This is a genomic window from Pseudomonas sp. CP4 (assembly GCF_047758505.1).
GTDB lineage: Bacteria > Pseudomonadota > Gammaproteobacteria > Pseudomonadales > Pseudomonadaceae > Aquipseudomonas > Aquipseudomonas fluorescens_AO.
Map to the genome: position 1 here is coordinate 1,489,857 of NZ_CP180489.1, position 113,995 is coordinate 1,603,851.

Here is a 113,995-nt window from a genome sequence, read left to right on the forward strand (position 1 = left end):
TAGGCAAAACCCCGGGCAAAAATCACGTCGGTGGTAACGCGGTAGCACTGGGCGAAGCCATACACCGCTTTGTGCGGTTCGGCGGCGTGCATGTAGTCGATGCGCAGATCAAGAGTCGGGCAGACTTCGAACTCTGGCAGCACGCACAGGGTCGACATACCGCAAGCGGTGTCCATCAGCGAAGTGATGGCGCCGCCATGGATGACGCCGGTTTCGGGATTGCCGACGATTTTTTCGCTGTAAGGCAGGATCACTGTCAGCCCTTCGCTGGAGGCACTGTGCACGTGCAGGCCCAAGACCTGACAATGACGCAATGCCGATAAAAAGCGCGTCGCGCGCTCAAAAACGGGGTTTTCGGCCATGTGATAATTACTCGCGTTTGGGCCTTGTGCCAGTAGTGAGAAAAGCGGCAAAAGTTCCGTGATAAAACAAACTTATATATCTGAAACAATTGAGGAACTTAACCTGTAGCGCCGAGTTCTTAAGGCCAGTAGTTATTTTCCATAAGGAGATACACCCCATGCGTAAGACTTTAGCTATTGCCTTGATGTTGACCGCTTCCCTCGGTCTCGCTGCCTGCGATAAAAAATCCGAGGACAAAGCTCAAGATGCCAACCAACATGCTGAGCAAGCTCAGCAAGACATGAACAAAGCTCAGGATAAAGTGAACGACGCAGCAAAAGAAAACGCTGAAGCTGCCAAAGCTCAGGCTGAATCGAACGCCGCTGCTCAAGACGAAGCCGCCAAAAAGCAATAAGCTTTCTGGTGTGAAAAGAAAACCCGCCAAGTGCGGGTTTTCTTTTGCCTGCGATTTACCGTTTAGAGCAACACGGTTCTAAAAGTCGGACTAATCATCAGTAACAACGAACACACAAATCCAACTAGCCACGTCAGGCTACGCAACTTCGGCAGGTCGGCCAGATAGAACCACAGGTAGCAGATCCGCGAGATCACAAAGATGATCGCCAGCGCATCGATCAGCCAACCCGCGGTTTGCGTGGTGTGCGCCATCAGCACACCGACGGCGAACAGGATGAACGCTTCGATGCTGTTCTGATGGGCCGCCAGCGCCCTGGCGCCGAAGCCGGTCAACTGCGCCTGTTGCTGCCGGGGCAAGTGATTGTCATAACCGCCCTGCTCTTTCATGGCCTTGGCCACCGGCATGCGCGCCACGTAGATCAATAAAGCACTGATAAACACACACCAGAACGGAATACTCATCAAACAGCCTCTTTGTTTGCCTCAGGGACGGGCGCCTCTGTAGGGGTATAGACCATGACATCGAGAACGTCGGAATGAAACTCGCGGCGGTACAAAACCACCACGACACCGGCGCTCATGATCATGAACAGCCACGGGCTGACGAACCACGCCAACATGCTCATGCCGAAGTAATAAGAACGCAGGCCGAAGTTGAACTGGTTGGCCGCCATCGAAATCACCCGCGCCGCCCGTGAAGCGAAGGCCTTGCGTTCCTGCTCGGTCACCTGACGCTCACCAATCATAGGTGCCGAACCGACCAGAATCGCCGCAAAGTTGTATTGGCGCATGCACCAGCTGAAAGTGAAGAACGCATAGACGAATACCAGTGCCAGGCACAGCAACTTGATCTCCGACATGCCTTGCGACGCCTGCTGCACCATCGGAATATCCGCCAGCAGCGATACCGCCCGTTCCGACGCACCGAGCACGGTGAGAATACCGGCAAGGATGATAAGTGTGCTGGAAGCGAAGAACGACGCGTTTCGCTCCAGATTGCCGATCACACTGGCGTCGGCAATGCGGTTGTCACGCAGCAGCATGCGGCGCATCCAGTCTTCGCGGTACAGGTGCAACACGCTGGCCAGACAGGCTGTGTCGCGAGCCTTCCAGGTGGCATAACGGGTATACCCGCCCCAGCAGACGACAAACCAGACGGCGGCGAGCAAGTGGATCAGGTTGGCTTGGATGAACGACATGCAATTCCTTGTGAAATGTAAACGCTGTACACCTGTAGGAGTGAGCCTGCTCGCGATAGCGGTTTTTCATTCAATAGTGACGTGACTGACAAACCGCTATCGCGAGCAGGCTCACTCCTACATAAAAGCTAAGCAACCCTTCGACGTTAGCTCAGCAAAAAAGACACTGCCTCACGCGCATAAAAAATGCCCCGTATCGATTGATACGGGGCATTTCTGTTTAACCGGGCCCGACCCACTTGTGGCGGGTCAAACCACGTTACGCAGTGACTTCGCTGCGCTTGCCCAGCAGGCGATCGCAGACCACGGCGACCACCAGGGTCATCACGCACGGCACCAGCCACGCCAGCCCCTGCTCGCTCAGCGGCAAGTGGCTGAGCTGAGTTGGCATCCGGTCGGCCAGACCAGCGCCTTTCAGAGCATCGATGGTGCCGAACAGGAACGACACCAGCATCACCGGGCCAAGAATACGCCCGTGCTCATGCCAGAAATCCTTGCAGAAGCTCAGCGCCACCAGAACGATGCACGGCGGGTAGATCGCGGTGAGTACCGGAATCGAAAAGGCGATCAGTTTGGTCAGACCCAAGTTGGAGACCAGCAGCGAGAACGCCGCGAGGATGATCACCAGCGTCTTGTAGGACAGTGGCAGCACACGGCTGAAGTATTCAGCGCAGGCACAGGTCAGGCCGACCGCCGTGACCAGACACGCCAGCGAGATCAGCACCGCAAGGAAACCGCTGCCCAGCGAACCGAAGGTGTGCTGCACGTAGGCATGCAACACCGCCGCGCCGTTGGTGGCGCCGACCGCGACCTCATGGCTGCCGGAACCGAGGCGGAACAGGCTGACGTAGACCAGTGCCAGACCCACGCCGGCAATCAGCCCGGCGATGATCGCGTAACGAGTGATCAGCGCCGGCGACTCGACGCCACGGGAGCGGATCGCGTTAACGATAACAATGCCGAACACCAGTGCCCCGAGGGTATCCATGGTCAGGTAACCATTGATGAAACCCTGGGAGAACGGTGCCGCGACGTATTCCGGCGTGCCGTGACCGATGTCACCCGCCGGCAAGGCAAATGCAGCGATACCCAACACTGCCAGCGCGATGATTTTCAGCGGCGCGAGGAAGCGGCCAACGGTATCCAGCAAACGCCCAGGGTAGAGCGAAATGAAGAACACCAGCAGGAAGTACACCGAGCTGTATAGGAACAGCGCCAGCGGGCTTTCGCCGGTCAACGGCGCCAGACCCACTTCGAAGGATACGGTCGCGGTGCGCGGGGTGGCGAACAGCGGCCCCACGGCCAGATAGCACGCCGCCGCGAGGATACCGCCAGCGATCTTGCCGATCGGACTGCTCAACGCATCCATCGCGCCGCCGACCTTGGCCAGCGCCACAACGGTCACTACCGGCAAACCTACGGCAGTGATCAGAAAGCCCAGCGCGGCCATCCAGACGTGAGGTCCGGCCTGCAAGCCGACGATCGGCGGGAAAATGATGTTACCAGCCCCGACAAACAGGGCAAACGTCATAAAACCAAGTGCCAGGATGTCCTGACCTTTCAAAACTTTCATTAAGGTAATACCACACTACTGAAATCGGAATTTAGAGGGGGATTGCCCTGTTGGATTAGGGAAATGCTGTCGATCCGTATGGGACTGACCCTTAAAGCGCGTGGCTGCCTTGTGGGCGGCGGACGCAAAAATGGCTGCCAGCCTAACGAATTTGCCTGACAAACGCACTGTTGGAGGGCGAACTATCCGATACGCGACGTTTCAGTGTCGCGTTTACATAAGAAAAGCAGCTGCAAGCTACAAGTTTCAAGCTGCAAGCTTTTATCTTGCAGCTAGCCGCTTGAAGCTTGAAGCTGCCCTTAAACGACAAAGGCCACCCGAAGGTGGCCTTTGTTGCTGGAGCCAAAAAGTCAGCCGAAGCTTACTTCTTCACTTCCCAGCCAGTCAGCTCGGCCAGGGCCTTGCCGATGTCTGCCAGCGAACGCACGGTTTTTACGCCTGCGTCTTGCAGCGCAGCGAATTTCTCGTCTGCAGTGCCTTTGCCGCCAGAGATGATTGCGCCAGCATGGCCCATGCGCTTGCCCGGAGGAGCAGTCACACCAGCGATGTAGGAAACAACCGGTTTGGTCACGTTAGCCTTGATGTAGGCAGCCGCTTCTTCTTCAGCCGAACCGCCGATTTCGCCGATCATCACGATCGCTTCGGTCTTCGGGTCTTCCTGGAACAGCTTCAGGATATCGATGAAGTTCGAACCCGGGATAGGGTCACCACCGATGCCGACGCAAGTCGACTGACCGAAACCGGCGTCAGTGGTCTGCTTCACGGCTTCGTAGGTCAGGGTGCCGGAACGCGAAACGATACCGACCTTGCCTGGCAAGTGAATGTGACCTGGCATGATGCCGATCTTGCATTCGCCTGGGGTGATCACGCCTGGGCAGTTAGGGCCGATCAGGACTACGCCCAGCTCGTCGCACTTAACTTTGGCGTCCAGCATGTCCAGGGTAGGAATGCCTTCGGTGATGCAGACGATCAGCTTGATGCCGCCGAAGGCCGCTTCCAGGATCGAGTCCTTGCAGAACGGAGCCGGAACGTAGATCACGCTGGCGGTAGCGCCAGTGGCAGCTACTGCGTCTTTGACGGTGTTGAACACTGGCAGACCCAGGTGCTCGGTGCCGCCCTTGCCTGGAGTTACGCCACCAACCATCTTGGTGCCGTATTCGATGGCTTGCTGGGTGTGAAAACTACCTTGCGAACCGGTAATACCCTGGCAGATAACTTTGGTGTCTTTGTTGATCAGGACGCTCATTATTTGCCCTCCGCAGCTTTGACAACTTGTTGAGCAGCGTCGGTCAGGCTGGTTGCAGCGATGATGTTCAAACCGCTTTCTGCCAGTACTTTAGCGCCCAGCTCAGCGTTGTTGCCTTCAAGGCGAACAACAACCGGGATTTTCACGCCGACTTCTTTCACGGCGCCGATGATGCCTTCGGCAATCATGTCGCAGCGAACGATGCCGCCGAAGATGTTGACCAGTACTGCCGCGACGTTCTGGTCGGACAGGATGATCTTGAACGCTTCAGTAACGCGTTCCTTGGTAGCGCCACCACCTACGTCGAGGAAGTTGGCTGGCTTGCCGCCATGCAGGTTGACGATGTCCATGGTACCCATGGCCAGACCGGCACCGTTGACCATGCAGCCGATGTTGCCTTCCAGGGCTACGTAGTTCAGTTCGAACTTGGCAGCGTGCGCTTCGCGCGGATCGTCCTGCGACGGATCGTGGAAAGCCTTCAGCTTAGGCTGACGGTACATGGCGTTGGCGTCGATGTTGATCTTCGCGTCCAGGCAGTGCAGATCGCCGTCAGCCTTGATCACCAGCGGGTTCACTTCCAGCAGAGCCAGGTCGTGGTCTTTGAACAGCTTGGCCAGACCTACGAAGATCTTGGCGAACTGAGTGACCTGCTTGCCTTCCAGACCCAGCTGGAATGCCAGCTCGCGACCCTGGGATGGCTGAGCGCCAACCAGTGGATCGATAGTGGCCTTGAGAATTTTTTCTGGAGTGTCGTGAGCGATTTTCTCGATGTCCACGCCACCTTCGGTGGACGCCATGAACACGATGCGACGGCTCGAACGGTCAACGACAGCGCCCAGGTACAGCTCTTTAGCGATATCAGTGCACGATTCAACCAGGATCTTGGTGACTGGCTGGCCATTGGCGTCAGTCTGGTAAGTCACCAGACGCTTGCCCAGCCACTGCTGTGCGAAGGCTTTGGCGTCTTCTTTGCTGCGAACCAGCTTTACGCCGCCCGCTTTACCGCGACCACCGGCGTGAACCTGGGCTTTGACGACCCACTCGTTGCCGCCGATCTTGTCGCAAGCTTCTGCTGCTGCTTCCGGGGTGTCTACTGCGTAACCAGTGGAAACTGGCAGGCCGTATTCAGCGAACAGCTGCTTACCCTGATACTCGTGAAGATTCATGCTTTTTACCGTCTTCGTTAGGTACTGCGCATTCGGCGCTGCGCTCGTTTGAGTGCCGCGCCACCTGTGACTGCTGCTTGCGTAGCTGGGCTACGCAAGACTGCGTCCGGCGGACATTCCGCGGTGAGTCTTGCTCGCAAGGCTCACGACGGGCCGCTACCGCCGTGGTTTCTTATTGTGTGTCTTAACGCTTCTTGCGGTTGGCAATGTGAATGGCGCCGCCATTCACTGCCAGAGCAGCTTCGTGCAAGGCTTCGGACAGGGTCGGATGGGAGAAAACCATCATGCCCAGGTCTTCAGCGCTGGTGCCGAATTCCATACCGATCGCGCCCTGCTGAACCAGTTCTGCAGCGCTCGGGCCAATCACGTGCACGCCCAATACGCGGTCGGTCTTGGCATCGGCGATGACCTTGACGAAACCACCGGTATCGTTAGCAGCCATGGCACGGCCGGAAGCGGCGAACGGGAAGGTGCCGACGTTGACTTCAACGCCTTCGGCCTTCAGCGCCTGCTCGGTTTTGCCAACCCACGCGATTTCCGGGTGAGTATAAATAACCGAAGGGATCAAATCATAGTTCATCTGAGCCTTGTGGCCCTTGATGCGCTCGACAACCATGATGCCTTCTTCCGAAGCCTTGTGGGCCAGCATCATGCCGCGAACCACGTCACCGATGGCGAAGACGCCCGGTACAGCTGTGACGCAATGGTCATCAACGGCAATGAAACCGCGCTCGTCGATTTCCACACCGCAGTCGGCAGACAGCAGATCAGTGGTCACCGGACGGCGACCAACGGCTACGATCAGCTTGTCGAAAGTGATGGTCTGTTCGCCGTTGGCATCGGTGTAGTTGACGACGACTTCTTCGCCGTTGACTTTCGAACCGGTAACGCGAGCGCCCAGCTTGATGTCCAGGCCCTGTTTGGTCAGGGTTTTCAGCGCTTCCTTGGAAACAGCGGTGTCGGCTGCCATCAGGAAAGTGTCCAGAGCTTCCAGAACCACCACTTCCGAACCCAGACGCGACCACACCGAACCCAATTCCAGACCGATAACGCCAGCGCCGATCACGCCCAGACGTTTAGGAACGGACTGGAATTCCAGCGCGCCAGTCGAATCGACGATGACTTTCTGGTCAACCGGAGCTGGTGGAATGTCGATCGGACGCGAACCTGGCGCGAGGATGACGTTTTCCGCTTCGATGACTTCAACCGAACCGTCCGGCTTGGTGACTTCGACTTTCTTGCCGGCCAGCAGCTTGCCGTGGCCCTGGATCGAAGTAACGCCGTTGGCCTTGAACAGGGTGGCAACGCCGCCGGTCAGGTTCTTGACGATGCCAGCCTTGCGGCCAACCATCGCAGCGACGTCCATTTTGACTTCGCCGGTCGAGATACCGTGAACGTTGAAGCTTTCTTTCGCTTCCTTGTATTTCCAGGAGCTGTCGAGCAGCGCCTTGGAAGGAATGCAACCTACGTTCAGGCAGGTACCGCCCAGGGCTTGCTTGCCCTCTGCGTCGGTGTACTTCTCGATGCAGGCAGTGGTCAGGCCCAACTGGGCAGCCTTGATGGCCGCTACATAGCCACCAGGGCCGGCACCGATCACTACTACGTCAAATTTCTGCGACATTCAAAAAATCCTCTTTAGCAATAAAGCTACAAGCCGCAAGCTTCGAGCTGCAAGCCTAACCGCTCGTCTTGAGCTTGAGGCTTGTAGCTGAAAGCTTGCAGCTGCTTTTTAGATATCCAGCAACAGACGAGCCGGATCTTCCAGCAGGTTCTTGATGGTCACCAGGAAGGTCACAGCTTCTTTGCCATCGATCAGGCGGTGATCGTAGGACAGTGCCAGGTACATCATCGGACGGATCACGACCTGACCGTTGATGGCCATCGGACGCTGGATGATGTTGTGCATGCCCAGAATCGCTGCCTGCGGCGGGTTGACGATTGGTGTCGACATCATCGACCCGAAGGTACCACCGTTGGTGATGGTGAAGGTACCACCGGTCATCTCGTCCATCGACAGTTTGCCGTCACGGGCTTTCTTGCCAAATGTTGCGATGCCGCCTTCGATTTCAGCCAGGCTCATCAGCTCGGCGTTACGCAGAACCGGTACCACCAGGCCACGGTCGCTGGAAACGGCAACGCCGATGTCCGCATAGCCGTGGTAAACGATGTCGCCGCCGTCGATCGACGCGTTGACAGCCGGGAAGCGTTTCAGCGCTTCGGTGGCCGCTTTCACGAAGAACGACATGAAGCCCAGGCGTACGCCGTTGTGGGACTTCTCGAACAGGTCCTTGTACTTCGAACGCAGCGCCATGACTTCAGTCATGTCGACTTCGTTGAACGTGGTCAGCATCGCCATGTTCGACTGGGCTTCAACCAGACGCTTGGCCACGGTGGCACGTACGCGAGTCATCGGTACGCGCTTCTCGATACGGTCGCCAGCGGCGAACACCGGAGCGGCGGCCGAAGGAGCAGCAGCCTTGGCAGGCGCGGCAGCCGGAGCGGCTTTCTTCGCAGCAACAGCTGCAACCACGTCTTCCTTGGTCACACGACCACCCTTGCCGGTGCCGGCAACGGAAGCGATGTTGATGCCGTTCTCTTCAGCCAGCTTGCGTGCAGCTGGTGCTGCGATCGGATCATCTTCGCCGTCGGCAGCCGGAGCGTCAGCGGCAGCAGCAGCCGGAGCAGCAGCGGCGGCTGGAGCAGCGGCAGCAGCGCCGCCCTCTTCGATCGAGCCCAGAACCTGGTTCGACAGAACGGTAGCGCCCTCTTCGGCAACGATTGCGCCCAGCACGCCGTCCGCTTCAGCCAACACTTCGAGCACGACTTTGTCGGTTTCGATGTCGACGATCAGATCGTCACGCTTGACGGCCTCACCTGGTTTCTTGTGCCAGGTGGCAACGGTGCCATCGGCAACCGATTCCGGGAATGACGGGGCTTTGATTTCGATAGCCATTATCTGTGGGTCCTTAAAATTCGGTTTCAGTCAGCGCGAAGGCGTTAAACAGTGAAAGCATCTTGCAGCAGTTTTTCCTGCTGCTCGGCGTGCATCGATGCGTAACCACAAGCTGGCGCAGCCGAAGCCTCACGGCCTGCGTACTCAAGTACGAGAGTCTTGTCGAGGTTGGCGATGCTGCGACGCAAGTGATGCTGGCTGCAGTACCAGGCACCCTGGTTCATCGGCTCTTCCTGACACCAAACGGCGTGTTTGACGTTGGTGTATGGAGCCAGGACTTCTTTCAAGTCGTCCTCAGGGAACGGATACAGCTGCTCGATACGCACGATGGCGATATCTTCGCGGCCTTCGGCACGGCGTTTTTCCAGCAGGTCGTAGTAGACCTTGCCGCTGCACAGAACCACGCGCTCGACCTTTTTCGGGTCCAGTGCATCGATTTCCGGGATCACGGTCTGGAACGAACCTTCGGCCAGATCTTCCAGCGTCGAGATGGCCAGCTTGTGGCGCAGCAGCGACTTCGGCGTCAGCACGACCAGCGGCTTGCGCAGCGGACGAATCACCTGACGACGCAGCAAGTGGTAGATCTGTGCCGGCGTGGTCGGCATGCACACCTGAATGTTGTGCTCGGCGCACAGCTGCAGGTAGCGCTCAAGACGTGCCGAGCTGTGCTCAGGGCCCTGACCTTCGTAACCGTGTGGCAGCAACATGGTCAGACCGCAGAGACGGCCCCACTTGTGCTCGCCGCTGGTGATGAACTGGTCGATCACGACCTGTGCACCGTTGGCGAAGTCGCCGAACTGGGCTTCCCAGATCACCAGCGCGTTTGGCGTGGTGGTCGAGTAACCGTATTCGAATGCCAGTACCGCTTCTTCCGAGAGGAACGAGTCGTACAGGTCGAAGCGTGGCTGACCGTCGTACAGGTTCTGCAGCGGAATGTAGGTGCCCGCGTCTTTCTGGTTGTGCAGCACAGCGTGACGGTGCGAGAACGTACCGCGGCCGATGTCCTGACCGGTCATGCGAATCGGGTGACCTTCGAACGCCAGGGTCGCGTACGCCATGGTTTCGGCGTAACCCCAGTTGATCGGCAGGCCGCCGGCTTGCATCTTCTGACGGTCTTCGTAAATCTTCGCGACCTGACGCTGAACCACGAAGCCTTCCGGAATCTCCAGCAGCTTGGCGGACAGTTCTTGCAGGGTCTTGAGATCGAAACGCGTGTCGTGACGCGCAGTCCAGGCGTGGCCCAGGTACGGACGCCAGTCGACGAACAGCTCTTTGTTCGGCTCTTTGACCAGCGATTTCACCACGTGCAGACCGTTGTCCAGCGCGTTGCGGTATTCGTCGACCTTGGCCTGAACACGTTCAGCATCGAGCACACCGGCCTGGGTCAGGCGTTCAGCGTACAGCTCGCGGGTGGTGCGCTGCTTGGTGATCTGCTGATACATCAGAGGCTGGGTGCCGCTTGGCTCGTCGGCCTCGTTGTGGCCGCGACGACGGTAGCAGACCAGATCGATCACCACGTCACGCTTGAACTGCATGCGGTAGTCGATGGCCAGCTGGGTCACGAACAGCACGGCTTCCGGATCATCACCATTCACATGGAGGATCGGCGCCTGGATCATCTTCGCAACGTCGGTGGCGTACTCGGTGGAACGCGAGTCCAGCGGGTTGCTGATGGTGAAACCAACCTGGTTGTTGATCACGATGTGCACGGTACCGCCGGTCTTGAAACCGCGGGTCTGCGACATCTGGAAGGTTTCCATGACCACGCCCTGACCGGCGAATGCCGCGTCACCGTGGATGGAGATCGGCAGTACCTTCTCACCGGTCAGGTCGTTGCGACGGTCCTGACGGGCGCGCACCGAACCCTCGACCACCGGGGAAACGATTTCCAGGTGGGATGGGTTGAACGCCATGGCCAGGTGAACTTCACCGCCGGTGGTCATCACGTTGGACGAGAAGCCCTGGTGATATTTAACGTCACCGGAACCGAGCTCGACCTTCTTCTTGCCTTCGAACTCGTCGAACAGCTCGCGCGGGTTCTTGCCGAAGGTGTTGACCAGCACGTTCAGACGGCCACGGTGGGCCATGCCGATGACGACTTCCTTGGTGCCGTACGAGCCGGAACGCTGGATCAGTTCGTCGAGCATCGGAATCAGGCTTTCGCCGCCTTCCAGACCGAAACGCTTGGTGCCCGGGTATTTGGTGCCCAGGTATTTTTCCAGGCCTTCACCGGCAGTCACGCGCTCAAGCAGGTGGCTCTTGATGTCGGCGGAGTACGTCGGACGGCCACGCACGCTTTCCAGACGCTGCTGGAACCACTGGCGCTGCTCGGAATCGGTGATGTGCGTGAATTCAGCGCCGATGGTGCGGCAATATGTCTGCTGCAACGCTTCGTGAATTTCGCGTAGGCTCGCTTCCTCTTTGCCGATGAACAGGTCGCCGGCACGGAAGGTCGTATCAAGATCGGCATTGGTCAAGCCGTAATGATTGATCGACAGGTCTGCAGGTGCAGGACGCTGCCACAGCCCCAGCGGGTCAAGCTGGGCTGCCTGGTGGCCACGCATACGGTAGGCCTGGATCAATCGCAGCACTTCAACTTGCTTCTTCTCGTGCTCACTGCTCACGCTGCCGGCGGAAACCGGTTGGGCGCGGCGCTGGTTCTTTGCCAGCAGCACGAAATGATCGCGAATCGTCGAGTGCGAAACATCAGTGGCAGAGTTGCCGTCGGCCGGCAACTTCTGAAAGTAGGTGCGCCACTCTTCTGGCACAGCGTTAGGGTCGTGCAGGTAGAGCTCATAAAGCTCTTCCACATAGGCAGCGTTTCCACCTGAAAGGTAGGCGCTGTTCCACATGCGCTGCATCACGCTTTCTTGCATGCTTGGTCACCCTCGGTTAGGGGAACACCATCGGTGTCGACACCGAGCAAACTTGCAGAAGTCCGAATGCAGCGACTAAAACAAGCCACCTAGGATCACACTGATAGTCCGGGTACCAGCCCGGATGCCCCTGCTTGTCTCATTTCTTCAAAAGAAGAGCTGCAGCTTATGGCTACTGCTCTGGTTATAGCCATGACGCGGGTTGAAGCCCGCGCCACAGCCTGTACGGTGCAACGGTTACAGCAGCTGAATCACACGCCGCTCGAAAGCAGCATGTTACGGATGTGACCGATGGCCTTAGTCGGGTTCAGGCCTTTCGGACATACGTTGACGCAGTTCATGATGCCCCGGCAGCGGAAAACGCTGAACGGGTCGTCAAGCGAAGCCAGACGTTCGCTGGTCTTGGTGTCGCGGCTGTCTGCCAGGAAGCGGTAGGCTTGCAGCAGTGCAGCTGGACCCAGGAACTTGTCCGGGTTCCACCAGAAGGACGGGCAAGAGGTCGAGCAGCAGGCGCACAGGATGCACTCGTACAGACCGTCGAGCTTTTCACGCTCTTCTGGCGACTGCAGACGCTCGATGGCCGGAGCCGGCGTGTCGTTCTGCAGGTAAGGCTTCACCTTCTCGTATTGCTTGTAGAAGATGCTCATATCGACGACCAGGTCACGGATAACCGGCAAACCTGGCAGCGGACGAACGATCAGCTTGTTGCCTTTTACAACGGCAGACAGCGGCGTGATGCAGGCCAGACCGTTCTTGCCGTTGATGTTCATGCCGTCGGAGCCGCAGACGCCTTCACGGCAGGAGCGACGATAGGAGAAACCTTCGTCCTGCTCTTTGATCAGGGCCAGCACGTCCAGCACCATCAGGTCTTTACCACCGGTATCGACCTGGAAATCCTGCATGAACGGCGCAGCGTCCTGATCAGGGTTGTAGCGATAAACACTGACTTGCAACATGGCGGTCACCCTTAATAAGTCCGGACTTTAGGTTCGAAAGTCGGAACAGTCTTCGGCGAGAAGTTCACGGCACGCTTGGTGACGCGCTTGTCACCCGGGAAGTACAGGGTGTGGCACAGCCAGTTTTCGTCATCACGGTCTTCGAAGTCTTCACGGGCGTGAGCGCCGCGGGACTCTTTACGTACTTCGGCCGCGATGGCGGTAGCTTCAGCCACTTCCAGCAGGTTTTGCAGTTCCAGCGCTTCGATACGTGCAGTGTTGAACGCCTGCGACTTATCGTTGATCTTCACGTTGGCGATACGCTTGCGCAGATCGGCCAGCTGAGCGATGCCCTTCTGCATGTATTCGCCGGTACGGAATACACCGAAGTAGTTCTGCATGCAGCTTTGCAGCTCGCGACGCAGGGTGGCGACGTCTTCACCGTCGGTACGGTTGTTCAGCGCGTTCAGACGCGACAGTGCAGCTTCGATGTCGGACTCGGTAGCGTCGTCGTATTCGATGCCATCGGTCAACGCCTTTTCCAGGTGCAGGCCGGCAGCGCGACCGAATACCACCAGGTCGAGCAGCGAGTTGCCGCCCAGACGGTTCGCACCGTGAACCGATACGCAAGCCACTTCGCCTACCGCGAACAGACCAGGAATGATCTGGTCCTGACCTTCGGCGTTCTGGGTGATCGCCTGGCCATGAATGTTGGTGGCAACGCCGCCCATCATGTAGTGGCAGGTCGGCACAACCGGAACCGGAGCAACGACCGGGTCAACGTGGGCGAAAGTCTTCGACAGTTCGCAGATGCCTGGCAGACGGCTGTGCAGCACTTCCTCGCCCAGGTGGTCGAGTTTGAGCATCACGTGGTCGCCATTCGGACCGCAACCGTTGCCAGCGATGATTTCCTTGACCATCGAACGGGCAACCACATCACGACCAGCCAGGTCTTTCGCGTTCGGAGCATAACGCTCCATGAAACGCTCGCCGTGCTTGTTGATCAGGTAACCACCTTCACCACGGCAACCTTCGGTAACCAGTACACCGGCGCCGGCGATGCCGGTCGGGTGGAACTGCCACATTTCGATGTCTTGTACCGGCACGCCAGCACGCAGAGCCATGCCGACGCCGTCACCGGTGTTGATCAGGGCGTTGGTGGTGGACGCGTAGATACGGCCTGCACCGCCAGTGGCCAGAACGGTGGCCTTGGCACGGATGTAGGAGGTTTCACCGGTTTCGATGCAAATCGCGATCACACCGACGAATTCGCCTTCCTGGTTTTTCACCAGATCAACAGCGTAGTACTCGTTGAGGAACGTGGTGCCGGCTTTCAGGTTGCCCTGATAAAGCGTGTGCAGCAGCGCGTGACCGGTACGGTCGGATGCAGCGCAAGTACGTGCAGCCTGACCGCCCTTGCCGTAGTCCTTGGACTGGCCACCGAACGGACGCTGATAGATGCGGCCTTGCTCGGTACGCGAGAACGGCAGACCCATGTGGTCCAGCTCGAAAACAGCGGCCGGGCCTTCCTGACACATGTATTCGATAGCGTCCTGGTCACCGATGTAGTCGGAACCCTTGACGGTATCGTACATGTGCCAGCGCCAGTCATCGTTCGGGTCGGCGGAAGCGATGGCGCAGGTGATGCCACCCTGTGCGGATACAGTGTGCGAGCGGGTCGGGAAAACCTTGGTGATCACCGCAGTCTTGTGGCCGCCCTGTGCCAGCTGCAGCGCAGCGCGCATGCCGGCACCGCCACCACCAATAATGATGGCGTCGAAAGAAATCGTTGGAATGTTAGCCATGAATCAGATACCCCAGAGAATCTGCACACCCCAGACGAAGTAAGCGAACATCGCAACGCCGCATACTGCCTGGAAAAGGAAACGTATCGCCGTTGCGGACTTGCCGAACGCCATTGGCGTCAGGTAGTCGGTCGCGATGGTCCACATGCCGACCCAGGCGTGAGCGCCCAGAGCAACAAGGGCCAGCAGGCTGAAAATACGCATTCCGTTGTGAGCGAACAGTTCATGCCACTGGGCATACTCGAGGCCAGGATTGGCGACGATGTATCCGATCAGAAAGATGAAGTAAGCCGCGAGAACGACCGCAGACACACGCTGTGCCATCCAGTCATAGAGGCCCGAACGCGACAGGTTAGTGACGTTAGTTACCATATCCAGACTCCTGCCAGAACGATTACCACCACGGAAACGGCGATAACGATTTTCGAGCCCAGCTTGCCGCCTTCCAGCGTCTCACCGATGCCCATGTCCATGATCAAGTGGCGCACACCGGCTACCAGGTGATACAGCAGAGCGGACAGGATGCCCCAAATCACTAGCTTGGCTAGCGGACTGGTCAGACACGCTTTCACCTGACCGAAGCCTTCCTCGGAGCTCAGCGACTTGTCCAATGCGTAAAGCATGATGGCAAGGCACACGAAGAGGATGACACCGGAGATACGGTGAAGAATGGACGTGTAAGCAGTGACTGGGAGTTTGATGGTCCTTAGGTCTAGGTTTACAGGTCGTTGGCTTTTCACGGCTTTTTTTTCACACTGAAGAGCCCCTAACAATCAGGGCAAAGTTGTTGGGGAGTGCACTGGTCAGGTAACCACCACCCAGGGATGCGACCCCCAATGAAAGCAAGCCCAAAAGCCCTTGGCGGTCGGTGGCCGAGTATAGACAGTTAGGCTACTAATGACAACGCGTTCACCTACCCCCAATAGCGGATTGCACAAGTTGCATAAAAGGCGTAAATGGCAGGCAATTTCGAGGAAAAAGTCGGCTTAAAGCCTTCTGGAGCAAGACTTTAGGCAAATTGACATTCGAATTTATCTCACTATAGTGGTGCGGGCCCTGCGTGGGGGGTCTGTCTGATGGTTCAAGCATAAATAGGAGGCCACATGGCTGACAAAAAAGCGCAGTTGATCATCGAGGGCGCAGCCCCCGTCGAGCTGCCCATTTTAACCGGCACCGTTGGTCCCGATGTAATCGATGTTCGGGGCCTGACGGCCACGGGCCGCTTCACTTTCGACCCGGGTTTCATGTCGACCGCTTCGTGCGAATCGAAAATCACCTATATCGACGGCGACAACGGCATTCTGTTGCACCGCGGCTACCCGATCGAACAGCTGGCTGAAAAGTCGGACTACCTGGAAACCTGCTACCTGCTGCTCAACGGCGAACTGCCGACCGCAGAACAGAAGGCCCAGTTCGTCAGCACCGTGAAGAACCACACCATGGTTCACGAGCAGCTGAAAACCTTCTTCAACGGTTTCCGTCGCGACGCCCATCCGATGGCCGTCATGTGCGGTGTAGTCGGCGCCCTCTCGGCCTTCTACCACGACTCCCTGGACATCAATAACCCGCAGCATCGTGAAATCTCCGCGATCCGTCTGGTTGCGAAGATGCCGACCCTGGCAGCGATGGTTTACAAGTACTCCATGGGCCAACCCATGATGTACCCGCGCAACGACCTGACGTACGCGGAAAACTTCCTGCACATGATGTTCAACACCCCGTGCGAGATCAAACCGATCAGCCCGGTACTCGCCAAGGCCATGGACCGGATCTTCATCCTCCACGCCGACCACGAGCAGAACGCTTCGACCTCCACCGTGCGCCTGGCCGGCTCTTCGGGTGCCAACCCGTTCGCCTGTATCGCCGCCGGTATCGCCGCACTGTGGGGCCCTGCCCACGGCGGTGCGAACGAAGCCGTGTTGACCATGCTCGACGAGATTGGCGATGTGTCGAACATCGACAAGTTCATCGCCAAGGCCAAGGACAAGAACGATTCGTTCAAGCTGATGGGCTTCGGTCACCGCGTCTACAAGAACCGCGACCCTCGCGCGACTGTCATGAAGCAGACCTGCGACGAAGTGCTGAAGGAACTGGGCATCAACAACGATCCGCAACTCGAACTGGCCATGCGCCTGGAAGAGATCGCCCTGACCGACCCGTACTTCATCGAACGCTCGCTGTACCCGAACGTCGACTTCTACTCGGGGATCATCCTCAAGGCGATCGGCATTCCGACCAGCATGTTCACGGTGATTTTCGCCCTGGCACGTACTGTGGGCTGGATCTCGCACTGGAAGGAAATGCTCTCGAGCCCTTACAAGATTGGCCGTCCGCGCCAGCTGTACACCGGTTACGAGTCGCGTGACATCACCAAGCTGGAAGATCGCAAATAAGGGTTTTTCCTTTTTTGTGATGGTTTAGTGGTGTGTCAGGAACGGCCTCTTATATAGAGGCCGTTTTTGTTTGGTTTGCCCTCCAGAATTCTGAGCATATCCGTTGCTGCGGTAACGGCTTCTTATGGTTTCGCTCTTACAGCGAGTTACCTTTTCCAAACGCCGAAAAGGTAACCCAAAAGGCTTTGCCCCGGCGTACGGCCCGCTCGCTGAGGCTCGGGGTTCCTTCGTTACGGGACCGATCCGGGCGCAGCGGCTACGGTTGGCTTCGCTGCACCTACACTCGCTGTGTACGACTGCGTCGTACGGTCGCTGCGCTCCCACCCTCGGATCGATCCCGTAACGAAGCCTGCCGAAGGGGCAAAAGAGCCAGAGCCAGAGCAAGAGCAAGAGCAAGAGCAAGAGCAAGAGCAAGAGCAAGAGCAAGAGCAAGAGCAAGAGCAAGAGCAAGAGCAAAAGCAAAAGCAAAAGCAAAAGCAAAAGCCAGGTCAAAAGATCGCAGCCTTCGGCAGCTCCTACAATTGGATTGGGTACACCCTCAAAAAACAGGTCGGCTGACAGGCCGCCTTCGCGAGCAGGCTCGCTCCCACAGAAAAGCAAAGCAGCGCAGTCGCCCGCGGCGAAGCCGCACCACTCAACAATGAGCGCAAGCTCGAGTGCTCTTGATCTTGATCCACCGGCGACGTCGGAAGGCTGAGTGGAGGGATTGATCCGGGCGTGGGAGCGCAGCGACCGTCTGGCGCAGCCAGACACAGCGGAAGGAGGTGCAGCGAAGCAAACCGTAGCCGCTGCGCCAGGATCAGTCCCGGAGCGAAGGAACCCGAGCCTGCGAGGGCCGAACGTAGGAGCAAGCGTTTTTTTGCTTACTTTTTTTAGGCGTTTGTAAAAAAAGTGAGTCGCCGTAAGGGCGAAACCGTAAAAAGCCGTTACCGCAGCAACGGATATTCACACCAGATCCACCGATAACCGCCCACAAAAAAAACGCCCCAATCTCTCAACCAGGGCGTTTTCTTAAAGCTTGAAGCTTGAAGCTTGAAGCTTGCAACTCACATCTGATCTCTTAGTGCGAAACCGCCCCACTCGCCCCCAACCCGGTCTGCGAACGCACAAACTGCGGGAAGAACAGCGCCCGCTCGTTATCCGCAGCCGCCGACTTGTCAGTGATCGAGAAGAACCAGATCCCGATAAAGGCAATGATCATCGAGAACAGCGCCGGATACTCGTAAGGGAAGATCGCCTTCTCGTGATGCAGAATCTGCACCCAGATGGTCGGGCCGAGGATCATCAGGCCCACGGCACTGATCAGACCCAGCCAGCCGCCAATCATCGCGCCACGAGTGGTCAGCTTCTTCCAGTACATCGAAAGCAGCAGCACAGGGAAGTTGCAGCTCGCCGCGATGGAGAACGCCAGGCCGACCATGAACGCAATGTTCTGGCTTTCGAACAGAATGCCCAGACCAATCGCCAGCACCGCCAAGGCGATGGTGGTGATCTTCGACACGCGAATCTCATCCTTCTCGTTGGCCTTGCCCTTCTTGATCACACTGGCGTACAGGTCGTGCGAGACCGCCGAAGCACCGGCCAGGGTCAGACCGGCCACCACTGCCAGAATGGTCGCGAACGCCACCGCCGAGATGAAGCCGAGGAAGATGCTGCCGCCGACCGCGTTGGCCAGGTGCACCGCCGCCATGTTGTTGCCGCCGAGCAAGGCGCCCGCTGCATCCTTGAAGGCCGGGTTGGTGCTGACCAGCAGGATCGCGCCGAAGCCGATGATGAAGGTCAGGATGTAGAAGTAGCCAATGAAACCGGTAGCGTACAGCACGCTCTTGCGCGCTTCTTTTGCGTCACTCACGGTGAAGAAGCGCATCAGAATGTGTGGCAGGCCAGCGGTACCGAACATCAGCGCCAGACCCAGCGAGAATGCCGAGATCGGATCCTTGACCAGCCCGCCCGGGCTCATGATCGCTTCGCCCTTGGCGTGCACCTTGATCGCTTCGGAGAACAGCGTGTTGAAGTCAAAGCCCACGTGCTTCATTACCATCAGTGCCATGAACGAGGCACCGGACAGCAGCAGCACTGCCTTGATGATCTGCACCCAAGTGGTCGCGAGCATACCGCCGAACAGCACGTACATGCACATCAGCACACCGACCAGAATCACCGCAACGTGGTAATCGAGGCCGAACAGCAGCTGGATCAGCTTGCCGGCACCGACCATTTGCGCGATCAGGTAGAACGCCACCACCACCAGCGAACCGCAGGCCGACAGCGTGCGAATCTGGGTTTGCCCGAGGCGGTAGGACGCCACGTCGGCAAAGGTGTATTTACCCAGGTTACGCAGGCGCTCGGCGATCAGGAACAGAATGATCGGCCAGCCGACGAGGAAGCCGATCGAGTAGATCAGGCCGTCGTAGCCTGAGGTGAACACCAGCGCGGAAATCCCCAGGAAGGACGCCGCCGACATGTAGTCGCCAGCAATCGCCAGGCCGTTCTGGAAACCGGTGATCTTGCCGCCCGCCGCGTAATAGTCGGCGGCCGAGTTGTTTTTCTTCGAGGCCCAGTAGGTGATGTACAGCGTCGCGCCAACGAAGGCCACGAACATCAGGATCGCCGGGATGTTCAGCGGTTGCTTGGCCACCGCACCGGTCAGGGCGTCAGCCGCCCAGGCGCCAGGTGCGAATGCCGCAATGCTCAGAAGAGCCAGTAGACGCCGGATCATTGCTGAGCCTCCTTGAGAATCGCATTGTTCAGGTCGTCGAACTCGCCATTGGCGCGGCGCACGTAGATGCCGGTCAGGACGAAGGCCGAAATGATCAGGCCGACACCGATCGGGATGCCCCAGGTGATTGACGATTCAGGACTGAGTTTCGCCCCGAGCACATGCGGCCCGTATGCGATCAGCAGAATGAATGCGGAGTACAGCCCAAGCATGATTGCCGAGAGAATCCAGGCGAATCGTTCCCTTTTCTGAACCAGCTCCTTGAATCGGGGACTGTTTTGAATCGAGAGGTAAATGCTGTCGTTCATTGTTTTTATCCTCGCAGCACAGATTATTGTTGGAACGTAGCTAATGTATGCGGCTGCGAGAGAGGTTCCAGACGACCTTAGTAGTAGATGGCCATGATGTATTCGCCATTTTCAAGCACATACAAAAACAACTGTGGGAGCGAGCCTGCTCGCGAAGGCGTCGTATCAGTCGATATTGCATCAACTGACAGATTGCTTTCGCGAGCAGGCTCGCTCCCACAGGTGCGTGGCGGTGTTGAAATTATTTGGTCCAGTCAGCTACACGATCCGGGTGTTTCGCCACCCAGTCCTTGGCCGCTGCATCAGGCTTGGCACCGTCCTGAATCGCCAGCATGACCTCGCCGATTTCGTCTTTCGACGCCCACTGGAAGTTTTTCAGGAACTTGGCCACTTCCGGCGCCTTGGCTTCGAGGCCTTTGCTGCCGATGCTGTTGACGGTTTCAGCCTCGCCGTACACGCCTTTCGGGTCGTCGAGGAAGCGCAGTTTCCACTTGGCGAACATCCAGTGCGGCACCCAACCGGTGACGGCGATGGATTCGTTTTTCTTCTCGGCGCGGGTCAGCTCGGCAATCATGCCGGCGCCGGAACTGGCCTTGAGGCTGTACTTGTCCAGACCATAATCCTTGATCGCCTGATCGGTCTTGAGCATTACGCCTGAACCGGCATCGATACCGACAATGCGGTTTTTGAAGCTGTCGTCGGTTTTCAGGTCTTCGATCGATTTGGCTTTGACGTACTCCGGCACGATCAGGCCGATTTTCGCGTCCTTGAAGTTCGGGCCGTAATCGACGACCTGATCCTTGTTTTTCGTCCAGTAATCGCCGTGGGTCACTGGCAGCCAGGCCGAGAGCATCGCGTCGAGTTTGCCGGTGGCCACGCCCTGCCACATGATCCCGGTGGCGACGGCTTGCAGTTTCACGTCGTAACCGAGTTTCTGTTTGATCACCTCGGCTGCCACGTGGGTGGTCGCGACGCTGTCGGACCAGCCGTCAACGTAACCGATGTTCAGGGTCTGTTTTTCAGCGTTGGCGAAAGTGGAACTCATCGCAAGCACCAGAGCGGCACCTGCGCCTAAAAGTCGTCGCATCTTCATCGTTTACTTCCCCGAAATGCTGCGCCCGACGGATGCCGGGCATCGTCAACGTATTGTTATGGTGCACAGCGCCCCCATCACGCCGGACCTCACACACCGAACATCAGCCGATTTTTCAAAAAGGGTACTGATGGTTTGATCATCAACCTCAAGCGGCCGGCGACCTGCTCTGTCAGCGACCTCAAGACGCCGAGAAACGACATCAGAAAGCCATTAATCAAGCGAGATTAATTGACGCCAGGCAATCCGCCCGAACTTTGCATGTACAACGCCTGCAAGCCACCTGCCCTTCCATAAATGCAGGTAACATGCGTCGCTTTGCAGCCACTCGGCCTGACCATGTCCGCGACGTCCCGATTTCCTTTTTTGCCCTATCTGTTCGCCTGCCTGCTCGGGCTCCTGGCCCTTGGTGGTTTTTGGTACGGCCTCGGCCAACCGGTGATCCTGCCCGACGCTGCAACGCCGACGCACAAGCTGCAATGCGCCTCCTACACACCGTTCGACAAGGACCAATCGCCGTTCGACGTGCCGTTCAAATTGCGCCCCGAGCGCATGGACGCCGACCTCGCACTGCTGGCGACGCGCTTTGAATGCATCCGCACCTACTCGATGACCGGCCTCGACGCCCTGCCCGATCTGGCGCGCAAGCACGGTCTGAAGTTGATGATCGGCGCCTGGGTCAACAGCAACCCCGTGGATACCGAGCAGGAAGTCGACCTGCTGATCAAATCGGCCAATGCCAACCCCGACGTTGTTACGGCGGTGATCGTCGGCAACGAAGCACTGCTGCGTAAAGAGGTTACCGGCGCGCAACTGGCACGGCTGATCAACAAGGTCAAAAGCCAGGTCAAGCAACCGGTGACTTACGCCGATGTCTGGGAATTCTGGCTAAAGCACCCGGAAATCGCCCCAGCCGTGGATTTCCTGACCATTCACTTGCTGCCGTACTGGGAAGACGATCCATCGAACATCGACGTGGCGCTGCGGCATGTGGCGGATGTGCGCCAGGTGTTCGGCAACAAATTCGCGCCCAAAGACGTGATGATTGGCGAAACCGGCTGGCCGAGCGAAGGCCGTCAGCGTGAAACAGCCGTACCGAGCCGAGTCAACGAGGCGAAATTCATTCGTGGATTTGTGGCGATGGCCGAGCAGGAAGGCTGGCGCTACAACCTGATCGAAGCCTTCGATCAACCGTGGAAGCGCGGCAGTGAAGGCGCGGTCGGCGGTTATTGGGGGCTGTTCGATGCCGATCGCCAGGACAAGGGCGTGCTCGCCGGGCCGGTGAGCAATGTGCCGTACTGGAAAGAGTGGCTGGCGGTTGGCGCCGTGATTTTCCTCGGCACGTTAGTGGTTGGTGGGCGCGTGCGCACCATACGCTCGGCGCTTGTGCTGCCACTGCTGGGCGCTGTCGCGGCGTGCTCGATTGCCGCTTGGGGCGATCTGGCTCGATTGACCACACGATTTGCCGGTGAATGGCTGTGGGTCGCCTTGCTGACCGGGTTGAATCTGTTGGTGCTCGCGCATGCCGCGCTGACGTTAAGCGCACGTACCGGTTGGCGCGCGCGAGCATTCGATTTCCTCGAGCGTCGCGCCGGCTGGCTGGTCGCGGCGGCCGGTTTTGCTGCGGCGGTGATGATGCTGGAAATGGTCTTCGATCCGCGCTATCGCAGTTTCGCCAGCATGGCGTTCGTGCTGCCGGCACTGGTCTACCTGTGCCGCCCGGTGAGCGTGCCGCGTCGGGAGATTGCGCTGCTGACCTTTATCATCGGCGCGGGGATTGCGCCGCAGTTGTGTCAGGAAGGGTTGCTGAATCAGCAGGCCTGGGGTTGGGCGCTGGTCAGTGGCTTGATGGTGGTGGCGTTGTGGCGATGCCTGCGGGTTCGCAAGGCCTGATTTCAGCGCCTTCGAAATCGCTATCGCTGGCAAGCCAGCTCCCACAGGATTTCTGCTGCACACAAATGTTGTGTTCACCTCAATACCTGTGGGAGCGGGCTTGCCCGCGATGACTGTCAGGCGCTGCGGGACTCGCGGACCAGGCGCAACCCGGCAATCACCACCGCAAACACCGCCAACGTCGTGTTGTACAACGCCAATGCCGGCAGGCCGAACACCAGCGCCAGCACCGCCAGCCACCACCCTGCCCGTCCCGGCACGACTAACGCCAATACCGCCGCGCCCACCGCCGCCCAGCCCAACACCTTGAAATGAATCATCAGCCCGAGGTTCGAGCGCACTACGCATTCCCAGCGGCTGGCCTCGTCGACACAGATGCCCACCCACTGCCCGTTTTCCATGAAGCCATAGCGCGCGGCATAACTGGCGGCCAGCCATAAAGGCAACAAAACGAGCAGCACAATCACGGGCAAGCGGCGGGACATGGAGCACTCCAATCTGCGGAAATCGGCGGCCAGCTTAATCTGCCGACCGGCATTCGCAAGCACTAACAACTGTTAACTGTTCAGCGAGCCCTCGCAACGTGTATCGTCCAGCTACTATTACCCCGAATTCCGCCTGTTTGGTGCCGCAGCATGGCACTTTGGCGCACGGCCGGTGGTCATAGCCTGCGAACTTCAATCGGCACCTTCCTCTAAGGGATCTAGTCATGCTCCGTTCCTTGCGCTTCGCCGCGCTGTTCAGCGGCCTAATTTTGAGTGCGTCCGCGCTGGCGGTGGATATCGACGCCGCCAGCTATGGCTACCCGCTGACCAACCCGTTCGAGGCGACGATCGCCACGACACCACCGGACCTGCGTCCGGAGTTGCCACTGGACGATGACATCACTCAATCGGATCGCAGCCTCACCCTGCGCCCGGAGCGCGAGTTCCAGCTGCCGGACAATTTCTGGGCAGTCAAAAAACTCACCTACCGCATCGCCACGCAGGACAAACCGGCGCCGCTGATCTTCCTGATCGCCGGCACCGGCGCGCGCTTTGACAGCACGCTCAATGAATACCTGAAGAAGTTGTATTACAAGGCCGGCTACCACGTCGTGCAGTTGTCGTCGCCGACCAGCTTCGACTTCATCAGCGCCGCCTCGCGTTTCGCCACCCCGGGCGTGACCAAGGAAGACGCCGAAGACATGTACCGGGTGATGCAGGCCGTGCGGGCGCAAAACCCGAAACTGCCGGTCACCGAGTACTACCTGACCGGTTACAGCCTGGGCGCCCTCGATGCTGCGTTCGTCGCGCATCTGGACGAGACCCGCCGCAGCTTCAATTTCAAGAAAGTCCTGCTGCTCAACCCGCCGGTCAACCTCTATACCTCGGTGACCAACCTCGACAAGCTGGTACAGACCGAGGTCAAGGGCATCAACAACAGCACCACATTCTATGAACTGGTACTGGCCAAACTGACCCGCTACTTCCAGCAGAAGGGCTACATCGACCTCAACGATGCGCTGCTGTATGACTTCCAGCAGTCAAAACAGCACCTGACCAACGAACAGATGGCCATGCTGATCGGCACGTCGTTCCGTTTCTCGGCAGCCGACATTGCCTACACCTCGGACCTGGTCAACCGCCGCGGTCTGATTACCCCGCCGAAATTTCCGATCACTGAAGGCACCAGCCTTACGCCGTTCCTCAAGCGTGCGCTGCAATGCGATTTCGACTGCTACATCACCGAGCAGGTGATTCCGATGTGGCGCGCGCGCACCGACGGCGGCAGCCTGCTGCAACTGATCGATCAGGTCAGCCTGTATGCGCTCAAGGATTACCTGCACGACAGCCCGAAAATCGCCGTCATGCACAACGCCGACGACGTCATCCTCGGCCCTGGCGACCTGGGCTTCCTGCGTAAAACCTTCGGTGATCGCCTGACCGTTTACCCACTGGGCGGCCACTGCGGCAACCTTAACTACCGCGTCAACAGCGACGCCATGCTGGAGTTCTTCCGTGGCTAAATATCTCCTGCTGATTGCAGCGTTCCTCTGTGCAGGCGTGGCCCAGGCCGACAACAGTAAAGCCGACGCACCGGTGGTGGTCGACAGCGACGGCTTCAAGGAACCGCTGACCAAACTCAAGTTCAACCCGGGCCTGGACCAGCGCGAATTCGAGCGCTCGACGCTCAACGCGCTGAATGTCTATGACCCGCTGGAATCGTGGAACCGCCGGGTCTACCACTTCAACTACCGCTTCGACCAGTGGGTGTTCCTGCCGGTGGTCGACGGTTACCGCTACATCACGCCAAGCTTTGTGCGTACCGGGGTGAGCAACTTCTTCAACAACATTGGCGACGTGCCGAACCTGGTCAACAGCCTGTTGCAGTTCAAGGGCCAGCGCTCGATGGAAACCACTGCGCGCCTGCTGCTCAACACCACCATCGGCATCGCCGGCCTGTGGGACCCGGCCACCGCCATGGGCCTGCCACGCCAGAACGAAGACTTCGGTCAGACGTTGGGCTTCTATGGCGTACCCGGCGGCGCCTACTTCGTACTGCCGATCTTCGGCCCGTCGAATATCCGCGACACTGCAGGTCTGGCCGTGGACTACACCGCCGACACCGCGATCAACTTCCTCAATGTCGCCGAAGTCAGCTCGAATCATCCGGAAGTCTGGGCCTTGCGTGCGATCGACAAGCGCTATCAGACCAGCTTCCGCTACGGCCAGATGAACTCGCCGTTCGAGTACGAGAAAGTGCGTTACGTCTACACCGAAGCGCGCAAGTTGCAGATTGCCGAGTAATCTCGGCGGGTACAAAAAGGGCCATTCGATGCAAGTCGAATGGCCCTTTTTTGTGGCTCAACACAAATCAGAATGTGGGTTTCATGTTCAGCCTTTGATTGCGTGCCAGAGCTTGCCCACGGCAGTCACCACGGCCAACACCACAGCCCCGGCAATAATCCCCGCAACACCATTGAGCAACATCGGCACGGCGAACCCGGCGCTCCCTGCTGCCGCACCGACACCTTCGATCCAGTGATGCAGCACCGGCACGCCATGGGTCAGGATGCCGCCGCCAACCAGGAACATCGCCGCCGTGCCGACCACCGATAGGGTTTTCATCATGTACGGCGCGGCGCTGAGAATGCCGCCGCCGATCTTTTTCGCCATCTGCCCGGGTTTCTGCGTCAGCCACAGGCCCAGATCGTCGAGTTTGACGATGCCCGCCACCAAACCGTACACGCCTACGGTCATGACAATGGCGATGCCGGACATGACGATCACCTGCTGGGTCAGCGAGGCATCTGCCACGGTGCCGAGGGTGATGGCGATGATTTCTGCCGAGAGAATGAAGTCGGTACGGATCGCGCCTTTGATCTTGTCCTTTTCGTAAGCCACCAGATCGGTGGCCGGGTCGGCGACGGCTTCGGTCAGCTGCGCATGCCCGGCCTCATCTTCCTCTTTGCTGTGCAAAAACTTGTGCGCGAGCTTCTCGAAACCCTCGAAACACAGGTACGCACCACCGACCATCAACAGCGGCGTCACCAGCCATGGCACGAAGGCGCTGATCGCCAGCGCCGACGGCACGAGGATCAGTTTGTTGACGAACGAGCCCTTGGCCACCGCCCAGACCACGGGAATTTCCCGCTCGGCGCGCACGCCCGAAACCTGCTGGGCATTGAGCGCCAGATCGTCACCGAGTACCCCGGCGGTCTTCTTCGCGGCCATTTTGCTCATCAACGCCACGTCATCCAGCACGGTGGCAATGTCGTCGACCAGCACCAGCAAACTGCTTCCTGCCATGAATCCTGTTTCCTTCTGTGTATGAATGTTGCCAAGCATAACGCGACCGCCGGCCACAGGCTGCATTGTTGAGCGCCGCTCAAGGCCGGTGCTACCATGCGCCACCGCCAGAACAGGCAAGGAACCACCGGGTTTATGAGCACAATCCGCGAGCGTAACAAAGAACTGATCCTGCGCGCCGCCAGCGAAGAGTTTGCCGACAAGGGCTTCGCGGCGACCAAAACCAGCGACATCGCCGCCAAGGCGGGATTGCCCAAGCCCAACGTCTACTACTACTTCAAATCCAAGGAAAACCTCTACCGCGAGGTGCTGGAAAGCATCATCGAGCCGATTCTGCAGGCTTCGACGCCGTTCAACCCGGACGGCGCGCCGAGCGAGGTGCTGAGCGGCTACATCCGCTCCAAAATCCGCATCTCCCGCGACCTGCCCTACGCCTCCAAAGTGTTCGCCAGTGAAATCATGCACGGCGCCCCGCACCTGAGCGCCGACCTGGTCGAGCAGCTCAACGCCCAGGCCAAACACAACATCGCCTGCATCCAGAGCTGGATCGACCGCGGCCAGATCGCCCCGATCGACCCCAACCACCTGATGTTCAGCATCTGGGCCGCGACCCAGACCTACGCCGACTTCGACTGGCAGATTTCCGCAGTCACCGGGAAAGACAAGCTCGATGAAGCCGATTATGAAGCGGCGGCGCAGACGATTATCCGGTTGGTGTTGAAGGGGTGTGAGCCGGATTGATACACCGAGGCGCGACTATCGCTGGCAAGCCAGCGATGGCGGCAACTCGGTTTCATTTCTAATCCAAATGGTGTCCCACAACGGATAGTCGGCAATTGTATCTACCAGGCCCGCCCGCAATGGGTTGGCCACAACATAACGCGCCATTTTCTCCAGATTTTCTTCCCTCCTCAGCGCCCGATCATGAAAACCGTACTGCCAGAGCGGCCCGGTTCGACCTGTCGAACGGTTAACCTCCCGCGTACTCAGTGATTTGGTCTCTCGCATCAACTTGCTAAGTGAGCAATTTTCAAGCTCAACGAGCCAATGAAAATGGTCAGGCATGACAACCCATGCCAATGATTTCGCCAACCCCAGGTCATGTGCACGACGAAATTGCGCAACGACCAGTCTGCCCAAAGCGAAATCAGCAAATACCGGCTCGCGATCAAGTGTGTTGGTGGTGAGAAGATAAATTCGATTCGGCTCTGCATAGCGGCCGATACGCAAGCGATGTGAAGCAGGAAAATCAGGCAATCCATTGCCCCTTTCATGATGTGTTCAGATGGAAGGCTAGACCTCAAAGCCAACTACATCGCGGCAGTCTTTTTTCTTGATGTGTCAGCCAGACCGCCATCGCTGGCAAGCCAGCTCTCACAGGGATTTGTGTCGTGCGTTCATAATTGCTCAACGCAAAAACTTGTGGGAGCTGGCTTGCCAGCGATGACTATCGATCAAGCACCAGAGATCAGGAAACCACCCCACCATCCGCCCGCAAATCCAGCGCCTCCACCGCTCTTATCGCCACCTGCTCATCGACATCCGACAAATCCCCACTGATCCCGATCGCGCCCAGCACTTCACCTGCCTGGTTGCGAATCAGCACGCCCCCCGGTGCCGGCACAACGCTGCCCTGCCCCATGCTGTTCAACGAAGAAAAAAACGCCGGGCGTTGTTGGGCGTCCTGGGCGAGCAGGCGGGAGCCTTTACCCAGGGCGATGGCGCCCCAGGCTTTGCCAATGGCGATGTCGGGGCGCAGCAGGCTGGCGCCGTCTTCACGTTGCAGGGTGATCAGGTGGCCGCCGGTATCGAGTACCGCGATGGTCAGCGGTGCGGCGTTGATGCCGCGTCCTGCGTTGATGGCTTCGCTGACCAGGTTGACTGCGACTTTCAAGGTTAAAGCGCTCATGGTGCCGTCCTCATTTTGTTATAGGGAAAGTCGTGGGACTGCGCGTTTCTGCCGCATCCCGATGCAGCAAATAGAACACAATGAGTTATTTTTTTGTATACAATAATTATCGAAAAGCGCCACATGCGACGAAAAGCCACAGCACATTGGGCTTCCGACAAATGAAACAGGCGCTTGAGAAAATGGATTGACCTGCGCCGTCCGCCGTGAATACACTCTGCGCAAAGCCACTTGTATACAATTACAAAACGTAAAGAGGCACAAAACCATGAGCAAAATGAGAGCAATCGAAGCCGCCGTTCTGGTGATGCGCCGTGAAGGGGTTGATACCGCTTTTGGCATCCCGGGCGCAGCGATCAACCCGCTGTACTCCGCCTTGCAGAAGGTCGGTGGCATCGATCACGTCCTTGCTCGCCACGTTGAAGGCGCCTCGCACATGGCCGAGGGCTACACCCGCACCAAGGCCGGCAACATCGGCGTGTGCATCGGCACGTCCGGCCCGGCCGGTACCGACATGGTCACCGGGCTCTACAGCGCTTCGGCCGACTCGATTCCAATCCTCTGCATCACCGGCCAGGCACCCCGCGCCCGTATGCACAAGGAAGACTTCCAGGCTGTCGACATCACCAGCATCGTCAAGCCAGTGACCAAGTGGGCGACCACCGTTCTGGAACCGGGCCAGGTGCCTTACGCGTTCCAGAAAGCCTTTTATGAAATGCGCTCCGGTCGCCCAGGCCCGGTGCTGATCGACCTGCCGTTCGACGTGCAGATGGCCGAGATCGAATTCGACATCGACGCTTACCAACCGCTGCCACTGGCCAAACCGACCGCGACCCGCGTGCAGGTCGAGAAGGCTCTGGCCCTGCTGGATCAGGCCGAGCGTCCATTGCTGGTCGCCGGTGGTGGCATCATCAACGCCGACGCCAGTGACCTGCTGGTCGAGTTCGCCGAGCTGACCGGCATCCCGGTCATCCCGACCCTGATGGGCTGGGGCACCATCCCTGACGATCACCCGCTGATGGTCGGCATGGTCGGCCTGCAGACTTCGCACCGTTACGGCAACGCGACGATGCTCAAATCCGACGTGGTGCTGGGCATTGGTAACCGTTGGGCCAACCGTCACACCGGTTCGGTTGACGTGTACACCGAAGGTCGCAAGTTCATTCACGTCGACATCGAAGGCACGCAGATCGGCCGCGTGTTCACCCCGGATCTGGGCATCGTTTCCGACGCCGCTGCTGCGCTGACCGTGTTCATCGAAGTGGCGCGTGAATGGCAAGCCGCCGGCAAGCTGAAGAACCGCAGCGCCTGGCTGCAGGATTGTCAGCAGCGCAAGGCCAGCCTGCATCGCAAGACCCACTTCGACAACGTGCCGGTCAAGCCGCAGCGCGTTTACGAAGAAATGAACCAAGTGTTCGGCAAGGACACCTGCTACGTCAGCACCATTGGGCTGTCGCAGATCGCCGGCGCGCAGTTCCTGCACGTCTACAAGCCGCGTCACTGGATCAACTGTGGCCAGGCCGGCCCGTTGGGCTGGACCATTCCGGCAGCGCTGGGCGTGGTGAAGGCCGATCCGAACCGCAAAGTCGTGGCCCTGTCGGGGGACTATGATTTCCAGTTCATGATCGAAGAACTGGCGGTCGGCGCTCAGTTCAAACTGCCGTACATCCACGTCGTGGTGAACAACTCGTACCTGGGCCTGATCCGTCAGGCCCAGCGCGGGTTCGAAATGGACTACTGCGTGCAGCTGTCCTTCGATAACCTGAATGCGCCGGAACTCAACGGTTACGGGGTTGACCACATCGCAGTCGCCGAAGGCCTCGGCTGCAAGGCACTGCGTGTGTTCGAACCGTCGGAAATCGCCCCTGCCCTGCGCAAGGCCGAACAGATGATCGAAGAGTTCAAGGTGCCGGTGATCGTCGAGATCATCCTGGAGCGTGTGACCAACATCTCCATGGGTACCGAGATCAACGCGGTCAACGAGTTCGAAGACCTGGCACTGGTCGGCAATGACGCGCCGACGGCGATTTCGATGCTCGATTAACTGCTGACTGCTCTCCCTGTGAGAGCGAGCTTGTGTGGTGAGGGGATTTATCCCCGTTAGGGCGCGAAGCGGCCTCAAAACCTGAAACCGCGGCGTATCAGGTACACCGCATACAATGGTTTACGACTGCTTCGCAGCCGAACGGGGATAAATCCCCTCGCCACAGCTCGCTCCCACAGGGGACCTCACAAGATTTACGGGAGACCACCATGCCGCGTTTCGCAGCCAACCTGTCCATGCTGTTCACCGAACAGGATTTCCTTGCCCGTTTCGACGCCGCCGCCAAGGCCGGTTTCACTGGCGTGGAATACCTGTTCCCGTACGACTTCAGCTCGGCTGAAATCAAGGCAAAGCTCGAGGCCAACGGGCTGACCCAAGTGCTGTTCAACCTGCCGGCCGGTGACTGGGCCAAGGGCGAGCGCGGTATTGCCTGCCTGCCGGATCGGGTCGAAGAGTTCCGCGCCGGGGTCGATCTGGCGATCGCTTACGCACAAGTGCTGGGCAACACCCAGGTCAACTGCCTGGCCGGCATCCGCCCGCAAGGCGTCGACGATGCCACCGTGGAAAAGACCTTTGTTGCCAATCTCAAATACGCCGCCGACAAGCTGCAAGCAGTGGGCATCAAACTGGTGATGGAAGCGATCAACACCCGCGACATTCCCGGTTTCTACCTGAACAACACGGCGCAAGCCCTGTCGATTCGCGAACAGGTCGGGAGCGCCAATCTGTTCCTGCAATACGACATCTATCACATGCAAATCATGGAAGGCGATCTGGCCCGCACCCTGCAATCGCACCTGGGCGAGATCAACCATGTGCAGCTCGCGGACAACCCGGGGCGCAACGAGCCGGGCACTGGTGAGATCAACTACCGCTTCCTGTTCGAACACCTTGATCGCATCGGTTATCAGGGTTGGGTTGGTTGCGAGTACAAACCGCTGACCACCACCGAAGCGGGCCTGGGTTGGTTGAAATCACACAACGCAATCTGATTGACCACGCATTGCAAAAATCTGGGGCAGCTGCGCTGCCCAACGGGGATAAATCCCCTCGCCACAAAAGCTCACCAGCCATGGGTTGGGGGCACGACAAAAACAAGAGGATTTTCTCATGGCTAAAATCGGATTCATCGGCACCGGCATCATGGGCCACCCAATGGCGGCGAACCTGCAGAAAGCCGGTCACAGCCTGTTCCTGTCGCAACACCACGACGCGGCCCCGGCCGATCTGGTCGCCGCTGGCGCCGTCGCCCTGGCCAATCCACGTGAAGTGGCGCAGGAAGCCGAATTCATCATCGTCATGGTTCCGGATACCCCGCAGGTCGACGACGTGCTGTTCCGCGCCGACGGGGTTGCCGCCGGTATCGGCAAAGGCAAAGTGGTCATCGACATGAGCTCGATCTCGCCGACCGCGACCAAAGCCTTCGCCGCCAAGATCAACGAGAAAGGCGCGCAGTACCTCGACGCGCCAGTGTCCGGCGGTGAAGTCGGCGCCAAGGCCGCGACCCTGAGCATCATGGTCGGTGGCGACGCCGATGCCTTCGAACGCGCCCTGCCGCTGTTCCAGGCCATGGGCAAGAACATCACACTGGTCGGCGGCAATGGCGACGGCCAGACCGCCAAAGTGGCGAACCAGATCATCGTCGCGCTGAACATCCAGGCCGTAGCCGAAGCCCTGCTGTTCGCCTCGAAAAACGGTGCCGACCCGGCCAAGGTGCGTGAAGCGCTCATGGGCGGTTTCGCTTCTTCGAAGATCCTCGAAGTGCACGGCGAGCGCATGATCAAAGGCACCTTCGACCCGGGCTTCCGCATCAGCCTGCACCAAAAGGACCTAAACCTGGCCCTGCAAGGCGCCAAGGAACTGAACATCAACCTGCCGAACACCGCCAATGCCCAGCAAGTGTTCAGCACCTGCGCAGCCATCGGTGGCAGCAACTGGGACCACTCGGCGCTGATCAAGGGCCTGGAACACATGGCCAATTTCTCGATTCGCGACAACAAATAAGTCACTGCCCCACCGCTTTAACCTGTGGGAGCGAGCTTGCTCGCGAAGAGGGAGTATCAGTCGACATGGATATTGACTGATCCATCGCTTTCGCGAGCAAGCTCGCTCCCACAGGGATCTCTACCGCCCTTTCGAATAACAAGAATTCCGGGAGCCCGCCATGTCGGTCGATCCGCAACAACTGCTGCGCGAGCTGTTTGCCACAGCCATCGACGCGGCCCATCCGAACCAAGTCCTCGAAGCCCACTTGCCCGCCGATCGCAGCGGCCGGGTAATCGTCATCGGTGCCGGCAAAGCCGCTGCCGCCATGGCGCAGGTGGTCGAGCGCTGCTGGGAGGGTGAAGTCACCGGCCTGGTGGTGACCCGCTACGGCCACGGCGCTCCGTGCGAAAAAATCGAAGTGGTCGAAGCCGCACACCCGGTGCCGGATGCGGCCGGTCTGGCTGTGGCCAAACGCGTGCTGGAGCTGGTCAGCAACCTGACTGAAGACGACCGCGTGATCTTCCTGCTGTCCGGTGGCGGCTCTGCCCTGCTCGCCTTGCCGGCCGAAGGCATCACCCTCGCCGACAAACAGTCGATCAACAAAGCCCTGCTCAAGTCCGGCGCGACCATCGGCGAGATGAACTGCGTGCGCAAGCATCTCTCGGCGATCAAGGGTGGGCGTCTGGGCAAGGCCTGCTGGCCAGCGACTGTCTATACCTACGCAATTTCCGATGTACCGGGCGATCTCGCCACCGTCATCGCGTCTGGGCCGACCGTGGCCGACCCGAGCACCAGCGCCGAAGCTCTGGCGATCATCAAGCGCTACGGCATCGACATTCCGGCCTCCGTGCGCACCTGGCTGCAAAGCCCCGAATCGGAAACCGTCAAACCCGGTGACCCGAGTCTGGCGCGCAGCCACTTCCAATTGATCGCCCGTCCTCAGCAATCGCTGGACGCGGCTGCGGTGAAATGCCGCCAAGCCGGTTTCAGCACCTTGATTCTCGGCGACCTCGAAGGCGAATCCCGTGAAGTGGCGAAAGTCCACGCCGGCATCGCCCGACAGATCATCAATCACGGCCAGCCATTGGCGGCGCCGTGCGTGATTCTCTCCGGCGGTGAAACCACGGTCACCGTGCGCGGCAATGGCCGTGGTGGGCGTAACGCTGAATTCCTCCTCAGCCTGACCGATAGCCTCAAGGGCCAGCCCGGCGTCTACGCGCTGGCCGGCGACACCGATGGCATCGACGGCTCGGAAGACAATGCCGGCGCAATCATGACCCCGGACAGCTACGCCCGCGCCGCCGCACTGGGTCTGAGCGCCAGCGACGAGCTGGATAACAACAACGGCTACGGCTACTTCCAGGCGCTCGATGCACTGATCGTCACCGAGCCGACCCGCACCAACGTCAACGACTTCCGCGCCATTCTGATCCTTGAGAACTGCAAATCATGACGCCTGATAAAAAGGTCAAAATCCTCGCCACCCTCGGCCCTGCGGTCGACGGTATCGACGACATCCGCGAGCTGGTCGAGGCCGGGGTCAACATCTTCCGGCTGAACTTCAGCCACGGCGATCACGCCGACCACGCCAAGCGATATCAGTGGATCCGCGAAGTCGAACGCCAGCTCAACTACCCGCTGGGCATTCTGATGGATCTGCAGGGGCCGAAACTGCGCGTTGGCAAGTTCGCTGACGGCAAGGTGCAATTGCATCGCGGTCAGGCGTTCCGCCTCGATCTCGATGTGACAGCGGGCGATGAGCGCCGGGTCAACCTGCCGCATCCGGAGATCATTGCCGCGCTGGAAGCCGGCATGGACCTGCTGCTCGACGACGGCAAGCTGCGCCTGCGCGTGGTCACCAAGTACGCCGATGCGATCGACACCACCGTGCTCAACGGCGGCGAACTGTCCGATCGCAAAGGCGTGAATGTGCCGCAAGCGGTACTCGACTTGAGCCCGTTGACGGCCAAGGATCGCCGCGACCTAAGCTTCGGTCTGGAGCTGGGCGTGGACTGGGTCGCGCTGTCGTTCGTGCAGCGTCCGCAGGACATCATCGAGGCCCGCGCATTGATCGGCGACAAAGCCTTCTTGATGGCGAAAATCGAGAAGCCTTCGGCCGTCGAGCAATTGCGTGAGATTGCTGAGTTGAGCGACGCGATCATGGTCGCTCGCGGTGACCTTGGTGTTGAAGTGCCGGCGGAAAGCGTGCCGCAGATTCAGAAAAACATCATCACCACTTGCCGTGCGCTGGGCAAACCGGTGGTGGTGGCGACGCAGATGCTCGAGTCGATGCGTTTCTCCCCTGCCCCGACCCGCGCCGAAGTCACCGACGTCGCCAACGCCGTGGCCGAAGGCGCCGATGCGGTGATGCTCTCGGCGGAAACCGCCTCCGGCGAATACCCGCTGGAAGCTGTGCAGATGATGAGCAAAATCATTCGCCAGGTGGAGAACGGCCCGGACTATCAGACCCAGCTCGACGTCAGCCGGCCGAAAGCCGAGGCGACGGTTTCCGATGCGATCAGCTGCGCGATCCGCCGGATCAGCAACGTGCTGCCGGTGGCGGTGCTGGTCAATTACAGCGAGTCCGGCGCCTCGACGTTGCGCGCATCGCGGGAACGGCCGAAAGCACCGATCCTCAATCTGACGCCGAACTTGCAAACCGCGCGGCGTTTGAGCGTGGCGTGGGGCATTCATTCGGTGGTCAACGATCGCCTGCGGCAGGTCGATGAAGTCTGCTCGACCGCACTGGAGATTGCTCAGGCGCAAGGCATGGCCGAGCGTGGCGACACGCTGCTGATCACCGCTGGCGTGCCGTTCGGGCAGCCGGGGTCGACCAATTCGCTGCGCATTGAGACGTTGATTTAACCCACCCTAAAAGTGGGTGCATAACCTTGTGGCGAGGGGATTTATCCCCGTTGGGCTGCGAAGCGGCCCCCCATCGGAGAATGCGGTTTCTCTGTGGAAACCGTCACACCCTCAAAAGCGACGACTGCTGCGCAGCCGAACGGGGATAAATCCCCTCGCCACAGGGACTTGCAAGACCTTTTGATGTTCCAACTGCCCAGATTTTCTCAACATGCCTGCCGATCACTTCAACACCCACTGCCCCGACTGGGCCGAGGCCTTGCTCAACGGTTTCAGTCAGATTTTCTTCCAGCGCCATCCGCTGTGCGGCCTGCTGTGTCTGTTGGCGATCCTGCTGACGGCGCCGGTGCTGTTCGCCGGGGCGCTGCTCGGTGGCGTCGCCGGTCTGCTCACCGCGCAGCGACGCAACTACGCCAAGGCCGATCGCCAGGCCGGGTTGTTCAGCTACAACGGCGTGCTGCTCGGCCTGCTGCTGAGCCTGTATTTTCCTTGGTCGCCACTGCTGCCGCCGTTGATTCTTGCAGCGGGCGGCTTGAGCGCGATGCTCACGCAGCAATGGCTCAAACACGTGTACCGCAGCCGCGCCATACCGGCGTATACCTCGCCGTTCGTGGCGCTCAGCTGGGTGCTGCTGCTGTTCGCCGAACCGTCCGCGCCGGTGGCATCGGTCGACCTGAACACGACAAATCTGCTGGCCGCTGAACTGCGCGGATTCGGCCAGGTGATGTTCCTCGACCATCCATTGGCCGGAGCGTTGATCGCCAGCGGTTTGCTGCTCGCCGATCGCCGCGCGTTCTGCTGGGCGCTGCTGGCGTCGGTGATCGGCCTGGGCTCGAGTCTGCTGCACCACGAAACGTCCGCCGCGCTGCTCGGGCTCGGTGGCTACAACGCCGTACTCGCCGCCCTCGCCTTCAGCGCTCAGCGACAAAATCCGTGGCTGCCGCTGCTCGCCATTGTCCTGGCGCTGCTGGTGACACCGCTGTTTGCTGCCCTTGGATTGGCGACGCTCACCGCACCGTTCATCCTCGCCTGCTGGCTGATCCGCGTCGGCATTCAGATGCTTGGCAAAGCGTCGCTGGCGCATGAGCCTTGCGCTCACGAGGAGAATCACCCTAGGCTGCGCTGATCTTCGATTCAGGCGTTATCCATGGACAGCAGCAACAATTGGCGCGAACGGCTTTACGTCATGATTTTCCAGAGCGACACCCCGGCCGGGCGTCGCTTCGACGGCATCCTGCTGTTGATCATCCTCGCCAGTCTGGTGATCGTGATGCTCGACAGTATCGACAGCATTCACCGTAATTACGCCGACGTTCTGGCCTATATCGAGTGGGGCTTCACGGCGATCTTCCTCGGCGAATACATCCTGCGTCTGTACTGCTCGCCCAAGCCGTTGCGCTATGCCTTCAGCTTCTACGGGCTGGTGGATCTGCTGGCGATCGTGCCGGGCATCCTCGCGCTGTATTACAGCGATGCGCAGTATCTGCTGATCATCCGCATCATTCGGATGCTGCGGATTTTCCGCGTGCTCAAGCTCAGCCCGTATCTCAAACAAGCCAACTATCTGATGTCGGCGCTGCGTGGCAGCAAGCAGAAAATCGTCGTGTTTCTGGTCAGCGTGTGCACCCTGGTGACGGTGTTCGGCACGCTGATGTACGTGATCGAAGGCCCGGAGCATGGCTTCACCAGTATTCCCAAGGGCATTTATTGGGCAATCGTGACCTTGACCACTGTCGGCTTCGGCGACATCGTGCCGAAGACGCCGCTGGGCCAGGTGATTTCCTCGCTGGTGATGATCACCGGTTACTCGATCATCGCCGTGCCCACGGGGATCTTTACCGCAGAGCTGGCCAACGCCATGCGCGGCGAACAGCTGCAACATGACTGCCCGGGCTGCCAGAAAAAGAACCATGAACAGAGCGCAGCGTTCTGTTCGCGCTGCGGCAGTCAGCTGTTCAAGAAAGTGGAATAAGCACAGAGCTTTTTAATCTTTAAGCGACTATGCGAGGCCCGCTATAGTCGCTGGCAAATGGCCTCATTTGATACAACACCCCCACAGAACAAGGAATGCGCAGTGAAAAAACTCTTTGGCGCCTCACTTCTCGCCGCCGGCCTGGCCTTGGCCAACATCGCTCAGGCGGCACCGACGCTGCTTAACGTTTCCTACGACGTGATGCGCGATTTCTACAAGGACTACAACACTGCGTTCCAGAAGCACTGGCAGGCCGAGCACAAGGAAAACATCACCGTGCAGATGTCCTTCGGCGGCTCGAGCAAGCAGGCGCGCTCGGTAATCGACGGCCTGCCGGCTGACGTTATTACCATGAACATGGCCACCGACATCAACGCCCTTGCCGACAACGGCAAACTGGTCCCCGACAATTGGGTCACGCGCCTGCCGAACAACAGCGCGCCGTTTACCTCGGCGACGGTGTTCATCGTCCGCAAGGGCAACCCGAAAGCGCTGAAAGACTGGCCGGACTTGCTCAAGGACGGCGTACAGGTGATTGTGCCGAACCCGAAAACCTCGGGTAACGGCCGCTACACCTACCTGTCAGCCTGGGGCTATGTGCTAAAAAACGGTGGTGACGAGAACAAGGCCAAGGACTTCGTCGGCAAGCTGTTCAAGCAGGCGCCGGTACTCGACACCGGTGGCCGCGCCGCTACCACCACGTTCATGACCAACCAGATCGGCGACGTGCTGGTGACCTTTGAAAACGAAGCGGAAATGATCGCTCGCGAGTTCGGCCGCGATCAGTTCGAAGTGATTTATCCAAGCGTCTCCGCCGAAGCCGAGCCACCGGTTTCGGTGGTCGACAAAGTCGTCGACAAAAAAGGCTCGCGCGCTGCGGCTGACGAGTATCTGAAGTACCTGTGGTCGCCGGAAGGCCAGGAAATTGCGGCGGCCAACTACCTGCGCCCGCGTGACCCGACGGTGCTGGCGAAGTACACCGACCGTTTCCCGAAAGTCGACTTCCTTTCGGTGGAGAAGACGTTTGGTGACTGGCGCACGGTGCAGAAGACTCACTTTAATGATGGTGGGGTGTTCGATCAGATTTATAGCGGGCAGTAAGGCTTGACCTGAAAAATCAAAAGGCGACCCACCGGGTCGCCTTTTTGTTGCGCGGCAATACCGGTCATTACACTGCGTAATAACAGTTATCATCCGAAAACGTCTTCTGCCAGTCCACATTGTCCATTAGCCTCAGCCCTTTCCTGTGCCCGACCCGAGATTCCCTATGACCACCACTCCTCACGCAATGACCCGAGGCATGGTCTTGCTGTTCGCGTTCTGCTGCGGCGCCATCGTTGCCAACATCTACTACGCACAACCGATCATCGGTCTCATCGCGCCGGACATCGGCCTCTCCGACACCATGGCCAGTTTCATCGTTTCGCTGACGCAGATCGGCTATGCGTTGGGCCTGTTCTTTCTGGTGCCGCTGGGGGATCTGCTGGAAAACCGGCGGCTGATGATCATCACCACGCTGGTCGCGATTGCCAGTCTCCTGGGCGCAGCGTTTACCGAGCAACCCAACGTGTTTTTGCTGATCTCGTTGCTGGTCGGCTTCAGCTCGGTGTCGGTGCAGATCCTGATTCCGCTGGCCGCGCATCTGGCGCCGGAAGAGTCCCGTGGTCGGGTGGTGGGCGGGATCATGGGCGGTTTGCTGCTGGGTATTCTGTTGGCGCGACCGGTGTCGAGCGTAGTCGCTGATCACCTCGGCTGGCGCGCCATGTTCATGATCGCCGCAGCGTTGATGGCAGCGATCAGCGTAGTGCTGGCGCTGACCGTGCCCAAGCGCCAGCCAGATCACAGCGCTACTTATGGCCAGTTGATCGGTTCGCTATGGACACTGCTGCGCCAGCAACCGGTGCTGCGTCAGCGGGCGTTTTACCAGGGCTGCATGTTCGCCACGTTCAGCCTGTTCTGGACCGCCGTGCCACTGGAACTGGCACGTAACCATGGCCTGTCGCAAAGCGAAATCGCAATCTTCGCTCTGGTGGGCGCCATCGGTGCCATCGCCGCGCCAATCAGCGGCCGCCTCGCCGATGCCGGTCACACACGCATCGCCTCGCTGCTGGCCATGCTGTTTGCCAGCCTGAGCTTCCTGCCCGCCTTCATCCACCCGGCCTACAGCGTTATCGGCCTGGCCGTGACCGGCGTGGTGCTGGACTTCTGCGTACAGATGAACATGGTCCTGGGCCAACGCGCGGTGTATTCGCTGGACGCGAAAAGTCGTGGTCGTTTGAACGCGCTGTACATGACCAGCATCTTCATCGGCGGAGCCTTCGGCTCCTCGGTGGCCAGCGCGGTGTACGAGCATGGCGGCTGGTTGTGGATCGTGATTGTCGGCAGCATCTTTCCGTTGTTGGCGTTGGTGCGGTTTTTGAGTGTTTCACGACGCGCTTCATTGGCCACGGCTTAAGGGCGTCAAAAGCTTCGCGAGCAGGCTCGCTCCCGCAATTGGACGTACCTTCAATACCGAACCAGTTTCTCCATCGCCGCATCCGCCAGAAACGAGGAGCGGCTTTTGACGTTGTGCTCGCGTACATAGCGATCAATACGCTGAATGACATAGCCGGGCAGCGTAACGTTGATCTTTTCGGTCTTGCCCAGGTACGGCGAGATATCCAGCTCCAGCATGCCCCAGCCCATCTCGGCAAAATCCGGATGATTGCGATGCGCCGCTGCCGAGGTCGGCATCGGAATCGCCTGACCGGCCGCCGCGATTTCCTGCAGCATAAGGTGAGCCACTTCCACGGCCGCGTTGTAGGCCTCCTCAAAGCTGTCCCCGGCAGTGACTGCGCCGGGAATATCGGGGATCTGAATGCCGATGGCAGTGTTCTCGTCACCCCACTCGATGCAGATGGGATATTGCATTACGGATCTCCTTCATGACGGGTTGGCGGGCTGAATAACCCCGCGCGCCGCCGAATGCTTTTGACTGTCCCCAGCGGTAAATCCTTTTTCGGATGCGGGACGGCAATCGTGTTCGGGTTGTAACGATGAGTGAAGATGTGATGACTGCCCGCAACCCGATCCAGCGTCCAGCCCGCCTCCTCCAGCTCCTTCATCAATAGCCTGCTCTGCACCAACCGCCTCCTTGGCTTGGCCCATTAAAAGTAACTCTAGAGTTATCTTTACTCAAGCACAGAATGGGACGGGGTGATGGTTGGTAGTTTTACAAGGTGTGATTCAAACGGCAAAAAAAACGGCGATCCCAAGATCGCCGTTTCTCATCACTGCCCGAACTTCTTCCCCAACCCCGGCGGGACGCCGTGGATGTTGGTGTCTTCCCACGGGCCGTTGGGGCTGACCGAGCGGCTCCAGCCGTTGTTCCAGCGGTAGTAGGTGCGCTGGCGGTAGAAGGTGTTGGTCTGGTCGTCGAGGACGTAGACGCCGAGTTTCTGGTCCCAGTGGCTGTTGCCGCCCGGTGGCGGGGCGAAGCTGGCCGAGGTGCGTGGCACGGGCTTGGCAGGTTTGGCCGGGATGCTTTTGCCGGGGGTCGGCGAGGTCGACGGGGTTGGGCTTGGCTGAGACGGCGGGATCGGTGGCAGGCTGGTGGTCGGTTCCGGGCGTTGTACCGCACATGCACTCAAGCCCAGGGCCAGTGTGAGGACTGTAATTCGGGCGATGGTGTGCATGGCGGTGCTTTCCTGTTGGATCCGGTTATTTGTCCGGGCTGTCGATAGTCAGTTTTTGTGGCGCGGTGGTGCTGCTGGCCAGTGGGCCGCTACGACCGATCCACTCACCGGCGGCCGGTTGACCGGCCCGTGAGATGCGCGCAACCAGTTGGACTTCAGGGAAGTTGGACAGTTTCAACTGCGGCATCATCGCGTCGGCGTCGCCCAGTTCGACGGTCACCGGCAGGTCGGCGACGGTCAGGCGTTTGGCCGCCAGCGGCGCCGGTGGGCCTGAAGTGGCGCGGGCGAAGATGAACACGCTGTCGCCCGGCTGCACCTTGCCTTTGAGTTCGCTGGCCAGATCTACGCTGACTGTCAGCAACGCAGCTTTCGGCGCCGCTGCCTGGGCAACTTTGCCGCCGCTGGCTTTCAGGCGTTCGGCGGCACGCTCGATGCCGCCTTGCAGCGCAACGCGAGAGTTGTCATCCGGCGGCAGTTCCGCGAGCAGGCGATTCCAGTAGTCGATGGCCTCCTGATAACGCTCGCCTTCGAACGCGGCGATGCCGAGCAGACCGAGGCTGGTGACTTCTTTCGGATCAGCCTTCAGCGCTTCGTCGGTCAGTTTCTGAATCTTCTCCGACCACTTTTTACCGTCAGCAAAATACTGCGCCTGCGCCCACTGGCCGAGCAGCTCCGGCTGGCGACCAGCGAGGTTGGCGGCGCGTTCGAACATCTTAGCCGCGTCTGCCGGGCGGTCCTGAGCCATGTAGGTACGGCCGAGGAAATACAGACCTTCAGCGGAATCCGGCTGTGCGGCGACCGCACGTTCCAGACGCTGGGTCATCTCATCCATCGACTGCGGTGCCTGAGCGAATTCGCGGGTCAGTTCGACCTTGTCGGCGGCGCCGAAATGCAGGTACAGACCGAGACCCAGCACCGGTACCAGCACGGCGGCCAGCAGCGGCAACGGTTTACCCAGACGCGAGACACGCGGCGCGGCGGCGCCTTCGGTATCGGCGAGCAGTTCACGCGCAGCTTCCGCGCGACCGCTGTCCAGTTGCGCGGCGTCGAGCACGCCCTCGGCTTGCTGCGCTTGCAGCTCGGCCACCCGTTCCTGGTACAGCGCGACGTTCAACGCGGTGCGATCTTCTTCCCGCTGGGCGCGGCGTTCGCGCAGTACCGGGATCAGCAGAAAACTCAGGGCGACCAGAAGCAACAGCCCTGCGGCGAGCCAGAAATCAATCATTCTTGGTTTTTATCCAACAGTTGGTCGAGGCGCTGACGTTCTTCGGCAGACAGCGATGACGGCGTTTCGGCGCGTTGCCCGCGACGCCTGCGCACGATCAGCGCAATCACCACGAAACCACCGAGCAGCAATCCAGCCGGGCCGAACCACAGCAGTGCGGTCTTGGCATTGAGCGCCGGTTTGTAGCGGACGAAATCACCGTAGCGATCGACCATGAAGTCGATGATCTGCTGATTGTCCTTGCCCTCGCCGAGCATGCGGAAAATCTCCTTGCGCAGGTCGGCGGCGATCGGCGCGTTGGAGTCGGCGATGTCCTGGTTCTGGCATTTGGGGCAGCGCAGTTCCTTGGTCAGTTCGCGGAAACGCTCGCGGTCGCCCTCGTTGGCAAATTCGTAGGTGTCGATGGCCGCGTGGGCGACACCGGCCAGGCTCAAGCCCAACACCACTGCTGCGAGAAAACGCTTCATGGCTTGGCCTCATCGACCAGCGCCTGATACTTGGCCGCGAGTTTTTCGCGCCAGACCTGCTCGTCGATCACCCCGACGAACTTGTCGCGGATGATGCCTTTGGCGTCAATGAAGAAGGTTTCCGGCGCGCCGTAGACACCAAGATTCAAGCCCAGCGAACCCTCGTCGTCACGAATATCCAGCGCATACGGATTGTGAAACTCGGCCAGCCACTTCAAGGCATCGGCGTTGGTGTCCTTGTAGTTGATGCCATAGATCACCACGCCGCGCTCGGCGAGCTTGTTCAGCACCGGATGCTCGACCCGGCAGGAGATGCACCAGGTGCCCCAGACATTGACCAGCGCCGGTTTGCCGAGAATGTCTGCCTTGGTCAGCGTCTTGTCACCCTGCACACTCGGCAAGGAAAACTCCGGGAACGGCTTGTCGATCATCGCCGACGGCAGCTCCGCCGGATCCAGATACAGCCCTCGATAAAGAAACACCGCCACCAGCAGAAATATCGCCAGCGGCAACAACATCAACCAACGCCTCATGCCGCCGCTCCCGTCATGCCCAGCGCTTCGCGCACTTTGCTTTTCACCTTGACCCGATAACGCCGATCCAGCGCCGCCAGCAAACCACCCAATCCGGTGAGCAAGCCGCCGAACCAGATCCAGCGCACAAACGGTTTGACGTGTACGCGCACGGCCCAGGCGCCGTTATCCAGCGGCTCGCCGAGGGCGACGTAGAGATCGCGGGTGAAACCGGCATCGATGCCGGCTTCAGTCATCACCGAGTTCTGCACGGTGTACAGACGTTTTTCCGGGTGCAGCACGCTGATTTCCTTGCCGTCACGAATGACGCGGATGGTGCCTTTGTCCGAGGTAAAGTTCGGTCCCTCGAAATGCTTGGCGCCTTCGAAGACGAACTGATAACCGGCCAGATCCATCGACTCGCCCGGTGCCAGACGCAGGTCGCGTTCGGCACTGTTCTGGCTCGACAACACCACGCCCAGCGCGCACACGGCGATGCCGAGGTGGGCGATCTGCATGCCCCAATAACTGCGGGTCAGCGTCGGCAAACCTTTGATCAGGCCTTTGTGCCGGGTCTTGTCGAACAGATCGCGCATGCCAGCGAGCAACACCCATGCCGCCAGCAGGAACGTCGCGATCACCGCCCAGTTGAAATCGCCGTAAGCCACGCCGGCCACCACGGCCAATGCGACGCTGCCAAGCAGCACCGGAGTGAGCATGCTCGCCAGCCATTTCACTGGCGTGTCCTTCCAGCGCACGATCACGCCGACCGCCATGACCAGCATCAGCAACGCCATCAATGGAATGAACAACGCATTGAAGTATGGCGGGCCGACCGACAGTTTGGCGCCGCTGATGGCATCAAGAATCAGCGGATACAAGGTGCCAAGCAGGATCATCGATGCAGCGACGACCAGCACCAGGTTGTTGCCCAGCAGCAAGGTTTCACGCGACCACAGATTGAAACCGACCTGACTTTTCACCACCGGCGCGCGCAATGCGAACAGCGTCAGCGAACCGCCCACCACAAACAGCAGGAAAATCAGAATGAACACGCCGCGCTCGGGGTCCGAGGCAAACGCGTGCACCGACGTCAGCACGCCCGAGCGTACGAGGAAGGTGCCGAGCAGGCTCAACGAGAACGCGGCGATCGCCAGCAACACCGTCCAGCTCTTGAACACGCCACGTTTCTCGGTGACCGCCAGCGAGTGAATCAGCGCGGTGCCGACCAGCCACGGCATGAACGAGGCGTTTTCCACCGGGTCCCAGAACCACCAGCCGCCCCAGCCGAGTTCGTAATACGCCCACCACGAACCGAGGGTGATGCCGATGCCGAGAAACGCCCAGGCGACGATGGTCCACGGCCGCGACCAGCGCGCCCATGCCGCATCGAGACGACCACCGAGCAGCGCGGCGATGGCAAATGCGAACGCCACAGAAAAACCGACGTAACCCATGTACAGCATCGGTGGATGCACGATCAGGCCGATGTCCTGCAGCAACGGGTTGAGGTCGCGACCATCAGCGGGAATCTGCGGCAGGATCCGCGAGAACGGGTTCGAGGTAAGAATCAGGAACAGCAGGAAACCGGTGCTGATCATGCCCATCACTGCCAGGACGCGGGCGAGCATGACTTGCGGCAACTGTCGCGAAAACACCGACACAGCGAAGGTCCAGCCGCCGAGGATCAACGCCCACAGCAGCAGCGAGCCTTCGTGAGCGCCCCATACCGCGCTGAATTTGTAGTACCACGGCAGCGCGCTGTTGGAGTTCATCGCCACGTAGCCGACCGAGAAATCATCAGTCATGAACGCGTAGGTCAGGCAGCCAAAAGCAAACAGCAGAAAGGCAAACTGGCCCCACGCCGCCGGCTGCGCCAGGCTCATCCACAAGCGGTCGCCGCGCCATGCGCCGAGCATCGGCACCACCGCTTGAACCAGTGCAAAACACAGCGCAAGGATCATCGCCAGATGGCCCAGCTCAGGAATAAACAGTGCGGCAGCCATCGATCAACCCTCCTTCACAGGCGTCGGCGCGGATTGACCGCTGTCTTTCAGCGCTTTGGTCACTTCCGGCGGCATGTACTTCTCGTCGTGCTTGGCCAGCACTTCATCAGCGACCACCACGCCATCGGCATTGAGCTTGCCGAGGGCGACGATGCCCTGCCCTTCGCGGAACAGATCCGGGAGGATGCCGCGATAGGCGATGGTCACGGATTTGTTGAAATCGGTGACGACGAATTTGACGTCCAGCGAGTCCTTGGAGCGCTGCAGCGAACCGGCCTCGACCATGCCGCCGGCGCGGATGCGTGTGTCCTGCGGCGCTTCGCCGTTGGCGATCTGCGTCGGCGTGTAAAACAGATTGATGTTTTCCTGCAACGCGCTCAGGGCCAGGCCAACAGCAGCGCCCACTCCGACCAGAATCGCCAGAATGATGATCAGACGTTTTTTGCGCAGCGCATTCACTGGCCGTTCTCCCGGCGCAGACGACGCGCCTCTTGTTGCAGATAACGCTTGCGCGCCGCAATCGGCGCCGCTACGTTGAGGGCCAGCACCGCCAGGCAGATGCCATAGGCCGACCAGACATACAGGCCGTGATGGCCCATGGCGAGAAAATCGCCGAATGAAGCAAAACTCATCGCGCCGCCTCCAGATTCTGCTGCACTTCGGCTTTCACCCAACTGGCGCGGGCTTCACGCTTGAGCACTTCAAGGCGCATGCGCAGCAACAGCACAGCGCCGAAAAAGCAGTAGAAACCCAGCACTGTCAGCAGCAGCGGCAGCCACATCTCCGCCGGCATTGCCGGTTTTTCCGTAAGTGTGAACGTCGCGCCCTGGTGCAGGGTGTTCCACCACTCCACCGAGTATTTGATGATCGGAATGTTGATCACGCCAACGATCGCCAGCACCGCGCAGGCCTTGGCGGCGCTGTCGCGGTTGCTGATGGCGTTGCCCAGCGCAATCACGCCGAAATACAGAAACAGCAGAATCAGCATTGACGTCAGGCGCGCGTCCCACACCCACCACGAGCCCCAGGTCGGTTTGCCCCAGATGGCCCCGGTGACCAGCGCCACGGCGGTCATCCACGCACCGATCGGTGCGGCGCATTGCAGAGCCACGTCGGCGAGTTTCATCTTCCACACCAGCCCGACCACGCCGCACACCGCGAGCATCACGTAGATCGATTGAGCGAGCATCGCCGCAGGTACGTGGATATAAATGATGCGAAAACTGTTGCCTTGCTGGTAATCCGGCGGCGCGAACGCCAGGCCCCAGACCACACCAATGCCGATCAGCAGCAACGCTGCGACGCTCAACCACGGCAGGAACTTGCCGCTGATGCCATAGAACCACTTGGGCGAGCCGAGCTTGTGAAACCAGGTCCAGTTCATACTGTTTCCATCACGGTTGCCGCTCATCATCGCGAGCTGGCAGAGGGTCATGCCTTTCTTCTGATAGAAGTGGTCAATTTTTGACCAGGCCTCATTATTATTCGCCGACGCTGATCTTCAGGCCAGCGGCTATTGCAAAGGGTGTCAGGGTGATCGCCAGTGCTGTGAGGCTGGCCATCCACAACAGGTATCCGGTCGCCGGCATGCCCTGCAACGCCGCTTGCAACGCGCCACTGCCAAGGATCAACACCGGGATGTACAACGGCAGAATCAGCAGCGCCAGCAACAGGCCGCCGCGCTTCAGACCGACCGTCAGCGCCGCGCCGACTGCACCGAGCAGGCTCAACACTGGCGTGCCGAGCAGCAACGACAGCAGCAGCACCGGCAGACACGCAGCCGGCAAACCGAGCATCAACGCCAGCAACGGCGACAGCAACACCAGTGCCAGACCGGAGAACAGCCAGTGTGCCAGCACCTTGGCCAGGACCAGAAGCGGCAGCGGATGCGACGAAAGGACCCACTGTTCCAGCGAGCCGTCTTCAAAGTCACTGCGAAACAATCCGTCCAGCGACAGCAGGACCGACAACAACGCCGCCACCCAGACTAACCCCGGGGACAGGTTTTGCAAGACTTGAGTTTCCGGGCCGACGGCCAGCGGGAAAAGGGCAATGACGATGGCGAAGAAAATCAGCGGATTGGCCAGCTCCGCCGGGCGGCGAAACAGCAGTCGGGATTCACGGGCAAGTAGCAGGCCGAAGACACTCATGCTGCCCACTTCCCCAGGTCGATATCGCGGTAACCGGCCGGCATGCGGCTCAGCGTGTGGTGCGTGGTCAGCACCACCAGACCGCCGCGTTCGCAGTGGCCGGCCAGATGCTCTTCCAGTTGCGCCACGCCCTGCTTGTCCAGCGCGGTGAAAGGTTCGTCGAGAATCCACAACGGCGGGCTGTCCAGATACAACCGCGCCAGCGCCACACGGCGCTGTTGGCCGGCGGAAAGACTATGGCAGGGAACGTCTTCGAAACCGCGCAATCCTACTGCTGCCAGCGCCTGCCAGATCGCCTCGCGTTCGGCGGGATGATGCAGGGCGCAGAGCCACGACAGGTTTTCTTCGGGCGTGAGCAGATCCTTGATCCCGGCGGCGTGGCCGATCCACAACAGATTGCGCGCCAGTTCGCCGCGTTGCTCGGTCAGTGGTTGACCATTGAGCAGTACCTGGCCATCGGTGGGTTGCATCAAACCGGCGAGCAGACGTAAAAGACTGGTCTTGCCGCTGCCGTTGGGGCCGCTGATCTGCACCATGTCGCCACTGGCCAGGCGCAATTCGAGGTTTTCGAAAAGCAGCCGCAGATCGCGTTCACACGCCAGGGCAATGGTTTGCAGGACAGGACTGGTCAAGGGATCACGGGCCTTATACGGTTCAAGTCGGCTCTGGAACGGCCGTTAAAGAGAGGCAGCATAGATGCTTTGATCGCTCGATCTGACGAGCTGGATCAAACAATTGCCAGGTTTTTTGAACGAAGCGCACGACGCGCGGCATTATACATGCCGTGCCTTACTCTCAAGAGTGCAATTTCCTCAGGTTGTGTCCGCGTATGACAGGCGAAATGAACATCCTCCCGCTCCCTCCGACCGTGCCGGCGAGCGCTCGCCCGCAAATGGGTGAGCTGCTCAAGCTGCTGACGCCGGTCGAGGGTTTGATCGGTGCCGGGCAAAGCGCCAAGGCCGAGGTGTTGTCGCTCAAGCAGGCCGATCAGACCTTTGAATTGCTGTTGAAAGTCACCCTCGACAGCGGCCGTCAGACCACCGTGCAGGCCAGCAGCAATCTACCGTTGGCACAGGGCACCAATCTGGCGATCACTCAGCCGTCGGCCGGCAATCTGGCGATCACCGTACAGCAAGCAATCGCCAGCAGCGTCGCTACCCTGACCCGCATCGATACCGCGCAATTGCCCGCCGGCACCCTGCTGCAAGGCAAAGTCGTGACCTCGCAAGCCCTGCCGCAGACGCCGGGGCAAGCGGCGGTATTTCGCTCGATGGTCACTTTGCTCAATACCGCCTTGAGCGGCAGCACTTTGAGCGTCGACAGCCCGCAACCGCTGCGCATCGGCACCTTGTTGTCGGCGCAGGTGCAGGACGCGCAAACCCTCAAATTCGTGCCGCTGAGCAGCCGTCAGGAGCAACTGGCGGTCAGTCAGCAATTGCTCGGCCAGCAAAGTCGCCAGGGCTCGCTGGATGGCTTGCTGAAAGTGCTGCAAAACCTGCCGCCGGCCAGCGATCAGACCTCGGCCGATCTGCGCGCAGTGGTCGACAAGCTACTCGCGAGCCTGCCGGACGTGCAGCAAATGAGCACAGCCAAAGGCGTGGCGCTGGCCTTGGCGAATAGCGGCGCGTTCCTCGAGGCAAAATTGCTCGGCGGACAAAACCCGAGCCTCGCCCCGGACATGAAGGCAGACCTGCTCAAGCTGATCGCACAACTGACGCCGGGACTGCCGAGCAACACCAATTTCAACGCGATCATCGCCGCCAACACGCTGGCACAAGCCTTGCCGAGTTTCGTCCGGAACGCCCTCGGCACCCTCGGCCAGGTCAGTGCCAAACCGGTGCCGAGCAGCTTCCCGCTACCTGAACGGCTGCTGGCGAATCTTGAAGGCGAAGGCGATCTCGAACAGCTGCTGCGTCTTGCCGCCGCCGCAGTGTCGCGTCTGCAGAGCCATCAATTGTCGAGTCTGGAACAGACCGGCGTCACCGACGATGGCCGCCTGCTCAGCACCTGGCAGCTGGAAATCCCCATGCGCAACCTGCAGGACATCGTGCCGTTGCAGGTCAAATTCCAGCGTGAAGAAGCGCCGGAGCGCGAACCGCAGCCGCACGAACGCCGCGATGAGCGCGAAGCCAAACAGCAACTGTGGCGCGTCGATCTGGCCTTCGATCTGGAACCGCTCGGGCCCATGCAAATTCAGGCGCAACTGATCGCCGGCAGCTTGTCCAGCCAGCTGTGGGCCGAGCGGCCGTACACGGCTGATCTGATTGAAAACAATCTGTTCGCATTACGTCAGCGTTTGCTCGATTCCGGGCTCAACGTCGGCGACCTCGACTGCCACCACGGCACGCCGCCGCAAGGCAACCAAACCCGCCTCGAACACCGCTGGGTCGACGAAACCGCATGAACGATTCCACTGCCCCTCGCCAGGCTATTGCCCTCAAATACGACGGCAACCACGCCCCGACCCTCACCGCCAAGGGCGACGATGAACTGGCCGAAGAAATCCTGCGCATCGCCCGCGATTACGAAGTGCCGATCTACGAAAACGCCGAACTGGTGCGCCTGCTCGCGCGGATGGAACTGGGCGACAGCATCCCCGAAGAGCTCTATCGCACCATCGCCGAGATCATCGCGTTTGCGTGGAATCTGAAGGGCAAATTCCCCGAGGGACAGGACCCGAACGCGCCGATGGTCGAGAAGGACATCACCGCACGCGGGGATGACTATTGAGGTTTCAAAGACGCCTTCGCGAGCAGGCTCGCTCCCACATTCGACCGTGATCAAATGTGGGAGCGAGCCTGCTCGCGAATAGCGCTTTTGATCTTGCTTGCCGCTGAAAGCTTGAAGCTTCTAGCTGCCCTTGTGCAACTTGCGCATCAACTCCGCCTCAGCCTGGGTCAAGCCGCACGACTGAGTCAGTTCATCGACGCTGGCGCCCATGCCTACCAGTTTCGCCGCCTGGGCGAATGACAGGCTAGACGGGTCGCGTTGTTCCAGTGCAACGATCTTGTCCGGCAACGGGCTCACCACCGCGCGCAACTCGTGCAGGGCTTCGCCCATGCGCACGTTGCCGTTCTGGTAGTCGTCGACGCGTTTGGCCAGCTCCTTGATGCGCTGATCACGCAGCGCATCACCCTGGGCCTGCTGTGCAGCGATTACTCGCTGCGCCTTGATGTACGAGACGAACATCGCCAGCGTGCCGGCCCAGAACAGGAACAGAACAATTACCGCAACCTCGAGAATCAAATCAGATGCTCTCCAGTTCCGACCATTCTTCTTCGCTCATCATCTTGTCCAGCTCGACCAGAATCAGCAGCTCGTTGTTCTTGTTGCACACGCCCTGAATGAACTTGGCCGATTCTTCGTTACCGACGTTTGGTGCGGTTTCGATTTCCGACTGACGCAGGTAAACCACTTCGGCAACGCTGTCGACCATGATGCCGACGACTTGCTTGTCGGCTTCGATGATGACGATACGGGTGTTGTCGCTGATCTCGCCGCTGTGCAGGCCGAAGCGCTGACGGGTGTCGATCACGGTGACCACGTTACCGCGCAGGTTGATGATGCCCAGCACGTAGCTCGGTGCACCCGGCACCGGGGCGATCTCGGTGTAGCGCAGCACTTCCTGCACGCGCATCACGTTGATGCCGTAGGTTTCGTTATCCAGTTTGAAGGTCACCCATTGCAGGATCGGATCTTCAGAACCTTTTGCATTCGACGCCTGACTACTCATACCCTGACCCCTCGAAAAAACCGCCCTGGGCGGTGTGTGTTCTGTGTGGTGGCGTTGAAAAATGCCATCGCCTGATTGTTATGTCGGCTGCTATGTCGGTTTATGTAGCGGCTTGTTGCCGCTCAAGTGCTTTGCCCCGCCGCTGGCGATCAACTCGGCCAGCGCGGACACGTCTAGCAATGCACACATGTGCTCGATCACGGTGCCGGCGAGCCATGGCCGCTGACCCCGGTGACTTCTCCATTTGATTTCATTCGGGTCCAGGCGCAACGAGCGGCTGACCTGATGCACCGCCAGCCCCCACTCGTAACCTTGCACCGAAATCACGTACTGCAGGCCCTGCCGGAAGTCATCGCGGTAACGATCCGGCATGACCCAGCGCGCCGTGTCCAAAACTTTCAGATTTCCGGCCTGGCTCGGCAGAATCCCGAGGAACCACTCCGGCTGACCAAACAGCGGTGTCAGCTCGTGGCCGGCCAGCGAATAGATCGAGCCGAGGCACACCAGCGGCACCGCCAGGGTCAGCCCGGCGACATCGAACAGCAAGCATTCGAAGGCTTCGGCAGCCCAGGCCGGACGGCCATCGGGCTCGACCGGTGGCGGCGGGTTGTTCGGCGGCAGGTGCACCTCGACCAGCGGCGGAACCAGCACCTGCGGCTCAGCAATCTGCGGCGCGGGTTCTGGCTCCGGTTCGGGTTCCGGCACGGTCAATAATTGTGTTTGCAGCAGCGGCGCCAAGGTCGACAGCGGCGCGCGCGGTTCATCAATCAGCGCGACTGGTGCTTTGGCCACGGGGGCAACAGCGGGCGCGGCGACCGGGCCGGTAGATTTCTGCGCGTCGCGGGCCTGCTCTTCCAGCACGGCGGCCTGGAACTCGTCCATGGCCTCGGTGCTTTCCACCGCTTCAGGCTGCGCCGGTTCGACGATTGGCGGCAGCGCTTCGACCGGGGCAGGCAAGTCCTCGGGCAGGTCGAGCAGCAGGTCTTCCAGATAGGACTGCAAGGCCCGTTGCGGACGTGACGTGAGTTTCACTGGGCGGTTCATCGGTGATCAGCGTCTGACAGGGAAACCGCGTTGTCTGCTTCGCGAGCAGGCTCGCTCCCACAGGGTTCGGGCAAGCAGATCGAAATCATCTCAGGCCACCTGCGGAACAAGTTGTTGCGCGAGCAGGTGCTTGAGCAGCGCGCGGTAGGCCAGCACGCCACGGCTCTTGCCGTCGAATTGCGAAGGCGTGACGCCCGCTCGGCTGGCGTCGCGCAGACGAGTATCGACCGGGATGTAGCCGTGCCAGATGTCTTCGGGGAATTTGTCACGCAGCACGCGCAAGGTGCCCATCGACGCCTGCGTGCGGCGGTCGAACAGGGTCGGCACGATGCTGAACGGCAACGGCTGTTTGCGCGAACGGTTGATCATCGCCAGGGTGTTGACCATGCGCTCCAGACCTTTGACGGCCAAGTGCTCGGTCTGCACCGGGATCACCAATTGCTGGCTCGCCGCGAGGGCGTTGACCATCAGCACGCCGAGCAACGGCGGGCTGTCGATGATCGCGTAATCGAAGTCCTGCCACAGTTGCGCCAGACTCTTGGCGATCACCAGACCCAAGCCACTCTGCCCCGGCGACTGCCGCTCAAGGGTGGCCAGTGCGGTGCTCGATGGCAGCAGGGAAATGCGTTCATCGCTGGTCGACAACAGCAGCTGCCCCGGCAGGCCTTGCGGCACGCTGCCCTTGTGCAGAAACAGGTCGTAGTTGCTGTGTTCCAGGCTGTCGGGGTCATAGCCGAAATAGCTGGTCATCGAGCCGTGCGGGTCGAGATCGACCACAACCACGCGCTTGCCCGCCTCGGCCAGCAACCCGGCTAGAGCGATGGAGGATGTGGTTTTACCGACACCACCCTTTTGATTGGCGACTGCCCAGACTCTCATTCAGTTCGTTCCTCCCGGCCAGATTGGTTGACCGAGACATGCTTCAGCGTGTTAATGCGGGCGACGGAGAATTGACGGCACTCTCGCGTCCCGGCGTCTTGACCGGGGTCGGTGCAGTTTGTGTGCCAGCGCGCTTCAACGCCGCATCCGGTTGCGCATTGGCGGTTCCGGTGCCCGTCAGGCTGCGGCGCACATCAAGATTGCGCGACACCACCAGCACCACACGACGGTTCTTCGCCCGGCCTTCGACCGTGGCGTTGTTGGCCACTGGCTGGAATTCGCCGTAGCCCACCGACGCCAGTCGCCCAGGATTCACGCCCTGCATGGCGAGCATGCGCACGATGCTCGCCGAGCGCGCCGACGACAGTTCCCAGTTGGTCGGGTACTGCGCGGTGCGGATCGGTTGATCGTCGGTGAAGCCTTCGACGTGGATCGGGTTGTCGAACGGTTTGAGGATCGCCGCGACCTTGTCGATGATGTTGAAGGCAATGTCGCTCGGCATTGCGTCGCCACTGCCAAACAACAGGCTGGAATTGAGTTCGATCTCGACCCACAACTCGTTACCGCGCACGGTCATCTGATTGGAGCTGATCAAGTCACCGAAGGCGGCACTGATGTCATCGGCGATGCTTTTCAGCGGATCGCTGGCCCCGGAAATGCCGGCGTCGACCTGCTCGGCATCCTTGACCAGCGGCTTGGCCGGGGTCACGGTTTTCGGTCGTTCGTCACCGATTGGAATCGGTTTGAGCGAGCGGTCGGAGTCAGTAAACACGCCGATCAGCGCTTCGGAAATGACTTTGTATTTGCCTTCGTTGATCGACGAAATCGAGTACATCACCACGAAAAACGCGAACAGCAAAGTGATGAAATCCGCGTAGGACACGAGCCAGCGCTCGTGATTGACGTGTTCTTCCTGGTGGCGACGACGAGCCATGAGGTTATTCCCTTAGTCCATGAAGCCTTGCAGCTTCAACTCAATGGAACGAGGGTTTTCACCTTCGGCGATCGACAGGATTCCTTCCAGCAACATTTCGCGATAACGCGACTGCCGCAACGCGATGGACTTGAGCTTGGCCGCGACCGGTAAAAGGATCAGGTTGGCACTGGCCACGCCATAGATGGTCGCGACGAACGCCACGGCAATGCCGTTACCCAGTTGCGACGGATCGGCGAGGTTGCCCATCACGTGAATCAGGCCCATCACCGCACCGATGATGCCAATGGTCGGCGCGTAGCCGCCCATGCTTTCAAAGACCTTGGCCGCTTCGATATCGCGGGATTCCTGAGTGTAGAAATCCACTTCGAGAATGCTGCGAATGGCTTCCGGCTCGGCGCCGTCGACCAGCAGTTGCAGGCCCTTGCGCGAATAGCTGTCGGGTTCGGCGTCGGCCACGCCTTCGAGGCCGAGCAGGCCTTCCTTGCGCGCCGTCAGGCTCCAATTGACCACGCGGTCGATGCCACCGGCGAGGTCGACACGCGGCGGAAAGAAGATCCACGCGAGAATCTGCATGGCGCGCTTGAACGCGCTCATCGGCGATTGCAGCAGCGCGGCACCGACCGTGCCGCCCAGCACGATCAGCGCCGCCGGGCCGTTGGCCAGTGCGCCGAGGTGACCGCCTTCAAGGTAGTTGCCGCCGATGATGGCGACGAACGCCATGATGAGGCCGATAAGGCTGAGAACATCCATCAGATACACGCCTCGACGATGTGCTTGCCGATGTCGTCCAGACCGTACACAGCGTCAGCCAGATCAGCTTTGACGATGGCCATCGGCATGCCGTAGATCACGCAGCTTGCTTCGTCCTGCGCCCACACCGAACTGCCGCCCTGCTTGAGCAGACGCGCGCCCTCGCGGCCGTCGGCGCCCATGCCGGTCAGCACGACTGCCAGAACTTTGTCGCCGTAGGATTTCGCCGCCGAACCGAACGTGATGTCCACGCACGGCTTGTAATTCAGACGTTCGTCGCCCGGCAGGATCTTCACCGCGCCACGGCCGTCGATCATCATCTGCTTGCCACCCGGTGCCAGCAGCGCCAGGCCCGGACGCAGGATGTCGCCATCCTCGGCTTCCTTGACGCTGATGCGGCAGAGCTTGTCGAGACGTTCGGCAAACGCTTTGGTGAACGCCGCCGGCATGTGCTGGATCAGCACAATCGGCGCCGGGAAGTTCGCCGGCAATTGCGTCAGTACACGTTGCAGCGCAACCGGGCCGCCAGTCGATGTGCCGATGGCCACCAGTTTGTAGGCTTTGCGTTTCGGTGCTGGCGACGAAGCGCTGGCAGCGGAGGCACGGGCAGGCGCTGGCGCCGGACGTGCCGGGACAGCGCTGCTGTGGCTCGTGTGGCTGCCGTAGCTCGACGCTGCCGGAGCAGGCGTCGGCGCTGGCGCAGCGGCGGGAGCCGGCGCGCTGTAGGCACTGAAACGACGGTTACTGCGCGAGATGCTATGGACTTTCTCGCACAGCAGTTGCTTGACCTTGTCGGGGTTGCGCGAGATGTCTTCGAAATTCTTCGGCAGGAAATCCACCGCACCGGCGTCCAGCGCATCGAGGGTTACCCGTGCGCCTTCGTGAGTCAGCGAGGAGAACATCAACACCGGGGTCGGGCAGCGCTGCATGATGTGCCGCACCGCCGTGATGCCGTCCATCATCGGCATCTCGTAGTCCATGGTGATCACGTCAGGCTTGAGGGCCATGGCCTGATCGATCGCCTCTTTACCGTTGGTGGCCGTGCCGACCACCTGGATGCTCGGATCCGACGAAAGAATTTCCGAGACGCGGCGGCGGAAAAACCCCGAATCGTCCACCACCAGGACTTTGACTGCCATAAACACTCCATTAGGTGCAGCAGCGCGTCATCGCGCCGCCGCCCCGGATTCAAATACGCTTCGTGGCGTAACGCTTGAGCATGCTTGGAACATCGAGAATCAGCGCAATGCGGCCGTCACCGGTGATGGTGGCGCCGGACATGCCTGGAGTTCCCTGAAGCATTTTGCCCAATGGCTTGATGACCACTTCTTCCTGGCCGACCAGTTGATCGACGACGAAGCCGATCCGCTGAGTGCCCACCGAAAGAATCACTACATGGCCTTCGCGCTGCTCTTCGTGAGCGGCGGAGCTGACCAGCCAGCGCTTGAGGTAGAACAATGGCAGCGCCTTGTCGCGCACGATCACCACTTCCTGACCGTCGACGACGTTGGTGGTCGACAGGTCGAGGTGGAAGATTTCGTTGACGTTGACCAGCGGGAACGCGAACGCCTGATTGCCGAGCATGACCATCAGCGTCGGCATGATCGCGAGGGTCAACGGCACCTTGATGACGATCTTCGAACCCTGGCCCTTGGTCGAATAGATGTTGATCGAACCGTTGAGCTGGGAAATCTTGGTCTTCACCACGTCCATGCCGACACCACGGCCGGACACGTCGGAGATCTCGGTCTTGGTCGAGAAACCCGGGGCGAAAATCAGGTTGTAGCACTCGGTATCGCTCAGGCGATCGGCCGCGTCCTTGTCCATCACGCCGCGTTTTACCGCAATGGCGCGCAGCACGTTCGGGTCCATGCCTTTGCCGTCGTCGGAGATCGACAGCAGGATATGGTCGCCTTCCTGCTCGGCCGCCAGCACCACGCGACCGCCACGGGCCTTGCCCGACGCTTCGCGCTCTTCCGGCGACTCGATGCCGTGGTCGACGGCGTTGCGCACCAAGTGGACCAGCGGGTCGGCCAGAGCCTCGACAAGGTTTTTGTCGAGGTCGGTTTCTTCACCCACCAGTTCCAGGTTGATCTCTTTCTTCAGTTGGCGTGCGAGATCGCGAACCAGACGCGGGAAGCGCCCGAAGACCTTCTTGATCGGCTGCATCCGCGTCTTCATCACGGCGGTCTGCAGGTCAGCGGTGACCACGTCGAGGTTCGACACGGCCTTGGACATGGCTTCGTCGCCGCTGTTGAGGCCCAGGCGCACCAGACGGTTACGCACCAGCACCAGCTCGCCGACCATGTTCATGATCTCGTCGAGCCGCGCGGTGTCGACGCGTACGGTGGTTTCCGCTTCGCTGGCCGGTTTTTCCGCGGGCGGTGTCGCAGGAGCGCGAGCCGCAGCCGGTGCAGCAGCGGCGGCCGGTTTCGGCGCCTCGGCTTTCGGCTCAGGCTTGGCCGCAGGTTTCGGCGCAGCAGCAGCCGGAGCTTTCGCCGCTGGCGTGGCGACGCTCGAGGCAGAGCCGGCAGTCGCGGCGCTGGCGTCAAACTTGCCTTTGCCGTGCAATTCGTCGAGCAGCGATTCGAATTCGTGATCGCTGATCAGGTCGCTGCCGGCCGCAGCGGCTGCCGGTGCAGCAGGGGCTGCCGGCGCCGAAGCAATGGCCGATTCCAGCGCGTCAACGGCGAAGTTGCCCTTGCCGTGCAACTGATCGAGCAAGGCTTCGAATTCGTCGTCGGTGATGTCCGAACTGTCGCCTGCAGCAGGCGCGGCCGGAGCCGCTGCTGCTGGCGCCGGAGCGACCGCATCGACAGCGAACTGGCCTTTGCCGTGCAGCTGATCGAGCAGCGATTCAAACTCGGCGTCGGTGATTTCATCGCTGGCGGCCGTGTCGGCAACCTGCGCCGGAGCAACAGCAGCAGCCGGGGCCTCGGCCTGAGCCTTGACGGCATTCAGCGAGTCCAGCAGTAGTTCGAATTCGTTATCGGTAATGTCGTCCGATGCGCTTTCGGCCACCGGCTCTTCCACCACTTCTACCGGTGCGGCCACGGCTTCATCCGCCGATTGCGGCTCGGCCAGACGCGCCAGCGCGGCCAGCAGTTCCGGCGTCGCAGCGGTGATCGGTGCACGTTCACGGACTTCGCTGAACATGCTGTTCACCGCGTCCAGTGCTTCGAGCACCACGTCCATCAGTTCTGCATCAACGCGACGCTCACCCTTGCGCAGGATGTCGAACACGTTTTCGGCGATGTGACAGCACTCCACCAGCTCATTGAGCTGAAGGAAGCCGGCGCCCCCTTTTACAGTGTGGAAACCGCGAAAAATTGCATTGAGCAGATCTGCATCATCCGGGCGGCTTTCCAGCTCGACCAGTTGTTCGGACAGTTGCTCAAGAATCTCGCCGGCCTCAACCAGGAAATCCTGAAGGATCTCTTCATCGGCGCCGAAGCTCATTAATGGGGTGCTCCTACAGGTCTAAAAACCCAAAAAACCCGAATTCCGAAACTCTAGAATCCAAGGCTGGATAACAAATCGTCCACATCGTCCTGACCGGACACAACGTCTTCTCGTTTATCGGCATGAATCTGCGGACCTTCACCCTGCGAGAGATGTTTTTGTGGATCTTTTTCAGCAAGCATTGCGGCGCGGTCATGTTCGATGCCCGCAAAGCGGTCGACCTGACTGGCCATGAGCACGAGTTTGAGCAGATTGCTTTCGACTTCGGTGACCAGTTGGGTCACACGCTTGATCACTTGACCTGTGAGGTCCTGGTAATCCTGAGCCAGCAGGATGTCGTTGAGGTTGCTCGACACCGCACGGTTGTCCGTGCTGCTGCGTGACAGAAAACCGTCGACCCGGCGCGCCAGTTCGCGGAACTCTTCAGCCCCGACCTCGCGACGCATGAAGCGGCCCCAATCGGCGCTCAAGGTCTGCGCTTCATCAGCGAGACTGTTGACCACCGGCGTGGCGCTTTCCACCAGATCCATGGTGCGGTTGGCCGCGGCTTCCGTCAGCTTGACCACATAGCCCAGGCGTTCGGTGGCGTCGGTGATTTGCGACACTTCCTCGGCCTGCGGCATGTGCGGATCGATCTGGAAATTGACGATCGCACTGTGCAGTTCACGTGTGAGCTTGCCCACTTCCTGATACAGGCCGCGGTCACGGGTCTGATTGAGCTCATGGATCAGTTGCACCGCGTCGCCGAACTTGCCTTTTTCAAGGCTCTCGACCAGTTCGACCGCGTGTTTTTTCAGAGTCGATTCGAAATCGCCCTGTGATGATTCGTTATGCTCCATAGCTCCCCCGCGCATTCATCAGCCGATGCGTTCGAAAATCTTCTCGATTTTGTCTTTCAACGCTTGAGCCGTGAAAGGTTTGACTACGTAACCGTTCACACCGGCCTGAGCGGCCTCGATGATCTGCTCGCGCTTGGCTTCAGCAGTCACCATCAACACCGGGAGGTGCTTGAGTTTTTCATCGGCGCGCACGTGACGCAGCAGGTCGATACCGGTCATGCCCGGCATGTTCCAGTCCGTTACCAGAAAGTCGATGCTGCCGCTGTTGAGCACCGGAATGGCGGTTACGCCATCGTCGGCCTCGACGGTGTTGGTGAACCCAAGATCGCGCAGCAGGTTCTTGATGATCCGCCGCATCGTTGAGAAGTCATCAACGATGAGGATTTTCATGTCTTTGTTCAATTCGACCTCCAAGCAGTCTTAAACGCGCCCAGCACCTGGACGCGCCACTTCAATCAATCGGCATAGCACTCGAAGTTTGTCTGGAGCACAACGGATCGAGACCGGCGCCGTTCATCACCGCACCAGCCTCGTTTCGCAGTGTCCCCACACTGCCTTCAGCGCGCTCGCCACTCCCCCAAACGCCCCCGCAGACGGGCCGCGCACTGGCTGTGTAACTGGCTGACCCGCGATTCACTGACGCCAAGGACTTCACCGATTTCCTTGAGGTTCAGCTCTTCGTCGTAGTACAGCGCCAACACCAGTCGCTCACGCTCCGGCAAATTGGCAATCGCGTCCGCCAGCGCCGCCTGGAAGCGTTCATCTTCCAGATCGCGTGACGGCTCCATATGAGCACTCGCGCCATCCTCGTGCAGCCCTTCGTGTTCGCCGTCCTGCAACAGGTCGTCGAAACTGAACAGGCGACTGCCCAAGGTGTCATTCAGAATCCCGTAGTAATCGTCGAGACTCAATTGGAGTTCGGCCGCAACCTCGTGATCTTTAGCGTCACGGCCGGTTTTAGCTTCAATCGAGCGAATCGCGTCGCTGACCATCCTGGTATTACGGTGAACCGAGCGTGGCGCCCAATCCCCTTTGCGCACTTCATCGAGCATCGCGCCGCGGATTCGAATGCCCGCGTACGTTTCGAAACTGGCGCCTTTGCTGGCGTCGTATTTGGTCGAGACTTCCAGCAAACCGATCATCCCGGCCTGGATCAGGTCTTCGACCTGCACGCTGGCCGGCAGGCGTGCCAGCAAGTGATAGGCAATGCGCTTGACCAGTGGCGCGTAGCGCTCGATCAGTTCGTATTGCGCGTCACGCGCCGACTTTTTGTAAAGATTCATGCCACTGGCGGTCATATCACAGGCCCTGCGGTTTGCTGCACGAGACGCTCGACGAAAAATTCCAGATGCCCGCGCGGGTTGGCCGGCAGCGGCCAGGTGTCGACCTTCTGGGCGATGGCCTTGAAGGCCAGCGCGCACTTGGAACGGGGAAAGGCTTCGTAGACGGCGCGCTGCTTCTGCACTGCCTTGCGCACGCTTTCGTCGTACGGCACGGCGCCGACGTATTGTAGGGCGACGTCGAGAAAGCGATCCGTGACCTTGGTCAACTTGGCGAACAGGTTGCGCCCTTCCTGCGGGCTCTGCGCCATGTTGGCCAGCACGCGGAAGCGGTTCATGCCGTAGTCGCGATTGAGCAACTTGATCAGCGCGTAAGCGTCGGTGATCGAAGTCGGCTCGTCGCAGACCACCAGCAACACTTCCTGGGCGGCGCGCACGAAACTGACTACCGAGTCACCAATGCCCGCAGCGGTGTCGATCACCAGCACGTCGAGATTGTCGCCGATGTCGCTGAACGCCTGGATCAGGCCGGCGTGCTGCGCAGGACTCAGGTGCACCATGCTCTGCGTGCCGGAGGCCGCCGGCACGATGCGAATCCCGCCCGGGCCCTGCAACAGCACGTCGCGCAGTTCGCAACGGCCTTCGATGACGTCGGCCAGTGTGCGTTTGGGTGTCAGCCCCAGCAGAACGTCGACGTTCGCCAGGCCCAGATCGGCGTCCAGCAGCATGACCCGACGGCCAAGCTCTGCCAGCGCCAGGGACAAGTTCACTGACACGTTAGTCTTGCCGACGCCACCTTTGCCGCCGGTCACCGCGATCACCTGTACGGGATGCATGCTGCCCATGTTATTTCTTTACCTTGTCTTGCATAGACGGAGGCCACATTACTGGCTGCGCGTTCACGATCGGAACAATGCGTGGCAGACCATCGATGTAGGTACAAAAACTGTTCATGATTACCTCAGCCAACCTGCTTGGTCGGGCTGTGATAGATATCAGCGAACATGTCAGCCATGGCTTCTTCGCTGGGTTCTTCCTGCATTTGCACGCTGACGGCGCGGCTGACCAGTTGATGACGGCGCGGCAGATGCAGATCATCCGGAATCCGTGGGCCATCGGTCAGGTACGCGACCGGCAATTCATGACTGATCGCCAGGCTCAACACTTCGCCGAGACTGGCCGTTTCATCCAGTTTAGTCAGGATGCAGCCGGCCAGCCCGCAACGCTTGTAACTGTGATAAGCGGCGGTTAGAACCTGTTTCTGGCTGGTGGTTGCCAGGACCAGATAATTTTTTGAGCGAATGCCACGCCCGGCCAGGCTCTCGAGCTGCATGCGCAACGCCGGATCGCTGGCTTGCAGGCCGGCAGTATCGATCAAAACCACGCGTTTGCGTAGCAGCGGATCCAGCGCCTGAACCAGCGACTGACCCGGATCGACGTGCGTCACCGGCACGTTCAGGATGCGTCCGAGGGTTTTCAGTTGTTCCTGCGCGCCGATGCGGAAGCTGTCCATACTGACCAGCGCAACATTCTGCGCGCCGTACTTGAGCACATAACGCGCGGCGAGCTTGGCCAACGTGGTGGTCTTGCCCATGCCGGCGGGGCCGACCATGGCAATCACACCGCCCTCTTCCAGCGGCTCGACTTCCGGTACGGCGATCATCCGCGCCAGGTGCGCCAGCAGCATGCGCCAGGCCTGACGGGGTTCTTCGATATCGGTGATCAGTGCCAGCAGATCGCGCGACAGCGGGCCGGACAGGCCAATGCGCTGCAGACGGCGATACAGATTGGCCTGGGCCGGACGGCTGCCTTGCAGCTGATTCCAGGCCAGGGTGCCGAGCTGCACTTCCATCAGCTCGCGCAGGCTGTTCAATTCAAAACGCATCGAATCCAGGGCACGCGGATCGACACCCGCCGAGGCCTGCGCAGGCGCTGCGGCCGGGCGCGTCGGTGCGGCGTAGGTCGGCTCGCTCAGCGGTTCGGCAGCAGTCAGCGGCAGGCCTGCGGTCAACGGCAGCCCGGCGAACAACTGCTGATTGGTGTTGCCGTCGGCTTCGCCACGCAGGCTCAGTTCAGCCTGGGCGGTGACGATGCGCGACTGGGTCTTGCGCAGCTCGTCTTCGAGCTCCATATTCGGAACCCGTGGCGCCAGCGCCGACAATTTGTAATCCAGAGCCGCCGTCAACTCGACGCCGCCGGCAATGCGGCGATTGCCGATGATGGCGGCATCAGCGCCCAGCTCATCGCGAACCAGCTTCATGGCCTGACGCATATCGGCGGCGAAAAAACGCTTAACTTGCATAAACCACTACCTCAGCCGTTGGGCCCTACTGTCGCAACGATGGTCACTTGCTTGTTGTCCGGTACTTCCTGGTAGGCCAGCACGTGCAGCCCTGGGACTGCGAGGCGGCCAAAGCGCGAGAGCATCGCGCGAATCGGGCCTGCTACCAGCAGGATCACCGGTTGGCCTTGCATTTCCTGCCGCTGGGCCGCTTCGATCAACGAACGTTGCAGCTTCTCGGCCATGCTCGGCTCCAGCAGAACGCCCTCTTCCGAGCCTTGTCCTGCCTTCTGCAGACTATTGAGCAATATCTGTTCCAACCTTGGTTCCAATGTGATCACAGGCAGCTCGGACTCAGTGCCTACAATGCTTTGGACGATTGCGCGGGATACGCCGACCCGCACAGCCGCGACCAGAGCGGCGGTATCTTGACTCTTGGCGGCGTTGTTCGCGATCGCTTCGGCGATGCTGCGAATGTCACGCACCGGCACGTGCTCGGCGAGCAGCGCTTGCAGGACCTTGAGCAACTGCGACAACGAAACCACACCCGGCACCAGCTCTTCCGCCAGTTTCGGCGAGCTCTTGGCCAGCAATTGCATGAGTTGCTGCACTTCCTCGTGGCCGATCAGCTCACTGGAGTGCTTGTAGAGAATCTGGTTCAAGTGCGTGGCAACCACGGTGCTGGCGTCGACCACGGTATAGCCGAGCGATTGCGCCTGGGCGCGCTGGCTGATTTCGATCCACACCGCCTCCAGGCCAAAAGCCGGATCTTTGGCGTTGATTCCGTTGAGCGAGCCGTAGACCTGGCCCGGGTTGATCGCCAGTTCGCGATCCGGGTAGATTTCGGCCTCGGCGAGGATTACGCCCATCAGGGTCAGGCGATACGCGCTCGGCGCCAGATCGAGGTTGTCGCGGATGTGCACGGTCGGCATCAGGAAGCCCAGATCCTGTGAGAGCTTCTTGCGCACGCCCTTGATCCGCGCGAGCAATTGCCCACCCTGATTGCGGTCGACCAGCGGAATCAGGCGATAGCCGACTTCGAGGCCGATCATGTCGATCGGCGTGACGTCGTCCCAGCCCAGCTCTTTGGTTTCCATGGCCCGTGCCGGCGACGGCAGCAGTTCCTGCTGACGCTTGACCTCTTCCAGGGCCACGACCTTGGCAACGTTCTGCTTCTTCCAGAACAGGTACGCGCCGCCAGCGGCCAGCGCGGCCATGCTCAGGAAGGAGAAGTGCGGCATGCCCGGCACCAGGCCCATCACCGCCATCAAACCCGCGGCCACGGCCAGCGCTTTCGGCGAGGCGAACATCTGCCGATTGATCTGTTTGCCCATGTCTTCCGAACCGGAAGCACGGGTCACCATGATCGCCGCCGCTGTCGATAACAACAGTGATGGCAATTGCGCCACCAAACCGTCACCGATGGTCAACAAAGCGTAAACCTTGCCGGCGTCAGCAAAACCCATGTTGTGCTGGAAGATACCGACGGCCATGCCGCCGATGAGGTTGATGAACAGAATCAGCAGACCGGCGATGGCGTCACCGCGGACGAACTTGCTGGCACCGTCCATCGAACCGTAGAACTCGGCCTCTTGTGCGACTTCCTGGCGGCGCGCCTTGGCCTGCGCCTGATCGATCAGGCCGGCGTTGAGGTCGGCATCGATCGCCATTTGTTTGCCGGGCATCGCATCGAGGGTGAAGCGCGCGCTCACCTCGGAAATCCGCCCGGCACCCTTGGTCACCACGACGAAGTTGATGATCATCAGGATCGCGAAAACCACGATACCGACCACGTAGTTACCGCCGATCACCACCTCACCGAAGGCCTGGATCACCTTACCGGCGGCGGCGTGGCCGTCCTGACCGTGGAGCATCACCACCCGCGTCGAGGCCACGTTCAACGCCAGGCGCAGCAGCGTTGCCACCAGCAGAATGGTCGGGAACACGGCGAAATCCAGCGGCCGCAGCGCATACACGCAGACCAGCAGGACGACGATCGACAGAGCGATGTTGAAGGTAAAGAAGACGTCGAGCAGGAACGGCGGTACCGGCAACATCATCATCGCCAGCATAACCAGCAGCAACAACGGCACGCCCAGATTGCCTCGACTGAGGTCGGCAACGTTGGTGCGTGCTGTATTGAATAACTGAGTGCGATCCACCGGTTTTCCCCGTTCCTTTAAAGCAAACTTTTGACGCCCGGAGCGGGCGCACGGCGGCTATTGCAAGAAGCCTTCCAACTTTTACAAAGGATTGAAAAACACGGCCGGTGTAGGAGTGAGCCTGCTCGCGATGAGGATTTTCCGCTCAATGCATTCAAACCAGACAGACCGCTATCGCGAGCAGGCTCACTCCTACAAGCGAATGCATTCCAAATGTCAGATTGAAATGCCTTCCAACTGTGGGAGCGAGCCTGCTCGCGAAGAGACCATCAGATTCGGCACAACTTTTTGATTTAAACGAAGCTGTTTAAAAGACACTTGCAGACACGGTCTCAAGGCTACAAATCCTTGCGCCATTGCCTACAGCCAAGCCAGAATCCGCCGGCTTGTGCGCTTTGGGGCCGGGTTCTATTGTGGTCCGGTCGCTGACGAATCAGCGATCGGGTTTAGCGACCCGGACTCTCTCAGTGCATCAGCGTTCGTAGCTACGTTGCGGAGATCTTCGCCTGCAATAACGTTATGGCGGCTGTATGCGGGAGACCTTCGGGTCTACCGGGGTGCCTGAGACCGGTTCGCTAACCTGCGTACAGCTGCCACCTTCACCTGTTTAGCGACAGGAAAAAGAGTGGCTCCATAAACTCAGGAGCTCCACCATGATCAAACCAACGCCCAACCCACCCGAAACCGATCCCACCTCCCCCTACGAATCCCTCGACTCCACCAAACTCCACGACGCCGCCGATCGCGCCCTCGACCACTACCTCTGCCCACCCGGCTCCACCCCGCCACCCTTCAGCTCCCGCGCCATGTACGCCGTCACCGCCGACACCAAAAACGAAGACCTGCTGGCCAACGCCTGCGAAACCCTCGCCTCGGCTAAAACCATCGCCCAGGAATTCGCCGGACTGGTGAAACCATCCCAGCGCCGGACGCTGATGGGCATCGCGCAGTTGATCATGCTCGGGGAATTGGCGGTGAATCGGGTGCTGGATAATCTGGAATTGCCGCAGTAGCACGGCGCAATGATCGTTCCCACGCTCCGGCGTGGGAATGCCTCAACGGACACTCAACGTTCGGCTTTGGAAGCGAAGCGGAGCTTACCGGCTGCATTCCGTTGTTGCGCGTGGGAAAGATCATCAGTGGCCAAGCTACTACGCAGTCAGTATCTGCTTGGCCGTGATTTCGCCGAAAGCCAGCTGATTGCGATCGACATACTTCACGCCTCGAAATACCGATTGGCCTTCAACCTCGACGAAATCCTCGTGCATGTACATGAGCACGACTTTGGTCGTTGGCGCTGTGATTTTCGGAATGGCCAAGTCAGCCTGCAACAGGTTCAGCGCCCAATGAAATTGCATTAAAGGCAAATCATCGATCGTGATCAGGCGGCTGTTGTGCAGCAATCGGAAGTCCCGGCTTGCAGTGATACGCAACTTTTGCCCGACGATCTGAAACGCAGGCTTGCTATAGCGCACCTCCAGATCAGCATTCGAGGCCCATTGACCCATGTAATAACGTGGCGATGTGAACAGCGCGAACAAGGCCATTTTGTGTCCGACATTGCCCGCGCTATCGAACAGATAGTTGTAGGAGTAGTGGTAAGCCAATCCGTCCAGTTCAGGCCTGATGGCATTGACCGGGTTGTTCAGATAATCGGGGATATAAACGTTGGCCATCTGCACGAAGTGAGTAAAGTCAAGATCGAGGTCAAAGCTCACCGTGTACCGTATGGATCGTTCTTTGGGGTTTTGCTCCAACTGTCCTGAAACGTAGTCCAGTGTCATTCCTTCGAGTTTTTTATAGATTCGCTCTGCCATGATCTCTATCTCTGCGCTCAGGGATTATTCCCAAGTGCATAGCAACGCGGTTGGATAGCGGCGTCTACTGTCAGAGTTGACAGGTTGAGAGACTTTCCGGACGAGCGGTAACCATCAGGAATCCCGACGCAAATCCGGCGGAATCGGCAAATCATCCTTCAACGGATCCGGCCGCTTGCCCTTGCCTGCCTGGTGCTGGCGGATCTGGTAGACGTAGGCCAGCACCTGCGCCACTGCCAGATACAGCCCGCCAGGAATTTCCTGCTCAAGCTCAGTTGAGTAATAAATCGAGCGCGCCAACGCAGGCGACTCGAGCAGCATCACGTTGTTGGCCACGGCAATCTCGCGGATTTTCAGGGCGATGAAGTCGCTGCCCTTGGCCAGCAGTACCGGTGCGCCGCCCTTCTCCGAGTCGTATTTGAGCGCGACGGCGTAGTGGGTCGGGTTGGTAATGACCACGTCGGCTTCGGGAATCGCCGCCATCATGCGGCGCTGGGACATTTCGCGCTGGGTCTGGCGAATACGCTGCTTGACCTCGGGGCGACCCTCCTGGTCCTTGTGCTCGTCGCGCACTTCCTGCTTGGTCATCAGGAGTTTCTTGTGCGCTTCCCAGAGCTGCACCGGCACGTCGACGGCGGCGATGATGATCAGGCCGCAGGCCAGCCACAGCGTGCTCCAGCCCACCAGCAAAACACTGTGGATGATCGCCATGTCCAGTGGTTCGTGGGCGATGCGCAAGAGGTCATCGACGTCGGCGGACAACACCAGCAACGCCACGCCCAACGTAATCAGAAACTTGGCCAGTGCCTTTAGCAGCTCGACTACAGCCTTGAAGGAGAACATGCGCTTGAGGCCGGCGGCCGGGTTCATACGGCTGAACTTGGGCGCCAGGGAGCTTGCGGCAAACAGCCAGCCACCGAGAGAGATCGGCCCGATGATGGCGGCGAGCAACAGGGTGATCATCACCGGCTGAATCGCCAGCAGCGCGATCAGGCCCGACTCCAGCAAAAACCGGCCCATGGCGCCCTGGTCCATCACCACTTCGCGGGACAGGGTGAAGTTCAAGCGCATCACGTCCATCAGTTCTTGCGCGAGCATGCCGCCGAAGATCAGCAGCGCAGAGGCGCCGGCCATCATCACGGCGAGGGTGTTGAGTTCCTTGGAGCGGGCAATCTCGCCCTTCTCACGGGAGTCCTTTTTGCGTTTCTCCGTGGGGTCTTCTGTTTTGTCCTGACCGCTTTCGCTCTCTGCCATGACTCAGCGCGCCCGTGCCAGTTCGCGTAGCAACTGCAAGGCCTCGCTGGCCAGCGGTTGATACTGGTTGAGAATGTCCGCAAGGCCAACCCAGACGATGAACAGGCCGAGCACCAGGGTCAGCGGAAAACCGATCGAGAAGATGTTCAGTTGCGGCGCGGCGCGGGTCATCACGCCGAACGCAATGTTGACCACCAGCAATGCGGTGACGGCGGGCAATACCAGCAACAACGCGGCGCCCAGCACCCAGCCGAGTTTGCCGGCCAGTTCCCAGTAATGCTCGACCATCAAACCACCGCCGACCGGCAGCGTGGTGAAGCTTTCAGTCAGGACTTCGAATACCACCAAGTGGCCGTTCATCGACAGGAACAGCAGCGTCACCAGCATGGTGAAAAACTGCCCGATCACCGCCACCGAAACGCCGTTGGTAGGGTCGATCATCGAGGCGAAGCCCATGCCCATCTGCACCGCGACAATCTGCCCGGCGACGGCGAAGGCCTGGAAGAACAGTTGCAGGGAAAAGCCGAGCACGGCGCCGACCAGAATCTGCTCGCCGATCAGCAGCAGGCCGCTGAGATCCAGCGGGCTGACGGCCGGCATCGGCGGCAGCGCCGGGGTGATGACCACGGTGATCGCCACGGCGAAATACAGGCGCACGCGACGCGGGATCAGGGTGGTGCCGAACACCGGCATGACCATCAGCATCGACGCCACGCGAAACAGCGGCAACATGAACGACGCCACCCAAGTGCTGATCTGGGTGTCGGTCAGCTGAAGCAGCGATTGCATGGCTTAGCCGATGACCATCGGAATGTTTTTGTACAGCTGGATGATGTATTCCATGAACGTCTGCACGATCCACGGACCGCCGATGATCAGGGTCACCAGCATCACCAAAAGACGCGGCAGAAAGCTCAGGGTCTGTTCGTTGATCTGCGTGGCGGCCTGGAACATCGACACCAGCAGGCCGACCAAGAGGCTCGGCACCACCAGGATGGCGACCATCATGGTGGTCAGCCACAGGGCTTCACGAAAGATATCGACCGCGACTTCCGGCGTCATGGCGACACACCTCCAAAACTGCTGGCCAGGGTGCCGATAATCAGCGCCCAGCCATCGACCAGCACGAACAGCATGATCTTGAACGGCAGCGAAATGATCAGCGGCGAGAGCATCATCATACCCATGGCCATCAGCACGCTCGCCACAACGAGGTCGATGATCAGGAACGGGATGAAGATCATGAAGCCGATCTGGAAGGCGGTTTTGAGTTCGGAGGTGACGAACGCCGGTACCAGAATGGTCAGCGGCGCCTGATCCGGGGTGGCGATGTCGGTGCGCTTGGACAGGCGCATGAACAGCTCCAGATCACTGCTGCGCGTCTGCGCGAGCATGAAGTCCTTGATCGGCACCTGGGCCTTTTCCACCGCTTGCTGGGCGGTAAGGGTTTCCGCCAGATACGGTTGCAGCGCGTCCTTGTTCACCCGATCGAATACCGGCGCCATGATGAACAGCGTCAGGAACAGCGCCATGCCGGTGAGGATCTGGTTCGACGGCGTCTGTTGCAGGCCGAGGGCCTGACGCAGGATCGAGAAGACGATGATGATTCGCGTGAAGCTGGTCATCAGGATGACCGCCGCGGGAATAAAGCTCAGCGCGGTCATGATCAGCAGGATCTGCAGACTGACCGAGTATTCCTGCGCGCCGTCGGCATTGGTGCCCAGCGTGATCGCCGGGATCGACAACGGATCGGCGGCGAACGCCAGCGGCGCGGCCAGCAACAGGAGCAGCGTCAAGACGATGCGGAGCGCACCCATTACTTCGTATCCTTTTGGTCCTTGCCAAGAATCTTCAGCAGATGCTGAGCAAATTCCGGCGTCGCTTTTTCACTGGCGGTGGGGACTTCGACCGGCTCTTTGAGCACGTGCAGCGCGGTGATGGTGCCGGGGCTGAGGCCGAGCAGAATCTGCTCGTTGCCGACCTGCACCAGCATCAAGCGATCACGCGGACCGAGCGCGCGGGAACCGATCAGCTCGATCACCTGGCCCTTGCCCGCCGGCCCCGCCTGTTGCACGCGGCGCAACAGCCAGGCGAGGAAGAAGATCAAGCCCAGCACCAGTAGCAAACCGAACACCAGTTGCGTCAACTGACCGGCCACGCCGCTGTTGACCATCGGCGCGGTGGCGGCAGGCGCGGCAGTGGTTGCGCCCGGCTCGGCAGCCAGCACGCTCAGCGGCCACGCCAGCAACACCCAGAGAAACCTTTTCACTCAGCGCAGCTTCTTGATGCGTTCGCTTGGGCTGATCACGTCAGTCAGGCGGATGCCGAACTTCTCGTTGACCACCACTACTTCGCCGTGGGCGATCAAGGTGCCGTTGACCAGCACGTCGAGCGGCTCACCGGCCAGACGATCGAGCTCGATCACCGAACCCTGGTTGAGTTGCAGCAGGTTGCGGATGTTGATGTCGGTGCTGCCGACTTCCATCGAGATCGACACTGGAATGTCGAGGATCACGTCCAGGTTCGGGCCGTCGAGGGTCACCGGATCATTGTTCTTCGGCACACTGCCGAACTCTTCCATCGGCAGACGGTTGGAGCTGGAAGTGCCGGCGTCGGCAGCCAGCAGTGCATCGATGTCAGCCTGGCCGGCATCACCGGTTTCTTCCAGGGCCGCAGCCCATTCATCGGCCAGTGCCTGGTCGTCCTGCGCGTTCATATCGTCGTTCATCATGTGTCCTCGGCGGGCAACAATTCGGTTAAATACGGGGGTGAAAAGCGCCGCCTCAGCGACGCTCGATCGGCTCGATCACCTGCAACGCGAGGTTGCCTTTGTGCGAGCCCATCTTGACCTTGAAGGCCGGCACGCCGTTGGCGCGCATGATCATGTCTTCCGGCATCTCGACCGGGATCACATCCCCCGGTTGCATGTGCAGGATGTCGCGCAGCTTCAACTGGCGGCGGGCCACGGTGGCACCGATCGGCACGTCGACATCGAGCACGTCCTGGCGCAGGGCGTTGACCCAGCGCTCGTCCTGATCGTCGAGGTCGGACTGGAAACCGGCGTCGAGCATCTCGCGCACCGGCTCGATCATCGAGTACGGCATGGTCACGTGCAGATCGCCGCCACCGCCATCGAGTTCGATGTGGAAGGTGGAGACCACAATCGCTTCGCTCGGGCCGACGATGTTGGCCATGGCCGGGTTCACTTCCGAGTTGATGTACTCGAAATTGACTTCCATGATCGCCTGCCAGGCTTCTTTCAGATCGACGAAAGCCTGCTCGAGCACCATGCGCACTACGCGCAGTTCGGTCGGGGTGAATTCCCGCCCTTCGATCTTGGCGTGACGGCCGTCGCCACCGAAAAAGTTGTCCACCAGCTTGAACACCAGTTTGGCGTCGAGGATGAACAGCGCGGTGCCGCGCAGCGGTTTGATCTTGACCAGGTTGAGGCTGGTCGGCACGTACAGCGAGTGCACGTATTCGCCGAACTTCATCACCTGCACGCCACCGACGGCCACGTCCGCCGAGCGGCGCAGCATGTTGAACATGCTGATGCGGGTGTAGCGGGCAAAGCGCTCGTTGATCATTTCCAGCGTCGGCATGCGTCCACGGACGATGCGATCCTGGCTGGTCAGGTCGTAGCTTTTGACACTGCCGGGTTCGGCAGCATTATCGGTCTGTACCAGACCATCATCGACGCCATGCAGCAGCGCATCGATTTCATCCTGGGACAGCAGATCCTGCACGGCCATGTCGTGTTCCTACTGCAGTACGAAATTAGTGAAAAGCAACTGTTCGATGACCACTTTGCCCAGTTCTTTCTGCGCCACTTCCTGGACGCTGGCGGTGGCCTTCTGGCGCAACATCTCTTGTCCGACCGGTGTCGCCAGTGTGGCGAAATCCTGACCGGAGAAGAGCATCACCAGGTTGTTGCGGATAACCGGCATGTGCACTTTGAGCGCGTCCAGATCGGCCTGATTACGCGCCAGCATGGTGATGCTCACCTGCATGTAGCGCTGACGGCCGTTCTGGTTGTAGTTGGCAACGAAGGCCGGCGCCATCGGCTCGAAAATCGCCGCCTGCTTGCCGACCGGCGCTGCTTCAGCGGCCTCGGCAGGCTTGCTCTGCGCGCCGTGCATGAAGAACCAGGTCGCCCCGACGGATGCACCAATGGCCACCAGCAACGCCAGCACGATCACGATGATCAGCTTGAGTTTGCCTTTGGTTGCGGGGTCTTTTACTGCTGCAGCTTCGCTCTTCGCCATGCCAATAATCCGTCACTAATCGGGGGTTTCACAGTCGCACGGCAAGGCAAGAGCAAGTGTTATGCCAGAAGTGTCGGCGCGTCATCTGAACGGCGCCATGAACAAACGTGGGAGCGAGCCTGCTCGCGAAAGCAATGTGTCAGTCAACATATAGGTTGAATGTCACACCGTATTCGCGAGCAGGCTCGCTCCCACATTGGGTAGTGCGTTGCGTCAGGCGTAATAATCGACCGCGCTGGTGCCGATGACGCTGGTGGTCTGCGCCGCCACTTCAGCGGCAGTAACCGGTGCCAATTCTTCATCCACCGAATCAAGGCGACCACTCGCAGCGCTGGTCCGGCCACTCTGGCCCTGCTGCGCCTGCTCCTGCCCTTGCTGGCCCTGCCAGCCACGGTTCTGGTCGGCGACATTGACGTCGACCTGGCCCATGCCCTGCTGGTTGAACATGTCGCGCAGGCGATGCATCTGGCTGTCGAGCGCTTCGCGCACGCTCGGGTGCGCGCTCATGAAGGTGACCTGGGTCTGCTGATCGGGAACCATGTTCACGCGGATATCCAGACGCCCCAGCTCCGCGGGCTGCAACTGAATGTCGGCGGCCTTCAGGTTGACGCTGGACAGGTACATGACGCGGTTGACCACTTCTTCGGTCCAGCCGCTCTGGTGCATGGCGATCGGCTGATTCACCGGCAGCGCGTTCGCGGTTTTCGGCGTAGCGGCCTGGGTCAGTGCCGCCAGACGGTTGGCGAAGTCATCGACACGGGTGTCGCTGGTGGCGGATTTCAAATCCTTCAGACCATCATCGATCAACCCGCTGAAGGCTTTTTCGCCGCCCTGACTGGTGCTGTCCTTGTCGGCCTGCACGTCAAGCATGCTGGCCATACCGGCAGCGAAGTTCTGCGCGGCGGTCAATTCGCCGTCAGCCTGAGCTTGAGCAGGCGTGGCTTTCGGTTGCGCCTGGCTGGCGGCAGAAATATGCCCGCCCTGCTCCATCGCCATGCGCACGGCCGGCAGCGAATCGAGCGGATCAGCTGAAGGATCGAAATCGCTGTCGGTGGCCGCCGGATCTTTGACCATGCCCGGCAAGGCGACCAAGGCAGGCCTTTCAGCTTCCGGCTGAGCTGGCGTTGCGACTACCGGGGCCTGCACCACAGGCGTTGCCACCAATGGCTGGACGACTTGCGCCAAGGCCGGATCAAGCGCAGGGTCTACAGGCGCGGCATCGGCCACAGGAGTCTGTGCGGTTTCAGCGGTGTCATCGACGGTGGCAGTCGCGTCGTCGCTCGCCGCCGCTTTATCGGCAGGCAACGCTTTGCCGCTATCGGCAACCGCTGGCTCGGGCGCGGCAGACTGGTCTTTGCCGATATCCTTTTTGGCGCTGCCATCAGCGACCTTATCGCGTGCCGGTTTGACTGAATTGTCAGCGCTGACGGCAGGCTTGGCCGGCGCTTGATCGGCAAACACTTTGGCGAAGCTGGAAGCCTTGTCCCCGGCGTCTGCGGCCATTGCCGACGATTTGGCAGAGGCGGCTTGCGCCTTGGCCTGAGCGGCGGTCTGAAGAAGAATGTTGGGGGTCGCAGGCATGACACGGTCTCCGCTGCACTGGGATCGTAGGTACAGTTGAGCAAGATAACTGCAAGTGCCGGGCCAGTTTGGCCAGACACTGCGAAAAGCGCCGGACGGCAGCTTCAGTGGATGTGGGCGTGGTGCTTTTCGCTTTCGTACAACGGGCGTACTTCGGCGAATTCGGAATGGATATCGGCCACCAGTTGAGCGAGCGCTTCCGGACTTTTGTCCTTGGCGTTCGACTCCAGGTCCTGGCACAACTCGGCCAGTCGAACCGCGCCCATGTTGCTGGCGCTGCCCTTGAAGCTATGCGCTACATCGGAAAGCACTTTGACGCTGGTGCTGTCCTGCAACTCGTGCAGGCGGCTTTGCGAATCTGCCAGAAAAGTCTCCAGCAATTCCGTATAGCCGTCCTCCATCACTTCGCGCAAAGTATCGAGGACTTCGCGATTTACATGTGGGTTTGTCACTTGCTCACTCCCTGATCAAGAATGGGCGGATTATGCCTCAATCTCCCAGAAAAACTCCACGCTGGCACTACGACCTTGGTCCGACCAACTGGCGTTGCGCCCCAGTTGCCGGATGAGGCTGATGCCGCGTCCCGACAAGCGGACGTTATCCAGCGGCCGCTCCATGATCCGCGCCACATCAAAACCTTTGCCGCTGTCCTCGACGCGAATGACCAGCTGCCCGCCCTCGCCCTGCGGCTGGACCTGCAGATGCACCCGCACGAAACCGTCTTGCAGCGCTTCCAGCCGCGCCGCGCGCATTTCATAGTAGCGGGCGAAACCTGTCGCATCGCGCTTGAGACCGGAGTCGAGCCCCAGCACGCCATGCTCCAGCGCATTGGAATACAACTCGGCGAGCACGCTGTACAACGCCCCGCTCTGCGGACGCAGGCCATGTACTTCGAGCAGCAGTTGCAAAAGAAACGGCAACGGATTGAAGCGCCTGAGCGTGGCGCCGCGAAACTCGAAACTCGCCGACCAGTCCAGCGGGCACGACTGGCCGCTGTCGGAATACACCGGCGCCGCGCCGTGGACCTGCATTGACTCGAGCAGGCTGACCTCAACCATGCTTACGTCATCACGGGCCTGTCCGCGAAAATCGCGCAGCGCCTGTTCGATGTCCTCGAACAGCCGATCCGGTTCACGGTTGGCAGCAAAGACCTGCTGCAAGCGTTCGACGCCGAACAACTGGTCATTGGCGTCGCAGGTATCGATCACCCCGTCCGACAGCAGAAACACCCGGTCATCCACGGCCATCGGATACACATCCGTACGGTCATCGAAGGCCTGCGCGCTGAGAATCCCCAGGGGCAAGTGCCGCGCCGGCAAAGGCACACGCTCGCCGCTGGCCATGCGGTGCAGGTAACCATCCGGCATGCCGCCGTTCCACACCTCCACCGAACGGCTCTGGAAACTCAGACAGAGCAACGTGGCGCAGCAGAACATGTCAACCGGCAGGATGCGCTTGAGCTTGGCGTTCATCTCGCGCAGGGTTTCGGTCAGACCGTAGCCCTTGGCGGTCATGCCGTAGAACACTTCAGCCAGCGGCATCGCCCCCACCGCTGCCGGCAGGCCATGGCCGGTGAAATCGCCGAGCATGACGTGCATGTCACCGGCCGGCGTGTACGTCGCAAGCAACAAATCACCATTGAACAGGGCGTAAGGCGATTGCAGGTAGCGGATATTCGGCGCACTCAGGCAGCCGGAATGGGCGACCTTGTCGAACACCGCTTTGGCTACGCGCTGTTCGTTGAGCAGATAGTCGTGATGCCTGGCGATGAGATCGCGCTGTTGCAGAACGGTCGCCTGCAGACGACGCAAGCGATCCATCGCCTTGATTTTGGCGGCAAGGATCACCTGGTTGTATGGCTTCGCCAGAAAGTCGTCGCCGCCGGCCTCGAGACAACGGGCCAGCGCCTCACTCTCGGTCAGCGAGGTGAGGAAGATGATCGGCACCAGCGCTTCACCCGCCAGCGCCTTGATCTGCCGCGCCGCTTCGAAGCCGTCCATCACCGGCATCAGCGCGTCCATCAACACCAGATCGGGCTGCTGCTCTTTGAACGTTTCGACCGCGTCGGCACCATTGGCCGCCGTCAGCACCTGATGGCCCTGACGGCGGACGATGGTCGACAACAGCAACCGGTCGGCGGCGCTGTCTTCGGCGATGAGAATGGTCAGCGGCTCTTGCGCCTGCATGGGCGTCAACTGATGTCGAAGAGTTTGTCGAAGTTGGAAATCGCGAGGATTTTCTTCACATCGGAACTGCTGTTGACGACACGGATATCCGACTCGTCGCCGCCGGCGTGATCACGTAGCAGGAGCAGCATGCCCAGCGCCGAGCTGTCGAGGTAAGTGGCCTCTTTGAGATCGACCACGATGGATTCGGGTTTCTTGTCGAGCCGCTCATACGACTCGCGAAATTCCTGATGGCGACCGAAATCGAACCGGCCTTTGACCGCGATCGTGAGCTTGTGACCATCCGGTGAAACTTCTGTAACAACTGACATTGACTGGCTTCCTTGTCATTGACGAACCTGTACAAGGTTTAGCAGCTGGATAGGGTTGGGGCAAGGCGCAACGGTGGAACAAGTGTGGGAGCGAGCCTGCTCGCGAAGGCATTCTGGCAGTTGACTACAGGGTTGACTGACACGGCGCTTTCGCGAGCAGGCTCGCTCCCACAGGGGTTTGGCGGTGAGGTTTAGAAGGCATCACGCCGTGGCAACCGCTGCGACAGTTCATCGAGCAGCTTCTGCTCGCGCTTGTCTTCCAGGCGCTGCGCTTCATCACGATAACGCTGCACCAGTTTGCGCAAACCCTCGACCCTGGCAAAGGCCTGTTGCCACTCGTCACGGGCCTTGTCGAGATTGTTCTGGTGCCAGACCAGGCTCTGCCGTTGTTGATCAACGGCGGTGTCGAGTTGCGCCAGAAAGCCCTGAAACCCCAGCAGCCATTGGCCGGTCACGCCGGTGCTGCCGCGCACGATCCATTGCTGTGAGTAATCCAGACGAAAGGCATTGAGGTCGGCCAGTTTGCTTTCGGCAACTTTGACCTGGCCCTGAAAGTAGGCGAGGCGCTGCACGGCGGCTTTCTCGGCCTTTTCGGCCATGTCCACCACCGGTGCCAGGCGAGCGGCGCGGCTGACGGCCATGGCCGGTTACCCGCCCGCCGCTGGGGCGAACAGGGTTTCCAGATAGGCCTGGCTTTCACCCATGGTGATTTTGTCGTTGAGGCCCTGGCGCTGATACCTGACCAGTTGCGGTTGCAGGGAAATCGCCAGATCGGTCTCGCGATCGCCGCCGGCCACGTAGGCGCCGACGCTGATCAGATCGCGGCTCTGCTGATAACGTGACCACAGCTGCTTGAAGTACTGCGCGCGCTGCATGTGATCGGGCGAAACCACGGCCGGCATGACCCGGCTGATCGAGGCTTCGATGTCGATCGCCGGATAGTGGCCTTCCTCGGCCAGGCGCCGCGACAGCACGATGTGGCCGTCGAGCACGCCCCGCGCCGAGTCGGCAATCGGGTCCTGCTGGTCATCGCCTTCGGACAGCACGGTGTAGAACGCCGTGATCGAACCCCCGCCCTTCTCCGCGTTACCGGCGCGCTCCACCAGTTTCGGCAGTTTGGCGAACACCGAGGGCGGATAGCCCTTGGTTGCTGGCGGTTCGCCGATGGCCAGAGCGATTTCCCGCTGGGCCTGGGCGAAACGGGTCAGCGAGTCCATCAGCAGCAGAACGTTCTTGCCCTTGTCGCGGAAATACTCGGCGATGCGCGTGCAATACATTGCCGCGCGCATACGCATCAGCGGTGCGTCGTCCGCTGGCGAGGCGACCACTACCGAACGTTTGAGGCCTTCTTCACCGAGAATGTGTTCGATGAATTCTTTAACTTCGCGACCACGCTCACCGATCAGGCCGACGACGATGATGTCGGCCTCGGTGAAGCGGGTCATCATGCCCAACAGCACCGATTTACCGACACCGGTACCGGCGAACAGACCCAGACGCTGGCCACGGCCGACCGTCAGCAAACCGTTGATGCAACGGATGCCGACGTCCAGCGGTACGCTGATCGGGTCACGGTTAAGCGGGTTGATTGTCGGGCCATCCATGGGTACCCAGTCTTCGGCCTTCATGCCGCCTTTGCCGTCCAGCGCGCGACCGGCGCCGTCGAGGACACGGCCGAGCATGCTCATGCCCATCGGCAAACGACCGGTATCGGCCAGGGGCACCACGCGGGCGCCCGGGGCAATCCCAGCGACGCTGCCGACCGGCATCAGAAAGACTTTGCTGCCGGAAAAACCCATGACTTCCGCTTCCACCTGGGACGGGTGGTAGCTGTCGTCATTGATCACCATGCAACGGGTGCCCATGGCGGCGCGCAAGCCTTCGGCTTCGAGGGTCAGACCGACCATGCGCAGCAGCCGACCTTCAAGGATCGGCGCGCCGGCAATCTCGGTGGCCTCGGCGTAGGTGCTCAGGCGCTTGGCGAAGCTTGTGCGTTCAAGGCGCATCGCTGGCGTCCGCGCGCGGCTCGTCAGAGTCGACAGCCACTGGGGTGTCTTCGGGAATATCCAGACTCAAGTCCGGCGTTGCCGGATGCAAGGCCTGCTCGTGCAACTGATCGAACAGCTTGGCCATGACCTGGGTCACCCGCGATTCGACGCTGGCGTCGATGCGGCTGTGCTCGGTTTCAACCCGGCAGCCGCCCGGCAACAGCGACTCGTCTTCAACGATGCGCCAGGTTTCTTCGTGGCGTTCGCGCAGGGCTTTGACCTGGGCGAAATCCTGCGGATTGACGTACAGGCGCACGTTTTCCACGCCCAGCGGCAACAGCTTGAGGGCATCGCGCATGACGTGTTCGATCTGTGTCGAGTCGATGGCCAGTTCGCGCTTGATCACCTGCTTGGTGATGTGTTGCACGAGGTCGACCAGCGACTTTTCAATCTGCGTATCTTGCTCGGCGATCGGTTCGAACAGGTTGGCCATCAACAGCTCGAGGCTGGCGATTTTCGCCGCCAGCGCCGTTTCGGCTTCCTGACGCACCTTCAGCGTGGTGCTGTGAAAACCTTCTTTTTCGCCGATGGCGAAGCCCTCGTTGTAAGCCTCCTGACGGATGCTTTCGAGTTCTTCCAGGGTCAGTGGCTGGACTTCTTCCAGCGGCACTTCTTCCATTTCCGGCGGTTCGGGCTCCGGCTCAGGCTCGGGTTCCGGTTTCGGCGGGTCGAAGCTGGGCAGCGCCCAGGATTCGAAACCACGAACATCGCGGGCGCGGATCAGATCCGTCACAGACTCGTCAGGCTTATCCATGGGCTTAGATCATTTCCTCGCCGCCCTTGCCACCCAGCACGATCTCGCCGGCTTCGGCCATACGACGGGCAATGGTGAGGATTTCCTTCTGCGCGGTTTCGACGTCGCTGACGCGCACCGGGCCTTTGGCCTCGAGGTCGTCGCGCAACAGTTCGGCGGCACGCTTGGACATGTTCTTGAAGATCTTTTCCTTGACGCCTTCGTCCGAACCCTTGAGGGCCAGCACCAGCACATCGGAAGAGACTTCGCGCAACAGCGCTTGAATGCCACGGTCGTCGACGTCGGCAAGGTTGTTGAACACGAACATGAGGTCTTCGATCTGACCGGACAGGTCTTCGTCGACTTCGCGGATCGAGTCCATGAGCTGGCCTTCGATCGAGCTGTCGAGGAAGTTCATGATGTCGGCCGCACGCTTGATGCCACCCAGGGTGGTGCGCGAGGCGTTCGAGTTGCCGGAGAACTGTTTCTCGAGAATCTGGTTGAGTTCTTTCAAGGCGGCCGGTTGCACGGTGTTCAACGACGAGACGCGCAGAATGATGTCCAGACGCACTTTGTGGTCGAAGTTGCCGAGCACTTCACCGGCCTGATCCGGGTCGAGGTACGCGACCACGATTGCCTGGATCTGCGGGTGTTCGTAGCGGATCACGTCGGCGACGGCGCGCGGCTCCATCCATTTCAGGCTGTCGAGGCCGCTGGTGTTACCACCCAGCAGAATGCGGTCGATCAGGCCGTTGGCCTTGTCTTCGCCCAGGGCCTGGGTGAGCATCTTGCGCACGTAGTCGTCGGAACCGACGCCGAGGCTGGTCTGATCGCCGACGATGTCGACGAACTCACTCATCACCTGCTCGACCTGTTCGCGATGGACGTTGCCCATCTGCGCCATGGCCACGCCGACGCGCTGAACCTCTTTGGGGCCCATGTGGCGCAGCACTTGCGCAGCATCGGTCGAACCCAGGGACAGCAGCAGAATCGCGGCTTTGTCGACCTTGGTCAGTTTGACGGCGGCGGCTCGGTTATCACTCATCTGCGTTAATCCACTCTTTTACGACCTGAGCCACGCGACCCGGGTCTTCAGCTACCAGACTCTTGATTGCATTCAGCTGCGCGTCATAACCCTCGCTCGGGCTCGGCAACAGAATGCTCTGCGGACCACCGAGGCTCACGCGGTCGTTGGCCAGTTCGCCGTCCAGGCCGCCCATGCCACCAAGTTCCACGTCGCTGCCCAGACCGGCCAGCTCCTTGCCTTTGCCACCGCCGGTGATGTTGTTGAGCACCGGACGCAGCACACCAAACACCAGTACGAGGATGAACAGCACACCCAGCACTTGTTTGACGATGTCCCAGAACCATGGCTGGGAGTAGAACGGAATATCGGCAATCACTTCGCCGCGTTCGGCGGAGAACGGCATGTTGATCACGCTGACGCTGTCGCCACGACTGGCATCGAAACCGACGGCGTCCTGCACCAGACGAGTGAAGCGCGCCAATTCGTCGGCAGTCCACGGCGCGCGGCTGGTTTCGCCGTTGGCTGGGTTGACCTTGACCTGATCATCGACCACCACCGACACCGACAGGCGATTGAGACGGCCCTGCTGCTGTTTGGTGTGGCTGATCGAACGGTCGAGTTCGAAGTTCTTCGTCGATTGTTGACGCTTGTCTGCCGGGTACGGTGCGAGCATCGGCTGGCCAGTGGCCGGGTCCATGATCTGCTGGCCGTTGGCGTCAACCAGTGGCTGGCCCGGCTGGATCATACCGGCCGGTGCGGCGGTGCCGCCGGTGGTCTGCGGCGCCGAGGCCGGCGATGGTGGCTGGTTGCTCAGGGCACCCGGCACACCTTGCGGGCCATTGCTCGCGGTGCGTTGTTCGTTGACCGACTGCTCGCTGCGCAACGCCGGTTGGTCCGGGTTGAACTGCTCGGCGGTCGATTCGACGGCACTGAAATCGATGTCGGCGGAGACTTCAGCCTTGTAGCGATCGTTGCCCAGTACCGGTTGCAGAATGTTGTGCACGCGCTGGGTGAGCATGCTTTCCATGCGACGGCTGTAATCGAACTGCTTGCCGGCCATGGTCATTTCAGAATTTTCGGCCTGATCGGAGAGCAGGTTGCCCTTCTGATCGACGACGGTGATCTGCGATTTGCTCAACTCAGGCACGGAAGTCGCCACCAGGTTGATGATCGCCACCACCTGACCCGGTTCCAGCGAACGCCCGCTGTACAGCTCGACCAATACCGAGGCGCTCGGCTTGCGCTCGTCACGGACGAACACCGAACTCTTCGGAATCGCCAGGTGCACGCGCGCACCCTTGACGTTGTTCAGGCTGGAGATAGTGCGCGCCAGTTCGCCCTCGAGGCCGCGACGATAACGGGTCGCTTCCATGAACTGGCTGGTGCCCAGACCCTGTTCCTTGTCGAGGATTTCGAAACCGATGTTGCCGTCGCTGGGAGTGACACCAGCGGCAGCGAGTTTCATCCGTGCACGGGACAGGTCGTCGGCCTTGACCAGCAAGGCGCCGGAATTGGGCTCTACGTTGTAAGGAATGTCAGCGGCGGCCAGAGTTTCCATGACCTGTTTGGCGTCCATGCCGGCAAGGCTGCCGTACAGTGGACGGTAATCCGGCTGCTGCGACCACAGCACCACGGCAAAGCCAATCGCCACGCTCGCAGCCAGACCGACCAACAGGCCGACCTGACGCAGCACGGTCATCTGGGAAAGGTTTTCCAGAAAGGACAGGCCGAACAGCGGCGGTTTGCCGTCGATCGGGGTGGCCTTGGCCGGAACGTTATCAGCGACTGCTTCTGCCATGACTTATTTCGCCCTTAAACCGGCATCTGCATGATGTCTTGGTAAGCCTGGACCAGTTTGTTGCGCACCTGGGTCAGAGCCTGGAACGACACGCTGGCTTTTTGCGACGCAATCATGACGTCAGTCAGGTCGACGCCGCTCTTGCCGATCTCGAACGCATTGGCCAGTTGAGTCGACGCCTGTTGGGTATCGCTGACTTTATTGATCGCCTGACCGAACATGTCGGAAAAGCTGCTGCCCGCGATTTCAGGGACAGCGGCAGTCGATTTACGCGCAGACATGGCATCCACTTTCATGGCCTGCATGTCCATCATCAACCGATTAAATTCAATACCTTGGCTCATGGTCTACTCTCTTGGGCGGCCCGCAATTTTTTGACACTCACTCGGCGGGTACACAGGTATTAGCAACAAGGGTGCCAGCTCATGGGCACCCTTCTGAGAAAAGCATCTGGAATGTTTTGCAGCATCGATCAGGTGGCGAACAGATAGCCTTCGACGTCCATCCCGGCGTCGCGCATTTGCGCCAGTTTGTAGCGCAGGGTGCGCGGGCTGATGCCGAGTTTTTCGGCAGCTTCCTTGCGCCGGCCACGCTCGGCGCGCAGGGTGTCGATGATCATCTGAAACTCCCGGCGGCGCAGGTCATCGCCCAGGGCGCCGGAAGAATCCGCCTCGATTTCCACCTCGCGGATCACCGGTGCCGCGACCGGCGACGGCGCAAATGTCACCGCACCGCTCAGGCAAAAATCCTGCGGCTGAATCAAACCGCCCTGCTGCAGAATCAATGCACGCTGAATGGCGTTGTCAAGTTCACGCACATTGCCCGGCCACGGATATGCGGTCAGGCAGGCTTGCGCTTCGGGCGATAGCTTCGCTGCGGCGTGCTTCATTTTATTGACGTGTTTGGCCAACAACTTTTCCGCCAGCGGCAGGATATCGGCAGTGCGCTCGCGAAGTGGACGCCACGCCAGGGGGAAAACCGACAAACGGTAAAACAGGTCTTCGCGAAAACGCCCCGCCGCCACTTCACCGGCCAGATCGCGGTTGGTCGTGGCGACCACGCGAATATCCAGACTGATCGGCTTGCGGGCGCCCACGCGCTCGACTTCGCGCTCTTGCAGAACACGTAACAACTTGGCTTGCAGGCCCAGCGGCATTTCGGAAATTTCGTCGAGCAGAATGCTGCCGCCGTCCGCCTGCTCGAACTTGCCGGCCTGCGAGGCGATAGCACCGGTGAACGAACCTTTCTCATGACCGAACAGCGTCGCTTCGAGCATGTTGTCGGGAATCGCCGCGCAGTTGATCGCAATAAAGGGCTGACTGGCCCGCCGCGATTGCTGGTGAATGTAGCGCGCCAGCACTTCCTTACCGGTACCGGACTCGCCGGAGATCAACACAGTCGAGTCACTGCGCGCGACCCGTGCCGCCAATTCAAGCAACTGCGCACTCGCCGGTTCAACGGCGACGGGGCCTTCCGCTTCGCCAGCGTCAATACTGCCCAGCGCATGCCGCGCCACCAGATCGAGCAGCGCTTTGGGTTCGAACGGCTTGACCAGATAATCCGCCGCGCCTTGGCGCATGGCATCGACCGCACGTTCGACCGCACCGTGGGCAGTCATCAGCAGCACCGGCAACTGCGGGTGGCGCGCGCGCAACAAGGCGAGCAACTGGTGGCCATCCATGCCTGGCATGTTGACGTCGCTGACCACCAGGCTGAAAGCTTGCTGCGCGACAGCCGTCAGTGCTTCTTCGGCGCTGCCGACGGCGTGATAGTCGTGGCCGGCGAGCAGCAGCGTATCGGCCAGCGCCTCGCGCAACGAACGGTCATCCTCGACCAGCAACACCTTGATGCCCATGACGTTTATTCAACTCCTTGTGCAGCGGAAAACAGTGGCAGGCTAACCTGCGCGCAGGTGCCGCGCCCGACTCGCGAGCGCAGGGTCAATGCTCCCTGATGCGCGCGAGCCACTGCTTTGACCACGGTCAGGCCAAGGCCGGTCCCGGTGACTTTGGTAGTAAAAAAAGGCTCGCCAAGGCGCGCCAAAACTGTCGGCTCAATACCGCTGCCGTTGTCGCTGACACACAGACGCAGCGTATTGCCTCTGGTGTAGCAATGCACTTTCAGGCGCGCCTCGCCGGCGCTCGCCTGAATGGCGTTTTCAATCAGATTCAGCAATGCGCCGACCAGCGTGTCGCGGTTGCACAGCAGCTCACCGGCATGGCTGTCGCACTGCCAGCGGATTGGCAGATCCTGCACGTGGGTCAGCGCCGCAGCCTGCAGCGACTGCATCAAGGCATCAGGGGTGAGGCGGTCGGTCAGCGGCAATTCACCGCGAGCGAACACCAGCATGTCGCGCACTTGATGTTCGAGTTCGTGCAGACGCTCCTTCAGGCGGCCGGCGAAGCGCTGCTGGGTTTCCACCGGCAATTGCTGCTCAGTCAAATGACTGGCGTAGAGCAACGCGGCGGACAGCGGCGTACGAATCTGATGAGCCAGAGACGCGACCATGCGCCCCAGCGAAGACAAGCGCTCGTGCCGTGCCAGTTGATCTTGCAGATGACGGGTTTCAGTCAAGTCGTTGAGCAGCACCAACTGCCCCGGCTCGGCGTCCAGCGAGCGGGTGGCAATCGACAGGCGTCGACCATTTTTCAGGGAAATTTCATGACCGTCGTCTTCACGGGGAGCGAAGCAGCGTGCAATCACATGGCGCCATAGCTCGCCTTCGAGTGGCGAGCCGAGCAAGTCGATGGCGGCCGGGTTGGCCTCGCGCACCAGACCGTGGCCGTCGATAACGATGACGCCGCCGGGCAACAGGTCGAGGAGGTTTTGCAAGCGATTGGCCAGGCGCTCTTTTTCCGCCAGTTCCTGCATGCGCTGGGCGCTGACCACGGCCAGTTCACCCTTGAGTTCGGTGACCCGCGCTTCGAGCAGGCTGTATGAGTCAGTCAGCTGACTCGACATCTGGTTGAACAGCTGGAAGGCCTGCTCAAGTCCCTGACGACTTGCCTGCTCTACGGACGAGGGTTGCCCCACGATATTGGAGGCAGAAGAGATCTGGGCGGCTTGGGGCATTGGGCTCTCTCGCTTGGCTGACCGTCAGTGAAACGGAACGTTGCGAGGGCTATAGCAATACCCGTGCCTAAAAAAAACCGCTTATAAATGAAGCGCTTGAAAAACAGGCGTCAATCATCCGCCTGTTCGTCTCCTCCAGCCCGGCTCATGCCGTACTTGCGCATCTTCTCGACCAGGGTCGTGCGGCGAATACGCAGACGCTCAGCGGCACGAGCCACAATGCCATTGGCGTCGTCCAGCGCCTGCTGAATCAGGCCCTGCTCCAAGCCACCGAGGTAGTCCTTGAGGTCGAGGCCTTCCGGCGGCAGCAACGCGTTGGCGCTGAAGTCAGGCGTGTGGCCGTTGATCGCCACACGCTCTTCAAGATCGCTGCGCAGGCTGTCGACCATTTGCTCGTCTTCGTCGTCGACGTAGCGGAACTTCTTCGGCAACTCGACCACGCCGATCACGCCGTACGGATGCATGATCGCCATGCGCTCGACGAGGTTGGCCAGCTCGCGGACGTTGCCCGGCCAGCCGTGACGGCACAGCGACATGATCGCCGCCGAGTTGAAACGGATCGAACCGCGCTTCTCGTGTTCCATGCGCGAGATCAGCTCGTTCATCAGCAGCGGGATGTCCTCGACGCGCTCACGCAGCGGTGCCATCTCGATCGGGAACACGTTCAGGCGATAATAGAGGTCTTCGCGGAACGAGCCGATCTCGATCATGCTTTCGAGATTCTTGTGCGTTGCGGCAATGATGCGCACGTCGACGCTTTGGGTCTTGTTGCTGCCTACGCGCTCGAAGGTACGCTCTTGCAATACGCGCAGCAGCTTGACCTGCATCGGCAGCGGCATATCGCCGATTTCGTCGAGGAACAGCGTGCCGCCGTTGGCCAGTTCAAAGCGCCCGGCACGGCTGGTGATCGCGCCGGTGAAGGCGCCCTTCTCGTGGCCGAACAGTTCGCTTTCGAGCAGCTCTGCCGGGATCGCCCCGCAGTTGACTGGCACGAACGGCGCGTCGCGACGTTTGGAGTGATAGTGAAGGTTGCGCGCGACCACTTCCTTGCCGGTGCCGGACTCGCCGAGGATCAGCACGCTGGCGTCAGTGTCGGCGACCTGCTGCATCATCTGCCGCACGTGCTGAATCGCACGGCTGGTGCCGACGAGGCTGCGGAAAAGATTGGGTTCGCGATGACGGCCGCGTTCACGGGCCTGGTCGTACATTTCGCGATAGACCTGGGCGCGGTGCAGCGAATCGAGCAATTTGCTGTAGCTGGGCGGCATTTCCAAGGTCGACAGCACGCGGCGACGCTGGTCTTCAGGGAGGTCAACGGAAGAATTATCGCCCATTAACAAAACCGGAAGGAACTCATCCCAGGTTCCGAGTGTCTTTAGCAAGCCCAAAAGCGCGCCAGGAGCATTGACCGTCCCGATCAGTACGCAAATGACCTCACGACTAGACGACAAAGAGCCGACTGCCTGCTGCCAGTCATGGCTGCCGCAGGGTAAATTTTCTTCGCCAAGAAAATTCAGAATCACCGCCAGGTCGCGGCGGCGTACGCTATCGTCATCGATCAGCAGAATTTTGGTTTCACGCCACATGCAATAGCAACTTCCCTAGTCAACTCAATGCCCGAAAAATAAGGCAAGCGAGACGCTTGCAGGACACCATGTGCCTGTAGACGCCCTAAACCTGATAATAGCCACTAGTTAAGTCAAAAAACCGTGCACAGTCAAATTTATGGCGCACATCTCTGGTTTAACTGACGGTTAATCAACCAAACAGATGGTAAACCTTTGCAGCCTTTTGCGCTTGGGTGATCTGCGACATCTCGTTGGCTATCGCCTGCCGCTCGCCCATTGCTACCTCGAGAAGCTCTTTGTAGACGAATAGCAGCTCCTCAAGGTTGTCGCGCAGTGCCACTTCGTCCAGCGAAGCTTCCGCCATGACGTCTTCCATGCAGGAACGGCAAGCCAGGTCCAACTCACCAATGGCTTCCCAGTTTCGTTCGGCCAATGCTCCGACCAACGCTTCACGGGTATCGGCTATTCGCTGCAATACAAGACTCATGGTGATCTCCTTCAGAACTGCGGAGCCGGCACGGGCGCGATGGCGTCCCAACCTTCTTTGACCGTTGTCAGCAGGCCGGCGACTTCGTCGAGCACACGTGGGTCGCTGCTGATGTTCGCCTCGGCAAGACGCTTCATCATGTAGATGTACAGGCCATCCAGATCGGCCAGCGCCTCGGCGTTGTTCTCAAGATCGAGGCCTTCACGCAGGCCACTGACGATGCCGATGGCCTTGCTGATCGCCGTGCACTTGCCGGGAATGTCCTTGCGTTCGATGGCGCCTTTGGCCTGCGCAATCCGGGCCAGGCCACCTTCCATCAACATTTGCACCAAACGGTGCGGGCTCGCTTCGGACGTCTGCGCATGGGCGCCGACTTTCTGGTACTGCCGAAGGGCTAACATCGGGTTCATGTTCTACCTCATTGCCACGTTGACTCGTATAACCAGTGTATCGCCAACCGGTCCGAAAACTTTAGATCAAAAGACAAAAACCCGGCGCACGCCGATAAAGCGTAGCCGGGTTTTTGTCGTTACTGACTGTTACTTCGCGGACTGCTGAGCGTTCAGCGAGCTGAAGAACGACGTGATGTTACTCGCCGTTGCCTTCATCTGCCCTACCAGCAAGTCCATGGCATTGTACTTGGCGGTCAATGTCGTCGTCAGGTTGGCCACGCGCAGATCCAGCGCCGCCTGCTGCTTTTGCAGGCTCGATGTCAGATTAGTCAGGTTGGAACTGCGCTGATCGAGCAACCCACCAGTCTTGACGTACGGATCAACCGCCGCAGTCATACGCGCCAACAGACCATTCTTGGAATCGGTGCCGCTGAACAGCTGTTGAACCTGGCCAGCCATGCCAGGGATTTCCATACGCTTGTTGAATACTGCGGTATCGAGCGTCAGCAAACCGGTTTTACTGTCAGTCAAGACACCCATCTGCGAGAGCACGGACAATTGCCCCGCTCCGCCCGCCCCTGGATCTGTCAACTGAGCCCGCACGTCCGCCATCAACGAACGCGGCAGAGCGTCACCGGTGAACGCCGCCGAAACGGTCAGATTGCCATCGGCATCCGGCGTTGCCTTGGACAAGGTGTCGATGGTTTTCTTCAGGGTGTTATAGGAATCGATGAACGATTGCAGCGATGTCTGGATGCCGGCGGTATTGGTCGCAACCGAAACGGTCGCTGGCGTTGCGACGCCATTGACCAACGGACTGGCAGCAGTCAGGTTAAGCGTCATGCCGCTGATCGCACCGGTCACAGTGTTGGTCTTGCTGGTAACGGCCAGACCGTCAATGGTCAGGCTAGCGTCCTTGGCCACATCACCGACCGCACCGGATGCCCCTGCCGCAGGACTGTCACCCATCTTCTGGGTGCCATCGATTTCGAGGCCGGCGATACCGCTGACCTGCAGGTCCATGCCGGCGCCCGTCTTGTTGGAGCTTAGTACCAGACGCGAGGCGCCCGTACTGTCAGTCACGATGTTCGCGGAAATGCCATTGCTGGACTGCGCGGTGTTGATCGCATCGCGCGTGGACTGCAAGGTGGCATTGGCCGGAATCGCGACATTGTAATCAATGCCATTCTGACTGATTTTCAGAGTACCACTCGGAATGGCACTGGCGGCCCCGCCGGCAAAGGCGGCACTGGCAACTTTCGAGCCGGTGGCCAGGTTTTTCACGACGACGCTGTAAGTACCCGGTACGGCGGTTTTATCCGAGGTAGCACCGACAACCGATGGGGTGTCAGACGTTGCGGTAAAACCGGCAAACGCCGGACTCGAAGCTTTGTTCAGATCGCCCATCGCTTTCTGATACGCAGCCAGTGCACTTTTCAGCGAACCGACACCGGAAATCTTCAGGCTGTTGGTTTTGGTTGCAGTATCGATCTGCGTCTGCTTGGCAGACTTGTCGGCGTTGACCAGCGCGGTCACGATCGCGCCGATGTCCAGGCCGGAACCCAGTCCGGAACCCGGTAGAATTGGACTTGCCATGTGCATCTCCCTTCAGATTGCTGCCATTCTTTTGACCGTTACACGCGTCCTGAGAACGAACAAACACTATTCATGCCATTTATCAGACTTTGGCGTCGAACAATACATGACTTGCATTGGCGAGGCTGTCGGCCAGTTTGAGGGCTTCGGCGGAAGGAATCTGTCGAACGACTTCACCCGTCTCGCTCGCGATCACCTTGACGATGACCTTGCCGGAATGCTCGTCGATCGAGAACTCCAGATTACGCTTGATCGACTGGACGAACTTTTCTATCTCTTGCACCGCCAGTTTCAACTTGGCGCCGTCCGCATCCTGATCCTTGGCAGCGACCGGCGCTTCAGTCTTTTGGACTTTGGGCAGCTCTGACGGTTTGTCAGCAACCGGTGTCACTGGCTTGGGAGCCGGATAAGACACGTTAAGCTTTACGCTCATGTCCATGCCCATCACCTCTTAACGTAAAAAAGCGAGAGAGCACGACAAGCGCACTCCCCCGCTTAAACTCATTCCGAAATTACTGAAGCAGCTTCAGTACAGCGGAAGGCAGTTGGTTGGCTTGAGCCAGTACGGAGGTCGAAGCTTGCTGCAGAGTCTGCTGCTTGGTCAGGTTAGCAGTTTCAGCGGCGAAGTCGGTGTCCTGTACACGACCCTGAGCAGCGGTAGTGTTTTCAGTGATGTTCTGCAGGTTCTGGATGGTGCTGGTCAGACGGTTTTGCGAAGCACCCAGGCTGGCGCGGGTTGCACCGATGTTAGCGATAGCTGCGTCGATTGCAGTGATCGCGCTGTCGATGGCGACGGCAGCGTCAGAAGGGCTGGCGCCAGTCAGTACAACAGTGCCGCTGCCAACCGACAGGCTGACGGCGTCGAACTTGGAGCTCAGTACCAGGTCGATGTGGTTAGCCGAACCGGTGTTTGCGCCCACTTGCAGGGTCACAGTGCCAGCCGAACCGTCCAGCAGGTTTTTGCCGTTCAGGTTGGTCGAAGCCGAGATACGGGTGATCTCGTCGGACATCTGAGCGAATTCAGCGTTGGTAGCGGTCTGGTCAGCAGTGCCGTTGGTACCGTTACGGGCTTTAACAGCCAGTTCACGCATACGCTGCAGGATGTCGGTAGTAGCTTGCAGAGCGCCTTCAGCGGTCTGGGCAACGGAGATACCGTCGTTGGCGTTCTGGATGGCCTGGGTGTTACCGCGGATCTGCGAAGACATACGGTTGGAGATCTGCAGGCCAGCGGCGTCGTCTTTGGCGCTGTTGATTTTCAGGCCGGAAGACAGGCGCTGCATCGAAGTGGACAGAGCGTCGGAAGCGCGGTTCAGGTTTTTCTGAACGTTCAACGATGTGGTGTTGGTGTTTACTGTTAAAGCCATGACGAATTCCTCGTTGGTTGGGTACTGCGGCTTCCGGCCCTGGCAACCGCCGGGTATGGCCTAGAGAACCTTCGTAATAGTTATCGTCGGGATTGCAGGTTGCTTGAGGGCTTTTTGAAAAAATTTTGCCATCACCACGCCACCCCCGAGAAAACAAAGACTTAGCAGCACATCCAGCGCGAAAAAATGACGTCATAAAACCGCCTGTAACGCAAAGCCGCGGGCCAGTGCTGCGCAGCGGTTCAGCGCCTGGCACTTTCCAGCAATTCGACCAGTTCGTATTCCATATAGTCAGCCAGGCCCAACCAGTTCTGGCGCTCCTGACAGTCGAGCATTTGCGTGAGCACCTGTGCCCACGCCTGCCGGATACCCACTGAGGCAGACGCCAGACATTGCTGGGCCTGTTCGAATACATCGACCATCGTCAGTGCCGCCTCAACGTCACGCCCAAGGCGAAACAACGCGGCACACTGACGACACTGATCCTGACATTGACTCAGCGCACTCATTGCACGAACTCCGGATTGAAAGCGGTCCCGGCAATCAATGCACCGGCGCGGCTGCTGTTGAGAAATTCGACCTTTGGATGCGCGGCGATATAACGCTCAAGCACACACAGATATCCGCGAAAATTCAGCTGAGTACTGACGCGCTGACCGTGGCCATCGCGCACCCAGTGCCTCGCCTGGGCCAGCGGCGGGCCCAGATCACCGTCGTCCCAACCGGCGTGGGTCTTGTTCATCGGGAAAGCGAAGTCAGCGCCAAACAGAGTGATTCGGCTCGCGCCCATTTTTACCGCGAGATCCACCGCCGGATGAATCACGCTGCCGCCGACGTGCAGCTCGCCGCGTGGATACTGTTTTTTCAGCTCGGCATAGATCGGGCTGGCCGAATAGCCGCCATAGCGCTTGCCCTTCCATGCCTTCAATACCTGCGGGTCGCTCATCGGCAGGTACACCAGCGTAATGCCGTCAGACGTCTCAAAGGGCAGATGCCGAAAGCCGATGCGCTGATCGATGCTAACCACCAGATCAGGCACGATGCCATGTTCGCGCAACGGTCGATAAGCGGTATCAACACAGATGAACAACGGCCGCTCAGCAAGCTGACGAATCGCCGCCAGACGTTCGAAATGCTGCTCCAGCGTCGGTCCGGTGGCGATTACGTAGATTTCACGTCCAGCGCAACTGCCGAACAGCTGCGCGACATCGTCATCGCCAAGCAACACCGGCAGACATTCCTGCAAGCGTTGCTGGATTTCTGGCGACTGCGGATCGAAATCACGATTGTTGAACGTCAGGTGCACTTCATTGATCAGCCGGTCGCGGATCTTCGCGTTGAAGTCATCGGCCAGCAGCATCTCGGCGGGCAAGGCAAAGAACGGCGTGAAGAAGTCCGGGTGATCACCCGCGTAAAACAGTTCGACACGGGGATCCTGCAGCCACTGGCGCTGATCGAGCAGTTGCAGCACCAGTGCGAACAGCGCGCCATTGAGAATGTGCACGTAGAGGCGCTCGAGCCCCGCACGTTCAAGAAGCACGCCGGGCAAGTCGCCCAGGCCGGTGCCATAGACATGGAGTTGCGGTTTTTCCGGCAGGCTTGCCGCCTGAACCTGCGCCTCGTACAGACGATCATGGCGACTGGTCAACTGAATGCCGTCAACGCTCAGCGTCGAGCCCAGCCCTTGCACGAGTTCGGCCTGTACGGACGCGCTGTCCTCAGCCATCAATCGCTCGAACAGCGCCGGCCAGCGCCGTTGCAACACCTCGGCATTGGCTTGGAAAAACTCGCTCATGGCGCCTCGCGCTCCTTCTCGGGCAAAAAAATAGCGTTCAAGGTTAACCTTGAACGCTATTTTTGTATCAGTGGTTTTTGCAGCAGCTTACGGACGATAGATGATCGCCGAGCCCCACGACAGACCGACACCAAAACCGCTCAGCGCAACGCGTTGCCAGTCGGAATCAAGCACGTGTTTTTCCAACAGCAATGGAATGCTAGACGACACGGTGTTGCCGGTTTCGACCATGTCCTTGATGAACTTCTCCGGCTCGCCTTCGAAGCGTCGCGCCACGGCGTCGACGATCGCCGCACTGCCCTGGTGAATGCAGAATGCGTCGATGTCATCGGCCTTGAGATTGGAATCGTCGAGCAACTCGTGCAAGTGTGCCGGCACTTTCAGCAATGCGAAGTTGAACACCTGACGACCGTTCATGAAGAACACGCCGTTGCTCACTTTCAAGTGCGGTGCGCCGGAACCGTCGGTGCCGAACTTGGCCTTGCCCAGTGCCCAGGTCGGGTGTTCGCCCATCCACGTTGCCGTGGCGGCATCGCCAAACAGCATGGTGGTGTTGCGGTCTTCCGGGTCAACGATTTTGGAGTACGGGTCAGCGGTGATCAGCAGGCCGTTCTTCAGTCCGGCGGCTTCCATGAAGCCTTTGATCGCGTAGATGCCGTAGACGTAACCGGAGCAGCCCAGGGAAATGTCGAACGCCGCGACGTTGGTCGGCAGGCCGAGTTTGTCCTGAACGATGGCAGCGGTGTGCGGCAGACCTTCTTCGTCACCATTCTGGGTGACGACAATCAGCGCATCGATCGATTCACGCTTCAGTTCAGGGTTGCTGGCAAACAGCGCATTGGCCGCTTCCACGCACAGGTCGGAGGTTTCCTGCTCAGCGTCTTTGCGCGGCAGGAACGCCGAACCGATCTTGCCAAGGATGAATTCTTCATCCTTCTCGAATTTTGCACCTTGTGCGTAATTGTCCACGCCGGCTACAGGAACGTAGCTCGCAATGCTTTTTATGCCAATCATTACGGCTTCCCAATAAAAAACAGCCCAAAACCACCGCTCGCAAGGATTCGAGGGGCGCCGACAAACAGAAAACGGCCGCCATGACGGGCAGCCACGGGAAGCGCAAAGGGCTATCACTGGAACCGCAAAACGGGCCAGGCGCCATCTCCCCGGTCAATACAATACAGTGAAGATGCGCGTTATGACTCGCAGGTCACGCTATTTTGCCGAATCGATGGCAGATTGGCCTATTCGACCAGCGACCAATCCAGCGGCGTACCGCGCTTGATCGCGGTGCGCGCACGGCGTCCGAGGACGGCTTCGGTGTGCTTGGGCGGCAGACCGAGACCTGGGCGAATCGCGCGCAGATTATCCCCGGTAAAGGCTTCACCGGCGGCCATGTCAGCAGTGACATACAGCGAGCGGCGATAGACCAGCGACTTGCGCTCGGCCTCGGTCGGGCCGTACTGAACATGTCCCATCGCCTGCCAGGCACGCTCGGTTTCGACGACCAGACTGGCCAGCTCCGCCGGTTCCAGAGAAAAACTCGCGTCAACACCGCCGGCCGAACGGTCGAGGGTGAAGTGCTTTTCCACCACGGTCGCGCCCAGCGCCACCGCTGCCACCGACACGCCCACACCCATCGAATGATCCGACAGCCCCACCTCGCAACCAAACAGCTCGCGCAGATGCGGGATCGTGCGCACGTTGCTGTTGAGGGGCGTGGCCGGATAGGTGCTGGTGCACTTGAGCAACACCAGATCCTTGCACCCGGCCTCGCGTGCGGCACGCACGGTTTCATCCAGTTCGGCGATGCTGGCCATGCCGGTGGAGATGATCAGCGGTTTGCCGGTCGCTGCCACTCGACGGATCAACGGCAGATCGGTGTTTTCAAAACTGGCAATCTTGTACGCCGGCATTTCAAGGCTTTCGAGAAAATCCACCGCGCTGTCATCGAACGGCGTCGAGAACGCGAGCATCCCCAACTCCTTGGCCCGAGCAAAAATCGGCGCGTGCCACTCCCACGGCGTATGGGCTTTTTCGTAGAGATCGTAGAGTGAAGTACCGGCCCACAGACTGCCCGGATCCTTGATGAAGAATTCGCCTTCAGCCAAATCCAGGGTCATGGTCTCGGCAGTGTAGGTTTGCAGCTTCAAGGCATGCGCCCCGGCCTTGGCTGCCGCCTCAACGATTTGCAGGGCGACGTCGAGGGACTGGTTATGGTTGCCGCTCATTTCGGCAATGATGAACGGCGGCGCATCGGCACCGATGGTGTGGTGGCCAATCTTGAAACTAGACATGCGGGTGATCCTTCAAAACACGGCTGAACGCGCAGGTCTCTTGAGTGAACCCGGCGTCGCGGAAGACTTTCAATGAGGACTGATTGGCGGGCATGACCCGGGCAGTAATGCGCGTCAATTGCGGCCAGTGCGCAGCGACAAATGCTTCGCCACGACTGAGCACTGCCCTGCCCCAACCGAGGCCGAAACGCCCCTCCAGCAGATAGATCGACACTTCGGCTTGGAACCCGCGCAAGTCGTAGCGCAGCACCCCGACCGGGCCGTCGTCCGCCTCGGCAATCAACAGCAGCCGCTGAGGGTTGCGCAAACTGGCCGTCAACCAGTTCAGATGCTGCGCCCAATCGATCACGCCGGTTTCCAGCGACCAGCGCCGTACCGCTTCGGCATTACGCCCATCGAATAGCAACTGCGCATCGTCCAGCGTCGCCGGGCGCAGTTTCAGCACCGCACCGGCCAGCGCCGCCGCCACACGCTCAGCACCGCGGCCATCGACCAGTTGCCGCGAGCGCTCGGCGAGGCTGCGGCGTAGAAAATGATTGTTCACGACGAATCCGACCGCATCACGCAACTGCTCGACGCTGACCTGCTCGCGAGCCCCCATGAACACATGCGCACCGGCAGCGGCCATGACTTCGCCGTTGGCCTGCTGATTGTTCGCCACGGCGATGCAGAGGGTCGGCAAACCCAGCGCAGCGCGCTCCCAACTCGTGCCGCCGCCAGCGCCGATGAACAGGTCGGCTTCAGTCATGCGCTGATGGAAATCGCTGACGAAACTGTGCAGGCGCCAGTTCGGTCGCATCTCGGCCAACGCTTGCATCTGCGTCCACGCCGGGTTGTCGGCGCCAGCGACGAAGTCCACCTGCAACTCAGTGAAATCCGCCAACGCCAACATCGCGTGATGAGTCTGCCTCGCCGCGTCGAAACCGCCGAAATTCACCAGCACGCGCCGCGCCTTCGGCTTGATCTCGATCGCTTCGCAGTTGAATTCATCGCGCAACATGGCGTAGCGCGGGCCGAGCAAGGTGCGACAGCCTGGCGGCAGCAGCGGCGCGTAGTTTTCGCTAAGACCGGACAGGTTCTGATTGAGCAGCAGATCGACGCTGTAGCGCCGCGTGGCCAGATCATCCACGGCGGCGATTCGATGCGCCCAGCGCCGGGCAGCGGTTTGCCAGTGATGATCGAGGCCATAATGGTCGACGATGATCCAGTCGAACGGTGCCTGCCCGTCCAGCAGCTGGTCCAGTGCATCAATGTCGAACTGCCACGGCAACATCGATTCGATGGCCTGCAGCGGGTCTTCATCACGATAGCGCTCGGGCAGCGCGAAGGTCTCGAAGCCCTCGGCATTCAGGGCGTCGAGTCGATGCCCCGGCAAACGCCGACAGGCAAATGCGACATGACTGCCCTGCCCGCGCAACACCCGCGCCAATGTCAGACAGCGGGCGATATGGCCGCTGCCAATGGTCGGCGAAGCGTCGGCACGAATCAGCACCCTCATTGCAGCTCTCCGCCGGCCTTGAGCGCGGCGTACAGGTATTCGGCGCGTTGCCAGTCCTCGGGGGTGTCGATGTCCTGGACCAGATGACGCGGCAGGATCACCGGCAGGCTGGCTGGCGAATACAGCACATCACCGCGCAACCACGCCTCGCTGCGCCCCCAATAAAACTGCCCGGCGTCCTGAAACGCCTCGGGCAAGTCCTGCGAACGAGTATTGCGAAACTCGGGATACAACGCCGTCAAGGCGCCGTCCCCGTCGACTGTCAGTGCCCGCTGTACCGGAAACGCGAAATCGCAGACCGAGAACGCGAATGATCGATGCGGATGCTGCTCCAGCAACTCGAAACCCTGACGCAGATAGCGTGCCTGCAACAGCGGTGCAGTGGCGTAAATGCAGCAAGCGAATTCAAACGACGCCAACTGCTCCAGCGCGTGCACGATGACCGCCGCCGTACCGGTGAAATCATCGGCCAGATCGGCCGGACGCATGAACGGTACCTGCGCACCGTACGCCCTCGCGATGTCGGCAATCTCGACATCGTCGGTGCTGACCACGACCTGCTCGAACAAGCCTGAATCCAGCGCTGTGCGGATCGAGCGGACAATCATCGGCACGCCATCGAACGGCAAGAGATTCTTGCGCGGGATACGCTTGCTGCCGCCTCGGGCAGGGATGATTGCGACGTTGCTCAAGGGCGTTTTTCCAACAGGAACCAAGTGATGTCGTCCGCCGGAAACTGCGGATCGCGGTGATAGACGAAACCATAATCGACCAGCTGCAGATCGGCATAGCGATCGAGCATTTCCCCGGCGAAATCGCGCTTGAACAGCTTGCCGCTGTTACCGCGGTAGGCGATTTCCACCGGCGCCGGATTGTAGTACTCGGCGATCAGGATGTAGCGCTGGCTCAGCTCGTACATCTGCGCATAGGCGCGCGGCAACAGCTCGGGAGCCAGATGGATCAGCACGCCTTTGCTCAATGTCAGATCGTAGCGGCGCTCGACAGGAAAATCGAACAACGAGCCGTGCCAGATTTGCGCGATGTCCAGCGCCTGCGCCTGCGCGCACGCGCTTTCGTTGATCTCGACACCGAACAGTTCGCAACGCGGCAATAACTGACGCAATGCCTGCAAATTGTTGCCGGCGTTGGTACCCAGCTCCAGCAGACTGTCGACGCGACCCGCGCGGCTCAGCGCTTTGGCGAAAAACCCTAGATTGCCCGCCACCAGCGCCTGGCCGACATTGCGCTCAACGTAATGGTTGCCGAACTCACCCTGCCAGAATCTTTCCTGCTCGCTCAGATCGCGCATACACAGTCTCGTCTACCGCCGCAGCGGTCATCGTTCGGTCAGTCGGCGCAGTTGCTCGACTACATGATCCTGCTGCTCATCAGTCAGCAAGGGGAACAGCGGCAAGCTGATCGCCTCGGCGTAATAGCGCTCGGCCTCGGGAAAATCACCCTCGGCAAACCCCAGATCCCGATAGTAAGGCTGCAAATGCACGGGAATGTAGTGCAGATTCACGCCAATACCGGCGGCGCGCAAACCTTCGAAGACCTGACGATGACTGAGGCTGATGCGCTCGGTCTGCAAGCGAATCACATACAAGTGCCAGGCCGACTCCGCCTCTTCCTGCGGGCTCGGCAACGTCACCGGCAAATACGCCAGCAAGCGATCATAGCGCGCCGCCAGTTCACGGCGCCGGGCGACAAACTCATCCAGTTTGCCCAGCTGTGACAGTCCCAGCGCCGCTTGAAGATCGGTGATCCGGTAATTGAAGCCCAGCTCGACTTGCTGGTAATACCACGCCCCGTGGCTCGGCTCGGTCATGTGCTCGGGATCGCGGGTCATGCCGTGGCTGCGCAGGCGTCGCAGACGTTCGGCCAGCGCCGGGCGATTGGTCAGGATCATGCCGCCCTCGGCGCTGGTGATGATCTTCACCGGGTGAAAACTGAACACCGTCATTGCCGCAAATTCGCCACAACCGACCGGACGCCCGGCGTAGCTGGCGCCCACGGCGTGCGAGGCGTCTTCGATCACGGTGAAGTGGTAGCGCTCCGCCAGTTCGGCGATACGCCGCATATCGCAGCTCTGCCCGGAGAACGCGACGGCGACGAGGACTTTGGGCAGCGTGCCGTCACGTTCGGCCTGTTCGAGCTTCGCTTCAAGGGCAAAGGCGTCGAGGTTCCAGGTCAGCGGATCGATATCGACAAAATCAACCTCTGCGCCGCAATAGCGTCCGCAATTGGCTGAGGCGAGAAAGGTGTTCGGCGAGGTCCACAAGCGATCGCCCGGCCCCAGGTCAGCGGCCAGACAAGCAATGTGCAGCGCCGCCGTGGCATTGCACACCGCCACGCCGAAATCCGCTTGGCAGCGCTCAGCCATGGCCTGCTCGAAGCGTTCAATGGTCGGCCCCTGGGTCAGCCAGTCCGACTGCAAAACTTCGACCACCGCGTCGATGTCCGCCTGATCAAGGCTCTGCCGACCGTAAGGGATCATACCGACAGCTTCGCGTGCAGATCGGCGATCTGCCCCACTGAAAGGAAATGCGGGTTGGTGTCCGAGCGATACTCGAAATCCTCGTCCACGGCACGGCCACGTTCACCGAGTTTATCAACGGCGAAATCGACGTCGACGCTGGTAAAGCGAATCGACGGCTGAATCGTGTAGTGGTCGTCAAACTCAAGAGTCATCCGCGCATCGTCCAGCGGCACCATCAGTTCGTGCAGCTTCTCGCCGGGACGAATGCCGACGTTCTTGTGCGGCAGATGCTCGGCCATGCCGCGCGCCAGATCGACGATGCGGATCGACGGGATCTTCGGCACGAACACTTCGCCGCCGTGCATGCGAGCGAAGCTATCGAGGACGAACTGCACGCCATGATCAAGGGTGATCCAGAATCGGGTCATGCGCTCGTCGGTGATCGGCAATTCTTGCGCGCCGTCAGCGATCAGCTTGCTGAAGAACGGCACCACCGAGCCGCGCGAGCCAGCGACGTTGCCGTAGCGCACCACGGCGAAACGGGTCTGCTGCTCGCCAGCAATGTTGTTGGCGGCGACGAATAGTTTGTCCGAAAGCAGCTTGGTCGCGCCGTACAGATTGATCGGGCTGGCCGCCTTGTCGGTGGACAGCGCCACGACTTTTTTCACACCGTTGTCGATGGCGGCGGCGATGATGTTCTCCGCGCCATTGACGTTGGTGCGGATGCATTCGGTCGGGTTGTATTCCGCCGCCGGCACCTGCTTCAACGCAGCAGCATGGACGACATAATCGATGCCGCGCATCGCTTGGCGCAAGCGCTCGGCGTCACGCACGTCACCGATGAAATAACGCATGCACGGTGCATTGAACGTCTGCTGCATTTCGTATTGCTTGAGCTCGTCGCGGGAGAACACCACCACGCGCTTGGGCTGGTATTGCTCCAGCAAGCGGCGAATGAAGTTGCGACCGAACGAGCCGGTGCCGCCAGAGATGAAGATCGATTGTCCGTTGAACATGTTGTGGTTCCTGTCCGGCCTGCTCAGGCGAGCAACTGCGCCCAATTGATCGAGGCGTTTTCGCCCAGAGTGAAACCTTTGCCGCTCAAGGCCAGGTTGGCGTTGTACGCCGGATCCTGGGCAAAGGCGTCGGGCCATTTTTCACGCAATGCCGCCAATGCCGCTGGCGCCTGTGGCAGCTCGCCGGTGTGCAGCACCTGCACCAGTGGCGTCCACACGGTGAGGTAACCGGCCTGACCGGCCTTCAGGCACAGATCGACATCGGCATAGCCGTCAGCGAAGGTCGCTTCGTCGAGGCCGCCAAGGGCATTGAACAGCTCTTTGCCAACCATCAGGCAAACCCTGGAGACGGCCGAATAATTCTGCTCGACAACCAGCCGCTGCATGTAGCCCTCGGCCTTGTGTTGCTCGCCGATGAAAGGCGAACCCACGCCTTCGTTCAGACCAAGAATCAGACCGGCATTGGCGACTTTGCCATCGCGATCGACGAGTTTGGCGCCGACGATGCCGACTTCAGGACGCTGGGCATGGTTGAGCAGCGAATCGATCCAGTTCGGATTGACCACTTCGCTGTCCGCGGCCAGCAGTACCAGGTATTCACCCTGCGCCTGTTCGCTGGCGGCGTTGTACAACGCGACTTCGCTCAGCGGCTGGTCGGCACGCAACACGTTGACCTTGGCGTGGCGCAGCGTTCCCAGCCAGTCGTTGACCGCTGCCGACTGCTTGCCGTTGGCTGCCAACAGCACTTCGTAGCGGCTGTATCGGGTTTTGAGCAGCACGCCTTCAAGGCAGCGGCGCAGCGCTGGCAAATCATCGATGACCGGCACAATGATCGAAACCAGTGGCTGCTCAGTGTGGCGATAATCGATCTGCCAGGTGCCCGGCGCCGCCGAAGTGACTTTGGCCTTGTAGCCGCGATTGCCCAAGTGACGCAGCAACGCCTGACGCTCGTGGGCGTTTTCTTCCAGAGGCGCCTGCTCGGTGATCAGCAGCGGCTCGTCGAGATGCGCGAGACCGTCAAGTCCGCCCTGTTCGATGATGCGCAGCAACAGATCGAATTCCAGCGCCTTGCTGAAGTCGGCCTGATAACCGCCAGCGTCAAGCAGCACCTGGCGACGGATCAACCAATGCCGCGCCATCAGCGACGGCACGCTTTGCAGCAGATCCAGGTTGAAACCGGGGCGGAATACGTCGACCAGTGCGCCGTTTTCCTTGCGCTGGATTTCATCGGTGGCGACCGCACGCACACTCTCGGCACCCATCAGTTCAAGGCTGGCGCGCAGCAGGCCGCTAGCGGTGAACTCATCACCGGCCTGAGCCAACATCAACCAGTCGCTTGGCGACTGCTGAGCGCTCTGGTTGAGTTTGTCGACGAGATTGCCGGGCGTGACACGGACAAAGTGCAGGGTGTTCTGCGCAGTGGTCGCTGCCGGCGCTTCACCAGTGGTGAACACGACAATCCTGAACGCTTTGCAGTGCCCCTCGACCAGGCTGTCGAGCGACACCTGCAACTTGTCGATGTCGTTGTCCAGATCAAGCAGGAAGATACCGAACTGCTGACCACCACCTTCGGCAGCCACGTGTTGGCTGATCGACTCGAGCTGCTCGATGGCAGGCGCACGTGCAGCCAGCCAGTGCAACAAACGTCCCGATTGCATCTTGTCGAACGTGACCAGATGATCGTCGACCGTCAGCGCCTCGAGGCGGGCGACCCATTCATGCATGGCTTGCGCCGCCGTCTCGTCACCGAGCACTTGCAGCTGCGCAGCCAGACGCTTGGCAACCACCTGGTTGAACGCATTCAGATCATGCGCCTGCCACAACCGGTCGACCACGCTCTCCGGCGTATCGTTATTGCGCGCCTGGAGCAGATGCGCCTGACGCGTCCATCTGCCTTCCAGCCCCTCCAACTGAAGGCGACCCGCCGGCAGGGTGTGCATCATGAATTCAAACTGTTCCAGAAGGTCGAAAAACGCCTGGTTGTAGAACGGCATCTCAACGTACTGCAGTGGGCCGAAACGCCGATCAGGCCGCCGCAATTGCTGATTCCAGGTCGACTCGAAAATCAACTCGGCAGTCAGCGCCCGGCGGACCGCCAGACTCTCGGCCATCGCCGCAAAGCTCTCCAGAACAAATGCCTTGGCCTGCCCGGCATCGAGGTTCTGGATACCGGTCGGCAGCGAGACGAGGAATTCGGCAAACGCCTCTCGTTCAGCGACCGACTTGCCATCAACATAGGTCAGCGAGTGATACACGTCGGTATTGTGTTCGGAAACGCCGTAGTTGATCTCGCGTACCACATAGGGAATCGGCAGGATCCGTGCCTTGGCGCTCGCCAGCAGGAAATACACATGCCCGATTTCCTGCCATTGGAAATTGGTCCCCGGCGGCAATGACGAGTGCCAGGTTTTCATCAGGTCACTACGGGTCACCGCATAAAACGGCGGGATGTACTGACTCATGTAGTCAATGACGCGATCCTGCGCCCGCTCGGACGAATAGTCTTCCTGAACCTTCTTGTCGCGGCGGTAGTAGTTCACGCCATCGGCCTTCGCCAGGTACATCAGGCAATAGCCGTGGCACATGCCATAGTCACGATTGGCCTGAAGAAAGCCGACAGACTCGCAGAGCGAATCGAACACGATGAAATCGTCATCCGCCGCCAGCACCATGTATGGCGTGCTCAGTTGCTCGACGCCATAGGCCAGTTTGGCCTGCATCCCCCAGTAGGCGAATTGCGGTACATGATGATAATCGACGGCGGAAAAATCGCCTTCCGGACGTTCCGGCGTGGAATCCAGCACCATGATTCGGCAGGGCAAGCTGCTGTAATACTTCACCGCACGGCGCAGGAACGCCGGCCGATTGTGAGTAATCAGCACCACCGTCAACAACTCGTTGAGCGGTAGCGTCAGTTCAGAACTGTACTTGCCTTGCATAACTTCTCTCCACAACCGGCGACTCGCCGAAACAACGCTGGGTAATGTTGCGAATTAACGAACGCGGCGCAGATAACCGTCCGGCGCCACGGTGATCAGCAGTTTGTTCTGCATCTGCCGATCGATCTCGAAATCCTTGTTCTCTTCCAGGTATTTCCACACGGCGGTTTTCGGGTTATCGCCATGACCCCACGGGCGATCCGGAAAAAAGTCCGCCGGCATGTCTTCAACCACGGTGTCCATCACCACGCAGTAGCTGCCCACCGAAACCAGCGGCGCGTACAAGCGCAGCTCCTCGAGTACGTGGTCGTGGGTATGGTTGGAATCGAGGACCAGAATCACTTTCTTGCCCTCGGCAATTGCACGGACTTTCTGCGCGGTCGCCTCGTCGATACTCGAACCTTCGATCATCTGGATGCGCTTGGCCATCGGGTGGCTTTCGATGGCCTCACGGTTGTGCGGGCGAATGTCGAGGTCGATGCCCAGCACTTCGCCGTGGCCCTGCAGCTCCAACAGCGAGGCGTAATAGATGATCGAACCGCCGTGAGCGATGCCGCATTCGATGACCAGGTTCGGTTTGACCTGCCAGATGATCTCCTGCATCGCCATCATGTCTTGCGGCAACTGGATGATCGGACGGCCCATCCAGGAGAAGTGGTAGCTGTATTTATGGCGGGCCGATTCGTTGAAGAAATCCCGGGCCAGTGCTACCACTTTCTGATCATCACCCTGGCGCGCGATCTCTTGTTGGCATTCGGCTTCGAAGGCTTTATGGATGTTGTTTTCGGTCATCTTAATAATCTCAAGGGTCACTGAAACGAAGCGCTGTCGACGGCGTGATAGACGTAGCGTGCGCCAGTCATCCGCTTGATTTCTTCGAGGTAGTTGGAATTCATCACAAACAGATGGGCGCCTGCAGGCAGAGCATCCATGGCCTCTTGCGGCGAGGACACTCGCACGCCACTGAGGGGCAAGTAACGGCCCTGCTTGGCCGGGTTGATGTCAACGACGCGATCTACCGCCACACCGGCGCGCTGCAAGGCCAATGAATAAATCACGCCCTTGGACGAAGCGCCCCAGATGGCCGAGCCCTGTGCCGGCGCGGATTGAATGATCTGCACGGCGCGATCAAGACTGGCGGTGAAGGTGGTCGACAGCGTCAGCAACGACGGCGTCTCGACCGGCGCCCGTTGCAGCGTCGAGAGATCGGCAACGATGTACAGATATTGGCCACCGAACAGATGCCCGGCCTCGAGCACGGTGCCGAACATTGCGCGCAAGTCGGCGAGACGGAAGTAATTGACGTGCTCATAGAACACGTCGAACCAGGCATTGTGCTCGACGATCCAGTCAAAGCACGGCACTTCGATATAAATCTGCCCGCCCTGATTGGCTGCAGCCATTTGCGCGAGAAATGCCAACGGATCGCTGATGTGCTCCAACACATGGCGCAACACAATCGCATCCGCTTCCAACCCCAGCTCGCGGGTGAACGGTGCCTTGATCACGTCAGGATTGTCACCTTCATACGAAGGGTCGATCCCGGTAATGGCGTAATCTTTGCCCCGCAGCATCTCAAGGAAATAACCTTTGCCGCAGCCGACCTCAATCAGGGTCTGGCCCTTGAAGTGCCGGGCGAGGATCGCTTCGACGGCATTGAGGTGCGCCTGAAACTGCACCGAGTGCGCCTGTTCGTTCTGATAGTCGGCGTCATAGCTCAATTTGTCGGCATCGAAGGCCTGGTTGAAGATCAGCCCGCTCTGGCTGTCCTGTACCAGCACAATGTCTGCCGCCCCTGAGGCCCGCGCCTCTTCGGCGCTGGAAAACGTGCGGTTCTGCAATACCGGCAGTCCGGTCGCGCGATAAAGCTCATGCAGCATGTTCTTGCCCCTTCAGTTGCGAGATTCGCTGAGCATCACCCCAGAACGCCATGGGCTCATGGGCGGAATAACCGTAATGGCCCAGGTTCAACTTGATCGTTGACTGGCGTTCGCGGACACGCTGTTCAACCAGCGCGCGTACGGAAATCGCCTGGCCGCTGCAGCAGTTGGTGACGCCGTCGACATCAGGCCGGCCGATCAACGAAGCCAATTGCGCGGCCGCCTCGGTAATCTGCAGATAATCACGCAGCTGGTCGCCCATCGACATATTGAACTGCGCCTCACCGCCATCGATGGCGCGGTCGAGGCTGGCCAGCAGGCTGTTGCTGTTCTGGCCTTCGCCATAAAGGTAAAACAACCGCGCCCATTGCAGGGTGAACGCCTGCTCGCGCTGCAATGCTTCAAGGAACAGGCGCAAGGTGTGCTTGGCCAGACCGTAAGGCGTGCAAGGCTGGGGCAAGACCGACTCGGCCAACCGGCCGCTTTGCAAGCCGTATTCAAAGCAAGTCCCGGTGACCAGCACCTGGCTCACCCCTGCCACGACCGCACGCTTGAGAAACGCGTAATCGGCCGGCAGGTTGCGTTCGAAATGAAACAGCGCCTGATAGTTAGGCAATCCGCTCCAGGCCAGATGCGCGACGACATCCACGCCATCAACCAAGCGCTCGACATCAAGGTCTGGCGCATGCAGATCGGCGGCGACAAATTCCACCTGCGCGAACCACGGCAAACTGCGAGCAGAGTCGAGGGTGCGCGCAACCGCACGCACTTTGAAGCCTTTGGAAAGCAAAGCGCTGACCAAGTGGCGACCGACGAAGCCGGTGGCGCCAGTGACCAGCACAGTGGTGGTGGTCGCCGTCAAAGCTCGACTCCCTGAAACTGTTTGTCGAGCAGCGGATGCCTGGAATCCTTGGCTGACAAATTCTTGACGGGCAGCGGCCATGAGATCGCCAGTGCCGGATCAAGGGCCGACAAACCCGCTTCATGCTCCGGTGCGTAATCGGCATCGGTGAGGTACAGCACTTCCGATTCATCGGTCAGTGACTGGAAGCCGTGGGCAAAACCGGCAGGAATCAAAAAACTGAGGCCATCATCGGCGCGCAGTTCTTGCGCATGCCACTGCAAATACGTTGGCGATTGCGGCCGCAGGTCGACCGCCACATCCCAGACCGCGCCGCGCACACAAGTGATCAGCTTGGATTCGGCGTAACCGGCTTTCTGAAAATGCAGACCGCGTACGCTACCTTGGCCCAACGTGCGCGAATGATTGATCTGGCGGATCGCAAAAGGACGTCCCTGGACGGTCAGACGACTCTGGCAGAACAGCCGGGCGAACCGCCCGCGCTCATCGCAGAAGACTTTCTGCTCAATGAGGTACAGGCCCTCCAATGGCGTTTTCTGCAGGGTGTAATCGCTCATGAACGCTCTCTGTACAGATTCAATTGGTTCAAGGTAACGGCGCGCATGTCATCGCCGTGTTGCCACGCCAGATGCCAGCCGAGGGTCTGCGTCAGGCATTGTTCCAGCGTCCAGCGCGGCTTCCATCCAAGCCCCTGCCGCGCGCGGCTGCTGTCCAGACGCAGCAGACCGGCTTCGTGCAGCTCACTCGGTTCGATGCGCAGACCACGGGCCTGCGGCCAGCGGTTGGCAAGCAGTTCGACCACTTCACCGACGCTGCACATGTCGGCCTCACCAGGGCCGAAGTTCCACGCACCGGCGTATTCCGGGCCCTCTTCGTAGAGGGCGGCGGCCAGTTGCAGATATCCGGCCAGCGGCTCCAGCGCGTGCTGCCAAGGGCGCACGGCCTGCGGATAGCGCAGGGTCACTGGCTCGTCGGCGGTCCAGGCTTTCAATACGTCGGGAATCAGACGTTCCGGGGCGAAGTCGCCGCCGCCCAGCACATTGCCGGCGCGTGCGGTAGCCAAGGCCAGACCGTGTTCGGCATGTTTGTCCGCCGGGAAGAACGACGCGGCGTAGGACTGCGCGAGCAATTCGCAGCAGGCCTTGCTGCTGCTGTAAGGATCGTGGCCACCGAGGGCTTCGTCTTCGCGGTACGGCCACAGCCATTCCTTGTTGGCGTAGACCTTGTCGGTGGTCACCAGCACACAGGCGCGCACGCCGCCGACCTGACGAATCGCTTCGAGCAGGTTCAGCGTACCCATGACATTGCTTGAATAGGTGCCGAGTGGATCGCGATAGCCCTCGCGCACCAGAGGCTGGGCCGCCAGATGCAGGACTATTTCCGGCTCGGTCTCGGCGATGATTTCCAGCAAGGCGCCGAGGTCACGCAGATCGCCGCGTTGATCGTTGATGCCCTCGTGTACACGCGCCAGTTGGAACAGGCTCGGCTCGGTGGACGGATCCAAAGAAAAACCGCTGACTTGCGCACCAAGGCTTTGCAGCCACAGGGTCAGCCAGCTGCCTTTGAAACCGGTGTGCCCGGTAACGAGAACGCGTTTGCCACGCCAGAAATCCGCGCTCAGGCCCATTGCTTCCATGGGGCCTCCCCGCTCTGCCACAGCGCTTCGAGATGGTTCTTGTCACGCAGGGTGTCCATCGGCTGCCAGAAGCCCGAATGTTCGTAGGCATGCAGCTGTTCCAACTCAGCCAGTTGCATCAACGGCTCGGCTTCCCAACTGGTCGCATCGCCGGCGATGTAAGGCAGCACCTGCGGTGACAGGACGAAAAAACCGCCATTGATCCAGCCGCCGTCACCTCGCGGCTTCTCGGTGAAGCCCATGACTTGGTGGCCGGTGCGTTGCAACGCACCGTAACGGCCTGGAGGCTGCACGGCCGTAACGGTCGCGAGCTTGCCGTGCGCTTCATGAAAACGGATCAGAGCGCCGATATCGATATCCGAGACGCCGTCGCCGTAGGTAAAACAAAAGGCTTTCTCGTCCTTGAGATAAGGCGCAGTGCGCAAGAGCCGGCCACCGGTCATGGTTTCTTCGCCGGTGTCGACCAGCGTGACGCTCCACGGCTCGCTGTAATTCTGGTGCACCTCCATGCGGTTCTCGCGCATGTTGAAGGTCACGTCGGAGGTGTGCAGGAAATAGTTGGCGAAGAAGTCCTTGATCGCATAGCCCTTGTAGCCCAGGCAGATGACGAAGTCGTGGATTCCATGGGCGGAATACTGCTTCATGATGTGCCAGAGAATTGGCTTGCCGCCGATCTCGATCATCGGCTTGGGCTTGAGGTGCGACTCTTCACTGATCCGCGTGCCGAGGCCACCCGCCAAAATTACTGCCTTCATCGTCTCCCCTCTTGTTCTTCACCGGGCTGCGCATGGCTTCGTTGAGCGTTGCAGACCTTGCGGCGACACCTTTTGCCGTTCCGGGCGCGAGTGCAATGACCGCAAGCGCTCGTTTTATGGCGATTTGAGGGGGACTTGCAGGAAACGCGCCAGCTCAGAGTCGAGGCGGTGGGGAACGGGGATGAGATTTTGATTGGGGGCCTATCCGTTATGGCGGGTGCTGCCGCTGGCGGTTTCGCTCTTACAGCAACACCCGCAGAAACGGATATTCACCAACCCCCGAGAGCCTGGTCAGCCCAAAGGCCGCCAAGGCCAAAAACAAAAAAGGGATGAATCCAAAGACCCATCCCTTACTTCAACGATGCGCAAAAACTACCCGAACAGCGCAAACCCGTCACCACCCACCGGCAGCTCATACATCTGACCATCGGCCGTCTGAACATGCTCGATGGTCGCAAACCCCGCATACCAGTCCACCAGCCGCACACCGTTGTCCGGCACGCCACTGCTATCATCATTGGCACTGTGCAGATAAATGTCATCGCCCACACGGGTCACGCTCAACTGACTGGCGTCAGCGATCGTGTTCAGAATCAGCGTGTCGTTGGCATCCAGCCCTTCATCCTTGATGGTCACCAAGGCAGACGTGTCCACCACATAGGTATCATCGCCCTGCTCGCCAAACCCGCTGCCGCCCAGGCCCGACGGGCCGGCGCCGTTGAAGATCAACACGTCGTTGCCCTGCCCACCATAGGCCACGCCTCGCCCGAGGGTAATGTTGTCATTGCCTTCATCGCCACTGACCCAGGTAAACAGACCATCGCGCGCAGCTATGATGACGTCATCGCCCGAGCCACCGAACAAGGTGTCGGACTGCCCGGCTGCATCGAGACCGGACGCCAGACCGCCGTAGATGTGATCGTTGCCATCGCCACCCTGAATCTGGTCGTCACCACCACCGCCTTCAAGGACGTTGTCGCCCCACTCACCTTCCAGAACATCATTGAACTGGCTGCCGCGCAGGCCTTCGATATCGATGTAGACGTCATGGAAGGCGATACCGCTCTGCGTGCCCCATTTCAGCGAGGCGCTCAAGCCTTCAGCGCTGTCGTCATAGCTGACGATGTCGAGGCCCGCACCACCTTCAAAGTTATCGGCCCCCGCCCCGCCCAGCAGCACATCATTCCCGGTCCCGGAAACGATCGTGTTGTCCCCGTCATTGCCGTAACCGGTGAAATCGCTGCTGCCGGTATAGGTCAACCGCTCAACGAACGCACTCAGCCTCAACTCGGACAGGCTGGTGTACACATGATCGGTACCACCCATGAAGCTGTCGTCTTCTTCGACAGTCACGCCGGTGCTGTTGATCGTATAAACGTCATCACCGATACCACCAGCCACCTTCACACCACTGGCGTTGACGACAAAACGATCGGCGCCGGAGGAACCGATAACCTCTTCCACATTGAGCAGCGTGTCACCTGCAAGGTTGCTGCCATTGCCGATCACGACATTGGCCACGTCGAAGGCGTAGCGGTAACTCACAGTGTCGTAGCCCTGCGCACCATCGATGTTCATCGAGTCCTTGTGACGATAAATCACATCATCGAAGCCCGAGCCCTGAAGCGCCTCGATGCCGGTGAACATATCGCCATAGGCGATGGTCAGGCCGTCGTAGTTGGCGAAGTCTTCGACTCGCACCCCTTCAAGGCTGTCGCTGTAGCTGACGGTGTCGTAACCGTCTCCCCCGAAGAAATGATCGGCACCATCACCACCCCACAGCCAGTCGTTACCGGCACCCGCGATGATCTCGTTGTCGGTGTCGCTGCCGTAAGCCTTGAAATCACCGGTACCCGTGAAGGTCAGCTTCTCGACGAAGCCAGCCATCTTGATGCTGTTGAGGCTGGTGCGCAGTTCGTCATAGCCACCCCAGTCTTCCTCGACGATGGTCACGTCTTCGGCGCTGACGATGTAGACATCGTCACCGCTGCTGCCTTCCAGCGTCACGCCGGCTACCGAACTGCTGAACGTATCGTTGGAAAAGGTGCCGACGATCTTCTCAACGGATATCAGCGTATCGAGCTTGCCGTCGGGGCCGGTGACGGTGGTCGCACCATCGGCCAGTTCGACGTTGATTCCAGAGGGTATTGCGTAGTAAATCGCGGTGTCGAAGCCGTCACCGCCATCAAGCTCATCCGATCCCGTACTTGCCAGCAGGACATCATCCGCCTCCAGTCCATAGAGTTGGTCATTGCTGTCGGTGCCCAGCAGGACATCCGCTTCACTCGTTCCATTCACAATTGTCATTACATCTTCCTTGCGTGGTTGTTGAAACCGGATCTGTCAGTGCGGGCGTTGCCTGTCCGGAGCGCATTCCCTCGCTGATCGACTCAAACAAATCAATGAACCTGTGAAAAAGGCGACCCGAGAGATCGCCTTTCAATGAAGCCTTGCGGGCAATTCAATCCGCCAGCCAGCCATACTCCCAATGGCGCAAGTTATCGCCGCGCAGAACATAGTCTCGCAGCACCACTTCACGCAATTCATCGCCCATGCGATAGCTGGCATCCGGATCAGCCAGATGCATGCGGATCGCTTGCAGCCACTCATCGGTCGTGTTGGTCTTGACCCGCGTGCACGGCAAGTAGCCGCGATAGGCCTCGGTATCGGTGCAGACCACCGGAAAACCGCAGGCGCCATACTCGAGCAGCCGCAGATTGCTCTTGCAGTCGTTGAAGATGTGGAACTCCAGCGGTGCCAGCGCCAGATCGAGGTTCAGGCTGGCCAGTTTTGCCGGATAGACATCCAGCGGGATCACTCCGTGAAACTCATGCATGTACGGCAGCAAATCATCCGGGCACATGCCGAAGAAAACCCAGTCCACTTCGTTGGCCAATTCACGCACCACGTCGGCGATCACGGCCAGATCGCCGTGGTGACTGGTCCCGCCCCCCCAGCCGACACGGGGCTTTTTCGAGGTGCGACGCTGGCTGCGCAGGTGTCCCCACAAGTCCTGAGCCAACATGTTCGGCACCACGCGTATGTCGTGGTGCATGTCCGACAGCGCGTTGGCCAGCGGCGCGGTTGAAACGACCACGCGATCGCACAGGCCGATCGCTCGGCGCACCATTCGCTCCATGTCCGACTTGCCCGGCATGTTGCGGATATGTGCATTGCGATGGGGAACGTCGATGACATAGTCGTCGAGTTCGAAAATCCGTCGGGCATTGAAGAACTTCTTCAGCGGCGGGATCTCATCAATGGCGTGCTCTGAGTAGCGCCCCTGCAGGACAATCACATCGGGCGCCTGCCGCTGGATATCGATGATCGACGGCAAGCCGTAACAGATGCGCCCTTCCACGCGGTTGGCCGCTTCCAGTTCGATCATCGGCTGGCTCATGCGATAGTGACCGATGGCTGAAGCGTTGATCGGAACCGCGAGCACGTTCGGCAGTTGCGCCTTGGAGAACGCGCTCCAGCCAGTACGCAGGCCCGGTTCAAGGCTGAAGTTGCTGGCGCCAACGCCCTGCAACGTCAGGTTGACGTTATAGGCCGGGTCGCGCGCAACCAGTGGCAGCCAGCGTTGATAGAAGGTGTCCTTCTCCTCGGCGTGCTGCGCTTGCTCTTGCTCCGTCGCCGCGATAACTGGCTGCGTACCCACCGCCAGCACGGCGTGCGGGTTCATCACCACCAGATAACCGTCGCGGCCAATGCGCAGGCACAGATCCACGACACTGAGCGTTTGCTTGAAATCCTGCTCATCAAGACCGCCGGCCGCTTCGAATACCGATTTGCGAATCATCAGGCAGTCGCCACCGACCGCGCTCAGATCATGCACAGCTTGCAGTCGGTGCATATACCCGTCCGACTGCATCGGCTGGCCGTAGAACGGCAGTCCCGCCGGCCCATTCAGCCCCAGGATGAGACCGGCGTGCAGCACGCCACCGTCCGGGTTGAACAGCTTGGCGCCCACCACCCCGACTTCAGGGCGTTGTGCATGATTGAGCAGCTCATCGAGCCAGTCGGCCTGGGTGATTACCGCAAAGGCGTTAAGCATCAGCACGTACTCACCGCGCGCCTGGCGCGCGGCGAAGTTGTGCACAGCGGCGGCATCGCCCTTTTGCGCATACCGCAGCACGCGAATCCGGTCGCTGCCCAACTGCGCCATGCCGTCCAGCCAGGCCAGCGCTTCGGCGCTTTCGCTGCCGTTGTCGACCAGGAGCAATTCGTACTCGGTGTAGGCGGTTTTCTCCAGCAGCGTTTCGACACAACGCTGCAAGGCGGCAGTCTGGTCCTGAGTGACGATGATCACCGACACCAGAGGGCGCTGCGCGTGACGGTAGTCGACACGATTGAGCAGCCCGTTCTGGCGGATTTCATGAGCAATGCCGAGGCGCTGCAGGTGCGCCTCGAGAATTCGCGGACTTTGCTCCACCACGCCAGGCTCGGTGAGCCATTGCGACAGGTCGAATTTCGACTCCAGCAATACCTCGGCGATATGACCGACAACCTGCAGGCCATCGCTTTCGACCATCCGCCAGAGCATGTCGTGTGGCGCCAGTTCGGCGAACGTTGGCGCAAATCCACCGAGGACGAGGAAGCGTTCGCGCTGGAATGCCAGCGCTCGGCCGACGTACGGATAACTGCGCATGAGGTCGAGGTTGAAGTCCGGCTTGAACGCCGGTTCCGCCGATTCACCGTCGCGCACGCTGCCTTCATCACTGTACAGACACGTCAGCGACCGCGAATGCGCGATGCGATCGGCCATCACCAGCAACGCCGGTGCCACCGGGCGATCTCCCGGTTGCAGCAGATAGAACCAGTCGGCGCCTTCGAGTTGCGGCAACAGCGCATTGATCTGCTCCAGACCGTCATCCTGCAACGGCATGTGGAACACCCGATCCTGCAACACTGCTTCGGTACAGGCTACGGACAGTACCAGCACCAGCTCCGGTGGGTAGTCCTGTGCAGCGAGCGCTTGCAGGGTGCGCTCGAGACCGTCGCGGCTACCCTGTGCATCGATGATGATCGGCACGATCCTCGGCTGCTGCGGCCAGCCAGCAAGGGTTTCCGGCAGCCATTGGCGCTGCGTATCGGTCAGCACCCGACACGCCAGCCACTGCGCATAGAGCTCGCCGAAACTGAAGCTGTCGACACCCACGCCCAGTTCCTGGCGGCTTTGCTTGGTACCAAGGGTACGGCTAAGCGGCAGTTCTTCCCAAACGCGAGGCGACTCGTCGGCCCTGGTCAGTTGCACGTAGCGAACCCAGCCCTTGGCGGGCGCCGACTCGCCGCTGCGTACTTTGAGCATTTGCGAAAGCCACTCGCGTTCAACCTCGGCAGCATCCTTCATCGGTTGCTGCGCGCTCAGGCGCTCAGGGTAAAGTCGCTCGGCGCTCAGGACATTGTTCGACGTCACCATGTTGCCGCGCCGCAACAGACACACGTACAAGGCAAAATCCAGGGTCGCGACGAAGCATGCACCTGCTTCAGTCAGAGCGGGCAACAGTTCGGCGACATCGGCACGCCGGAACAACGCACTGCTGAAACCGCCGAGGACATTGACCGGGAATTTTTCGAAAATGCTCAGCACATCGTCGCCTTTGAGCAAGGCGCTCACAGGTGATAGCGAGCTGTTTTCCAAACGGGCCGGCAGAATGATGTCGTTGGCGTCCCACAGCAGCCGCTGAGCGATCACCAGACTGACTTCTTCGCGCTGTAACTCATGGGCTTGCTGTTCGATGCAGGCCGAATAGAGCAGGTCATCGTCACACAGGAATTTGATGAACTCGCCGCGCGCCTGTTCGAGGCAGGCTTTCAGGTTGCCCACCAGCCCCAGCGTCTGTGGATTGCGAACGTAGCGCACCTGGGCCCCGGTTTGCTCCATGACCAGGCTGACGATGTCCTTGATCTCGTCACCACGACTGTCATCGCACACGACGATGTCGAGATTGCTGTAAGTCTGGCTGACGGCACTGTTCAGCGTGCGCTCGAAAAAGCGCGGATTGAACGCAGGGATGGCAATGCTGACGAGAGGAAGTGAATTCACGGCGGGCTCACAGGCGGTACGAGCCCGCTCGCAAAAACGAGCCCTTGATACCGCAAAAAATCATTAACAGAGGCACAACGTTGGCGGGCGCGCTCGCGCCCGCCAATCATCAGATCTTGTTGAACAGACCCAACTGACTGATCTTGCTGAACGCCAGTTGCGCGGCTTGCAGCATGGTCTGTTGCAGGGTCAGACGGGTCATGACTTCTGCCGGATCGGAATCACGGATCGAACCCTGGGTCGTGCTGTTCGCCGTGGTCAGGCTGTCGTTGGTGATGGCCTGCATGTCCAGGGCCTGGCCGCGCGCACCAATGGTGGTGACTGCGGTGCCGATCTGATTGGCGGCAGCGTCGATGTTGCCGAGGCCCGCCTCCATTGCGCCCTGCAATTTCTGCTTGGCAACCGGG

General features: G+C 60.0%; 111 protein-coding genes (2 of these 111 only partly in view). 19 read left to right on the forward strand and 92 right to left on the reverse strand.

Annotated elements, in window-relative coordinates; translation table 11 throughout:
- Window positions 1-362 carry the 5' portion of a PaaI family thioesterase gene (locus ACMYUN_RS06560; protein WP_129999274.1) on the reverse strand. It extends 115 nt beyond the left edge of the window, so only the first 362 of its 477 coding nucleotides appear in the window; it begins with the start codon at window positions 360-362; its stop codon lies beyond the left edge, outside the window.
- A gap of 158 nt (window positions 363-520) precedes the next feature.
- Between ACMYUN_RS06560 and ACMYUN_RS06565 the strand changes: the two genes are divergently transcribed.
- Window positions 521-757 (forward strand): hypothetical protein, encoded by a 237-nt coding sequence (locus tag ACMYUN_RS06565; protein WP_008082962.1) that lies wholly within the window; start codon window positions 521-523, stop codon window positions 755-757.
- 62 nt (window positions 758-819) lie between these two features.
- On the opposite strand, the gene ACMYUN_RS06570 is transcribed toward ACMYUN_RS06565, so the two are convergent.
- The 12 genes from ACMYUN_RS06570 to sdhC form a co-directional block, all read right to left on the reverse strand.
- Entirely contained in the window at window positions 820-1,221 is a 402-nt protein-coding gene (locus ACMYUN_RS06570; RefSeq protein WP_415763292.1) for an MAPEG family protein, read from the reverse strand.
- Window positions 1,221-1,958 carry a DUF599 domain-containing protein gene (locus tag ACMYUN_RS06575; protein WP_415763293.1) on the reverse strand — a complete coding sequence of 246 codons (738 nt, stop codon included), beginning with the start codon at window positions 1,956-1,958 and terminating at the stop codon, window positions 1,221-1,223. The genes ACMYUN_RS06570 and ACMYUN_RS06575 overlap by 1 nt, the downstream gene beginning before the upstream one ends.
- A gap of 259 nt (window positions 1,959-2,217) precedes the next feature.
- Window positions 2,218-3,531, reverse strand: a complete 1,314-nt coding sequence (brnQ, locus tag ACMYUN_RS06580) for a branched-chain amino acid transport system II carrier protein (RefSeq protein ID WP_039763657.1) — start codon at window positions 3,529-3,531, stop codon at window positions 2,218-2,220.
- A gap of 361 nt (window positions 3,532-3,892) precedes the next feature.
- Complete coding sequence (gene sucD / locus ACMYUN_RS06585) at window positions 3,893-4,777, reverse strand: succinate--CoA ligase subunit alpha (RefSeq protein ID WP_016773680.1); 885 nt, start codon at window positions 4,775-4,777, stop codon at window positions 3,893-3,895.
- Entirely contained in the window at window positions 4,777-5,943 is a 1,167-nt protein-coding gene (gene sucC / locus ACMYUN_RS06590; protein WP_016773679.1) for an ADP-forming succinate--CoA ligase subunit beta, read from the reverse strand. Before sucC ends, sucD begins: the two co-directional genes overlap by 1 nt.
- Before the next feature lie 184 nt (window positions 5,944-6,127).
- Window positions 6,128-7,564 carry a dihydrolipoyl dehydrogenase gene (lpdA, locus tag ACMYUN_RS06595; protein WP_042607587.1) on the reverse strand — a complete coding sequence of 479 codons (1,437 nt, stop codon included), beginning with the start codon at window positions 7,562-7,564 and terminating at the stop codon, window positions 6,128-6,130.
- Window positions 7,565-7,672: 108 nt separating this feature from the next.
- On the reverse strand, window positions 7,673-8,896 hold the full coding sequence (odhB, locus tag ACMYUN_RS06600) for a 2-oxoglutarate dehydrogenase complex dihydrolipoyllysine-residue succinyltransferase (protein ID WP_415763294.1): 1,224 nt from the start codon (window positions 8,894-8,896) through the stop codon (window positions 7,673-7,675).
- Between the two features lie 44 nt (window positions 8,897-8,940).
- Window positions 8,941-11,772: a 2-oxoglutarate dehydrogenase E1 component gene (locus ACMYUN_RS06605; RefSeq protein WP_042607586.1), complete on the reverse strand. Its 2,832-nt coding sequence runs from the start codon at window positions 11,770-11,772 to the stop codon at window positions 8,941-8,943.
- Between the two features lie 251 nt (window positions 11,773-12,023).
- Window positions 12,024-12,728 carry a succinate dehydrogenase iron-sulfur subunit gene (locus ACMYUN_RS06610; protein WP_016773675.1) on the reverse strand — a complete coding sequence of 235 codons (705 nt, stop codon included), beginning with the start codon at window positions 12,726-12,728 and terminating at the stop codon, window positions 12,024-12,026.
- 11 nt (window positions 12,729-12,739) lie between these two features.
- Window positions 12,740-14,512, reverse strand: coding sequence for a succinate dehydrogenase flavoprotein subunit (gene sdhA, locus ACMYUN_RS06615; protein WP_024012149.1), 1,773 nt, complete (start codon window positions 14,510-14,512; stop codon window positions 12,740-12,742).
- A gap of 3 nt (window positions 14,513-14,515) precedes the next feature.
- Complete coding sequence (sdhD, locus tag ACMYUN_RS06620; RefSeq protein ID WP_008049683.1) at window positions 14,516-14,884, reverse strand: succinate dehydrogenase, hydrophobic membrane anchor protein; 369 nt, start codon at window positions 14,882-14,884, stop codon at window positions 14,516-14,518.
- A complete protein-coding gene (sdhC, locus tag ACMYUN_RS06625) occupies window positions 14,878-15,252 on the reverse strand; it encodes a succinate dehydrogenase, cytochrome b556 subunit (RefSeq protein ID WP_016773673.1) in 375 nt (124 codons plus the stop codon). The genes sdhD and sdhC overlap by 7 nt, the downstream gene beginning before the upstream one ends.
- A gap of 363 nt (window positions 15,253-15,615) precedes the next feature.
- On the opposite strand from sdhC, the gene gltA reads away from it, so the two are divergent.
- On the forward strand, window positions 15,616-16,905 hold the full coding sequence (gltA, locus tag ACMYUN_RS06630) for a citrate synthase (RefSeq protein WP_039763648.1): 1,290 nt from the start codon (window positions 15,616-15,618) through the stop codon (window positions 16,903-16,905).
- A gap of 288 nt (window positions 16,906-17,193) precedes the next feature.
- Window positions 17,194-17,463 (forward strand): hypothetical protein, encoded by a 270-nt coding sequence (locus ACMYUN_RS06635; protein ID WP_415763295.1) that lies wholly within the window; start codon window positions 17,194-17,196, stop codon window positions 17,461-17,463.
- Window positions 17,464-17,965: 502 nt separating this feature from the next.
- On the opposite strand, the gene ACMYUN_RS06640 is transcribed toward ACMYUN_RS06635, so the two are convergent.
- The 3 genes from ACMYUN_RS06640 to ACMYUN_RS06650 form a co-directional block, all read right to left on the reverse strand.
- A complete protein-coding gene (locus tag ACMYUN_RS06640; protein WP_039763646.1) occupies window positions 17,966-19,624 on the reverse strand; it encodes a cation acetate symporter in 1,659 nt (552 codons plus the stop codon).
- The gene (locus ACMYUN_RS06645; RefSeq protein ID WP_016771016.1) at window positions 19,621-19,932 is read right to left on the reverse strand and encodes a DUF485 domain-containing protein; all 312 of its coding nucleotides are present in this window, start codon (window positions 19,930-19,932) and stop codon (window positions 19,621-19,623) included. Before ACMYUN_RS06645 ends, ACMYUN_RS06640 begins: the two co-directional genes overlap by 4 nt.
- Before the next feature lie 241 nt (window positions 19,933-20,173).
- The gene (locus ACMYUN_RS06650; RefSeq protein WP_129999063.1) at window positions 20,174-21,025 is read right to left on the reverse strand and encodes a glycine betaine ABC transporter substrate-binding protein; all 852 of its coding nucleotides are present in this window, start codon (window positions 21,023-21,025) and stop codon (window positions 20,174-20,176) included.
- A 297-nt stretch (window positions 21,026-21,322) separates the two neighbouring features.
- Here ACMYUN_RS06650 and ACMYUN_RS06655 point away from each other — a divergent pair, with 297 nt between their 5' ends.
- Complete coding sequence (locus ACMYUN_RS06655; RefSeq protein ID WP_415763296.1) at window positions 21,323-22,918, forward strand: beta (1-6) glucans synthase; 1,596 nt, start codon at window positions 21,323-21,325, stop codon at window positions 22,916-22,918.
- Between the two features lie 116 nt (window positions 22,919-23,034).
- On the opposite strand, the gene ACMYUN_RS06660 is transcribed toward ACMYUN_RS06655, so the two are convergent.
- Complete coding sequence (locus ACMYUN_RS06660) at window positions 23,035-23,403, reverse strand: hypothetical protein (RefSeq protein ID WP_415763297.1); 369 nt, start codon at window positions 23,401-23,403, stop codon at window positions 23,035-23,037.
- A 224-nt stretch (window positions 23,404-23,627) separates the two neighbouring features.
- On the opposite strand from ACMYUN_RS06660, the gene ACMYUN_RS06665 reads away from it, so the two are divergent.
- Both ACMYUN_RS06665 and ACMYUN_RS06670 read left to right on the forward strand, forming a co-directional pair.
- Complete coding sequence (locus ACMYUN_RS06665) at window positions 23,628-24,926, forward strand: hypothetical protein (RefSeq protein WP_064365440.1); 1,299 nt, start codon at window positions 23,628-23,630, stop codon at window positions 24,924-24,926.
- Window positions 24,919-25,707, forward strand: coding sequence for a VacJ family lipoprotein (locus tag ACMYUN_RS06670; protein WP_024012144.1), 789 nt, complete (start codon window positions 24,919-24,921; stop codon window positions 25,705-25,707). The genes ACMYUN_RS06665 and ACMYUN_RS06670 overlap by 8 nt, the downstream gene beginning before the upstream one ends.
- Before the next feature lie 87 nt (window positions 25,708-25,794).
- Here ACMYUN_RS06670 and ACMYUN_RS06675 read toward each other — a convergent pair whose 3' ends face one another.
- Complete coding sequence (locus tag ACMYUN_RS06675; RefSeq protein WP_415763298.1) at window positions 25,795-26,709, reverse strand: DUF808 domain-containing protein; 915 nt, start codon at window positions 26,707-26,709, stop codon at window positions 25,795-25,797.
- 135 nt (window positions 26,710-26,844) lie between these two features.
- Between ACMYUN_RS06675 and ACMYUN_RS06680 the strand changes: the two genes are divergently transcribed.
- Window positions 26,845-27,450: a TetR/AcrR family transcriptional regulator gene (locus ACMYUN_RS06680; protein WP_415763299.1), complete on the forward strand. Its 606-nt coding sequence runs from the start codon at window positions 26,845-26,847 to the stop codon at window positions 27,448-27,450.
- Between the two features lie 15 nt (window positions 27,451-27,465).
- Here ACMYUN_RS06680 and ACMYUN_RS06685 read toward each other — a convergent pair whose 3' ends face one another.
- A complete protein-coding gene (locus ACMYUN_RS06685) occupies window positions 27,466-27,966 on the reverse strand; it encodes an REP-associated tyrosine transposase (RefSeq protein ID WP_415763300.1) in 501 nt (166 codons plus the stop codon).
- Window positions 27,967-28,177: 211 nt separating this feature from the next.
- A complete protein-coding gene (locus tag ACMYUN_RS06690) occupies window positions 28,178-28,618 on the reverse strand; it encodes a GlcG/HbpS family heme-binding protein (RefSeq protein ID WP_415763301.1) in 441 nt (146 codons plus the stop codon).
- A gap of 268 nt (window positions 28,619-28,886) precedes the next feature.
- On the opposite strand from ACMYUN_RS06690, the gene gcl reads away from it, so the two are divergent.
- From gcl to ACMYUN_RS06735, 9 genes are all read left to right on the forward strand, one after another.
- Window positions 28,887-30,662: a glyoxylate carboligase gene (gene gcl, locus ACMYUN_RS06695; protein ID WP_016771026.1), complete on the forward strand. Its 1,776-nt coding sequence runs from the start codon at window positions 28,887-28,889 to the stop codon at window positions 30,660-30,662.
- Between the two features lie 209 nt (window positions 30,663-30,871).
- A complete protein-coding gene (hyi, locus tag ACMYUN_RS06700) occupies window positions 30,872-31,654 on the forward strand; it encodes a hydroxypyruvate isomerase (RefSeq protein ID WP_415763302.1) in 783 nt (260 codons plus the stop codon).
- A gap of 118 nt (window positions 31,655-31,772) precedes the next feature.
- Complete coding sequence (locus ACMYUN_RS06705) at window positions 31,773-32,666, forward strand: 2-hydroxy-3-oxopropionate reductase (protein WP_016771028.1); 894 nt, start codon at window positions 31,773-31,775, stop codon at window positions 32,664-32,666.
- A gap of 160 nt (window positions 32,667-32,826) precedes the next feature.
- Window positions 32,827-34,101, forward strand: a complete 1,275-nt coding sequence (locus ACMYUN_RS06710) for a glycerate kinase type-2 family protein (protein ID WP_415763303.1) — start codon at window positions 32,827-32,829, stop codon at window positions 34,099-34,101.
- Entirely contained in the window at window positions 34,098-35,513 is a 1,416-nt protein-coding gene (gene pyk / locus ACMYUN_RS06715; protein ID WP_415763304.1) for a pyruvate kinase, read from the forward strand. Before ACMYUN_RS06710 ends, pyk begins: the two co-directional genes overlap by 4 nt.
- A 211-nt stretch (window positions 35,514-35,724) precedes the next feature.
- Window positions 35,725-36,639, forward strand: coding sequence for an urea transporter (locus tag ACMYUN_RS06720; RefSeq protein WP_415763305.1), 915 nt, complete (start codon window positions 35,725-35,727; stop codon window positions 36,637-36,639).
- 21 nt (window positions 36,640-36,660) lie between these two features.
- Window positions 36,661-37,485, forward strand: a complete 825-nt coding sequence (locus ACMYUN_RS06725) for an ion transporter (protein ID WP_039763624.1) — start codon at window positions 36,661-36,663, stop codon at window positions 37,483-37,485.
- Window positions 37,486-37,587: 102 nt separating this feature from the next.
- On the forward strand, window positions 37,588-38,586 hold the full coding sequence (locus ACMYUN_RS06730) for a sulfate ABC transporter substrate-binding protein (protein WP_039763623.1): 999 nt from the start codon (window positions 37,588-37,590) through the stop codon (window positions 38,584-38,586).
- Window positions 38,587-38,752: 166 nt separating this feature from the next.
- Entirely contained in the window at window positions 38,753-39,940 is a 1,188-nt protein-coding gene (locus ACMYUN_RS06735) for an MFS transporter (protein ID WP_039763621.1), read from the forward strand.
- 50 nt (window positions 39,941-39,990) lie between these two features.
- Here the strand turns inward: ACMYUN_RS06735 and ACMYUN_RS06740 are convergent, their stop codons facing one another.
- The 12 genes from ACMYUN_RS06740 to ccmA form a co-directional block, all read right to left on the reverse strand.
- Window positions 39,991-40,395 (reverse strand): type II toxin-antitoxin system HicB family antitoxin, encoded by a 405-nt coding sequence (locus tag ACMYUN_RS06740; protein ID WP_415763306.1) that lies wholly within the window; start codon window positions 40,393-40,395, stop codon window positions 39,991-39,993.
- A complete protein-coding gene (locus tag ACMYUN_RS06745; protein WP_076566640.1) occupies window positions 40,395-40,607 on the reverse strand; it encodes a type II toxin-antitoxin system HicA family toxin in 213 nt (70 codons plus the stop codon). The genes ACMYUN_RS06740 and ACMYUN_RS06745 overlap by 1 nt, the downstream gene beginning before the upstream one ends.
- A gap of 147 nt (window positions 40,608-40,754) precedes the next feature.
- A complete protein-coding gene (locus tag ACMYUN_RS06750) occupies window positions 40,755-41,159 on the reverse strand; it encodes a hypothetical protein (protein ID WP_073472737.1) in 405 nt (134 codons plus the stop codon).
- A gap of 25 nt (window positions 41,160-41,184) precedes the next feature.
- Window positions 41,185-42,384, reverse strand: a complete 1,200-nt coding sequence (gene ccmI, locus ACMYUN_RS06755) for a c-type cytochrome biogenesis protein CcmI (RefSeq protein WP_415763307.1) — start codon at window positions 42,382-42,384, stop codon at window positions 41,185-41,187.
- Complete coding sequence (locus tag ACMYUN_RS06760) at window positions 42,381-42,851, reverse strand: cytochrome c-type biogenesis protein (RefSeq protein ID WP_122747440.1); 471 nt, start codon at window positions 42,849-42,851, stop codon at window positions 42,381-42,383. Before ACMYUN_RS06760 ends, ccmI begins: the two co-directional genes overlap by 4 nt.
- Window positions 42,848-43,384: a DsbE family thiol:disulfide interchange protein gene (locus tag ACMYUN_RS06765; protein ID WP_024012128.1), complete on the reverse strand. Its 537-nt coding sequence runs from the start codon at window positions 43,382-43,384 to the stop codon at window positions 42,848-42,850. The genes ACMYUN_RS06760 and ACMYUN_RS06765 overlap by 4 nt, the downstream gene beginning before the upstream one ends.
- Window positions 43,381-45,369, reverse strand: a complete 1,989-nt coding sequence (locus tag ACMYUN_RS06770) for a heme lyase CcmF/NrfE family subunit (protein WP_415763308.1) — start codon at window positions 45,367-45,369, stop codon at window positions 43,381-43,383. Before ACMYUN_RS06770 ends, ACMYUN_RS06765 begins: the two co-directional genes overlap by 4 nt.
- 3 nt (window positions 45,370-45,372) lie before the next feature.
- Window positions 45,373-45,828, reverse strand: a complete 456-nt coding sequence (ccmE, locus tag ACMYUN_RS06775; RefSeq protein ID WP_016771044.1) for a cytochrome c maturation protein CcmE — start codon at window positions 45,826-45,828, stop codon at window positions 45,373-45,375.
- Window positions 45,825-46,001, reverse strand: coding sequence for a heme exporter protein CcmD (gene ccmD / locus ACMYUN_RS06780; RefSeq protein WP_415763309.1), 177 nt, complete (start codon window positions 45,999-46,001; stop codon window positions 45,825-45,827). Before ccmD ends, ccmE begins: the two co-directional genes overlap by 4 nt.
- On the reverse strand, window positions 45,998-46,753 hold the full coding sequence (locus tag ACMYUN_RS06785; RefSeq protein WP_415763310.1) for a heme ABC transporter permease: 756 nt from the start codon (window positions 46,751-46,753) through the stop codon (window positions 45,998-46,000). The genes ccmD and ACMYUN_RS06785 overlap by 4 nt, the downstream gene beginning before the upstream one ends.
- A gap of 97 nt (window positions 46,754-46,850) precedes the next feature.
- Entirely contained in the window at window positions 46,851-47,519 is a 669-nt protein-coding gene (ccmB, locus tag ACMYUN_RS06790; protein ID WP_039763615.1) for a heme exporter protein CcmB, read from the reverse strand.
- Window positions 47,516-48,151 carry a cytochrome c biogenesis heme-transporting ATPase CcmA gene (ccmA, locus tag ACMYUN_RS06795; protein ID WP_039763613.1) on the reverse strand — a complete coding sequence of 212 codons (636 nt, stop codon included), beginning with the start codon at window positions 48,149-48,151 and terminating at the stop codon, window positions 47,516-47,518. Before ccmA ends, ccmB begins: the two co-directional genes overlap by 4 nt.
- A gap of 197 nt (window positions 48,152-48,348) precedes the next feature.
- On the opposite strand from ccmA, the gene ACMYUN_RS06800 reads away from it, so the two are divergent.
- The gene (locus ACMYUN_RS06800) at window positions 48,349-49,923 is read left to right on the forward strand and encodes a flagellar hook-length control protein FliK (RefSeq protein WP_415763311.1); all 1,575 of its coding nucleotides are present in this window, start codon (window positions 48,349-48,351) and stop codon (window positions 49,921-49,923) included.
- Window positions 49,920-50,249, forward strand: a complete 330-nt coding sequence (locus ACMYUN_RS06805; RefSeq protein ID WP_039763610.1) for an EscU/YscU/HrcU family type III secretion system export apparatus switch protein — start codon at window positions 49,920-49,922, stop codon at window positions 50,247-50,249. The genes ACMYUN_RS06800 and ACMYUN_RS06805 overlap by 4 nt, the downstream gene beginning before the upstream one ends.
- A gap of 120 nt (window positions 50,250-50,369) precedes the next feature.
- On the opposite strand, the gene ACMYUN_RS06810 is transcribed toward ACMYUN_RS06805, so the two are convergent.
- The 14 genes from ACMYUN_RS06810 to flhA all read right to left on the reverse strand — a co-directional run bounded on the left by ACMYUN_RS06810 (window position 50,370) and on the right by flhA (window position 64,886).
- Window positions 50,370-50,765: a DUF2802 domain-containing protein gene (locus ACMYUN_RS06810; RefSeq protein ID WP_016771049.1), complete on the reverse strand. Its 396-nt coding sequence runs from the start codon at window positions 50,763-50,765 to the stop codon at window positions 50,370-50,372.
- Window position 50,766: 1 nt separating this feature from the next.
- Window positions 50,767-51,252, reverse strand: a complete 486-nt coding sequence (locus tag ACMYUN_RS06815) for a chemotaxis protein CheW (protein ID WP_016771050.1) — start codon at window positions 51,250-51,252, stop codon at window positions 50,767-50,769.
- Window positions 51,253-51,342: 90 nt separating this feature from the next.
- Entirely contained in the window at window positions 51,343-52,296 is a 954-nt protein-coding gene (locus ACMYUN_RS06820; RefSeq protein WP_415763312.1) for a CheW domain-containing protein, read from the reverse strand.
- A gap of 90 nt (window positions 52,297-52,386) precedes the next feature.
- Window positions 52,387-53,175 carry a ParA family protein gene (locus ACMYUN_RS06825; RefSeq protein WP_039763606.1) on the reverse strand — a complete coding sequence of 263 codons (789 nt, stop codon included), beginning with the start codon at window positions 53,173-53,175 and terminating at the stop codon, window positions 52,387-52,389.
- 43 nt (window positions 53,176-53,218) lie between these two features.
- A complete protein-coding gene (motD, locus tag ACMYUN_RS06830; protein ID WP_016771054.1) occupies window positions 53,219-54,109 on the reverse strand; it encodes a flagellar motor protein MotD in 891 nt (296 codons plus the stop codon).
- Between the two features lie 12 nt (window positions 54,110-54,121).
- Complete coding sequence (locus tag ACMYUN_RS06835) at window positions 54,122-54,862, reverse strand: flagellar motor protein (protein ID WP_039763601.1); 741 nt, start codon at window positions 54,860-54,862, stop codon at window positions 54,122-54,124.
- The gene (locus ACMYUN_RS06840) at window positions 54,862-56,001 is read right to left on the reverse strand and encodes a chemotaxis response regulator protein-glutamate methylesterase (RefSeq protein ID WP_310407210.1); all 1,140 of its coding nucleotides are present in this window, start codon (window positions 55,999-56,001) and stop codon (window positions 54,862-54,864) included. Before ACMYUN_RS06840 ends, ACMYUN_RS06835 begins: the two co-directional genes overlap by 1 nt.
- A 49-nt stretch (window positions 56,002-56,050) precedes the next feature.
- Complete coding sequence (locus tag ACMYUN_RS06845; protein ID WP_415763313.1) at window positions 56,051-58,321, reverse strand: chemotaxis protein CheA; 2,271 nt, start codon at window positions 58,319-58,321, stop codon at window positions 56,051-56,053.
- Between the two features lie 53 nt (window positions 58,322-58,374).
- Window positions 58,375-59,163: a protein phosphatase CheZ gene (locus ACMYUN_RS06850; RefSeq protein WP_016771058.1), complete on the reverse strand. Its 789-nt coding sequence runs from the start codon at window positions 59,161-59,163 to the stop codon at window positions 58,375-58,377.
- A gap of 18 nt (window positions 59,164-59,181) precedes the next feature.
- Entirely contained in the window at window positions 59,182-59,553 is a 372-nt protein-coding gene (locus tag ACMYUN_RS06855; RefSeq protein ID WP_161986607.1) for a chemotaxis response regulator CheY, read from the reverse strand.
- 167 nt (window positions 59,554-59,720) lie between these two features.
- On the reverse strand, window positions 59,721-60,461 hold the full coding sequence (gene fliA / locus ACMYUN_RS06860; RefSeq protein WP_016771059.1) for an RNA polymerase sigma factor FliA: 741 nt from the start codon (window positions 60,459-60,461) through the stop codon (window positions 59,721-59,723).
- Window positions 60,458-61,288 carry a flagellar synthesis regulator FleN gene (gene fleN, locus ACMYUN_RS06865; protein ID WP_016771060.1) on the reverse strand — a complete coding sequence of 277 codons (831 nt, stop codon included), beginning with the start codon at window positions 61,286-61,288 and terminating at the stop codon, window positions 60,458-60,460. Before fleN ends, fliA begins: the two co-directional genes overlap by 4 nt.
- Before the next feature lie 116 nt (window positions 61,289-61,404).
- On the reverse strand, window positions 61,405-62,745 hold the full coding sequence (flhF, locus tag ACMYUN_RS06870) for a flagellar biosynthesis protein FlhF (protein ID WP_415763314.1): 1,341 nt from the start codon (window positions 62,743-62,745) through the stop codon (window positions 61,405-61,407).
- 11 nt (window positions 62,746-62,756) lie between these two features.
- Window positions 62,757-64,886, reverse strand: coding sequence for a flagellar biosynthesis protein FlhA (gene flhA, locus ACMYUN_RS06875; RefSeq protein WP_415763315.1), 2,130 nt, complete (start codon window positions 64,884-64,886; stop codon window positions 62,757-62,759).
- Window positions 64,887-65,539: 653 nt separating this feature from the next.
- Here flhA and ACMYUN_RS06880 point away from each other — a divergent pair.
- A complete protein-coding gene (locus ACMYUN_RS06880; protein WP_415763316.1) occupies window positions 65,540-65,899 on the forward strand; it encodes a DUF6124 family protein in 360 nt (119 codons plus the stop codon).
- A 138-nt stretch (window positions 65,900-66,037) separates the two neighbouring features.
- Here the strand turns inward: ACMYUN_RS06880 and ACMYUN_RS06885 are convergent, their stop codons facing one another.
- The 46 genes from ACMYUN_RS06885 to ACMYUN_RS07110 form a co-directional block, all read right to left on the reverse strand.
- A complete protein-coding gene (locus tag ACMYUN_RS06885; protein ID WP_415763317.1) occupies window positions 66,038-66,703 on the reverse strand; it encodes a hypothetical protein in 666 nt (221 codons plus the stop codon).
- 114 nt (window positions 66,704-66,817) lie between these two features.
- Window positions 66,818-67,957: a flagellar biosynthesis protein FlhB gene (gene flhB / locus ACMYUN_RS06890; RefSeq protein WP_129999032.1), complete on the reverse strand. Its 1,140-nt coding sequence runs from the start codon at window positions 67,955-67,957 to the stop codon at window positions 66,818-66,820.
- 3 nt (window positions 67,958-67,960) lie between these two features.
- On the reverse strand, window positions 67,961-68,746 hold the full coding sequence (fliR, locus tag ACMYUN_RS06895; RefSeq protein ID WP_039761194.1) for a flagellar biosynthetic protein FliR: 786 nt from the start codon (window positions 68,744-68,746) through the stop codon (window positions 67,961-67,963).
- Window positions 68,747-68,749: 3 nt separating this feature from the next.
- Window positions 68,750-69,019: a flagellar biosynthesis protein FliQ gene (gene fliQ, locus ACMYUN_RS06900; RefSeq protein WP_016771067.1), complete on the reverse strand. Its 270-nt coding sequence runs from the start codon at window positions 69,017-69,019 to the stop codon at window positions 68,750-68,752.
- The gene (fliP, locus tag ACMYUN_RS06905; protein WP_415763318.1) at window positions 69,016-69,774 is read right to left on the reverse strand and encodes a flagellar type III secretion system pore protein FliP; all 759 of its coding nucleotides are present in this window, start codon (window positions 69,772-69,774) and stop codon (window positions 69,016-69,018) included. The genes fliQ and fliP overlap by 4 nt, the downstream gene beginning before the upstream one ends.
- Complete coding sequence (gene fliO, locus ACMYUN_RS06910) at window positions 69,774-70,226, reverse strand: flagellar biosynthetic protein FliO (RefSeq protein WP_016771069.1); 453 nt, start codon at window positions 70,224-70,226, stop codon at window positions 69,774-69,776. The genes fliP and fliO overlap by 1 nt, the downstream gene beginning before the upstream one ends.
- On the reverse strand, window positions 70,227-70,685 hold the full coding sequence (gene fliN / locus ACMYUN_RS06915; RefSeq protein ID WP_016771070.1) for a flagellar motor switch protein FliN: 459 nt from the start codon (window positions 70,683-70,685) through the stop codon (window positions 70,227-70,229).
- A 55-nt stretch (window positions 70,686-70,740) separates the two neighbouring features.
- The gene (fliM, locus tag ACMYUN_RS06920; RefSeq protein WP_003222890.1) at window positions 70,741-71,709 is read right to left on the reverse strand and encodes a flagellar motor switch protein FliM; all 969 of its coding nucleotides are present in this window, start codon (window positions 71,707-71,709) and stop codon (window positions 70,741-70,743) included.
- 9 nt (window positions 71,710-71,718) lie between these two features.
- Window positions 71,719-72,222, reverse strand: a complete 504-nt coding sequence (gene fliL, locus ACMYUN_RS06925) for a flagellar basal body-associated protein FliL (protein WP_016771071.1) — start codon at window positions 72,220-72,222, stop codon at window positions 71,719-71,721.
- Between the two features lie 213 nt (window positions 72,223-72,435).
- Complete coding sequence (locus ACMYUN_RS06930) at window positions 72,436-73,803, reverse strand: flagellar hook-length control protein FliK (RefSeq protein WP_415763319.1); 1,368 nt, start codon at window positions 73,801-73,803, stop codon at window positions 72,436-72,438.
- 104 nt (window positions 73,804-73,907) lie between these two features.
- On the reverse strand, window positions 73,908-74,255 hold the full coding sequence (locus ACMYUN_RS06935; RefSeq protein WP_415763320.1) for an Hpt domain-containing protein: 348 nt from the start codon (window positions 74,253-74,255) through the stop codon (window positions 73,908-73,910).
- Window positions 74,256-74,285: 30 nt separating this feature from the next.
- Window positions 74,286-75,989: an ATP-binding SpoIIE family protein phosphatase gene (locus ACMYUN_RS06940; protein ID WP_415763321.1), complete on the reverse strand. Its 1,704-nt coding sequence runs from the start codon at window positions 75,987-75,989 to the stop codon at window positions 74,286-74,288.
- A 5-nt stretch (window positions 75,990-75,994) separates the two neighbouring features.
- Window positions 75,995-76,300 (reverse strand): STAS domain-containing protein, encoded by a 306-nt coding sequence (locus ACMYUN_RS06945; RefSeq protein WP_129999028.1) that lies wholly within the window; start codon window positions 76,298-76,300, stop codon window positions 75,995-75,997.
- A 191-nt stretch (window positions 76,301-76,491) separates the two neighbouring features.
- The gene (gene fliJ / locus ACMYUN_RS06950; protein WP_039761178.1) at window positions 76,492-76,941 is read right to left on the reverse strand and encodes a flagellar export protein FliJ; all 450 of its coding nucleotides are present in this window, start codon (window positions 76,939-76,941) and stop codon (window positions 76,492-76,494) included.
- Between the two features lie 6 nt (window positions 76,942-76,947).
- Window positions 76,948-78,306: a flagellar protein export ATPase FliI gene (gene fliI, locus ACMYUN_RS06955; protein WP_039761176.1), complete on the reverse strand. Its 1,359-nt coding sequence runs from the start codon at window positions 78,304-78,306 to the stop codon at window positions 76,948-76,950.
- Window positions 78,296-79,102: a flagellar assembly protein FliH gene (gene fliH, locus ACMYUN_RS06960; RefSeq protein WP_136492203.1), complete on the reverse strand. Its 807-nt coding sequence runs from the start codon at window positions 79,100-79,102 to the stop codon at window positions 78,296-78,298. The genes fliI and fliH overlap by 11 nt, the downstream gene beginning before the upstream one ends.
- Window positions 79,103-79,106: 4 nt before the next feature.
- Window positions 79,107-80,126, reverse strand: a complete 1,020-nt coding sequence (gene fliG, locus ACMYUN_RS06965; RefSeq protein WP_039761172.1) for a flagellar motor switch protein FliG — start codon at window positions 80,124-80,126, stop codon at window positions 79,107-79,109.
- Window positions 80,119-81,906: a flagellar basal-body MS-ring/collar protein FliF gene (fliF, locus tag ACMYUN_RS06970; RefSeq protein ID WP_310407236.1), complete on the reverse strand. Its 1,788-nt coding sequence runs from the start codon at window positions 81,904-81,906 to the stop codon at window positions 80,119-80,121. Before fliF ends, fliG begins: the two co-directional genes overlap by 8 nt.
- 14 nt (window positions 81,907-81,920) lie before the next feature.
- The gene (gene fliE / locus ACMYUN_RS06975; protein ID WP_415763322.1) at window positions 81,921-82,250 is read right to left on the reverse strand and encodes a flagellar hook-basal body complex protein FliE; all 330 of its coding nucleotides are present in this window, start codon (window positions 82,248-82,250) and stop codon (window positions 81,921-81,923) included.
- A gap of 128 nt (window positions 82,251-82,378) precedes the next feature.
- Window positions 82,379-83,761: a sigma-54-dependent transcriptional regulator gene (locus ACMYUN_RS06980; RefSeq protein WP_415763323.1), complete on the reverse strand. Its 1,383-nt coding sequence runs from the start codon at window positions 83,759-83,761 to the stop codon at window positions 82,379-82,381.
- Window positions 83,762-83,766: 5 nt separating this feature from the next.
- Entirely contained in the window at window positions 83,767-84,978 is a 1,212-nt protein-coding gene (locus tag ACMYUN_RS06985; RefSeq protein WP_415763324.1) for a sensor histidine kinase, read from the reverse strand.
- A gap of 110 nt (window positions 84,979-85,088) precedes the next feature.
- On the reverse strand, window positions 85,089-86,564 hold the full coding sequence (locus ACMYUN_RS06990) for a sigma-54 dependent transcriptional regulator (protein ID WP_039761163.1): 1,476 nt from the start codon (window positions 86,562-86,564) through the stop codon (window positions 85,089-85,091).
- Between the two features lie 172 nt (window positions 86,565-86,736).
- Window positions 86,737-87,033: a hypothetical protein gene (locus ACMYUN_RS06995; RefSeq protein WP_016771085.1), complete on the reverse strand. Its 297-nt coding sequence runs from the start codon at window positions 87,031-87,033 to the stop codon at window positions 86,737-86,739.
- 11 nt (window positions 87,034-87,044) lie between these two features.
- Entirely contained in the window at window positions 87,045-87,443 is a 399-nt protein-coding gene (fliS, locus tag ACMYUN_RS07000) for a flagellar export chaperone FliS (protein ID WP_041479013.1), read from the reverse strand.
- Window positions 87,444-87,572: 129 nt separating this feature from the next.
- On the reverse strand, window positions 87,573-89,021 hold the full coding sequence (fliD, locus tag ACMYUN_RS07005; protein WP_039761160.1) for a flagellar filament capping protein FliD: 1,449 nt from the start codon (window positions 89,019-89,021) through the stop codon (window positions 87,573-87,575).
- Between the two features lie 82 nt (window positions 89,022-89,103).
- Window positions 89,104-89,460 carry a flagellar protein FlaG gene (locus ACMYUN_RS07010; RefSeq protein ID WP_039761159.1) on the reverse strand — a complete coding sequence of 119 codons (357 nt, stop codon included), beginning with the start codon at window positions 89,458-89,460 and terminating at the stop codon, window positions 89,104-89,106.
- Between the two features lie 73 nt (window positions 89,461-89,533).
- On the reverse strand, window positions 89,534-90,385 hold the full coding sequence (locus ACMYUN_RS07015) for a flagellin domain-containing protein (protein WP_073472782.1): 852 nt from the start codon (window positions 90,383-90,385) through the stop codon (window positions 89,534-89,536).
- Between the two features lie 242 nt (window positions 90,386-90,627).
- Window positions 90,628-90,894, reverse strand: coding sequence for a hypothetical protein (locus ACMYUN_RS07020; RefSeq protein WP_415763325.1), 267 nt, complete (start codon window positions 90,892-90,894; stop codon window positions 90,628-90,630).
- A complete protein-coding gene (locus ACMYUN_RS07025) occupies window positions 90,891-92,180 on the reverse strand; it encodes a motility associated factor glycosyltransferase family protein (RefSeq protein ID WP_415763326.1) in 1,290 nt (429 codons plus the stop codon). The genes ACMYUN_RS07020 and ACMYUN_RS07025 overlap by 4 nt, the downstream gene beginning before the upstream one ends.
- 87 nt (window positions 92,181-92,267) lie before the next feature.
- Window positions 92,268-93,194, reverse strand: a complete 927-nt coding sequence (locus ACMYUN_RS07030) for a ketoacyl-ACP synthase III (protein ID WP_039761155.1) — start codon at window positions 93,192-93,194, stop codon at window positions 92,268-92,270.
- A 227-nt stretch (window positions 93,195-93,421) separates the two neighbouring features.
- The gene (pseI, locus tag ACMYUN_RS07035) at window positions 93,422-94,474 is read right to left on the reverse strand and encodes a pseudaminic acid synthase (RefSeq protein ID WP_415763327.1); all 1,053 of its coding nucleotides are present in this window, start codon (window positions 94,472-94,474) and stop codon (window positions 93,422-93,424) included.
- Window positions 94,467-95,972 (reverse strand): UDP-2,4-diacetamido-2,4,6-trideoxy-beta-L-altropyranose hydrolase, encoded by a 1,506-nt coding sequence (gene pseG / locus ACMYUN_RS07040; RefSeq protein ID WP_415763328.1) that lies wholly within the window; start codon window positions 95,970-95,972, stop codon window positions 94,467-94,469. Before pseG ends, pseI begins: the two co-directional genes overlap by 8 nt.
- Complete coding sequence (gene pseF / locus ACMYUN_RS07045) at window positions 95,969-96,664, reverse strand: pseudaminic acid cytidylyltransferase (protein WP_415763329.1); 696 nt, start codon at window positions 96,662-96,664, stop codon at window positions 95,969-95,971. The genes pseG and pseF overlap by 4 nt, the downstream gene beginning before the upstream one ends.
- On the reverse strand, window positions 96,661-97,281 hold the full coding sequence (locus ACMYUN_RS07050) for a pseudaminic acid biosynthesis-associated methylase (protein ID WP_415763330.1): 621 nt from the start codon (window positions 97,279-97,281) through the stop codon (window positions 96,661-96,663). The genes pseF and ACMYUN_RS07050 overlap by 4 nt, the downstream gene beginning before the upstream one ends.
- A gap of 27 nt (window positions 97,282-97,308) precedes the next feature.
- The gene (gene pseC / locus ACMYUN_RS07055) at window positions 97,309-98,469 is read right to left on the reverse strand and encodes a UDP-4-amino-4,6-dideoxy-N-acetyl-beta-L-altrosamine transaminase (protein WP_415763331.1); all 1,161 of its coding nucleotides are present in this window, start codon (window positions 98,467-98,469) and stop codon (window positions 97,309-97,311) included.
- The gene (gene pseB, locus ACMYUN_RS07060) at window positions 98,466-99,467 is read right to left on the reverse strand and encodes a UDP-N-acetylglucosamine 4,6-dehydratase (inverting) (RefSeq protein WP_110645058.1); all 1,002 of its coding nucleotides are present in this window, start codon (window positions 99,465-99,467) and stop codon (window positions 98,466-98,468) included. The genes pseC and pseB overlap by 4 nt, the downstream gene beginning before the upstream one ends.
- Window positions 99,468-99,490: 23 nt before the next feature.
- Window positions 99,491-102,406: a glycosyltransferase family 2 protein gene (locus ACMYUN_RS07065; protein ID WP_415763332.1), complete on the reverse strand. Its 2,916-nt coding sequence runs from the start codon at window positions 102,404-102,406 to the stop codon at window positions 99,491-99,493.
- A gap of 54 nt (window positions 102,407-102,460) precedes the next feature.
- Window positions 102,461-103,198 (reverse strand): cephalosporin hydroxylase family protein, encoded by a 738-nt coding sequence (locus ACMYUN_RS07070; RefSeq protein ID WP_415763333.1) that lies wholly within the window; start codon window positions 103,196-103,198, stop codon window positions 102,461-102,463.
- Between the two features lie 17 nt (window positions 103,199-103,215).
- Window positions 103,216-104,286 (reverse strand): class I SAM-dependent methyltransferase, encoded by a 1,071-nt coding sequence (locus tag ACMYUN_RS07075; RefSeq protein WP_415763334.1) that lies wholly within the window; start codon window positions 104,284-104,286, stop codon window positions 103,216-103,218.
- Complete coding sequence (locus ACMYUN_RS07080; RefSeq protein ID WP_415763335.1) at window positions 104,276-105,148, reverse strand: NAD-dependent epimerase/dehydratase family protein; 873 nt, start codon at window positions 105,146-105,148, stop codon at window positions 104,276-104,278. The genes ACMYUN_RS07075 and ACMYUN_RS07080 overlap by 11 nt, the downstream gene beginning before the upstream one ends.
- Entirely contained in the window at window positions 105,145-105,705 is a 561-nt protein-coding gene (rfbC, locus tag ACMYUN_RS07085; RefSeq protein ID WP_324174741.1) for a dTDP-4-dehydrorhamnose 3,5-epimerase, read from the reverse strand. Before rfbC ends, ACMYUN_RS07080 begins: the two co-directional genes overlap by 4 nt.
- Window positions 105,702-106,784 carry a CDP-glucose 4,6-dehydratase gene (gene rfbG, locus ACMYUN_RS07090; RefSeq protein ID WP_039761132.1) on the reverse strand — a complete coding sequence of 361 codons (1,083 nt, stop codon included), beginning with the start codon at window positions 106,782-106,784 and terminating at the stop codon, window positions 105,702-105,704. The genes rfbC and rfbG overlap by 4 nt, the downstream gene beginning before the upstream one ends.
- On the reverse strand, window positions 106,766-107,539 hold the full coding sequence (gene rfbF, locus ACMYUN_RS07095; protein WP_039761130.1) for a glucose-1-phosphate cytidylyltransferase: 774 nt from the start codon (window positions 107,537-107,539) through the stop codon (window positions 106,766-106,768). Before rfbF ends, rfbG begins: the two co-directional genes overlap by 19 nt.
- A gap of 372 nt (window positions 107,540-107,911) precedes the next feature.
- A complete protein-coding gene (locus tag ACMYUN_RS07100) occupies window positions 107,912-109,846 on the reverse strand; it encodes a calcium-binding protein (RefSeq protein ID WP_415763336.1) in 1,935 nt (644 codons plus the stop codon).
- A gap of 154 nt (window positions 109,847-110,000) precedes the next feature.
- Complete coding sequence (locus ACMYUN_RS07105) at window positions 110,001-113,588, reverse strand: glycosyltransferase (protein ID WP_415763337.1); 3,588 nt, start codon at window positions 113,586-113,588, stop codon at window positions 110,001-110,003.
- A gap of 109 nt (window positions 113,589-113,697) precedes the next feature.
- Window positions 113,698-113,995: the 3' portion of a flagellar hook-associated protein 3 gene (locus tag ACMYUN_RS07110; RefSeq protein ID WP_039761124.1), read on the reverse strand. It continues 1,271 nt past the right edge of the window; only the last 298 of its 1,569 coding nucleotides appear in the window; the start codon falls outside the window, past its right edge; the stop codon is at window positions 113,698-113,700.

What these genes read in the sequence shown, in the direction of transcription:
- ACMYUN_RS06605 (WP_042607586.1), bottom strand. Translation starts at nt 11,772, where the DNA reads ATGCAAGAAAGCGTGATGCAGCGCATGTGGAACAGCGCCTACCTTTCA.
- ACMYUN_RS07050 (WP_415763330.1), bottom strand. Translation starts at nt 97,281, where the DNA reads ATGCGCGATCTGAGCGAGCAGGAAAGATTCTGGCAGGGTGAGTTCGGC.
- gcl (WP_016771026.1), top strand. Translation starts at nt 28,887, where the DNA reads ATGAGCAAAATGAGAGCAATCGAAGCCGCCGTTCTGGTGATGCGCCGT.
- ACMYUN_RS06940 (WP_415763321.1), bottom strand. Translation starts at nt 75,989, where the DNA reads ATGCAGGCGCAAGAGCCGCTGACCATTCTCATCGCCGAAGACAGCGCC.
- ACMYUN_RS06720 (WP_415763305.1), top strand. Translation starts at nt 35,725, where the DNA reads ATGCCTGCCGATCACTTCAACACCCACTGCCCCGACTGGGCCGAGGCC.
- ACMYUN_RS06785 (WP_415763310.1), bottom strand. Translation starts at nt 46,753, where the DNA reads ATGAACTGGACCTGGTTTCACAAGCTCGGCTCGCCCAAGTGGTTCTAT.
- motD (WP_016771054.1), bottom strand. Translation starts at nt 54,109, where the DNA reads ATGGCTCGTCGTCGCCACCAGGAAGAACACGTCAATCACGAGCGCTGG.
- ACMYUN_RS06565 (WP_008082962.1), top strand. Translation starts at nt 521, where the DNA reads ATGCGTAAGACTTTAGCTATTGCCTTGATGTTGACCGCTTCCCTCGGT.
- ACMYUN_RS06665 (WP_064365440.1), top strand. Translation starts at nt 23,628, where the DNA reads ATGCTCCGTTCCTTGCGCTTCGCCGCGCTGTTCAGCGGCCTAATTTTG.
- fliM (WP_003222890.1), bottom strand. Translation starts at nt 71,709, where the DNA reads ATGGCCGTGCAGGATCTGCTGTCCCAGGATGAAATCGATGCGCTGCTG.
- fliS (WP_041479013.1), bottom strand. Translation starts at nt 87,443, where the DNA reads ATGAACCCGATGTTAGCCCTTCGGCAGTACCAGAAAGTCGGCGCCCAT.
- fliH (WP_136492203.1), bottom strand. Translation starts at nt 79,102, where the DNA reads ATGGATAAGCCTGACGAGTCTGTGACGGATCTGATCCGCGCCCGCGAT.
- ACMYUN_RS06655 (WP_415763296.1), top strand. Translation starts at nt 21,323, where the DNA reads ATGCAGGTAACATGCGTCGCTTTGCAGCCACTCGGCCTGACCATGTCC.
- ACMYUN_RS06985 (WP_415763324.1), bottom strand. Translation starts at nt 84,978, where the DNA reads ATGCCCCAAGCCGCCCAGATCTCTTCTGCCTCCAATATCGTGGGGCAA.
- rfbF (WP_039761130.1), bottom strand. Translation starts at nt 107,539, where the DNA reads ATGAAGGCAGTAATTTTGGCGGGTGGCCTCGGCACGCGGATCAGTGAA.
- sucD (WP_016773680.1), bottom strand. Translation starts at nt 4,777, where the DNA reads ATGAGCGTCCTGATCAACAAAGACACCAAAGTTATCTGCCAGGGTATT.
- ACMYUN_RS06610 (WP_016773675.1), bottom strand. Translation starts at nt 12,728, where the DNA reads ATGTTGCAAGTCAGTGTTTATCGCTACAACCCTGATCAGGACGCTGCG.
- ACMYUN_RS06805 (WP_039763610.1), top strand. Translation starts at nt 49,920, where the DNA reads ATGAACGATTCCACTGCCCCTCGCCAGGCTATTGCCCTCAAATACGAC.
- fliL (WP_016771071.1), bottom strand. Translation starts at nt 72,222, where the DNA reads ATGGCGAAGAGCGAAGCTGCAGCAGTAAAAGACCCCGCAACCAAAGGC.
- ACMYUN_RS06750 (WP_073472737.1), bottom strand. Translation starts at nt 41,159, where the DNA reads ATGCACACCATCGCCCGAATTACAGTCCTCACACTGGCCCTGGGCTTG.
- fliQ (WP_016771067.1), bottom strand. Translation starts at nt 69,019, where the DNA reads ATGACGCCGGAAGTCGCGGTCGATATCTTTCGTGAAGCCCTGTGGCTG.
- ACMYUN_RS07010 (WP_039761159.1), bottom strand. Translation starts at nt 89,460, where the DNA reads ATGGACATGAGCGTAAAGCTTAACGTGTCTTATCCGGCTCCCAAGCCA.
- ACMYUN_RS06820 (WP_415763312.1), bottom strand. Translation starts at nt 52,296, where the DNA reads ATGAACCGCCCAGTGAAACTCACGTCACGTCCGCAACGGGCCTTGCAG.
- ACMYUN_RS06570 (WP_415763292.1), bottom strand. Translation starts at nt 1,221, where the DNA reads ATGAGTATTCCGTTCTGGTGTGTGTTTATCAGTGCTTTATTGATCTAC.
- fliF (WP_310407236.1), bottom strand. Translation starts at nt 81,906, where the DNA reads ATGGCAGAAGCAGTCGCTGATAACGTTCCGGCCAAGGCCACCCCGATC.
- fliP (WP_415763318.1), bottom strand. Translation starts at nt 69,774, where the DNA reads ATGGGTGCGCTCCGCATCGTCTTGACGCTGCTCCTGTTGCTGGCCGCG.
- ccmB (WP_039763615.1), bottom strand. Translation starts at nt 47,519, where the DNA reads ATGAGTGTCTTCGGCCTGCTACTTGCCCGTGAATCCCGACTGCTGTTT.
- ACMYUN_RS06995 (WP_016771085.1), bottom strand. Translation starts at nt 87,033, where the DNA reads ATGAGTCTTGTATTGCAGCGAATAGCCGATACCCGTGAAGCGTTGGTC.
- fliE (WP_415763322.1), bottom strand. Translation starts at nt 82,250, where the DNA reads ATGAGCCAAGGTATTGAATTTAATCGGTTGATGATGGACATGCAGGCC.
- ACMYUN_RS06760 (WP_122747440.1), bottom strand. Translation starts at nt 42,851, where the DNA reads ATGAAGCGTTTTCTCGCAGCAGTGGTGTTGGGCTTGAGCCTGGCCGGT.
- ACMYUN_RS06675 (WP_415763298.1), bottom strand. Translation starts at nt 26,709, where the DNA reads ATGGCAGGAAGCAGTTTGCTGGTGCTGGTCGACGACATTGCCACCGTG.
- sdhD (WP_008049683.1), bottom strand. Translation starts at nt 14,884, where the DNA reads ATGGTAACTAACGTCACTAACCTGTCGCGTTCGGGCCTCTATGACTGG.
- ACMYUN_RS07015 (WP_073472782.1), bottom strand. Translation starts at nt 90,385, where the DNA reads ATGGCTTTAACAGTAAACACCAACACCACATCGTTGAACGTTCAGAAA.
- ACMYUN_RS06945 (WP_129999028.1), bottom strand. Translation starts at nt 76,300, where the DNA reads ATGTCAGTTGTTACAGAAGTTTCACCGGATGGTCACAAGCTCACGATC.
- ACMYUN_RS06690 (WP_415763301.1), bottom strand. Translation starts at nt 28,618, where the DNA reads ATGAGCGCTTTAACCTTGAAAGTCGCAGTCAACCTGGTCAGCGAAGCC.
- sucC (WP_016773679.1), bottom strand. Translation starts at nt 5,943, where the DNA reads ATGAATCTTCACGAGTATCAGGGTAAGCAGCTGTTCGCTGAATACGGC.
- ACMYUN_RS07075 (WP_415763334.1), bottom strand. Translation starts at nt 104,286, where the DNA reads ATGCTGCATGAGCTTTATCGCGCGACCGGACTGCCGGTATTGCAGAAC.
- ACMYUN_RS06815 (WP_016771050.1), bottom strand. Translation starts at nt 51,252, where the DNA reads ATGAGTAGTCAGGCGTCGAATGCAAAAGGTTCTGAAGATCCGATCCTG.
- fliA (WP_016771059.1), bottom strand. Translation starts at nt 60,461, where the DNA reads ATGACCGCCAGTGGCATGAATCTTTACAAAAAGTCGGCGCGTGACGCG.
- lpdA (WP_042607587.1), bottom strand. Translation starts at nt 7,564, where the DNA reads ATGTCGCAGAAATTTGACGTAGTAGTGATCGGTGCCGGCCCTGGTGGC.
- pseB (WP_110645058.1), bottom strand. Translation starts at nt 99,467, where the DNA reads ATGTTCAACGGACAATCGATCTTCATCTCTGGCGGCACCGGCTCGTTC.
- ACMYUN_RS06710 (WP_415763303.1), top strand. Translation starts at nt 32,827, where the DNA reads ATGTCGGTCGATCCGCAACAACTGCTGCGCGAGCTGTTTGCCACAGCC.
- ACMYUN_RS06740 (WP_415763306.1), bottom strand. Translation starts at nt 40,395, where the DNA reads ATGCAATATCCCATCTGCATCGAGTGGGGTGACGAGAACACTGCCATC.
- fliD (WP_039761160.1), bottom strand. Translation starts at nt 89,021, where the DNA reads ATGGCAAGTCCAATTCTACCGGGTTCCGGACTGGGTTCCGGCCTGGAC.
- ACMYUN_RS06640 (WP_039763646.1), bottom strand. Translation starts at nt 19,624, where the DNA reads ATGATCCGGCGTCTACTGGCTCTTCTGAGCATTGCGGCATTCGCACCT.
- fliJ (WP_039761178.1), bottom strand. Translation starts at nt 76,941, where the DNA reads ATGGCCGTCAGCCGCGCCGCTCGCCTGGCACCGGTGGTGGACATGGCC.
- ACMYUN_RS07065 (WP_415763332.1), bottom strand. Translation starts at nt 102,406, where the DNA reads ATGCAAGGCAAGTACAGTTCTGAACTGACGCTACCGCTCAACGAGTTG.
- ACMYUN_RS07070 (WP_415763333.1), bottom strand. Translation starts at nt 103,198, where the DNA reads ATGACCGAAAACAACATCCATAAAGCCTTCGAAGCCGAATGCCAACAA.
- ACMYUN_RS07020 (WP_415763325.1), bottom strand. Translation starts at nt 90,894, where the DNA reads ATGAGTGCGCTGAGTCAATGTCAGGATCAGTGTCGTCAGTGTGCCGCG.
- pseI (WP_415763327.1), bottom strand. Translation starts at nt 94,474, where the DNA reads ATGTCTAGTTTCAAGATTGGCCACCACACCATCGGTGCCGATGCGCCG.
- ACMYUN_RS06825 (WP_039763606.1), bottom strand. Translation starts at nt 53,175, where the DNA reads ATGAGAGTCTGGGCAGTCGCCAATCAAAAGGGTGGTGTCGGTAAAACC.
- ACMYUN_RS06845 (WP_415763313.1), bottom strand. Translation starts at nt 58,321, where the DNA reads ATGAGCTTCGGCGCCGATGAAGAGATCCTTCAGGATTTCCTGGTTGAG.
- fliR (WP_039761194.1), bottom strand. Translation starts at nt 68,746, where the DNA reads ATGCAATCGCTGCTTCAGCTGACCGACACCCAGATCAGCACTTGGGTG.
- rfbG (WP_039761132.1), bottom strand. Translation starts at nt 106,784, where the DNA reads ATGGAAGCAATGGGCCTGAGCGCGGATTTCTGGCGTGGCAAACGCGTT.
- pyk (WP_415763304.1), top strand. Translation starts at nt 34,098, where the DNA reads ATGACGCCTGATAAAAAGGTCAAAATCCTCGCCACCCTCGGCCCTGCG.
- ccmI (WP_415763307.1), bottom strand. Translation starts at nt 42,384, where the DNA reads ATGATTGATTTCTGGCTCGCCGCAGGGCTGTTGCTTCTGGTCGCCCTG.
- fliG (WP_039761172.1), bottom strand. Translation starts at nt 80,126, where the DNA reads ATGAGTGATAACCGAGCCGCCGCCGTCAAACTGACCAAGGTCGACAAA.
- ACMYUN_RS06770 (WP_415763308.1), bottom strand. Translation starts at nt 45,369, where the DNA reads ATGGCTGCCGCACTGTTTATTCCTGAGCTGGGCCATCTGGCGATGATC.
- ACMYUN_RS06855 (WP_161986607.1), bottom strand. Translation starts at nt 59,553, where the DNA reads ATGAAAATCCTCATCGTTGATGACTTCTCAACGATGCGGCGGATCATC.
- ACMYUN_RS06880 (WP_415763316.1), top strand. Translation starts at nt 65,540, where the DNA reads ATGATCAAACCAACGCCCAACCCACCCGAAACCGATCCCACCTCCCCC.
- gltA (WP_039763648.1), top strand. Translation starts at nt 15,616, where the DNA reads ATGGCTGACAAAAAAGCGCAGTTGATCATCGAGGGCGCAGCCCCCGTC.
- flhB (WP_129999032.1), bottom strand. Translation starts at nt 67,957, where the DNA reads ATGGCAGAGAGCGAAAGCGGTCAGGACAAAACAGAAGACCCCACGGAG.
- ACMYUN_RS06980 (WP_415763323.1), bottom strand. Translation starts at nt 83,761, where the DNA reads ATGGGCATCAAGGTGTTGCTGGTCGAGGATGACCGTTCGTTGCGCGAG.
- fleN (WP_016771060.1), bottom strand. Translation starts at nt 61,288, where the DNA reads ATGGGCAGCATGCATCCCGTACAGGTGATCGCGGTGACCGGCGGCAAA.
- rfbC (WP_324174741.1), bottom strand. Translation starts at nt 105,705, where the DNA reads ATGAGCGATTACACCCTGCAGAAAACGCCATTGGAGGGCCTGTACCTC.
- ACMYUN_RS06680 (WP_415763299.1), top strand. Translation starts at nt 26,845, where the DNA reads ATGAGCACAATCCGCGAGCGTAACAAAGAACTGATCCTGCGCGCCGCC.
- pseC (WP_415763331.1), bottom strand. Translation starts at nt 98,469, where the DNA reads ATGATCCCTTACGGTCGGCAGAGCCTTGATCAGGCGGACATCGACGCG.
- fliI (WP_039761176.1), bottom strand. Translation starts at nt 78,306, where the DNA reads ATGCGCCTTGAACGCACAAGCTTCGCCAAGCGCCTGAGCACCTACGCC.
- ACMYUN_RS06990 (WP_039761163.1), bottom strand. Translation starts at nt 86,564, where the DNA reads ATGTGGCGTGAAACCAAAATTCTGCTGATCGATGACGATAGCGTACGC.
- flhF (WP_415763314.1), bottom strand. Translation starts at nt 62,745, where the DNA reads ATGCAAGTTAAGCGTTTTTTCGCCGCCGATATGCGTCAGGCCATGAAG.
- ACMYUN_RS06660 (WP_415763297.1), bottom strand. Translation starts at nt 23,403, where the DNA reads ATGTCCCGCCGCTTGCCCGTGATTGTGCTGCTCGTTTTGTTGCCTTTA.
- ACMYUN_RS06765 (WP_024012128.1), bottom strand. Translation starts at nt 43,384, where the DNA reads ATGAGGCGTTGGTTGATGTTGTTGCCGCTGGCGATATTTCTGCTGGTG.
- ACMYUN_RS06575 (WP_415763293.1), bottom strand. Translation starts at nt 1,958, where the DNA reads ATGTCGTTCATCCAAGCCAACCTGATCCACTTGCTCGCCGCCGTCTGG.
- ccmD (WP_415763309.1), bottom strand. Translation starts at nt 46,001, where the DNA reads ATGAGTTTTGCTTCATTCGGCGATTTTCTCGCCATGGGCCATCACGGC.
- ACMYUN_RS06725 (WP_039763624.1), top strand. Translation starts at nt 36,661, where the DNA reads ATGGACAGCAGCAACAATTGGCGCGAACGGCTTTACGTCATGATTTTC.
- brnQ (WP_039763657.1), bottom strand. Translation starts at nt 3,531, where the DNA reads ATGAAAGTTTTGAAAGGTCAGGACATCCTGGCACTTGGTTTTATGACG.
- ACMYUN_RS06650 (WP_129999063.1), bottom strand. Translation starts at nt 21,025, where the DNA reads ATGAAGATGCGACGACTTTTAGGCGCAGGTGCCGCTCTGGTGCTTGCG.
- ACMYUN_RS06800 (WP_415763311.1), top strand. Translation starts at nt 48,349, where the DNA reads ATGACAGGCGAAATGAACATCCTCCCGCTCCCTCCGACCGTGCCGGCG.
- ACMYUN_RS06885 (WP_415763317.1), bottom strand. Translation starts at nt 66,703, where the DNA reads ATGGCAGAGCGAATCTATAAAAAACTCGAAGGAATGACACTGGACTAC.
- ACMYUN_RS07030 (WP_039761155.1), bottom strand. Translation starts at nt 93,194, where the DNA reads ATGATTGGCATAAAAAGCATTGCGAGCTACGTTCCTGTAGCCGGCGTG.
- ACMYUN_RS07100 (WP_415763336.1), bottom strand. Translation starts at nt 109,846, where the DNA reads ATGACAATTGTGAATGGAACGAGTGAAGCGGATGTCCTGCTGGGCACC.
- ACMYUN_RS06735 (WP_039763621.1), top strand. Translation starts at nt 38,753, where the DNA reads ATGACCACCACTCCTCACGCAATGACCCGAGGCATGGTCTTGCTGTTC.
- ACMYUN_RS06645 (WP_016771016.1), bottom strand. Translation starts at nt 19,932, where the DNA reads ATGAACGACAGCATTTACCTCTCGATTCAAAACAGTCCCCGATTCAAG.
- ACMYUN_RS06705 (WP_016771028.1), top strand. Translation starts at nt 31,773, where the DNA reads ATGGCTAAAATCGGATTCATCGGCACCGGCATCATGGGCCACCCAATG.
- ACMYUN_RS07025 (WP_415763326.1), bottom strand. Translation starts at nt 92,180, where the DNA reads ATGAGCGAGTTTTTCCAAGCCAATGCCGAGGTGTTGCAACGGCGCTGG.
- sdhA (WP_024012149.1), bottom strand. Translation starts at nt 14,512, where the DNA reads ATGGCTAACATTCCAACGATTTCTTTCGACGCCATCATTATTGGTGGT.
- ACMYUN_RS06930 (WP_415763319.1), bottom strand. Translation starts at nt 73,803, where the DNA reads ATGCCTGCGACCCCCAACATTCTTCTTCAGACCGCCGCTCAGGCCAAG.
- fliN (WP_016771070.1), bottom strand. Translation starts at nt 70,685, where the DNA reads ATGAACGACGATATGAACGCGCAGGACGACCAGGCACTGGCCGATGAA.
- ACMYUN_RS06835 (WP_039763601.1), bottom strand. Translation starts at nt 54,862, where the DNA reads ATGGATGTTCTCAGCCTTATCGGCCTCATCATGGCGTTCGTCGCCATC.
- pseG (WP_415763328.1), bottom strand. Translation starts at nt 95,972, where the DNA reads ATGAGGGTGCTGATTCGTGCCGACGCTTCGCCGACCATTGGCAGCGGC.
- ACMYUN_RS06850 (WP_016771058.1), bottom strand. Translation starts at nt 59,163, where the DNA reads ATGGAGCATAACGAATCATCACAGGGCGATTTCGAATCGACTCTGAAA.
- hyi (WP_415763302.1), top strand. Translation starts at nt 30,872, where the DNA reads ATGCCGCGTTTCGCAGCCAACCTGTCCATGCTGTTCACCGAACAGGAT.
- ACMYUN_RS06840 (WP_310407210.1), bottom strand. Translation starts at nt 56,001, where the DNA reads ATGGCAGTCAAAGTCCTGGTGGTGGACGATTCGGGGTTTTTCCGCCGC.
- odhB (WP_415763294.1), bottom strand. Translation starts at nt 8,896, where the DNA reads ATGGCTATCGAAATCAAAGCCCCGTCATTCCCGGAATCGGTTGCCGAT.